Annotated in this window: 95 protein-coding genes and 1 pseudogene (1 of these 96 running past the window's edge); 62 read left to right on the top strand and 34 right to left on the bottom strand. The window is 48.5% G+C overall.

Features of this window, described 5'->3' with window-relative positions; genetic code table 11:
• The 3 genes from ACO6UY_RS02625 to ACO6UY_RS02615 form a co-directional block, all read left to right on the top strand.
• Nucleotides 1–20, top strand: the final stretch of a protein-coding gene (locus ACO6UY_RS02625) for a hypothetical protein (RefSeq protein WP_422488974.1). Its footprint begins 205 nt before the window's first position; the window shows 20 of its 225 coding nt (coding positions 206–225); its start codon lies beyond the left edge, outside the window; it ends in the stop codon at nt 18–20.
• A 473-nt stretch (nt 21–493) separates the two neighbouring features.
• Nucleotides 494–1,411: a hypothetical protein gene (locus ACO6UY_RS02620; protein ID WP_422488972.1), complete on the top strand. Its 918-nt coding sequence runs from the start codon at nt 494–496 to the stop codon at nt 1,409–1,411.
• A gap of 652 nt (nt 1,412–2,063) precedes the next feature.
• Nucleotides 2,064–2,732: a hypothetical protein gene (locus ACO6UY_RS02615; RefSeq protein WP_422488970.1), complete on the top strand. Its 669-nt coding sequence runs from the start codon at nt 2,064–2,066 to the stop codon at nt 2,730–2,732.
• A gap of 309 nt (nt 2,733–3,041) precedes the next feature.
• On the opposite strand, the gene ACO6UY_RS02610 is transcribed toward ACO6UY_RS02615, so the two are convergent.
• The 8 genes from ACO6UY_RS02610 to ACO6UY_RS02575 form a co-directional block, all read right to left on the bottom strand.
• Nucleotides 3,042–4,508 (bottom strand): WD40 repeat domain-containing protein, encoded by a 1,467-nt coding sequence (locus tag ACO6UY_RS02610; protein ID WP_422488969.1) that lies wholly within the window; start codon nt 4,506–4,508, stop codon nt 3,042–3,044.
• A gap of 239 nt (nt 4,509–4,747) precedes the next feature.
• The gene (locus ACO6UY_RS02605) at nt 4,748–6,343 is read right to left on the bottom strand and encodes a WD40 repeat domain-containing protein (protein WP_422488967.1); all 1,596 of its coding nucleotides are present in this window, start codon (nt 6,341–6,343) and stop codon (nt 4,748–4,750) included.
• 240 nt (nt 6,344–6,583) lie between these two features.
• On the bottom strand, nt 6,584–6,829 hold the full coding sequence (locus ACO6UY_RS02600; protein WP_422461065.1) for a WD40 repeat domain-containing protein: 246 nt from the start codon (nt 6,827–6,829) through the stop codon (nt 6,584–6,586).
• A 134-nt stretch (nt 6,830–6,963) separates the two neighbouring features.
• Nucleotides 6,964–9,312, bottom strand: coding sequence for a hypothetical protein (locus ACO6UY_RS02595; protein WP_422488965.1), 2,349 nt, complete (start codon nt 9,310–9,312; stop codon nt 6,964–6,966).
• Nucleotides 9,313–9,742: 430 nt separating this feature from the next.
• Nucleotides 9,743–10,774, bottom strand: a complete 1,032-nt coding sequence (locus ACO6UY_RS02590) for a hypothetical protein (protein ID WP_422488964.1) — start codon at nt 10,772–10,774, stop codon at nt 9,743–9,745.
• 19 nt (nt 10,775–10,793) lie between these two features.
• Nucleotides 10,794–12,746: an F-box protein gene (locus ACO6UY_RS02585; RefSeq protein ID WP_422488962.1), complete on the bottom strand. Its 1,953-nt coding sequence runs from the start codon at nt 12,744–12,746 to the stop codon at nt 10,794–10,796.
• 430 nt (nt 12,747–13,176) lie between these two features.
• Entirely contained in the window at nt 13,177–13,299 is a 123-nt protein-coding gene (locus ACO6UY_RS02580; protein WP_422488961.1) for a hypothetical protein, read from the bottom strand.
• A 123-nt stretch (nt 13,300–13,422) separates the two neighbouring features.
• A complete protein-coding gene (locus tag ACO6UY_RS02575) occupies nt 13,423–14,610 on the bottom strand; it encodes an ankyrin repeat and protein kinase domain-containing protein (RefSeq protein WP_422488959.1) in 1,188 nt (395 codons plus the stop codon).
• A 385-nt stretch (nt 14,611–14,995) separates the two neighbouring features.
• Here ACO6UY_RS02575 and ACO6UY_RS02570 point away from each other — a divergent pair, with 385 nt between their 5' ends.
• Nucleotides 14,996–15,232 (top strand): hypothetical protein, encoded by a 237-nt coding sequence (locus ACO6UY_RS02570; protein WP_422488958.1) that lies wholly within the window; start codon nt 14,996–14,998, stop codon nt 15,230–15,232.
• Between the two features lie 435 nt (nt 15,233–15,667).
• Entirely contained in the window at nt 15,668–17,653 is a 1,986-nt protein-coding gene (locus ACO6UY_RS02565; protein WP_422488956.1) for a hypothetical protein, read from the top strand.
• A 257-nt stretch (nt 17,654–17,910) separates the two neighbouring features.
• Here the strand turns inward: ACO6UY_RS02565 and ACO6UY_RS02560 are convergent, their stop codons facing one another.
• From ACO6UY_RS02560 to ACO6UY_RS02550, 3 genes are all read right to left on the bottom strand, one after another.
• The gene (locus ACO6UY_RS02560; protein ID WP_422488954.1) at nt 17,911–18,993 is read right to left on the bottom strand and encodes a class II aldolase/adducin family protein; all 1,083 of its coding nucleotides are present in this window, start codon (nt 18,991–18,993) and stop codon (nt 17,911–17,913) included.
• Nucleotides 18,994–19,011: 18 nt separating this feature from the next.
• Nucleotides 19,012–20,214: an amino acid permease gene (locus tag ACO6UY_RS02555; protein WP_422488953.1), complete on the bottom strand. Its 1,203-nt coding sequence runs from the start codon at nt 20,212–20,214 to the stop codon at nt 19,012–19,014.
• Between the two features lie 337 nt (nt 20,215–20,551).
• Entirely contained in the window at nt 20,552–21,160 is a 609-nt protein-coding gene (locus ACO6UY_RS02550; RefSeq protein ID WP_422488951.1) for a hypothetical protein, read from the bottom strand.
• Between the two features lie 308 nt (nt 21,161–21,468).
• Here ACO6UY_RS02550 and ACO6UY_RS02545 point away from each other — a divergent pair, with 308 nt between their 5' ends.
• From ACO6UY_RS02545 to ACO6UY_RS02530, 4 genes and pseudogenes are all read left to right on the top strand, one after another.
• Entirely contained in the window at nt 21,469–22,338 is an 870-nt protein-coding gene (locus ACO6UY_RS02545) for a hypothetical protein (RefSeq protein ID WP_422488950.1), read from the top strand.
• On the top strand, nt 22,322–22,465 hold the full coding sequence (locus tag ACO6UY_RS02540; RefSeq protein WP_422446386.1) for a hypothetical protein: 144 nt from the start codon (nt 22,322–22,324) through the stop codon (nt 22,463–22,465). The genes ACO6UY_RS02545 and ACO6UY_RS02540 overlap by 17 nt, the downstream gene beginning before the upstream one ends.
• Nucleotides 22,466–22,543: 78 nt before the next feature.
• Entirely contained in the window at nt 22,544–23,524 is a 981-nt protein-coding gene (locus ACO6UY_RS02535) for a transposase (RefSeq protein WP_422488948.1), read from the top strand.
• Nucleotides 23,525–23,939: 415 nt separating this feature from the next.
• Nucleotides 23,940–24,137, top strand: a pseudogene (locus ACO6UY_RS02530) (chorismate synthase); the annotation flags it as partial.
• 69 nt (nt 24,138–24,206) lie between these two features.
• Here the strand turns inward: ACO6UY_RS02530 and ACO6UY_RS02525 are convergent.
• Nucleotides 24,207–25,916, bottom strand: coding sequence for a choice-of-anchor I family protein (locus ACO6UY_RS02525; protein WP_422446382.1), 1,710 nt, complete (start codon nt 25,914–25,916; stop codon nt 24,207–24,209).
• A gap of 373 nt (nt 25,917–26,289) precedes the next feature.
• Between ACO6UY_RS02525 and ACO6UY_RS02520 the strand changes: the two genes are divergently transcribed.
• Nucleotides 26,290–26,892 (top strand): hypothetical protein, encoded by a 603-nt coding sequence (locus ACO6UY_RS02520; RefSeq protein WP_422443857.1) that lies wholly within the window; start codon nt 26,290–26,292, stop codon nt 26,890–26,892.
• A 154-nt stretch (nt 26,893–27,046) separates the two neighbouring features.
• Here ACO6UY_RS02520 and ACO6UY_RS02515 read toward each other — a convergent pair whose 3' ends face one another.
• From ACO6UY_RS02515 to ACO6UY_RS02495, 5 genes are all read right to left on the bottom strand, one after another.
• Complete coding sequence (locus ACO6UY_RS02515) at nt 27,047–27,271, bottom strand: hypothetical protein (protein ID WP_422461077.1); 225 nt, start codon at nt 27,269–27,271, stop codon at nt 27,047–27,049.
• Between the two features lie 260 nt (nt 27,272–27,531).
• Nucleotides 27,532–28,695: a DUF3322 domain-containing protein gene (locus tag ACO6UY_RS02510; RefSeq protein WP_422446378.1), complete on the bottom strand. Its 1,164-nt coding sequence runs from the start codon at nt 28,693–28,695 to the stop codon at nt 27,532–27,534.
• Entirely contained in the window at nt 28,696–32,115 is a 3,420-nt protein-coding gene (locus tag ACO6UY_RS02505) for an ATP-binding protein (RefSeq protein ID WP_422446376.1), read from the bottom strand. It abuts the gene before it with no gap.
• A complete protein-coding gene (locus ACO6UY_RS02500; RefSeq protein ID WP_101744996.1) occupies nt 32,096–32,713 on the bottom strand; it encodes a DUF4194 domain-containing protein in 618 nt (205 codons plus the stop codon). Before ACO6UY_RS02500 ends, ACO6UY_RS02505 begins: the two co-directional genes overlap by 20 nt.
• 36 nt (nt 32,714–32,749) lie before the next feature.
• On the bottom strand, nt 32,750–34,195 hold the full coding sequence (locus tag ACO6UY_RS02495) for a DUF3375 domain-containing protein (protein WP_422446374.1): 1,446 nt from the start codon (nt 34,193–34,195) through the stop codon (nt 32,750–32,752).
• A gap of 381 nt (nt 34,196–34,576) precedes the next feature.
• On the opposite strand from ACO6UY_RS02495, the gene ubiE reads away from it, so the two are divergent.
• The 12 genes from ubiE to ACO6UY_RS02435 all read left to right on the top strand — a co-directional run bounded on the left by ubiE (nt 34,577) and on the right by ACO6UY_RS02435 (nt 45,008).
• Complete coding sequence (ubiE, locus tag ACO6UY_RS02490) at nt 34,577–35,344, top strand: bifunctional demethylmenaquinone methyltransferase/2-methoxy-6-polyprenyl-1,4-benzoquinol methylase UbiE (RefSeq protein ID WP_422488946.1); 768 nt, start codon at nt 34,577–34,579, stop codon at nt 35,342–35,344.
• A complete protein-coding gene (locus tag ACO6UY_RS02485; protein WP_422446370.1) occupies nt 35,344–36,027 on the top strand; it encodes a ubiquinone biosynthesis accessory factor UbiJ in 684 nt (227 codons plus the stop codon). Before ubiE ends, ACO6UY_RS02485 begins: the two co-directional genes overlap by 1 nt.
• Before the next feature lie 9 nt (nt 36,028–36,036).
• Nucleotides 36,037–37,653, top strand: a complete 1,617-nt coding sequence (gene ubiB / locus ACO6UY_RS02480; RefSeq protein WP_422447897.1) for a ubiquinone biosynthesis regulatory protein kinase UbiB — start codon at nt 36,037–36,039, stop codon at nt 37,651–37,653.
• A gap of 593 nt (nt 37,654–38,246) precedes the next feature.
• Complete coding sequence (gene hisI / locus ACO6UY_RS02475) at nt 38,247–38,654, top strand: phosphoribosyl-AMP cyclohydrolase (RefSeq protein ID WP_101745002.1); 408 nt, start codon at nt 38,247–38,249, stop codon at nt 38,652–38,654.
• A 41-nt stretch (nt 38,655–38,695) separates the two neighbouring features.
• Nucleotides 38,696–39,022: a phosphoribosyl-ATP diphosphatase gene (locus ACO6UY_RS02470; RefSeq protein WP_269673252.1), complete on the top strand. Its 327-nt coding sequence runs from the start codon at nt 38,696–38,698 to the stop codon at nt 39,020–39,022.
• Between the two features lie 352 nt (nt 39,023–39,374).
• Nucleotides 39,375–39,641, top strand: a complete 267-nt coding sequence (gene tatA / locus ACO6UY_RS02465) for a twin-arginine translocase TatA/TatE family subunit (protein WP_422446364.1) — start codon at nt 39,375–39,377, stop codon at nt 39,639–39,641.
• Between the two features lie 131 nt (nt 39,642–39,772).
• The gene (gene tatB, locus ACO6UY_RS02460) at nt 39,773–40,192 is read left to right on the top strand and encodes a Sec-independent protein translocase protein TatB (RefSeq protein WP_422461082.1); all 420 of its coding nucleotides are present in this window, start codon (nt 39,773–39,775) and stop codon (nt 40,190–40,192) included.
• Nucleotides 40,193–40,522: 330 nt separating this feature from the next.
• The gene (gene tatC, locus ACO6UY_RS02455; protein WP_163369373.1) at nt 40,523–41,302 is read left to right on the top strand and encodes a twin-arginine translocase subunit TatC; all 780 of its coding nucleotides are present in this window, start codon (nt 40,523–40,525) and stop codon (nt 41,300–41,302) included.
• A 145-nt stretch (nt 41,303–41,447) separates the two neighbouring features.
• Nucleotides 41,448–42,758: an ankyrin repeat domain-containing protein gene (locus ACO6UY_RS02450; protein WP_422488945.1), complete on the top strand. Its 1,311-nt coding sequence runs from the start codon at nt 41,448–41,450 to the stop codon at nt 42,756–42,758.
• 265 nt (nt 42,759–43,023) lie between these two features.
• Nucleotides 43,024–43,317, top strand: a complete 294-nt coding sequence (locus ACO6UY_RS02445) for a hypothetical protein (protein WP_422488943.1) — start codon at nt 43,024–43,026, stop codon at nt 43,315–43,317.
• Nucleotides 43,318–43,399: 82 nt separating this feature from the next.
• Nucleotides 43,400–44,110: a 16S rRNA (uracil(1498)-N(3))-methyltransferase gene (locus ACO6UY_RS02440; protein WP_422488942.1), complete on the top strand. Its 711-nt coding sequence runs from the start codon at nt 43,400–43,402 to the stop codon at nt 44,108–44,110.
• Nucleotides 44,111–44,330: 220 nt separating this feature from the next.
• Complete coding sequence (locus ACO6UY_RS02435; protein ID WP_163369377.1) at nt 44,331–45,008, top strand: DUF2059 domain-containing protein; 678 nt, start codon at nt 44,331–44,333, stop codon at nt 45,006–45,008.
• Nucleotides 45,009–45,217: 209 nt separating this feature from the next.
• Here ACO6UY_RS02435 and ACO6UY_RS02430 read toward each other — a convergent pair whose 3' ends face one another.
• Entirely contained in the window at nt 45,218–47,515 is a 2,298-nt protein-coding gene (locus tag ACO6UY_RS02430) for a primosomal protein N' (protein ID WP_422446353.1), read from the bottom strand.
• Nucleotides 47,516–47,634: 119 nt separating this feature from the next.
• Nucleotides 47,635–49,044, bottom strand: coding sequence for an ankyrin repeat domain-containing protein (locus ACO6UY_RS02425; RefSeq protein ID WP_422446351.1), 1,410 nt, complete (start codon nt 49,042–49,044; stop codon nt 47,635–47,637).
• A gap of 443 nt (nt 49,045–49,487) precedes the next feature.
• On the opposite strand from ACO6UY_RS02425, the gene rpmE reads away from it, so the two are divergent.
• Nucleotides 49,488–49,703 (top strand): 50S ribosomal protein L31, encoded by a 216-nt coding sequence (gene rpmE, locus ACO6UY_RS02420; protein WP_101745013.1) that lies wholly within the window; start codon nt 49,488–49,490, stop codon nt 49,701–49,703.
• Nucleotides 49,704–49,864: 161 nt separating this feature from the next.
• Nucleotides 49,865–51,121, top strand: a complete 1,257-nt coding sequence (locus tag ACO6UY_RS02415) for a malic enzyme-like NAD(P)-binding protein (protein ID WP_422446349.1) — start codon at nt 49,865–49,867, stop codon at nt 51,119–51,121.
• A 6-nt stretch (nt 51,122–51,127) separates the two neighbouring features.
• Here the strand turns inward: ACO6UY_RS02415 and ACO6UY_RS02410 are convergent, their stop codons facing one another.
• Nucleotides 51,128–53,599: a penicillin-binding protein 1A gene (locus ACO6UY_RS02410; RefSeq protein ID WP_422488940.1), complete on the bottom strand. Its 2,472-nt coding sequence runs from the start codon at nt 53,597–53,599 to the stop codon at nt 51,128–51,130.
• Between the two features lie 299 nt (nt 53,600–53,898).
• On the opposite strand from ACO6UY_RS02410, the gene ACO6UY_RS02405 reads away from it, so the two are divergent.
• From ACO6UY_RS02405 to hemE, 10 genes are all read left to right on the top strand, one after another.
• The gene (locus tag ACO6UY_RS02405; RefSeq protein ID WP_422461092.1) at nt 53,899–54,963 is read left to right on the top strand and encodes a pilus assembly protein PilM; all 1,065 of its coding nucleotides are present in this window, start codon (nt 53,899–53,901) and stop codon (nt 54,961–54,963) included.
• Entirely contained in the window at nt 54,963–55,526 is a 564-nt protein-coding gene (locus tag ACO6UY_RS02400) for a PilN domain-containing protein (protein ID WP_422461094.1), read from the top strand. The genes ACO6UY_RS02405 and ACO6UY_RS02400 overlap by 1 nt, the downstream gene beginning before the upstream one ends.
• Nucleotides 55,523–56,134 (top strand): type 4a pilus biogenesis protein PilO, encoded by a 612-nt coding sequence (locus tag ACO6UY_RS02395; protein ID WP_422446341.1) that lies wholly within the window; start codon nt 55,523–55,525, stop codon nt 56,132–56,134. The genes ACO6UY_RS02400 and ACO6UY_RS02395 overlap by 4 nt, the downstream gene beginning before the upstream one ends.
• Nucleotides 56,131–56,664, top strand: coding sequence for a pilus assembly protein PilP (locus ACO6UY_RS02390; protein ID WP_422446339.1), 534 nt, complete (start codon nt 56,131–56,133; stop codon nt 56,662–56,664). The genes ACO6UY_RS02395 and ACO6UY_RS02390 overlap by 4 nt, the downstream gene beginning before the upstream one ends.
• Nucleotides 56,665–56,918: 254 nt before the next feature.
• Nucleotides 56,919–58,961: a type IV pilus secretin PilQ gene (locus ACO6UY_RS02385; RefSeq protein ID WP_422446337.1), complete on the top strand. Its 2,043-nt coding sequence runs from the start codon at nt 56,919–56,921 to the stop codon at nt 58,959–58,961.
• A gap of 126 nt (nt 58,962–59,087) precedes the next feature.
• Nucleotides 59,088–59,609, top strand: coding sequence for a shikimate kinase AroK (aroK, locus tag ACO6UY_RS02380; RefSeq protein WP_101745020.1), 522 nt, complete (start codon nt 59,088–59,090; stop codon nt 59,607–59,609).
• A gap of 14 nt (nt 59,610–59,623) precedes the next feature.
• Nucleotides 59,624–60,703 carry a 3-dehydroquinate synthase gene (aroB, locus tag ACO6UY_RS02375; protein WP_422446335.1) on the top strand — a complete coding sequence of 360 codons (1,080 nt, stop codon included), beginning with the start codon at nt 59,624–59,626 and terminating at the stop codon, nt 60,701–60,703.
• A 511-nt stretch (nt 60,704–61,214) separates the two neighbouring features.
• The gene (gene gltB / locus ACO6UY_RS02370) at nt 61,215–65,672 is read left to right on the top strand and encodes a glutamate synthase large subunit (protein ID WP_422461104.1); all 4,458 of its coding nucleotides are present in this window, start codon (nt 61,215–61,217) and stop codon (nt 65,670–65,672) included.
• A gap of 69 nt (nt 65,673–65,741) precedes the next feature.
• Complete coding sequence (locus ACO6UY_RS02365; RefSeq protein ID WP_422461106.1) at nt 65,742–67,202, top strand: FAD-dependent oxidoreductase; 1,461 nt, start codon at nt 65,742–65,744, stop codon at nt 67,200–67,202.
• Between the two features lie 114 nt (nt 67,203–67,316).
• The gene (gene hemE / locus ACO6UY_RS02360; RefSeq protein ID WP_422446329.1) at nt 67,317–68,387 is read left to right on the top strand and encodes a uroporphyrinogen decarboxylase; all 1,071 of its coding nucleotides are present in this window, start codon (nt 67,317–67,319) and stop codon (nt 68,385–68,387) included.
• Here hemE and ACO6UY_RS02355 read toward each other — a convergent pair.
• From ACO6UY_RS02355 to ACO6UY_RS02330, 6 genes are all read right to left on the bottom strand, one after another.
• The gene (locus ACO6UY_RS02355; protein ID WP_422446327.1) at nt 68,372–70,735 is read right to left on the bottom strand and encodes a hybrid sensor histidine kinase/response regulator; all 2,364 of its coding nucleotides are present in this window, start codon (nt 70,733–70,735) and stop codon (nt 68,372–68,374) included. The two genes, hemE and ACO6UY_RS02355, sit on opposite strands and share 16 nt — an antisense overlap.
• A 250-nt stretch (nt 70,736–70,985) precedes the next feature.
• The gene (gene purD, locus ACO6UY_RS02350) at nt 70,986–72,266 is read right to left on the bottom strand and encodes a phosphoribosylamine--glycine ligase (RefSeq protein ID WP_422446325.1); all 1,281 of its coding nucleotides are present in this window, start codon (nt 72,264–72,266) and stop codon (nt 70,986–70,988) included.
• An 84-nt stretch (nt 72,267–72,350) separates the two neighbouring features.
• Nucleotides 72,351–73,934, bottom strand: a complete 1,584-nt coding sequence (gene purH, locus ACO6UY_RS02345) for a bifunctional phosphoribosylaminoimidazolecarboxamide formyltransferase/IMP cyclohydrolase (protein WP_422446322.1) — start codon at nt 73,932–73,934, stop codon at nt 72,351–72,353.
• A gap of 164 nt (nt 73,935–74,098) precedes the next feature.
• Nucleotides 74,099–74,413, bottom strand: a complete 315-nt coding sequence (gene fis, locus ACO6UY_RS02340; protein ID WP_209199972.1) for a DNA-binding transcriptional regulator Fis — start codon at nt 74,411–74,413, stop codon at nt 74,099–74,101.
• Entirely contained in the window at nt 74,410–75,438 is a 1,029-nt protein-coding gene (gene dusB / locus ACO6UY_RS02335; RefSeq protein WP_422489011.1) for a tRNA dihydrouridine synthase DusB, read from the bottom strand. Before dusB ends, fis begins: the two co-directional genes overlap by 4 nt.
• A 614-nt stretch (nt 75,439–76,052) precedes the next feature.
• Nucleotides 76,053–76,574 (bottom strand): hypothetical protein, encoded by a 522-nt coding sequence (locus ACO6UY_RS02330; RefSeq protein WP_422488939.1) that lies wholly within the window; start codon nt 76,572–76,574, stop codon nt 76,053–76,055.
• Nucleotides 76,575–77,014: 440 nt separating this feature from the next.
• Between ACO6UY_RS02330 and ACO6UY_RS02325 the strand changes: the two genes are divergently transcribed.
• From ACO6UY_RS02325 to ACO6UY_RS02230, 20 genes are all read left to right on the top strand, one after another.
• A complete protein-coding gene (locus ACO6UY_RS02325; RefSeq protein WP_422488937.1) occupies nt 77,015–78,232 on the top strand; it encodes a hypothetical protein in 1,218 nt (405 codons plus the stop codon).
• A gap of 83 nt (nt 78,233–78,315) precedes the next feature.
• Nucleotides 78,316–78,882, top strand: coding sequence for a polysaccharide biosynthesis/export family protein (locus ACO6UY_RS02320; RefSeq protein ID WP_422447893.1), 567 nt, complete (start codon nt 78,316–78,318; stop codon nt 78,880–78,882).
• Between the two features lie 65 nt (nt 78,883–78,947).
• Nucleotides 78,948–81,134 (top strand): GumC family protein, encoded by a 2,187-nt coding sequence (locus ACO6UY_RS02315; RefSeq protein ID WP_422488936.1) that lies wholly within the window; start codon nt 78,948–78,950, stop codon nt 81,132–81,134.
• Between the two features lie 397 nt (nt 81,135–81,531).
• On the top strand, nt 81,532–81,669 hold the full coding sequence (locus ACO6UY_RS02310) for a hypothetical protein (RefSeq protein ID WP_422446314.1): 138 nt from the start codon (nt 81,532–81,534) through the stop codon (nt 81,667–81,669).
• 135 nt (nt 81,670–81,804) lie between these two features.
• Nucleotides 81,805–82,029, top strand: coding sequence for an AbrB/MazE/SpoVT family DNA-binding domain-containing protein (locus tag ACO6UY_RS02305; RefSeq protein WP_422446312.1), 225 nt, complete (start codon nt 81,805–81,807; stop codon nt 82,027–82,029).
• Nucleotides 82,026–82,439: a type II toxin-antitoxin system VapC family toxin gene (locus tag ACO6UY_RS02300; RefSeq protein ID WP_422488935.1), complete on the top strand. Its 414-nt coding sequence runs from the start codon at nt 82,026–82,028 to the stop codon at nt 82,437–82,439. The genes ACO6UY_RS02305 and ACO6UY_RS02300 overlap by 4 nt, the downstream gene beginning before the upstream one ends.
• Nucleotides 82,440–82,673: 234 nt before the next feature.
• Entirely contained in the window at nt 82,674–83,684 is a 1,011-nt protein-coding gene (locus ACO6UY_RS02295) for an acyltransferase family protein (protein WP_422488934.1), read from the top strand.
• Nucleotides 83,685–83,744: 60 nt separating this feature from the next.
• Nucleotides 83,745–85,073, top strand: coding sequence for a lipopolysaccharide biosynthesis protein (locus tag ACO6UY_RS02290; protein WP_422488932.1), 1,329 nt, complete (start codon nt 83,745–83,747; stop codon nt 85,071–85,073).
• 288 nt (nt 85,074–85,361) lie between these two features.
• Nucleotides 85,362–86,684 carry a hypothetical protein gene (locus ACO6UY_RS02285; protein ID WP_422488930.1) on the top strand — a complete coding sequence of 441 codons (1,323 nt, stop codon included), beginning with the start codon at nt 85,362–85,364 and terminating at the stop codon, nt 86,682–86,684.
• A gap of 370 nt (nt 86,685–87,054) precedes the next feature.
• On the top strand, nt 87,055–87,852 hold the full coding sequence (locus ACO6UY_RS02280) for a glycosyltransferase (RefSeq protein ID WP_422461122.1): 798 nt from the start codon (nt 87,055–87,057) through the stop codon (nt 87,850–87,852).
• 214 nt (nt 87,853–88,066) lie between these two features.
• Complete coding sequence (locus tag ACO6UY_RS02275) at nt 88,067–88,864, top strand: WecB/TagA/CpsF family glycosyltransferase (protein ID WP_422488929.1); 798 nt, start codon at nt 88,067–88,069, stop codon at nt 88,862–88,864.
• Nucleotides 88,861–89,643 carry a WecB/TagA/CpsF family glycosyltransferase gene (locus ACO6UY_RS02270; RefSeq protein ID WP_422488927.1) on the top strand — a complete coding sequence of 261 codons (783 nt, stop codon included), beginning with the start codon at nt 88,861–88,863 and terminating at the stop codon, nt 89,641–89,643. Before ACO6UY_RS02275 ends, ACO6UY_RS02270 begins: the two co-directional genes overlap by 4 nt.
• 192 nt (nt 89,644–89,835) lie before the next feature.
• Nucleotides 89,836–90,957 carry a GDP-mannose 4,6-dehydratase gene (gene gmd, locus ACO6UY_RS02265; protein ID WP_422488926.1) on the top strand — a complete coding sequence of 374 codons (1,122 nt, stop codon included), beginning with the start codon at nt 89,836–89,838 and terminating at the stop codon, nt 90,955–90,957.
• A gap of 144 nt (nt 90,958–91,101) precedes the next feature.
• Nucleotides 91,102–92,064, top strand: coding sequence for a GDP-L-fucose synthase (fcl, locus tag ACO6UY_RS02260; RefSeq protein ID WP_422461130.1), 963 nt, complete (start codon nt 91,102–91,104; stop codon nt 92,062–92,064).
• A gap of 73 nt (nt 92,065–92,137) precedes the next feature.
• Nucleotides 92,138–92,593 (top strand): GDP-mannose mannosyl hydrolase, encoded by a 456-nt coding sequence (locus ACO6UY_RS02255; protein WP_422488924.1) that lies wholly within the window; start codon nt 92,138–92,140, stop codon nt 92,591–92,593.
• 128 nt (nt 92,594–92,721) lie between these two features.
• Nucleotides 92,722–94,209 carry a mannose-1-phosphate guanylyltransferase/mannose-6-phosphate isomerase gene (locus ACO6UY_RS02250; protein WP_422461134.1) on the top strand — a complete coding sequence of 496 codons (1,488 nt, stop codon included), beginning with the start codon at nt 92,722–92,724 and terminating at the stop codon, nt 94,207–94,209.
• A 363-nt stretch (nt 94,210–94,572) separates the two neighbouring features.
• On the top strand, nt 94,573–95,955 hold the full coding sequence (locus ACO6UY_RS02245; RefSeq protein WP_422446280.1) for a phosphomannomutase CpsG: 1,383 nt from the start codon (nt 94,573–94,575) through the stop codon (nt 95,953–95,955).
• Nucleotides 95,956–96,123: 168 nt separating this feature from the next.
• Nucleotides 96,124–96,486 carry a hypothetical protein gene (locus ACO6UY_RS02240; protein WP_422446278.1) on the top strand — a complete coding sequence of 121 codons (363 nt, stop codon included), beginning with the start codon at nt 96,124–96,126 and terminating at the stop codon, nt 96,484–96,486.
• 158 nt (nt 96,487–96,644) lie between these two features.
• Nucleotides 96,645–98,015 carry an undecaprenyl-phosphate glucose phosphotransferase gene (locus ACO6UY_RS02235; RefSeq protein ID WP_422467748.1) on the top strand — a complete coding sequence of 457 codons (1,371 nt, stop codon included), beginning with the start codon at nt 96,645–96,647 and terminating at the stop codon, nt 98,013–98,015.
• A gap of 301 nt (nt 98,016–98,316) precedes the next feature.
• The gene (locus ACO6UY_RS02230; protein ID WP_422488922.1) at nt 98,317–99,741 is read left to right on the top strand and encodes an O-antigen ligase family protein; all 1,425 of its coding nucleotides are present in this window, start codon (nt 98,317–98,319) and stop codon (nt 99,739–99,741) included.
• Here the strand turns inward: ACO6UY_RS02230 and ACO6UY_RS02225 are convergent.
• Entirely contained in the window at nt 99,725–100,270 is a 546-nt protein-coding gene (locus tag ACO6UY_RS02225) for a RimK/LysX family protein (RefSeq protein ID WP_422488920.1), read from the bottom strand. The genes ACO6UY_RS02230 and ACO6UY_RS02225 overlap by 17 nt on opposite strands.
• Before the next feature lie 202 nt (nt 100,271–100,472).
• Between ACO6UY_RS02225 and ACO6UY_RS02220 the strand changes: the two genes are divergently transcribed.
• The 3 genes from ACO6UY_RS02220 to ACO6UY_RS02210 are packed head-to-tail and all read left to right on the top strand — an operon-like array spanning nt 100,473 to nt 102,122.
• Nucleotides 100,473–100,733, top strand: coding sequence for a hypothetical protein (locus ACO6UY_RS02220; protein WP_422460854.1), 261 nt, complete (start codon nt 100,473–100,475; stop codon nt 100,731–100,733).
• A gap of 40 nt (nt 100,734–100,773) precedes the next feature.
• Nucleotides 100,774–101,508, top strand: coding sequence for a tyrosine-protein phosphatase (locus ACO6UY_RS02215; protein ID WP_422460856.1), 735 nt, complete (start codon nt 100,774–100,776; stop codon nt 101,506–101,508).
• Nucleotides 101,505–102,122, top strand: coding sequence for a hypothetical protein (locus tag ACO6UY_RS02210; protein ID WP_422460858.1), 618 nt, complete (start codon nt 101,505–101,507; stop codon nt 102,120–102,122). Before ACO6UY_RS02215 ends, ACO6UY_RS02210 begins: the two co-directional genes overlap by 4 nt.
• Before the next feature lie 183 nt (nt 102,123–102,305).
• Here ACO6UY_RS02210 and ACO6UY_RS02205 read toward each other — a convergent pair whose 3' ends face one another.
• From ACO6UY_RS02205 to ppa, 7 genes are all read right to left on the bottom strand, one after another.
• Nucleotides 102,306–103,265 carry a DUF3426 domain-containing protein gene (locus tag ACO6UY_RS02205; protein WP_422460860.1) on the bottom strand — a complete coding sequence of 320 codons (960 nt, stop codon included), beginning with the start codon at nt 103,263–103,265 and terminating at the stop codon, nt 102,306–102,308.
• 152 nt (nt 103,266–103,417) lie between these two features.
• Entirely contained in the window at nt 103,418–104,305 is an 888-nt protein-coding gene (gene prmA, locus ACO6UY_RS02200) for a 50S ribosomal protein L11 methyltransferase (RefSeq protein WP_422460862.1), read from the bottom strand.
• A 188-nt stretch (nt 104,306–104,493) separates the two neighbouring features.
• Entirely contained in the window at nt 104,494–105,834 is a 1,341-nt protein-coding gene (gene accC / locus ACO6UY_RS02195; protein ID WP_422460864.1) for an acetyl-CoA carboxylase biotin carboxylase subunit, read from the bottom strand.
• A 21-nt stretch (nt 105,835–105,855) separates the two neighbouring features.
• Nucleotides 105,856–106,320: an acetyl-CoA carboxylase biotin carboxyl carrier protein gene (accB, locus tag ACO6UY_RS02190; RefSeq protein ID WP_422446258.1), complete on the bottom strand. Its 465-nt coding sequence runs from the start codon at nt 106,318–106,320 to the stop codon at nt 105,856–105,858.
• A gap of 220 nt (nt 106,321–106,540) precedes the next feature.
• Nucleotides 106,541–106,993, bottom strand: a complete 453-nt coding sequence (gene aroQ, locus ACO6UY_RS02185) for a type II 3-dehydroquinate dehydratase (RefSeq protein WP_422446256.1) — start codon at nt 106,991–106,993, stop codon at nt 106,541–106,543.
• A 227-nt stretch (nt 106,994–107,220) separates the two neighbouring features.
• Nucleotides 107,221–109,059, bottom strand: a complete 1,839-nt coding sequence (gene dsbD / locus ACO6UY_RS02180) for a protein-disulfide reductase DsbD (RefSeq protein WP_422446254.1) — start codon at nt 109,057–109,059, stop codon at nt 107,221–107,223.
• 141 nt (nt 109,060–109,200) lie between these two features.
• Nucleotides 109,201–109,728 carry an inorganic diphosphatase gene (ppa, locus tag ACO6UY_RS02175; protein ID WP_101745973.1) on the bottom strand — a complete coding sequence of 176 codons (528 nt, stop codon included), beginning with the start codon at nt 109,726–109,728 and terminating at the stop codon, nt 109,201–109,203.
• Between the two features lie 241 nt (nt 109,729–109,969).
• Between ppa and ACO6UY_RS02170 the strand changes: the two genes are divergently transcribed.
• The 5 genes from ACO6UY_RS02170 to sctE form a co-directional block, all read left to right on the top strand.
• Nucleotides 109,970–110,383, top strand: a complete 414-nt coding sequence (locus tag ACO6UY_RS02170; protein ID WP_422460866.1) for a CBS domain-containing protein — start codon at nt 109,970–109,972, stop codon at nt 110,381–110,383.
• A 192-nt stretch (nt 110,384–110,575) separates the two neighbouring features.
• The gene (locus tag ACO6UY_RS02165; protein ID WP_422488918.1) at nt 110,576–112,519 is read left to right on the top strand and encodes a hypothetical protein; all 1,944 of its coding nucleotides are present in this window, start codon (nt 110,576–110,578) and stop codon (nt 112,517–112,519) included.
• Between the two features lie 192 nt (nt 112,520–112,711).
• Nucleotides 112,712–113,554, top strand: coding sequence for a hypothetical protein (locus ACO6UY_RS02160; protein ID WP_422446248.1), 843 nt, complete (start codon nt 112,712–112,714; stop codon nt 113,552–113,554).
• An 18-nt stretch (nt 113,555–113,572) separates the two neighbouring features.
• Nucleotides 113,573–114,046, top strand: a complete 474-nt coding sequence (locus tag ACO6UY_RS02155; protein WP_422446246.1) for a SycD/LcrH family type III secretion system chaperone — start codon at nt 113,573–113,575, stop codon at nt 114,044–114,046.
• A gap of 16 nt (nt 114,047–114,062) precedes the next feature.
• Nucleotides 114,063–115,343, top strand: a 1,281-nt coding sequence (gene sctE, locus ACO6UY_RS02150) for a type III secretion system translocon subunit SctE (protein ID WP_422488917.1), incomplete at its 3' end; no start/stop codon positions are given.

The raw sequence follows: 115,343 nt of genomic DNA, 5'->3' as shown, positions 1-115,343 counted from the left end.
GACACTTATCCTATGGTTAGAATCAAACCAAAACTCAAAGAGAAACCAGTAGGAAACAGGAGGCAAGGGTAACCAGCACTGAACGGGAATGACCTGTGGGGCTTTCCTGGTCAGGATCGGATAATAAAAAATTGTTTTTCACGGCAAAGAAGCAAAACCTTGTAGCTTTTACGATAGAAAACTATCGCATCAGACCAAAAGTTACAAAAATAAAATCGTACGCACCCCATATTACCGGAACAGCGATCTCCATAAGGATCGCTATAAGGTGTCTCTGCTTGGGGGGATAATCAAATCAAGATTCAAGACTCGCCCCCGGTTTCTTTCTTTCCGGTTTCTTGCCCCCGGTTTTTTGTTTGAACTTTTCTTCCTGATTTAGTGTCAATATAAATATGATTAATCTTTGATGATTTAAACATCCAGTTATTCTGTTAACGTAATTGAATTAACAACAATATTTTTAGAATAACGATTAATTTTTAGGATAGTTGTAATGGATTTCAATGATATCAACCTCCGCCCTGATTCTGCTAATTTTTTCAGCACAGGTCCTCAAAATACTGCAAGCGGGCAAGCCAATTTTGGCCCCTTTAGCGTAGGTATATCCCCCGATCGGGCTCCCATTCATTTGTCTCAAGCAGCTGGTGCGACAACTGATTCTACTAAGGAGTATTACGCCCTTATAACTGAAAACATTGGTGCTATTTCATCTGATGAGGACTTCAGCCGCCTGAGGGTAGCCCATGAATCGCCTGCAAACACTGGTAAAGTTTTTGAACAAAACGGAAAAAAACCTGTTGAGTTTATTGAAGAAATGGCCAACTTAATGTTAGAGAAAGATAGATTTAAGCCTGAAGAATTATCGCAAATAAAAGAAGAAGATGGACTGCCATGTTTATTGACACCCTATGAGGTAAAAGACGAGAACGGGCAAAGTTACATTCAATTCATCCATTCAAATGATTTTGAGGTTAAGGGCATCCTGGATCCACAAACTTGGAAGGACCATACACTGAAGCCAGACATTGAGCCAAAAGTAAAAACAGTCTACTCATTTATGGAGGGGGAACAGGACAGTGTAGATATATACATTGGATTTGGAATCCTGGAAAGTGGGCATCCATTTATGTTCGAAGACTATTGGAATTCCAGTAGTCAGAGTTTTGCATCCGATCCAGCATGTATTACTATTGCACCTGACTGGAATATCCTGATTGATAATTTAGATGATAAATATCTGAAAAAATTTCTGGATAATATGAATAAATGCAATTCTAAATTGCTCAACGATTGGCTAAAAATCACCGCATCATGCAGCCTTAATGATGTACGTTATAAATTGAAAGTTGTTTTAAGTCCTGTCTTATTGAATAAGTTCTGTCAGCAGGTGATCGATAGGATCAATAATTGAGCCACCTGCTCAAAACGGGCTGTTGCGTGCAATATTGATTAGACCAGGTATTAATTGGGGTTGCCGGGCCATATCCAACAGCGTAACAATCCTGCCCCTGGACGTCAGTTTTCCAGACAAAAATACTGAGATTTTCAGATGCTTTTTTGGTCGAAAACTCACTAACACTGGAGTAAGTATACATAACAAAAATTTCAGGGAACCGAAGTGGGCAGAATATTGTACGTAGGATCTGCCGTTAAAAATGAACTTGCTCTGGTCTTACTGGTCAAATTTGTACGAAAGTATTCAAAAAATAACTAACCCTATTGGAAATTACTGTATGACACCATCTACCTCCGTCCAGCTGAGCTGGCTTGAAAACATTCAATACAATTACCAAACCGAAGGATTGCTGAGCGCCCTGTCCGCTGTTTTCTGTTTCTCTGGCCATTCCAGGACCATCTCAGTCGTCGAGGCCGAGAATTACATCAACGCCTTTCCTGAATCCGGGCTAACACAAGTTCTGAACAGAAAAATTGCCAGCAGGAAGGTGACTCATAGTCCTGCCGGTGACTTGCATGCTCAGACTACAACGCCACGGCCTGACCCAAAGGACACTCAGACACCCGTAGCTCAGGAAGCAGGCCGGTCAAACTCACGGTCGGAGCCTTTGGTCAACACAGGCCAGCTATCAGAACAACAAAGGCTGGCAGAACAACAAAGGCTGGGGCAATTGCAGGAGAACATGAAAGAACTTGCGAAATTGGCAACAAAATATGTCGATATCGTCCGTGAGGTAAGTGATATCCCAAGGTCTAGTGTTTTTATAGGCCCGGAACTATCGGCTATTGAGAACGGCAAGAAAACCCTCTCTGCAAAACACATCATCAGCGATCTGAGAACCTGGAGTGAGGAATTGAAATTTGGATTTGACAGCGCTATGGACTCATCACAACCGATTACTGATGAATCAGCCGCACAGGCCCTGAAGCAATTCAGATCCAGATTCGACAAACTGGAACGCATACTGGAACGCATACTGGAACGCAAACAGGATGCAGGGTATATTCTGAGATCTACCCTTCATGGCGCTGCCGGGCTGCTGCCTGACATCAGATCAAATATCACTGCTTATCAAGTCCCGGCATGTATTTCATATGCTGAGAATATAGTCATTACTTCGGCCGAAAAATTACAAAAGATAATAAACGATGGCCACGAAGTTCTCGACAATGTACTTTCCGTGACACAATTTAATAAAGATTATCAGGAATTAAAACAGCAACTGGATTCACGGATACAGAATATTCTTGATATGCAAGGCACTAAACACAGCTAGGAGGCTGACCGAGAATAGCGCCCGTCTAGGCGACCCCGTAGCGAGGATAGCAGAAAATTGAGGATAAAAAGTCGGAATTTTTAGTGAATAGTGGTTCTATTGGCTAAAAATTTCCGACTTTTTAGACCAATTTGCTGCCACCGCAGTAAAGCAGTCTATTCTCGGTCAGCCTCCTGGATATTTCAAATAAACAATGTCAGGTCTTGAATCTTGAATTTGCTCAAATACAAAGGCCTGACCCTGGCTTTTCGTTTTTCTTGACTTTATTCAGGAATCAAGACCTGACCGTCGCTTCTTCGCATTTTTACCTTATTCAGTGATCTTTCTTCTTTTCAGCGGGGGAGTACCAGAAGCCTGTCGTCCATCAGTCGCTGTCGTGACTGAGCTCGCCCCGCCCGTGTGCCTATTGCTCGTCATCACCTTTGGCTTCTTGCGCAGTGGTTTGCTCAGATTCAACACCTTTACGGTCTTGTCAGCAGAGCAGGAAGCCAGCCGCTCATCGGGCAATGCCGTGACCGACCTCACCCACCTGGCATGCACCTTCAGTGTCGCCACGCATTGCTGCCCGTCGGGTTTGCCCAGATCCCACACACTTATGGTTCCGTCAGTAGAGCAGGAGGCCAGCCGGCCATCGGGCAATACTGTGACTGACGGCAGCAAATCGCTACTATCTCTCAGCGTCATTACGCATTGCTGCCCGTCGGGCTTGCTCAGATCCCACACCTTAATGGTCTCGTCATGTGAGCAGGAAACCAGCTGCCCATCGGGCAATGCCGTGACAGAACTCACCCAGTTGCTATGCTCATTCAGCGTCGCCACGCATTGCTGCCCGTCGGGCTTGCCCAGATCCCAGACCTTTATGGTCTGATCATCAGAGCAGGAAGCCAGTCGGCCATTGGGCAATACCGTGACCGATCTCACCCAGCCGGAATGCCCATTCAGCGTCGCCACACATTTCTGCCCGTCGGGCTTGCCAAGATCCCACACCTTTACGGTCCCGTCATTAGAGCCGGAAGCCAGCCGCCCATCGGGCAATGCCGTGACTGAGTTCACCCACGCAGAATGCCCATTCAGCGTCGCCACGCATTCCTGCCCCTTGGGCCTGCTCAGATCCCACACCTTTACGGTCCGGTCACAAGAGCAGGAAGCCAGTTGGCCGTCGGGCAATGCCGTGACTGAGTTTACGTAATCGGTATGCTCATTCAGTGTCGCCACGCACCACTGCCTGTTGGGCTTGCTCAGATCCCATACCTTGATGGTCCCGTCATCAGCGCAGGAAGCCAGCTGTCCATCAGCCAATACGGTGACTGCGTTCACCGTTTTGGTATGCCCCTTCAGCGTCGCCACGCAGGTCTTCAGGGTATTGCTTTCAGAAATCAGGTAGTTATTGCTGACGTGTCGATGGTAAGCCAGCCGTAATAGAGGGTCATCAATGTGATTGTCCGGAACCGCAGGTATATCCCTGTTGCCAATTGTTTTTCTGTACGCTGCTGAAGCAGGGCCATAATATTGGACAGACAGTTTTTTCAATTTTTCTTTGGTGTTGAACAGGGTAAGCAAGCGGCTGCTTGTTGAAGCCAGACGGTGAAATTCGAGGAACGTCAGGCTTTCAGCAATTTGAGTCAGCATTTCATCGGGTAATGCCAGTAAAGGCGACACCTGTTCAAGAGGAACCACCGAACCACTCTCTGCGGTTTTTTCTCCTGGCGGGTTACCAGATGGATTGGTATCCCGGGAGTGATGAGTGGAAGCATTATTAACGGCATTCGTGCCCATGCCGCCTTTGACCGGTGAATAGCGCTAAAGTTCTTGCCCGACAATGCAATAAATCTGACGTTAATCGATGGCTGCACATTGGCAAGCACCGGCGCGCCGACCCGCCCATTACATCGAATCATTGATGGGAGGCGTCTGTTTTTCCAGACCCGGCCGTAAACAGCTAACCATATGAAATTATATATTTCTGACTTCTTGTGCTGGAAATTTTCAGAATCGATACCATTGGTTTTTTTACCTTATCCAGTGATTTTTCTTCTCTTCAGAGGGGGAGAACCAGAAGCCTGCCGTCTATTGGTCGTTGTCGTGACTGAGTTCACCCCGTCCGTGCGCCTATTCCTCATCAGCACCCTTCGCTTCTTGCGCAGTGGTTTGCTCAGATCCAACACCTGGACGGTCTTGTCGTCAGAGCAGGAAGCCAGCCGCCCATCGGGCAACACCGTGACTGATGACACTCTCCCGGCATGCACCTTCAGCGTCGCCACACATTGCTCTCCGTCGGGCTTGCTCGGATCCCAAACGTTTACGAACCCCTTATTAGCGCAGGAAACCAGCCGCCCATCTGGCAATACCGTGACTGAGAGCTGCCAACCGGTATTCCCTCTGAGCGTCAATACGCATTGCTGTCCGTCGGGCTTGCTCGGATCCCACACCTTTATGGTCCCGGCAGCAGAGGAGGAAGCCAGCCGCCCATCGGGCAATACCGTGAATCTCACACAGTTGGCATGCACATTCAGTGTCGCCACGCATTGCTGCCCGTCGGGCTTGCTCACATCCCACACCTTTATGGTCTGGTCATCAGAGCAGGAAGCCAGTTGGCCATTGGGCAATACCTTGACCGATTTCACACAGCCGGTATGCCCATTCAGCGTTGCCACGCATTCCTGCCCCTTGGGCTTGCTCAGATCCCATACCTTTATGCTCTGGTCAACAGAGCAGGAAGCCAGCCGCCCGTCGGGTAATACCACGACAGAAATCACGTAGTGAGTATGCTCATTCAGCGTCGCCACGCATTCCTGCCCCTTGGGCTTGCTCAGATCCCACACCTTTATGGTCTTGTCTTCAGAGCAGGAAACCAGCCGCCCGTCGGGCAATACCATGACTGAGATCACCCCGCTGGTATGCCCTCTCAGCGTCGCCACGCATTCCTTCCCCTTGGGCCTGCTCAGATCCCACACCTTTACGGTCCGGTCAGAAGAACAGGAAGCCAGCCGACCATCGGGCAATACCGTGAGAGCATTCACAAAGGTCTTATGCTCTTTTAGCGTCACCACGCATTCCTGCCCCTTGGGCCTGCTCAGATCCCACACCTTTATGTTCCCGTCATTAGAGCAGGAAGCCAGTCGCCCGCCGGGCAATGCCGTGACTGAGACCACCCCGTGGGTATGCCCCCTCAAGGTCGCCACGCAGGTTTTCAGGGAATTGCTTTGTGCAATCAGGTAGTTATTGCTGACATATCGAAGGTAAGCCAGCCGTAATAGAGGGTCCTCAATGTCATGGTCAGGAACCGCAGGTATATCCCTGTTTTCAATTGTTTTTCTGTATGCGTCAGAAGCAGTGCCGTAATATTGAGCGGACAGTTTTTTCAATTTTTCTTCGGTATTGAACAGGGTTAGCAAGCGGCTGCTTGTTGAAGCCAGGCGGTGAAATTCGACGAACGTCAGGCTGTCAGCAATTTGAGTCAGCATTTCATCGGGTAATGCCAGTAAAGGCGACACTTGTTTAAGAGGAACCACCGAAACCCCCTCTGTGTTTTTTTCTCCCGGCGGATTACCAGACGGAGTTGTATCCCGGGAGGGATGAGTGGAAGCATTATCAACGGCATTTATAGGCATGCCGCCTTTGACCGGTGAACAGCGCTAAAGTTCCTGCCCGACAATGCAATAAATCTGACGTTAATTGATGGCTGCACATTGGCAAGCACCAACGCGGTAATCCGTCCATTACACCGAATCATTGATGGGAGGCGTCTGTTTTTCCAGACCCGGCCGTAAACAGCTAACCATATGAAATTATATATTTCTGACTCCTTGTGCTGGAAATTTTCAGAATCGATACCATTGGTATTTTTTACCTTATTCAGTGGTTTTTCTTCTCTTCAGAGGAGGAGAACCAGAAGCCTGTCGTCCATCGGTCGCTGTCGTGACTGAGTTCGCCCCGCCCGTGTGTCTATTGTTCGTCATCACCTTTGGCTCTTTGCGCAGTGGTTTGCTCAGATCCAACACCTTTACGGTCGTGTCTTCAGAGCACGAAGCCAGCCGCCCATCGGGCAATGTCGCGACTGAGCTCACCCAGCCGGTATGCCCATTCAGCGTCACCACGCAGGTTTCGAGGGCATTGCTTTTTGAAATCAGGTTGTTATTCTCGGAATTGATCTGAGCAAAAAGAGTTTCCAGTTACATGGAGTGGATGCCAAAGCAGCAATCGACCGGTGGTGTGCCCACATTGCTGGGAATCAGGAAATACTTAAACTTAACTGAGATCTTGCCTTCAATGGCAGATGAGAATAAAAAAAATCTCTATCGCGTAACCAACCACACCGTTCATATTCCTTAATCACCTTATCCGGGGTGACCGGTTGGCCATTCAACGCCAAACCCCTCTGGTAACATTCGGCTTTGAAGTGTGCCAATTCCCGTGTTGCCTCGGTGGCCTGATAATCCTTAACCACTGCATCCGGTGTGACCAGCTGACCATTTAACGGCAAGTCCCTCAGGCAACATTGCGTTTTGAAACGGGCAATCCCCAGTTTACCATCCGGACTGTCCGGGAAATCCTTGACCAGCTCATCCGGTGTGACCGACTGGTCATTTAATGGCAGGTTCCCCAGGTAACATGCTGCTTTAAAGTACGATAATTCAAGTTTCGCTTTGAGTGCGTGATAATCCTTTATCACCGTATTCGGCGAGATCAGCTGGCCATTCAATGGCAGGCCCCTGAGGCTGCATTCCGCTTTTAAACACGATATTCCCAGTTTGCCTTCCGGACTATCCGGGAAATCCTTGACCACCTCATCTGGTGTGACTGGTTGTCCATTCAATGCCAGGCCCCTCAGGCAGCACTCCTGTTTGAAGCGTGCCAGTGCCAGTGTTGCCCTGGTGACCTGATAATCTTTAACCACCTCATCCGGTGTGACCGGCTGGCCATTCAATGCCAGGCCCTTCAGGCAACAGTCCGCTTTGAAACGCGCCAGCTCGAGAGTTGCATTGGCGGCCTGAAAATCCTTGACCACCTCACCGGGTGTAAGCTGCTGGCCATTCAACGGCATACCCCTCAGGCAGCATTCCGCTTTGAAGCGCGCCAGCTCGAGAGTGGCATTGGCGGTCTGATAACTCTTAACCACCTCACCGGGTGTGAGTGGCCGGCCATTTAACGGGAGGCCCCTCAGGCAGCATTCCTGTTTGAAGCGTGCCAGCTCCAGCGTTGCATTGGCGGCCTGAAAATCCTTAACCACGTCGTCCGCTGTGAGCTGCTGACCATTCACCGACAGGCCCCTCAGGCAACATTCCGCTTTGAAGCGTGCCAGCTCCAGTGTTGCTTTGGCGGCCCGATAATCCTTAACCACCTGATCGGGTATGACCTGCTGGCCGTTCAACGCCAAGCCCTTCAGGCAACATTCCTGTTTGAAGCGCGCTATCCCCAGTCTGCCTTCCGGACTATCCGGGAAATTATTAACCACTGCATCCGCTGTTATCTGTTGGCCATCCACAAAAAGCCCCCTCAGGTAACATTCCTGTTTGAAGCGCGCTATCCCAAGCTGGCCTTCCGGGCTATCCGGGAAATCCTCAATCACCGCATCTGGTGTGACCGGCTGGCCATTCAACGGCAGGCTCCTCAGGCAGCATTCCGCTTTGAATCGTGCCAGCTCCAGTGTTGCTTTGGTGGCCTGATAACCCTTGACTACTGCATCTGGTGTGACTGGCTGGCCATTCAACGGCAGACTCCTCAGACAACAATGTTCCTTAAATCGCGCCAACTCCAGTGTTGCTTTGGCTGCCAGGTAATCCTTAACCACGGAATCCGGCGAGACCTGCTGGCCATTCAACGAGAGGCCTCTCAGGCAACATTCCGCTTTGAAGCGTGCCAGCTCCAGCGTTGCTCTGGCGGCCTGATAATCCTCCACCACGGAATCCGGTGAGACCTGCTGGCCATTCAATAACAGGCCTCTAAGGCAACATTCCGCTTTGAAGCGCGCCAGCCCCAGTGTTGCCCTGACGGCCTGAAAACCCTCAACTACGGAATCCGGTGAGACTTGCTGGCCATGCAACCAAAGACTTCTCAGGCAACACTCCGCCTGGAAGCGTGCCATCCCCAGTCTGCCTTCCGGACTATCCGGGAAATCCCCAAGCACCTCATCCGGTGTGACTGCCTTGCCATTCAACGACAGGTGTCTCAGGCAACACTCTTCCTTGAAACGGGCTAACTCCAGTGTGGCTGTGGCTGCCTGATAACCTTCAATCGCTTCATCCGATGTGACCCGCTGGCCATTCAACAGCAGGTTCCTCAGGCAACATTCCGCTTTGAAACGTGCTATTGCCAATGTCTGCTTATTGTTTCGATTTGGCTTCCGGTTGAATTCCTGAATGACCTGATCCGGGGTGATTTTTCTTTTATTGTCATGCAGAATGTTCTGTAAGCAAAGTTTTTGCAGGAAGAAGCCAGCTCTCAGAGATGTCCTGTCATTTCTATAGGCCCTGAGCACGACACCTGAGGTGATTTGACGTCCGTGTAATGGTTTACTTTTCCAAAAGGCATCTTCAATACATTGGCCATCATCCGGGGTACTGGCTCTTCTTCTGTGCAATTGATGATTTGATATTCTTTTACCGATAAATGTACTTCTGGACCGGCCAGTAAATCTGCCTGGGCTGGCTTGTTGGCCAGCCCGGTAGGCAGGCTTTGGATGGGGGGGATTTGATGCTGTCGCTTGCAAAATAAACCCCAGGACGGTAAATGCCAATGTTTGACCTCAATATGATTATCAGGTTCCATTCTCAAGGTAGACATTGAGCGCCTGCTCCCGGCTTCGGGAAGTTAAAATGGTGCCACGAAGGGTACAAATGTTCATGACGATGGTTTGTCACCCTCTGTCATGAAAGCTTTAGCCACAGAATCACGGAGACGCAGAGGAAAAGCGTTTTTCTGTTCTCCGTGTCTCTGTGCCTCCGTGGCAATTTTCTTTCACGGCAAAGCTCGATCGGAATAGGCCACAATGGGCAAGGTGGGTGGGCCACTTATATTTGTGCATTGTATACCTCTAAAAGCAGCTGATATTCTGGTCTTATGTTTAAGTATCTTCTTGAAACTGCGAACATTCTGAAGTAGGGGTGATCATCTGAATTACTTAAAGCTGAAAACAATGTGGGTAAAATTTTCTGGTTAAAAACAGCTTTAGAGCAAGGTTTATTTTTTCTTGTTTTTATTGCTTTATAAAATGGTTGTTCAGTTTTTTTTAATTCTTCTCCCAATCTTTTTATTTTATCCTTCTTCTTAGTAAAAAATGGTGAAGATTCGTTGTCCCGGGAAAACAGATTTAAATCATTGGCATGTTGATAATTTTTTTTGTTTGCGATTATTGTTGAAGGATCGCCAGTGAGCCATTGATCAAGACTGAATGCACCTACCATCGATTGTAAGATTTCGAAAAGGTTACTTTTTCTGAGAATAACGAAATCATGGGAATATACTTTAACATTAGGAAGTAAATAATAAATCTTATGTATAAAAATATAATTATGTTCTGGGTCACTATTGATGTACGTCTTATATATCTGCTGATCATAAGGGAAAAAAATATAAGGTCTCGAGTACTTTTCTTTAGAGAAGTTTTTTTCAAGAACTGATACCGTCGTGTGGCATGCATCCTCATTGTTTAGTTCATTAATACTCAATTCTAATGCAGATGAAAATGAGTCACTTGCTTTTATGAGAGGTTTTTCGGGCAAGTATTCTTTATCTATATCCTGTTTTTCAGAAGCAACGTTGGATAACAATCTACTATCTACCTTAATCTCATTATGAAGTGAAACACATCTTGCAAATGCGCAGGAAGTTTCCTCTAAGGTTTTCTTAATATGTTGTGATTCTTCCACGATTGTAGTTGATTTTGCTTTATCTGCTACCGGGGGAAAATTGAGCGATGAAGGTTTACTCTTTTTCAAGACTGTGACCTCTCTACCCATGAGGACGCCAGTTGGTGTCTCTGGTAGAGATTGATCAGTCATATAGATGTTCTCTTCTGAATAAGATGAGTCTGCATTGCTCATACCACGCAGACCAGTGCCTTTAATCCTGCTTGTCAGCATCTCTTGTTTCCCAGATTTGTAGAGTGATATTGGTAATGTCACCATCCGTATGACGGCTCAGGACCATCACTTCATGCTCTGATAGTGGATTGAAGTAGGCTTTCAGGATATCGTCTTGCCTGATAATCCCCTTGAGCGGCCAGTCCTTTTGCTGACTGCGCCCCAGGATGCCTACCATTGTAAGGTTGCTAGTCAGCACATGCAGGCCAGACAGACTGAAGCAGGGTTTAGCGGTTGGGTTGCAGTCCCTGTTGATGGCTTGTATTGACCATTCGCCTGCCTGATTCTTCCCCCAGATATAGATCGTACCGGTTTTACAACTGACCAGTAAGTGGCTGTCAGACGGACTGAACTGCGCCTTATCTAAACGAGATTCATGTTTGAGCACTATTACTGAGTCATGCATCGCTGTTGATGGGGCATCCGGGTGCGGCAAGAGAGGAGGATTCAGCCACCAGTCCGACAATTTTTCCGGTCTGGGCCATAGCTGCAAATTAGGGCCACAGGGGTATTTCTTGAACAAGTATTTACCGGTAGAGCTGAATTCAAGCAGTTTGAAGTCCGGGGAAATAATCGTCTCTTGCCATTCCCCCGAGGGTTCCGGGCTGAAAATAGAGACCCTTCCAGTTTTGGGTAAAGTACTGTAGTAACCGACCAGAAGCTGATCCGCCACTGGGCTGAATCTGGAATAATCCATATACTCTATGCAAGTACAGGATGTTTCTAATATTATCTGCGCTGACCAGGCTCCACGATCATTCAGAGATAATATGGTTAATTCATACAAACCTTTCGGTAACAGATGCTGCTCCGATGGACTGAACAGGATTTCAACAATGCTTACTCCAGGGCAGAAGCCGCACACCTCCATTTCCTGCCACTGGTTATTTCCTTCCATGCGCCAGATTCTCAGAGGGTTGGACCTGCTGTAGGTCGCCATATAGTTCCCTGAAGGGCTGAATTGGACGACCTGATCGGACAGCATTATTTCTTCGCCAACCTCTTCCCAACAGCGGTGCGCCGGGTGCAAGGTATTAATGTAGCCCGCACTGCTGCAGGTTAACAGGCGATTTGTGCAAGCACTGAAATTTGCCGCGGTAATCACCCGACTGCCGCGGTTATCGGACCAATTCAGGGGCTGTTGTGCCCATTGCCCCCGGTCATCCTTGGCCAGAATTCGAGCGTCATTAAAACAACGACCATAAAACAACAGATGACGACTGGACGGGCTGAAGCGAACAGGATCAGGATCGTCAGAATCTTGTTGCACTGCTTCAGACGTGGTGAGAGTGACTTTAAATCGCGGAACCATACGATAAGCCGGGCATGGTTCCATCTTCCCCAGGGTGGTAAGGCACAGTAATGCCGACATCTGAGGCAGGTTGTTTATTACCCTGTCCCTGAACCATATCCTCCTGGCGTTCAGCGGTGCTGAATGATCAAATGGATGAAAGGGCAGGGATTTTTTCTGCCACCGGGCCGTTGGCTGGTACTGTTCCCGAAAGCTCAGGGGAAGTCGGGCAAAATAAGACAGTTCCTGAATGTATTTGTATTCTATGACCACATCCCGAAATGCCAGACAGGTTGCATTGACATGCCGAATATCATCGAATTCCAGGTAGTCAAAAATCATGACTAAAAGTTCAGGAGGAAGTTTGGTAATCGTTCTTTGCCACAACGGTTGTGTTTGCGGGCAGACCTCCGGGCATGCGACAGTGGGTGGGGATTTGGAGCGTATGGTTTTAGCAGGCGGATTTACAGGGCAATCCGGCACCTTGGAAAGGCCGGCAGCGGTTGCATAGAGAGGGTTGCTCACTGGCTTGTACCATTCCTGTCTTGGCCAGTGATTACCGGCATGATCATTAGTTTCATGTCTTAATGGACAGGCCAAAGGCCGGGAAGTTTCCGGGCAGCTTCCAATAGGCACTATCATAAAGAGTGAGTTTGATCATCAGGTTGTGAATGTTTTCAAAATACGTGTTGTCTGCAATTCGGGGTGCCAGCATCTCTTATTTCCCAAATTTGTAGCGTGATATTGGTAATGTCGCCATTCTTGGTACGGCTCAGGACCACCACTTCATGCTCTGATAGTGGATTGAAGAAAAGCAGGGGGCCGGTCTTACATTGTGCAAATGTCTTTTCTTATTAGTATAAGCAACAGCTGTCACTCATAATTAAAGACCTAATGGAATGGTCCGCCCCGCTCCCAAAACGGCTTCAAATGAGCCAAGATAGAATGAGTTTTACGGAACATCATTCAGAATAAGAAACGGAGCGAACCATGGGCAAGCGTAACAAATCAGGAACTAATAAAAAGGTCAGGTAGCTTTTTTCGGAATTGATCTGAGTAAAAGAGTTTCCAGTTACATGGTGTTGATGCCAAAGGTCATGTGGCTCTCAAAAAGAAACTTAACCGCAAGGAACTCTTGCCCTTTATGGCTAACCTGCCTCTCACTGGAACGGTGTCGTATTCCAGTAAGCATCATACCGGTGTTTGGCCGTTACCCTATACCAGGCCGGGCGAAATTTGTTGCTATGGGGCATTCCGTGGAGCGCAAACTCTGAAAAGACAGTCAGTATGAGACTTTCACCCAATCATGTTTAGATCTTTACTGCGTTAATTCATCACCTCTCTTTGCATCATGCATTAATAATGTTTCAATAATGCTATCACACCCTTTAATATAAGCAGTATCCAGTGGAGTTTGGCTATCTTTATTAGGTTCGCTGACATCTGCCCCATACTTTACAAGTAATTTAACCATTGGTAGATCTCCATCAAAAACGGCCCTCCATATTGGTGTTGAATGATAAATACCCGATTTTGAGTTAACCTCAGCACCGCAATCTATCAGATACTCTGCGATATCAATATTTCCTCGGAACACAGCTTCCATCAAGGGAGTTTTGTCATGTTGAGATGATCGTAAAGTATTTAACAACTCAGTGGTGACACAACTTTTCAAAGCATCCAGATTTCCTTCCTTTATAGAATCAAATATGGGGTGACGGCTCTCAATAGTTCTTAGCTCATAGTCTGTTCCATATTTCCCACTAATACATGCAAGGGCTAATCTATAGTCATGAAAAAAAGACTGATGTTCAGTAAGAGGAATATAAGCTGCTTCCATAATACTAAAAAAGCTTCTAGCCATTAATTCAATATCACCATCAGTCAATTTATCCTCATCAAGGCAAATTTTGGAATGCTCAAAGTCAATAAATACGATTGACCTTTCTTGTGGGTTGAATAAAACATTATGAATATGGAGATCCAGATCAATGCAAGTATTGTATGTGTTATGAAAATCCCTCAATGACATAGCCGCATCTATCGCAACATATTCATCAAGTGCCTGCCTTTCAACATCACTCAAGCTTGCAAGAGACTTATAGGGAGGTGGGAAATACTCAATCGCAATCGCCCTCTGTAAATCAAGGCTGTCTTTTTTCTGCTCTGAATGTAGATCTTTATCCCCCTCTATAAAATCAAGAATCACATCGCTATCCTCAGACTCTCCAACCATTCTTACGTAGCATTCACCGTAGAATTTCGGGATGTAAGTCGGCCACTCTATTTGCTTCTCTAAACAAACACTCTGAATGTGCCGATAAATTAACAATTCTTTTTGGTAGCTATTAAGAGTCATATTGTCCGGTTTTATGATAAGTCGAACCATTGATTCATTCTCACAAACTCTGATATATCGACTTTTAAAGCCAGTGCTGATCAATTCAACAGTTTTAAAAACACTTTGGGTAGTTTTACATTTATTAAAGTCATTAATTGGAATCATATTCATTGCTCAATCTTAAAAAATAAAACATATGGAATATAATTAAAAAACACATGCATATGCAAAATCACTAACCGAGTAGCAAGTTGTTATAACATACGCGATGTTCGACTTTTTAACTGGCCTGAAAAGGCATGACTGACTTTCTTTTCTGCTATTAGAATCAGTGGGTAACAAGAAGGGTGCTCTCTCGATTTGATAACTGACTCATTCGTCAATTAAACCTTGCATGACAATACGTTTGACCAAAGTTGTTCTCAGCGACATTTACTCTGGATCAGAGACCTTGTCAACAATAGAACTATGGACTGTAAATGCCGACGTTTGACCTTATCGGGATTATCAGGTTCCATTCAAGGCATGTCCGGGGGGAGATGATTCGATTTTGTCTGGGTTAGCTGCCGACTCTTCTTCTCCTTCATTTCCTTATACATCGATTATAAAGGACTTTTTAAATGCTTTTTTGTCGGCTTCCCATGCCTTGCCTTTTTCGGTTTGGTGGAATCTGGTTTCGATCTCCCTGAGTGTTGGGGAAATGCGCAAATCTTTTTTAAACTTAACGCGCACCTTTTCAAGCGTAACGTTTTCAGATTCACCAGAGACAGAAGGATCAGTTGCCTGAGGAAGTCGTAACTCTTTAGTAGTAGCTGGTGAATTGGATATTGAAAAATCATCGATTGAAAGGGGGGGAGATGGTGTCTTCTGGTTAGTTACTTCCTGCTTCAGGTAGTTTTCACGGGCTGAAGTGGGTATTTGTGCAAAATAGCCAGCAGTCGTGGCTGTAGACTCGAATCTTCAGTAGGTATGGAATTTTCTGAAAGAACCTGTTGGCAAGGTTGATTAGCGTAGAGTGCTGCTTTTGAGTCTGCAAGAACTCTGTCCATTTGAAAATTAACCTGTTGGTTTGTTGAATTGTGAAACTATAACTGACTAATCACTTTTTTCTGATAAAAGTTCCGCATTTCCCCAAATGTTTCAATAGCCAATCATTATCAATTGAACTTTTAGCCAACCAGGCAATCTAATAAGGAAAATTTGTATTTAGAGCTGATCGATTATGAATATTACCAAATCAAACCTTCAATTCATTCCCCAAAATCCATTGCTACCACAACCCGTTGGCAGCCAGGCAGTCAGGCGAATTGAGCGCAGTAACATAACGCACATGGATCTTGCTAAATTCCTGCAAAACAGGAAAGTAATGGAGGTCCAAGAGATCGCTAGAAAACTCTGCACGGCAGCGGATCCGGATCCTGGCTTCAAAATTAAAGCACTGAGAGAGCAGCTCAGGGTTTCAGGGTTTGCCAATATTGATAAGTCCAGTTGTCCTGGCGGCGAAAAGCGCCAGCTTATTACCGGGCTGCTCCAGCACCTCCAAAAGGAATTCCTGAATCTTGGGGAGGGCGTTGAAGGGCCTGAAGCGACAAAATTTTGTAAGCTTATCCGGGAACCTAACAGCTGCTTGAGCATGGGAATTGATTGCCTGATCGATGAAATCAATGTGCATAAGCGGGAGCAGGAAGCCGGTGAGCATGGTTTACCCGGCATGTCCGCTGGTCTTCCTTCAAGTGAGGGATTTCCTTCTGGTGATGGTGGTACCACCGGCCAGGCAATGAATCCTGATGTTTTTCAGCAGCTCCCCAGGGAACAACAAGCCCTTCATTATCCACCGGAAAATCCAGCCCCATCAGCGCCCCCTGCCTATGACGATGCGATGGCGGGGAGCCGGGCAAGTGAACTCCCTGAACAGCAGCGATGTAATAAAGGCCTTGATTTGTTTACCCGTCAGCTTGAGCATTACTCCCTGGACCCTTCCGGAACCGGGACTGCCATGAACAACATGGCTCAAATCCTGACGCGTATGAGTGGCCAGTGCACACAGCCGAAGACGACTACAGTGGCCAGTGGGGAGCGGTTAACTTCCCTCGCTGAGCAGGTCCGGATGACTTCAGTAAACGTATTTCGCAACGATTCCGTATCAACGGCCGATATTGGCGTGAGTGTTGTCGGTAACAATCAGGACATTCAGCCTGTTGTCAACGTTTCATGGCTAACGCTGGATAAATTTCCTGTTGAAGTTCAGGAACGTTTGCAGCTTGCGGGTATCGGGGATCATGGCAAAAAAGATGATACGAATATACCCATCGTTCAGGTGTATCTGTGCGCCAGTAGTGAAAAGGCACTGGAAGGTTCTGAATTCACTGTGGATCTGCACAGCACAATCAGAGCGAGGTATCTGTCGAAGTTCTCGCCCCGGGGCATGGATAAACTGATTCCCCTCAGTGTGGCGCTGCGTATGCCCAAAGGGCTGCATCAAGGTGCTGACTTTCATCATGTCGGCTTTGCCCTTCACGAGGTATCGCGGTTTGGAGGGGAACGGCCATCGTCTTCGAGAGCGCTTTTTTCCCATGGACAAGGGCGCAATGATTCAGAAAGGCACAACATTGGCATTCAACAAGTGGCACCCATACTGGAAGCCATGGGGGTTGACCGCAAAACGGCCATGTCCAGGGAGGCCGGACTGGCCATTCCCTTCGGATTTACCTTGTTGAAACAGTCAGAGGATGCTTTGGTGCGAGAAGCAAAGGTGTCAAAAAATATGTTGGGGTCCAGAGAAATGTTTGATTTCGGAAGCTTGTTTGGTGGGGCCAACTCTCGTGGAGGCACCTTTCGTGGAGGCACCTTTCGTGGCGGCAACTTCCGTGGAGGCGAATCAGCTGACGTGCCTGCCTACGACGAATTCGACTACCCTCCGGCAACTGGAAGAACCACCAGGGGGTTCTCCACGCAGACTGATGGAGTTGAGCCTGAGGCCAACGAACCGATTACCAGTGGTATTAATCCCCTGGCATGCACAACGGAAAGAGAATATACGTTTGTAAATGATGGGGCACCAACGGAAGCTTTTGCATGGGTTGGTGGCCTTATCTGGGTTCAGACCGTCACCAGTTTACCGGGCATCGAAACCAGCGAAGACCTGAAACAATGGGTAGTTAGGCAAAAAGTGGACCCATTAAATCCAGTGCTTCCGGGTATCTTGTAAAAATTATTCCGGGCCAGGTAGCCCCAAGGCGGTTACCGTTCTTTTTTTCGGTACCGCCGCAGTAGGGCAGCCTCTTACGGTAGACGTCAAGGGCATTAGCAGCGAAAAATCCACCGGCTTACTCTGCATCCATGCAGTCGCCTGTATGGAATGACAGCGGAGTAAAGTTACCGGTTTTCTGTGATGAATTCCTTAATATCTTCCTTGGGAAGAAACATTGCAACAGTCTCTTACTGGTTCATCGAGAATCAGTTGCACTAATGATATCGGTTTAACGGATTAACTGAAAATAGAATATTGTGTAAGCTGTTGTCTAATGTATCTATTTTTTTTCTGTTTTGTTTGTTCAGGGTAACAATTAACAGGTGAGATCTGAAAACTTCTTCCATCTCATGGGTGATTTTTAAATTGGTAGATACAAAGTAGATGTTATCCTGGTACACCACGACACTTGGTAGAAAATTATTATTATGGATTTTAAAATCCACAATCTCCTGAGCCGATAACTCGTTCAACTCCACCGGCAGAACCGCATTATACACATATTGATCAGGATAACAGGGAGTAAAGAAAAAGGCCTCTTTGTCATCACGGTATACCTGGTTGATGGTTTGGTCGTTGCAACAGTGAGCTATGCACTGAATGCCAGTTATTGCGCTATAGAGTTCAGCAATTTTTGTAGCATTTTTCATGTGGCTGTAATCAACTGCAAAGTATTTTTCAGCAATGGCCATCATGTTTTCAACAATGGCCATTAATCCTTCGACAGTATCATGACCAACCATAATGCCATGATTTTTCATAAAGTAGAGATGCGGCTTCTCTTTGCCTGTGAGGCTTTGCATGTACTGGGCGAAAAGAATGGACACTTCCAGCCCGGGGGCGGCATACCCGACAAAACCAGCATCCGGGTATAGGTTTGATATGATTTTTTTGGCATCACGGTTTATCAACAGGGCATTGATAAGGACAGGATGCAAATGCAGGGTATATTTAAAAGGGAGGAGGGCATGAAGAAAGACTTCGGCGGTGGGTTTTATATCCGGCAATTCATTAGCTTCCCTGACCGCTTGATTGGCTATTTTAACACTCTCTTTCAGGCTGTATTTTTTCAACAGGTCTTCGTTATCTAAAACGTCCAGTATTTTTTCACTGTCAACGGTTACATAACCATGATTCAATTCCGTTTCTGAAAGGACGCAACCCACTCCCTGAGAGACCAGCAGTTTGCCTTTATCCGCTTTAGCCCCGGCATTCCCCCCGCCAGCCTGAACAAGGTCGAAGCGGCCACCGGCGTACTTACAAATTTTTACCAGGTCTTTAATAACATTATTTTTCATATTCATATCCTTTTGAAATTATGCCTCATTGATGCTGTATAGCTCAGCGACTATCACCGCAATGGAAAAGAGAATAATTAAAGTGAAAGCTATTTTTCCGCCAGGTAACTGATAACTGCTTTTGATACCCTTGTTTCTTCCGGCCCAGGGCAGTACGGCCGGAATGATGCCAAAAACAACAGCAGAAAATATTGCGGCATAACCAAGTGCCGTTAAAAATACAGTATCCAGCAATATGACTATCAGAGCAGGTGGCGCAAAAGTCAGTAAAGTCAGGGTAAACTTGCCGGGTTTGATATTGTTGGCCTGCAAACCATCCGAAATAAGATCAAATGTTCCCAGGGATACACCAATTAATGATGTGGCAATGGCTAAAAAAAAGAATGCCTTGAATATCAATACAACATTGTTATTGTCTGTGAACTCTGCCATGGCCCGTAAAATGCCTGTTGATGGGTCACCAGAGTGCAGAATGCTTTCTATACCGTTGTCACCATTAACAGGTATTACCCCAATGACAATCGTTGCCCATAAAATGTACATGATCAGTGGTATAAGGCTACCAACCACACAGGCAATCTTTATTTTTCTCACGTCACTGTGTAGATAGCTTCGCAGGGTGGGCACTATGACCAGATAGCCAAAAGAGGCAAAAATAACCGGTAATGCTAAGAATGGTGGGTTGAATGTTGTTATTTTCAGCCTGTGAGCTTCCACATAGGGCGTGGAAATGAAGGCAAGAGAGATAAATATCAGCAAAATACCTATCACAAAAACGCGATTGATGTTTTCCGACATTCTTATGCCTGAATATATTAAGCCAGAGGCAATAGCCGTAATCACCACAACGGCCGTCGTCTTGTTGACGTCAAGAGGAAGAATATATGACAAGGAGTAGCCTGTTAACTCCCCCAGGCCAGACAAATAAGCAGCAAGAATGCAATATAGAAATAATAGGCAGCTTCCCCACCCTATGATCTCTCCGGGTCGCCCCAGAGTGACCGAGATCATCGTGATCAGGTTGGCACCCTCTTTGTGCTGGAGGTTAGCTTCCAGCATAGCGAGGGCGATGACCAGTGAAGCAAGCCAGACGGTGATAAACATAAAGAGGGTCGCTGCAAACCCGTAAGTGCCTGTGGTTACCGGCAGCGCGATCATCCCGGCTCCAACAGTGGTTCCCGTGACCAAAAAAATGCTGCCAATCAGGTTGTTTTTGTCCATGATTTTTCTTTTTCTCTTTTAGTGCATGACGGACTATATCGACCGTGGTGGGCACATTTGCATTATCAGATCATTGATCAATGTCATTAGCAGTGTGAGCGTTCATTCAGTGCGTCTTCAAAATCCTTCAATGGATTGCTATTCAAAAACAGGACAAACACTGAATGTTGAGGTGATGGTGTGCTTTAAGACTGCTTGCCCTCACTGGCGGGCAACCGGTGATGACTGGGTTACAGGCACTGCCTGAGTGCTTTGGTAGCGGCGGTTGCGGTGTTTTAACGAATCTCACGGAGAACCGGGGGCATAGATGACACAGGTTTTTTGCCCCCGGTTTTTGTTAGTCAATAACCTTGCCACGATTCAAGACCCCGGTAGTTTTCTCCATGATTTTACGCCCAAGGAGAATAGAAGGTCTGTATGGATGCAGTGCTGCTTTGATGCCTGAAGGGTTATAGTCAGTGCTGTCAGAATTGTCATCTAAGTGCACAACACCAATATTAGCTCCTCCTCCTCCTGCGAGGAATACCAGGATAGTTACCGCAACGATGGCAACACCGGCGAATATGGCTTCAGATCCACGTTTTGGCATTGTGTAGTAAGGACGGGAGAGATAGTTGAAGGTCTCTCGGCCAGCGGTGATGGTATATTCATGAAGGCTTTTATGTGGTTTTCCACTGGCAACATCTACAGCAATTTTGGCCATGCCAAAGACAGTGCCTCCGGCGCAAGCAAGCCCGGTAGCAGCCAGGGCGGTCACATAATAGGCAGCAAAAATACCGCCATTAAGCACCGTTGAGGCAAGTCGGGATGGTATAACAACAGCCTTGCCAGCAGCCCTGCCGACTTTTGACAATAAGGAACGCTTGCTGTTTTCCTCCATGGCCGGAGCAGGCAAGCTGGAAAAATCCTGCCAGGAAGCGCTTGAGGGCAGTATCGGATTGTTCATAATTCAACCTCCTTGTTGGTATATGAAAACGGATAACGGTTTTTGATGAGCTTTAGTTTATTAATATCTGTGGTTTGATTCACTGACATGGGTGTTAGGGGAGAAACAGTGTCTTGAATCTTGAATGTGTTCAAATGCAAAGGCCTGACCCTGGCTTTTCGTTTTCCTTGACTTTATTCAAGAATCAAGACCTGACCCTCGCTTCTGTTTTGGAACTTTCTTTTAATTTAAGACTCTGATGAATATGAATAACCTTTGAGGACTGACTTTCAACATGCTCAAGTACAATTAAAGATAGGAGAAAAACCATGGACCCATTATTTAAAACCTCATGCAATCAGGGGGGAAATTATTTTGCCCCCTATGCTGAAGCTTCAGAAATGGCTAAAGCGGAGCATAACACTGTCTTCGGAAGGGTCGTCAGTCCTGTCAGCGGTGAACCATCTGCAGTTAATCACGTAAATTTAGATTTCACAGCAGATTCCGCAACAGGGCAAAAAGAGATTGGGGTTTCTTCCAGAGCAGTTGCTTCCGATGAAGATACCAGTGATGCGGTTAACCGCAAACCAGGTCTAAATACCTTCGTAGGCAGAATCAATTACGCCTTCGAAGAACTGGATAAACAAAATTTCAGCAATGCGGAAAGGTTATTCCGGGGCGTCTACTTGGAAGAGGATCTGGACGAATTGGAATACCATAGGTCACTGGTAGGGCTTGCAAAGTCACTAGTAGAGCAAAACACCTACAAGAAACTGACGGAAGCCCAGCATCATCTGCAAGTTCTCAGGGGTTCTGAATGGTGCACTACATCCGGGGCTTCGATCATTCCTGACCTGGATATAACCCTGAGCCGATGCGAACAAGAACTTGGATTGCCCATTCAGGCTGAGGCTCGGCTCCTGACTCTGAGAAGAAAAAGCCTCCATGCCGATGAGAAGGCAATGTGTGAGCCTTCAGATAATTATCATGCTGATATTGCTATGGTTCGGCAATGGCAGCTTATGAAAAAACCTAAGCTTGCCTTAACACTGCTACAGAACATGAGAGCAGAGTCAACTTTAAGGCTGACAAAGGAACGTTGGCCGTCGAGCCCAGCATGTGCTGCAATAGAACTTCACGAATGCCTGAAAGAGGTAAATATGATGCTGGCGACACTGTCAGGTGACGGGCAAATCTGAACTGACTGAAGAGCAGCTGCTGAAGATGAGTGGCATGCTGCCCCCGGTGACAGTGCTGACAGACTGCGCCATCACGCTGTTACCGACGACTTGGGGTGAAATAAAAGACACCCAAAAATTTGATTAATCGGCCACACCGTCTGTTTTTCTTCTGGAACCTCTTAAGGGTATTAAGGAAATCTACCCAGTAACCAAAAAAAATGACATGACGACCGCCCGAAAAAACCTCATAGATCCAGCCAGTACGCCCTACTACCACTGTATGGCACGCTGCGTTCGCAGGGCCTTCCTATGCGGCAAAGATAATTTCTCAGGCAAAAACTATGAGCATCGCAGGCAATGGGTGGTTGATCGGTTGAAAGCACTTTCCGGTATTTTTGCCTTGGAAGTCTGTGCTTATGCGGTGATGTCGAATCATTATCATGTGGTGCTCCATATCAATAGTCAGCAAGCCAAAAAATGGGACACCAAAGCAGTCTTACAACGCTGGACGCAGCTTTTTTCAGGCCCGCACCTGGTTCAGCGTTTTCTTGTCGGCGATCAGCTGGGCAAAGCAGAGCTGCTGCGTGTCGAAGCATATGCCCAGAAGTACCGAGGTCGGTTAATGGATATCAGCTGGTTCATGCGCTGTCTCAACGAATATTTAGCCCGGCTGGCCAATAAAGAGGATGAGTGCAAAGGGCGCTTTTGGGAAGGTCGTTACAAAAGTCAGGCTTTGTTAGATGAGGCAGCATTGCTGACTTGCATGGCCTATGTCGACTTGAACCCCATCCGGGCAAAAATTGCCGCAACGCTGGAAACCTCAGAACATACTTCTATTAAAGAGCGCATTGAGTCATACGACAGCGCAAACGGAAAAAAACAAAAGACACACTTGAAACCGTTAAAAGCTCAGGGTCAAAACCCGGAACAGGCGATTCCATACCCACTCAGTAGCTACTTTGAACTGGTTGACTGGTCTGGCCGAATTGTCCGAAAAGGCAAACTTGGTCGTATAACTGACGATGTACCACCTATCCTGGAGCGCTTGGGTATTGACCCAAAAGAATGGCTGGAGACTATGCGCTGGCATAATCGTTTTCACCGCGCAGTCGGCAAGCTGGCCTCACTGAAGGCTTATGCAGAAAGCACCGGAAAATGCTGGGTTCATGGGATGTCTGTGAGCGGTGCTCTCTACCCTGCCTGATCAACGTATTTTCATTTACTTTAATGTGGCCAGAATCTTCTGAATGCTCTTTCTTATATTGTCTTGATAGTGTCTTCTATCTGGCTGTTGCTGAGTGCTTTTTATACGCTTCCTGTTTGGTATGAATGAGAAATTCTTCTTTTTATTCTTTGAATGAGACATTCTTACAATGATCAATACTATCCCACTTTCACCACCAAAATAACGTAATCATTTGATTTTGAACCATATATTCTATTCGAATATATGGTTGGCACGATATTTAATCGTTTAAAATCAAAATGTTACCAAGGGGTGGTGAAGGTCGGATACTATCATTTAAAAAATGAATAAATGATGTACTCTTCACTATTTAAAAAGTGGGTGTCCTTTTTATTCTTTTTATTGTCCTCTTTTTATTGTCCTCTTTTTATTGTCCTTTACCACCTCAGGAAAGTTGATTAATAGTCAGGGCAAGCCGGTGGAGGTCGTCACCAAGGGGTGCCATGATCCCTGCGTAGGTATTCGTGCAGTACCCATTGCTGAAGCGATGATGGCGATTACCCTGATGGATCATTTTCTGCGGCACCGGGCACAGAATGCCGATGTCGTTAGTCCGATACCGGTTGTTTAAAGCATAAAAAAGGCTTCCGGGTGGAAGCCTTTAAACGTTTAGCCTCCCGGGAGGCTGTACGAATAGTCGTTAAAAGATTTCATAGACAAGGGTTGATCCAGAAACCTCATGGCCAATGATCAGCAAAGGCTTGCCAGTGGGACTGTCCGCTTCTGCCACAAAGACCATACCCTCCGGTGAAAGGTCACCAGCCAGTTCAGGCTGCTCGGCCACATTCACGGAAAAGTCCCGGTTATGGATATAGCGGACATATTCAGGTGATTCCGGACTGGTGATGTCGTACATAAACAGGCCGCCGGTACGCTCAAGACCAACAAACGCATAGTGTCTTCCATTGATTTCACCAATGGCCAGGGCTTCAGGCTCCGGACCTTTGTCATCACTGCGGTTATCGCCTTTGGTTTCATCGTCATTGTTATTGAAGTCAGACTTCAGTATTTCTGCCGTGATGCGCTCGAAATCATCGCCAGAGTCAAACACCAGATTTCCGGATTCATCCCAGATGGCGAAGGAACGGGTACCGTAAGCATAAAGCTGTTCAAACTCACCATCGTTATCACTGTCTCCCAGAGTGTTGGTGATTTTCAGTTGAGCCATCCCGGCTGAATCTTTTGCTTTGTCGGCATTTGGGTGCTCATCAGCCACCTTCACCTTTTTCACACGGAACTCTTCAGTATAAGCAAGGCAGCCGTCGTCTTCATCAAACTTCAGGCCGCCGGAGTTCAGACAATCTGTTCTGGAAGGGCTGTCATACCAGTAATCACGGGCATCACCTTCGTTGGCAGAAACAACATAGGTTTTGCCATTGGCTTCATAAGAAGCGAGGGTGTCTGGCTGATACATACCGTATACACCCGCCCAGGTTTTCAGATTCACGCCACCATCCCTGTTACTGATATCGGCGGTGTATTTCCCAAAATCTTTGTAGCCCAGGGGGAAGATCTTAACGACTTCAGCTGCTTCAATATCAATGATTGCCTGAGCATTATTTTCCTGCAGGCTGACATAAGCCTTTTTAGAGTCATTGGATACGGTGATGAACTCAGGCTCAAGGTCTTGTGCAACGGTGGCATTTCGGCCAAATACCCGAACTTGCTCGCTTAACTCATTGTGCCTTGGACCGTATTTATTAAACTCAGTAAAGCCAACTTGTCTGACCTCGCCTACGGTACCGTTATCGTTGATCTGGATAATGCTGATGGAACCCTCAGGATCAATTTTGTAATCTTCAGAAGGCTCACCTTCATTGGCAACCAGCGCATATTTACCATTTGGGGTAAAGGTCACCATGTCTGGCAGTGCTGAAGTGTGGACATAATCCCGGTAGGTTGCATTACCTTGATCATCGATGTTGAACAGAATAACAACGCCGTTTTCCTGTTTGATGTCAGCTTCAACGGCAACAGCCAGCAGGCCATCATGTAATGACAGGCTGTTTGCAGCACCGAGTTCGATGTCTGGCAGATAGCTTTGAATATCAATGCTGCTTCGTTTGGTCAGGTTTGAATCGGTCAGTGGGTTAGCGAGAGCCTTGCTGGTTAATTGGCTGGCATCCAGAATATCAATCGTTTTTTCTCCGGCATTCACGACAAAAATCGACTGACTGGTTTTATGCCAGCTGACAATTTCTGCTGCACCTTCAAAGAAAGTGCCAGATGCATAGCGACCAACCGGTTGCATATCCGGGTGGGTTACGCTGGCAGATTGCATATCCAAAGTACAGCCTGAAATGATCAGAGCTGCCAGTAATGGAGCGGTTCTGCTGAAAGGGATTTTCATCGGCCTTGCCTGTCATGTCCTGTTTTAGTTGCTGAACAGTTATAACGGGAAATGATGAAAGAAATATGACAGCTAAATCATCACGGTGTACCGAGACAGAGAAACAATCAGAATAGGGCGGTTGATATAGGTCCGCATGATGCGTGCGGGGATCAGGTGCCGCCAATGGCCAGCAGAAACACAAAAGGGTCAACCAACACGTCAAAAAGGGAATTTAAGAATCATGAGGGTCAAAGTCTCATACTGAGCACAACTACAGACCCTGGAGCACAGGATTTACGTCCCGGAGCCAAAATACCCGAACAAGAAAGGCGACCAAACGCAGCTATGATTTTCATGTGACAAAAGAATCATCTGCGAGAGGCCGCCCTCCATGGAAGTATGTCACCCACTGACCATTCCCGCTAGTAATCACTGCCCTGCAATCGAGATGCTGCAACATCGGTTATCTCTTCTTCGCCAGTCATGCCATGAGCTCCACTGGGAGGATTACGAAAATGAACTGCATAACCTCATGGCTCTTGCAGAGCAGGAGATTCTCTCTGAAGACCTCCAAAAACTGGACGTCAATGAACCTTCTATTGAGGTCAAGGGCACCGTTTATCGCAGGGTGGCTCAAAATCATCAAACATACCAATCTGCTGCTGGCTCTGTCCGGGTAAAGCGAACCCTGTATCGATCCGGCTCAGGAAGCAAATGTATAGTCCCCCTGGAACTCCAGGCAGGGATTGTTGAAGGGTTCTGGTTACCCAGGGCGGCAAAGCAAGCGGCATGGATGGTGGCTCAGTTGCCACCAACCGAAGTGGCAAGCCTTCTTGAGTTGCTGGGAAATATGAAACCGTCGGCCAGTACTTTGGCTCGTCTTCCTGCAAAACTCAGTGAACGGTGGGAACAGTATCTTGAACCTTTTGAGTATATGTCTGGCAGACAACTTTCAGGTTCCAGCCAATGCTGCGACGGTAGCGGCCTCTCTTGATGGTGTAATGCTGCCTATGAAGGGCGGAAAGCGTCAGGAAAAACGGGACAAGGGAGCAGCTGAAGGCAAGCTTACCAGAGGCCCTGCGGGTTGTCAGGAAGCCAGTTGTGGGACGCTGTCGCTCTCTTCACTTTTTAAAAAGTGGGTGTCCTTTTTATTGCTTGTAGCTGACACCGTGACCCCGCCAGAGATTAGCAGCAGAGTGTCCTCCCATTAGGTGCAACTCGCGGGCAATTTTGAATGGATCCGTACAGTTGGTATCAATGTCACTGGAGAATTTGTCACCAATAATTTTGGATAACAGCAGCAGCTCATCTTCAGTTGCCTGATTGAGTACGTCGTAAAGATTTCGATCTTGTCGGGTGAATACTATGCTCATTTGCAAAACTCAAATTTCAAAGCTCAATGCTTCCGTACACTTGCCAGCTCTTAAGTACTGTACTGGTTGGGAATGAAATCTCGAATAATACCTGATAGATGTTATACGGAAAGAGAAGCTGGAGGTTATATATGGTCCGCCCCGCACAAGAGAAACCAGTGTTAAGAAACCATTAAGAAACCAGTGTTAGGTCTTGAAACTTGAATGTGTTCAAAAAGAAAGACCTCACCCTGGATTTTCGCTGCTAATGCTATCACAGGTCAAAGTGCATCCAACAGCCAGCCATAACCAACACGCTCCTGTTCCAGACGCAGGTTTTTTCCGAAGGTATTATCTTTCAGGGCCGCAAACACTGGCGATTCATCCGGGGTAAGCCCCGGCAGTTCACCAGTAAAACGCTTGCTGTCCATCTCCTCTGTACACAGTGCCAAATGCGTTTGCAGGGTGGCTTGGTCCATCAACAAGGAGCGGACTTGCGGAAAATGCTGGCGCAGGCGGGAGAGAATGGCAAAACCGTGGGTGTCAATATCCCCCCAATAGATAATCTCTTTTTCCTTCAGCCAGCCAATGGAAGACAGTGACTGAATACCATAGCCCAGCCCAAAGATGACAATGGCATCCGGTACTGGTGGAAAGGCAAGACCATTGACCTTGTTTTCTGTGATAAACACCTTGCCGGTTCCCGGATCTATAAATTGCGACACCGGAACCGTGATATCCGTCACCGGGCCGGGATGATCCAATAACCGGTATCGCACCAGCGGCTCATCAAACCGTAAACCAAAGCGGCGCTCAAAACCGTTTTCCGCGAGCCCGGCGATGGTCCCATCAAAATCCTCCGGTTCAAGGGCCAGGCTCAGCAACTCCGAGAGAATGCCCTTGTTATTTTCAATAAATTTGCTGTCAACACTTTGGATATCCAACTGGCGGATGTAACGCCCCGGTTTTGGATTCAGCTGAAAATATCGGCAGACCTTCAGCAACCGGGGCCAGCTATCAACCAGCTCCAGGGCTTTTAACGGTTTATCCAGCAGCCAGGGCATTAACTCTGGCAGCTGTCGTCTGGTTGTGCCCGCCAGTTCATCAAACTGGCGAAAGGCTTTGATCTTGCCGATAAAACCCAGCCAGTCTTCCCGGTGTTCAAACACAATGCGCTGGGGCAGGCGCTGGGTACCGAGCTGCTGATGGTTGATGCTGCGATAATCCAGCCGATAACCACTGCCTTTTACCGCCTTGCTATTGCTGTGTAACAGGGCTATCCAGTCCCGCACTTTGGCAAACTCCTGGCTGAGCACTTTGCCGGAAGGTTTGCGAAACGTAATTTCCAGCGGAAACAGGGATTCTCCCTGCAACACACTTCTCAAAAACGCCCCGGAACTCCAGGGGCGCAGGGATTTTTTTTGCAGTTCGGTGAGGGTAATCATTTAGCTAATGGCTTCTGCCCGGTTCTGGCTTATGGTTTCCTTAAGCAGACGCTCCTGCTCCTGCTGTTTCTCCTGTCGGTATTGTTCAATGGTCAGGTTCCGGAGCATAGAGTGGTTCCCGCCCTGGTTATGAACAAAGTGGACAGAGTTCACATAATCTTCAATCACATGAATCTTCTGCAGGGGGGTGACAATCAATAATTGCAGATTCAACCGGCGAAACAGCTCCAGCCCGTAGCGGGCGGACTCGTCAGAACCCCGGCCAAAGGCTTCGTCGATCATAACAAAGCGGAAAGAGCGGGAATGGTTTTCGCCCCACTCCAGACCCAGCTGGTAGGCCAGTGCTGCCGCCAGGATGGTGTAGGCCAGTTTCTCCTTTTGCCCTCCGGATTTGCCACCGGCATCGGAATAGAACTCTTTTTCCGAGTCATCTTCTCGATAGCGTTCCGAGGCATTGAACAGGAACCAGTTGCGCACATCGGTCACTTTGCGGGTCCAGCGTTTGTCCAGTTCGCTCTGGCCTTCCCGGCCATTAAATCGTTCGACAATGGTTTTCACCTGCAGGAACTTGTTTTCCGCATAGGCATCATCGCTGTTATCGGCGGTCAGTGTATCGCCGAGGCAGTTTCTCAGGTCGATTTTGAACTGGTTGATCTCCGGGTCCCGGTGATTGTCCGCCACCAGTCGTATATAGGTGCCGTCGCTGTAGTCAATAGCGGCCAGGGAGCGGTTAATGGTGGCGATTTTATCCCGAATGGTTTGTTGCTGATGATCCAGCCAGTTCTGGAACATGGCCATGTTGTGGATGGTGCCTTCATTAAGCATCTGTTTAAACCGTTGCTCATGGCGGGGCAGGTCTTCCCCTTGCAGGGTTTCCAGCATGGCGGTGAATTCCGCAACTGAGCCCATGGAGGCGTCCACTTCACGGGTTTCCTGGGGATAGGCGTTTTTATAGTCCGCCATCTGCCCGGTAATCCGGGCCGCCAGTTCCCGGGACTTTTTCTCCCGGCTATCCAGGCGATGCTGCAGCCAGCTGCGCATGGTGGATTGGGAGCTGTCGCAGTTTTCAATGGTGATCTTTTTGTCCCCCAGGGCTTCATGTTCCATTTCGGCAAGCGTGGGAAAGCATGACTCCCGGGCGGTTTCCGGAAGCTCTGAAAGCTGTTGTTCAGAAAACTTCAGCAGTTTGTGATCCTGTTTCAGCTTCTCTGCAGCGGTACCGGACTCCCTGGTCAGTTTACGCTCCTGTTCCTCTTTTTCACGAGTAGCTGCTTCACAACGTTCCAGGCGTTCGCGCAAGGTGCGAAGAATGTCGGAGCCTGTTTCAAGCTGCTGCTTTTCCTGTTCCAGGCTGTTGATTTGAATGGCCAGGGGCTGCCAGTTGATTTCGGCAAAATCCGCGTATTTCAGCAGCAGCTTCAGATCTAACTGCCGCTGGTTCAGCTGGTTGATCTGCTGGTTAAACCGCATCTCAGCGCTGGCGGATTTCTGAATGTCGGCTTCCAGCTGTTTACGGGTGGCTTCCAGGGTGAAGATTTTTTCCCGGTTGCTCCAGCCCAGGACAAAACGGGAACGGTCATCAATACGGTAACGGTCGTCTTTTTCATGGCGGCTGCCGCCACTTTTGATCTGTCCGGCGGTGGTGATGGCCCGAACCTCCCGGCGGAAGTCGGCCAGCTGATCGCAACAGATATAGTCAAAGCGCTGGGACAGTTCATGCTCAAGCCAGCTGTAAAACTGGCTGTCGGTCTTGATCGAGACCTTGCGGCACAAGGAGCGAGGGTCAAGGGTATCGGCCGTGGCGCGGGCGGGCTGGCGAACCCGGTAATAGACCAGACGTCCCTTGAGGTGGGTGCGATCCACATAGTCAGCAACGGACTGGTAGTGCTCATCGGGCACCAGCAGGCTCAGGGCAAAATTATGGAGTACTCGTTCAACCGCCCCTTCCCAGTGTTTGTCTTCTTCGCGAACCTGGAGCAGTTCACCGGCAAAGGGCAGGGTGGATTCCGGCAGGTTGAGGGATTCACTCAGGGCCTGACGGATGGCCAGGTTGCGGCTGGGGATATTGGACTGACGACTTTTCAGCGAGGCGATCTCTGCTTCCAGTTCATCGTGCTGACTGCGCAGTTTCTGGAACTCAACGCGGTGTTCCACTTGCTGGTTTTGCAGATCGGCCTGCTGTTTCTCCAGGGATTGCAGTCCGGTTTCCGCCTGCTGCCGGTTATGAAAAAAACCATCGTCGTCTGCAGGTTGGGAGAATTCCAGGATGTTGCACAGTGCCTGGTAATCATCACAGGCTTTGGCGATGCGGTTCCGTTCCCGTCCCAGTCGTTCCAGTTCTGTTTTTAGTTCGGAGAGGCGCTGGCCACCATTCTGGTCAATGGCCCGTTCCAGTTCACGGCTGGTGGTGCGCAGGTCATCAATGGACAGACGCAGCTCCTGCAGGCGGGATTCGAGTTTTTGCTGTTCCTGTTCCCGGCGTTGGATGCGCTCCGTCAGCAGCGTGATTTTTTTATCGGCAAAAAAACCGTACAGCGCTTCTCTGGACTGGCGCAGGGCCGCAATGCTTGACTCAATGCTTTCATACTGGTTGCAGTTGTCAATCATGGGGGCGAGGCGGTCAATTTGCTGGCGAGCTTTCAGTACCGCCTCGTGAGCCCGGTTAAGATTGTCAAACTGACGACTGAGTTCGTTGACTTTCTCTTCGGCATCAGTGCTTTCCAGCATGTGGCTGCGGACAAACTCGGTCAGGTTGCCCACGGATTTCATGGAGACGGTCTGGTAAAGCAGCTCCAAAGCCTGATCGTTGTCAATGCCCATCTGGCGACGGAACTCGGCCTGGTATTGGCTGAAACTGTCAAACAGCTTGATGTGCTCCTTTCGTTTCAACTTTTTTTTCAGGTCACCAATATCACTGCCAAAGCCGCTGAAGTGTTTGGCAATGGATAACGGTTTTCGTGCCACCAGATAGAAGCGCTCCGGCGTATTGCTGTTATCCCGGCTCCAGAATACCTGGGCCAGGGTGATGGTCTGGTCAAACCCTTCGTTGACAAAACGGGCCAGCAGGACGCTGTAGCTGTTATGGTCGCGCAGGGCCACCGCTTTGGCGCTGAGGGTGTCGTCATCCTTGGCGCTTTTGTAGTATCCGCGCACATAGGAGGTGAGGTTGCGCTCTTTGGTTTCCGCACCCGCCGCCTTGTTGTAGGTGATTTTCTGGCTGGGGACCAACAGGGTGGTGAGACCATCCACCAGGGTGGATTTACCGGAACCGATATCCCCGGTCAGCAGGCTGTTATCACCACCGGGGGTGGCGACCCAGATTTTTTTGTGAAAGGTTCCCCAGTTCAGCACTTCCAGGGCTGCCAGACGAAAGCCAGCCCGTTTTGTGCTGTCGGAAAAATCAAACGAGTGTGTCTGCATGGTCCCGGTATACCTTGAGTTTGTCGTTAAAATCCGCCAGCCAGTCGGCATCCACCAGTGCCTTGATGATGCGTCGTACTTCCCAGGCGGGGGGATTGCCGGACAGTTTTTTCAGGAAGCCAAATTCGGCCACTTTATTGATGTGGGTATCGATCTGGTCAAACAGTCGGGCTTCATTGGCCCGGTCCGGCAGGAACACCCGCATCATCTCAACGATCTGTTCACGGTTTAGGATCAGCCGGGCATCACCACCGCTGGCGTCCTGCTCCACCATTTTTTTGCGCAGCAGTACGCAGAGCAGGCTGACCGGAAAACTGAGGGGGCGACGGGCCACCAGTCGCGGCAGCTTTGTCTTGTCGTCGTCTGCTTCGGTGGTCTCTTCATCCAGTTGCCGGAGAAAAGCGTAGCCTTCGGCCTCGTCCAGGATCAGGTCCAGACCCATGACCCGGACATAGTCCAATACTGGCCCATGAAGTTCTTCAAGCTGCTGCCATACCGCTGGATTCTGGTCCCGGTAGACAACACCTTTCATCAGGTTGACCACAACGACACCCAGATTGGCGTTCCCCTGTGATGGGGCTGATTCATTCTTACTCATTTTGTTATGACGAAGTGATTAATAGGTAAAAAACCATTAACGGGTGAAAATCACCGAAGGCATCCACGCCGCTTTAGTATTCCCGGTATTGTCCAGCCACTGAACCGCTTGATTATGTTCAGCGTTGATTACCGCCCGATCCGATTCAGCCGCGATATGTAAGTAGGCGACCACTTCGCTTAATCCTTTTTTCACCGGGTAGAGTTCCAGCAGTTCTGCCAGGGTGATTTGTGACCGGGTTTGCAGGGCGAAGCGAATCTGGCTTTTCAGGGCCTGCTCATCCACATAGTGCTGATTATAGAGTGCGCTGGTGTCCACATCGCCCTGACCCTCTTCCGGCACTTCATCAATCACCGGGCGCAGGGCAGGGCGGAACAGCCCCCGACCCATGGGCAGCTCCACTTCCGGTTTTAATGGCGACAGTGTGGTGAACAGTTTATCCGGTGGCGGGTGCTGGCGAATGGTGATGGCGTTCTGCTCAATATCCCGGACAATCTCCATAATCCGGCGGTTTTCCAGCCAGGCCTGGTCATCCAGGTAGCGGCGTAACTGTTCCACTAACAGGGCGCAGGTGCTGTTCACTTTTTCCCCGGCTTCCAGCAGACGAAAACGAATGCCGTCCAGCAAAGGGTCTTTATCACTGTTGAGGCTATTGATTTCCGGCAGCCGGAGGACTTTTTGCAATGTCTCCTGCAATTCATCCTGGCTGACCGGGGACATCAGCCAGCTCCAGAATGCCTTGAAGCTGCGCCCCTGGTCCGATTCAGTAATGGCATCCTGCTCCGAGAAAATGGTGTCCAGCATCTGGCCCTTACCGCTGCTGCTGGTGGTGATCCGCTCTCTGACGCCCCGGTCCAGTGCCCGGAAGTTCTCTTCCACCTGACGGAAGTCAGACAACAGCTGCCGTGCGGTATCTTCTGCCTGCAGGAATTTTTCCTTGATACGGGTACCGTCGTGAGGGGTGACATGACCTTCACGAAGCTGGGCAATCTGTCGTTCAATGGCGGTCTTTTCCTGCTCTAATTGTTGAATGCGCAGGGTGGGGTCGGTTTCGGTCTCATCGGCAATTTCCCGCAGTAGCCGGAAAATGGTCAGTAGTCTGGACTCGGTGCCGACAAATTGTTTCTGTTCAAAACTGGCAATCCACTCAATCACTTTTTCGGTGGCGGGCGTCAGGTCAAACAGCGGTTCATCACCCATGCTGGCGGGTGGGTAATACTTTCTTAAATACCCGTGTTCACCGGCAGACCAGTTGTTGAGATAATCCCGCCCTTTTTTGGGGTACCGGTTCTCCCCGGTGGTTTCCCGTAGATGGTGCAGGTAATCGTCCAGCCTGGTGGCCAGCTCTTCTGCCCCCACCGAGCGTTGGTTGGTGGCAATAAAGGCGCGGTGCAGGAAGCTGATAATCAGCGGTGCGCTGTCTGCCTGCAACAGTCGCCAGGCCGGGTGGCTGCGCAGGCCGGAGATACGGTTGAAGTCCATGGGGCAGAATGAGTAATGACAGAGCCAATAATAAATAATGGCTGTGATGGTAGTTGATTACGGAAGCTTATTCCATGACTTCGCTCCTATTCTCTCCCGGTTAGAAATTCTACCTGAATAACTTCCTCTGTTTGCCACAGAGACACGGAGGCTCAGAGGAAAAGATTTTTCTTTTCTCCGCGCATCCGTCTCTCTGTGGCAAGGCTTTTCTTTGCTGGATAACATCGAAAATGTGGCAGTTATTTCAGGGCAGTTCCATAGAGAGCATTCGCCGTTTTTTCCGGTAATGGCGACGATACCTGTTCTCATGCTTACGCCATAAGTCATTTGCCTTTACAATAACCAGCCATAAGATTGATCGAACGAATGCCGGGAAGGATCATGACTGACAGTGGCAAGCAAAAGCATGATGGCACAACGCACTTTGGTTATCGTGATGTGCCAGAGAGTGATAAAGAAGGGCTGGTAGCGGGTGTCTTTCACTCGGTAGCCAGTAGCTATGATGTGATGAATGACCTGATGTCCATGGGCATTCACCGGCTCTGGAAGCGTTTTACCATTGAGCTTTCCGCCGCCAGGCCCGGTCATGTGGTGCTGGATATCGCCGGGGGGACTGGCGATCTGGCCAGGCAGTTTTCCCGTATCGTTGGAGAAACCGGGCGGGTTGTGCTGGCGGATATCAATGAATCCATGTTGCGCGTCGGTCGGGATCGACTGACTGATCAGGGTATTGTGGGCAATATGGAGTTTGTCCAGGCCAATGCGGAATGCCTGCCTTTCCCGGATAACACCTTTGACTGCATTACCATCTCTTTTGGTCTGCGTAATGTGACGGATAAGAATGCGGCACTTCGCTCTATGTGCCGGGTGTTAAAGCCGGGTGGGCGGTTGCTGGTTCTAGAGTTTTCCAAAACCAACCATCCATTGCTGACCAGGGCTTACGATGCTTATTCGTTCAGTTTGCTGCCAATGATGGGCAAGCTGGTGGCCGGGGACTCCGAAAGTTATCAGTACCTTGCGGAAAGTATTCGCATGCATCCGGATCAGGAGACGCTGGAAGGCATGATGAAACAGGCCGGGTTTGTCAATACGGCCTACCACAATATGACCGGCGGCATTGTGGCGCTGCATAAGGGAGTTAAGCCCTGATGGCCGACTCTGATAACAGCTCTTCTGACAGCTCTGTTGATAACATCGTCGTCAAGATGGGGTTGCTGGCCGCCCTCGAGCGTCAGGTCAATTCACTGTTGGCTCTGGATCCGGTCACCATAAAAAAACTGTCGCACTGGTTTGGTAAGGTGGTGGCTTTTCAGTGCACTTCGCCGCAGTGGTTATGTTATGTCCACTTTGAGCATGACCGTATTCGTCTTGCCAGTACTCTTGGTGAAGAGCGCGAATATGCGGTGGATGCCACCTTTACAGGTTCCAGCATTGCATTTGTCACACTGGCGACGCGCAGGAATCTGCCGTTTGCTGATGTTCCCGGGTTGAGTGTTTCTGGTGATAAGACACTGATTGCTGATTTGCAGCAGATTCACCAGCAGATGGAGTTGGACTGGGAAAGACCGCTTTGCCAGACCTTTGGCGACATCACCGGACATTTTATGGCCCGGGGGCTCCGCTTCGTCGGTGACCATGTTCACCGGGGGCAGCAGCTGGTTATGGACAACCTCGGGGAGTACCTTCAGGAAGAACTTCGCCTGATTCCGTCAAGGATTGAAGTGGAAAGCTTTGCGGAGGAAGTGGGGTGCCTGGCTGAGTCGATGGAGCGGCTGGAGGAGCAATGGCAAACCATACAACCTGCAAAAAATACATCTGATGCCAAATCATAAGTCGGGGGCCTGACGTTGATCCGTTTGTTGAAAATTGTGGCCGCTGTCGCCCGTAACCGGCTGGATAATCTGATTGATTCGGAGCGCTCACCGTTCTGGCTGCGCTGTCTGCTGATTCTGCTGCCCTGGCGCTATGTTATCCGCAATAATGCCCCCCGGGGTGAGCGTGTCCGGCTCTCTCTGGAGGCGCTTGGGCCTATCTTTATCAAGTTCGGGCAAATCCTCTCAACCCGGCGGGACCTGTTGCCGGATGATATCAGTGATGAGTTGTCCCGGCTTCAGGACGATGTTCCGCCGTTTCCCGCCGCCGAAGCGATTGGCATTATTGAGTCCAGCCTGGGCAGCGATGTTGATACCCTGTTTGCCCGTTTTGATCGTGAACCATTGGCTTCTGCCTCGGTGGCCCAGGTTCATACCGCTCAGCTGCATACCGGGGAAGAAGTGGTGGTCAAAGTGATTCGTCCGGGCATTGACCGGGTGATTCGTAAAGACATTGGCTTAATGTATCTGTTTGCCCGCGTGCTGATTGCTTTATCAAAAGACGCTCGTCGTTTGAGGCCGGTGGAAGTGGTGGCCGACTATGAACGTACTATTCTGGATGAGCTTGATCTGTTGCGGGAAGCGGCTAACGCTTCCCAGCTGCGACGTAACTTCCTGACCTCCCCCCTGTTGTTTGTGCCCCAGGTGTACTGGGATTATTGCCGCACAAAAGTGATGGTCGTTGAGCGGATTTACGGGGTGCCTGTTTCCGATATTGCCACGATGAAAGCACAGCATGTGGATATGAAAAAACTGGCAGAACGGGGGGTTGAAATATTCTTCACCCAGGTGTTTCGGGATCGCTTTTTCCATGCGGATATGCATCCGGGCAATATTTTTATTGATACCACCAATCCTGCCGAGCCCCGCTATATCGGGATCGACTGTGGCATTATCGGTACGCTTGAGCCGGAAGATCAGCACTATCTGGCCAGTAACCTGCTGGCTTTCTTTCGGCGGGACTACCGCAAGGTTGCCCAGTTGCATGTGGATTCCGGCTGGGTGCCCAGAGATACGCCGGTAGGAGAGCTTGAAGCGGCGATTCGTACCGTCTGTGAACCGATCTTTGAAAAGCCCCTTAAGGATATCTCCTTCGGCCAGCTGCTGGTCAGGCTCTTTCAGGTGGCCCGCCGCTTTAATATGCAGGTTCAACCGCAGCTGGTGCTGCTGGAAAAGACATTATTGAATGTCGAGGGATTGGGGCGGCAGTTATACCCGGATCTGGATCTCTGGGCCACGGCTCAGCCCTATCTGGAAAAGTGGATGAAAGGCCAGGTCAGCCCAACTGGTATTCTCTGCGATATTAAGGAGCAAAGTGCAGACTGGCTGCTAAGTGCTCCCGTGATGGCCCAGAGAGTGATGTCAACGGTGCGAACCCTGGTTGACCAGCAACAGGCGTTGCATCATCAGCAGGTGAGGGCGGAAAAACGCCAGCAAAAGCAGAGGCGTTTTGGTGTTCTGCTACTTCTGGCAGGCGGGGCGTTGATGGTGACTTCAGGTTCCCTTTTTGTGGAAAAAGAGCTGCTGGATCAGACAATGGTTGGATTACTGGCTGTGGCAATGGGTGGTTGGCTGGTTGTTCGCTAAGAAGGTTGCCAGCTTATACCGTTGCTATGACACCCCCCGGGTCAGGCACGAATCGGCCCATGAACTTTTTTTACTACCGGGGGTCAACATATTGGTATCCATCAGCTATCAGGAGTTGCCCCATGAATTCGGTTCCGGGTGGTTTTGTAAGCCGCGCCCAACCATCAGGCTACGGCGCTACTGAAGCGTCAGGTCCAGATGTGCCTGGACGTTTCTCGGGGCATGACGTTGTTGCTTCCCAGCCTTGTCACCTGTGTGCTGCGCCTCCGCCGTCCTACTCGGAAGCTATGAGGCAGACGCCACAAGCTTTTCCAGACCGTAATAAACCTGTTCCTGAACGTAATCGTAATAATGTGCTTTTGCTCAATAACGTCAGGATGCAGATGAGAGAAGATGCTTTCCAGGTAGAGCGGCGTGCTAACGATAAAGGGTGTTGTGAACAGCTATTTGGCAATGGTTGCTTAGGTGATCTTCTCCAAGCCTGTTGTGTTAGTGCCTGCATGCTAACGTTGTCGTGTCTCGGTGGGTAACAGGGATATGATATCTGATCAGCCGCGTAAGTATGTGAACAAATAAAATGATTGGATAGTGTTATGAAAACAACTCACTGGTTGGATGAGGTTCAGTGGAACGATGATGGCCTGGTGACAGCCATTGCCCAGGACCATAAAACCGCAGAGGTTTTGATGTTGGCCTGGATGAATCGGGAATCGCTGGAACTGACCCTGAAAGAACAGGTTGCCATTTACTGGTCTCGTTCACGGGGCAGGCTATGGCGCAAGGGCGAAAGCTCTGGCCATACGCAACGGCTGGTAGAGTGCCGCCTTGACTGTGATGGCGATGCGATCCTGCTGAAAGTGGAACAAACAGGTGGTATTGCCTGTCATACAGGACGTAAGTCTTGCTTTTATCGTCGCCTCAGTGATAACCATGGAGACGCATCGTGGGATACCGAAGAGCCGGTGTTACAGGATCCGGCAACGATTTATGGACATCAGTAAAGGCTGTATTCTTTGCTGTAAATCATCCCACAGGTTAAAACATGAGCGATATAATCAAAAAATTGACTGAAGTATTAAGCAACCGCAGGCAAGCTGATCCGGATTCCTCTTATGTTGCACAGCTTCATAGCAAGGGACTGGACCATATTCTGAAAAAAGTGGGGGAAGAGTCAGCAGAAGTGCTGATTGCCGCCAAGGCATCAGAATATGACCATAATCGGGAGGCGGTTATTTATGAAACGGCTGATCTCTGGTTCCATACTATGGTCATGCTGTCCCATCTTGGGCTTGAGCCTGCTGATGTGTTGAATGAGCTGGATCGTCGTTTCGGGCTTTCCGGTATAGAAGAGAAAGCATCCCGCGGGTAACTGTATTTCCCGACTTTTCCTGAACGTTTGTTGCAAAATAGCCACGCCCCTGGGAGCCTGACCGAGAATAGCGCCCGTCTAGGCGACCCCGTAGCGAGGATGGCAGAAAATTGAGGATAAAAATTCGGTTTTGTGAGGTGAATAGCGGGGCTATTTGCCGAACAAAAGCGAATTTTTAGACCAATTTGCTGCCACCGCACGACTGTATGGATGCAGGAGCTAGGGCAACGCAGGAGCAGTTGCCGCGTAGGGCAGTCTATTCTCGGACAGGCTCCTGGTGATGGAATGGGGTAATATGTCCTCTCTTTGTGTATTATTTGATCAGCTTTATGGAGAGCTGAAGGAGTAGAAAATGGGTTTTGGTGGCATCAGTATCTGGCAGTTGCTGATCATTCTGTTGATCGTAGTGATGCTTTTTGGTACGAAAAAGCTTCGTGGAATGGGCAGTGATCTGGGCAATGCAGTAAAAGGTTTTAAAAAAGCACTGGGCTCTGATGAAGAGTCGGAAGGTGAGAAAAATAATGAAAAAAACTCAGGGAAGCCTGAGCTGAAGGCTGGCTCTGTTGAGCAGCGTAATCTTGAGTCTGACCTGGAAAAGTCCAGGCATAAGCAGTCTTGACTGTATAAAAGGGCTTTCAGGCCGGTTTTGGCGGAAGCTGTTCTTTTGAGCCAGGTGTGATCCCCTCTTGCAGGGGAGCTACAGCTACGCTTTGGTAATTGAGTGGCGATCGAGAGGTGTGATAGTTCGCTGTGCTTGATATAGGTTTTACAGAGTTGTTATTGGTTGCCGTAATTGCCCTGGTGGTGCTGGGTCCGGAGCGCCTGCCTCAGGCCATCCGGACAACCGCTTACTGGGTGGGCAAAATTCGTCGCAGTTTTCAGTCCGTCAAAGAGGAGCTTGAGCGGGAGATTGATGCCGACGGAATCAAACAGCAATTGCACAATGAAGCTGTCATGAAAGAGTTGAATAAAACTCGCGAACAGTTTCAAAGTCAGATCAATGATCTGAAAAAGTCTGTGAGCATTGATCCTGCCGAAGACCAGACGTCTTCCGGTGTAAATGCCTCGTCCGGGGTTGACAGTGGCTCAGTGAGTGGAGATGGCAGTGTTAACCAACAGGCAGTGAATGACACCTCTGCTCGCCTGTCTCAGGAAAAGGGCAGTAACTGACACTCCCCGCCCTGGCGGGCGAGGGTTCTTGATCGCTCAAGAACGTTTCTGTTTCACGGTCCGTAGCTCAGGGAACAGGTGGGGCCGCCTAGGCTTGGTTATCGCATAAAAGTTCCACAGTGGGAGCTTTTACGATGACGAATCAACCCATGCTCCCCAAGTCTCACACGAACTCCGCAGACTTTACATCCCGTCTGCCCGACGGTAGGTCTACAAAAGACTGAATAAAGTTAGCAAGGAATGAACAAACACTCAAGCGGAGCGCTCTGCGCGCTCCTGTCTTATATCACCGCCCGATTGGGCGATGCTTTACGACGGGTTTGGTAAACTATGTCACAACAAACGTCGGATGATTCTCAACAGACATCAAAAGGTCAGGATAAAGAGCAGCCGCTCGTTCAGCACCTCCTTGAGTTGCGCGGGCGTATCCTGAAAAGCCTGGTTGCCGTGCTGGTGGTTTTTGCCGGGCTGTTTTATTTTGCCAACGATATTTACGTTTATATCTCGGAACCGCTCCGCGCCAGCCTGCCGGAAGGCAGTACCATGATTGCCACCGAGGTGGCCTCACCCTTTCTGGCACCCTTTAAGCTGACCATTGTGCTGTCGCTGTTTATTGCGATTCCATTTATTCTCCATCAGGCGTGGGGCTTTATTGCGCCTGGCCTGTATCGGCATGAAAAAGTCATCGCAATTCCTCTGCTGGTTGCCAGTATTGTGTTGTTTTACCTGGGCATTGCCTTTGCCTACTATGTGGTCTTCCCTTTGATTTTCTCGTTTTTCACCACGGTTGGCCCTGAGTCAGTCACCGTGATGACGGATATCAACAGTTATCTGGATTTTATCCTGAAGTTGTTCTTTGCCTTTGGTATCGCTTTTGAAATCCCTGTGGCGACGGTTCTGCTGGTGTGGTCGGGGGTGACTACGGTCGAAAGCCTCAAGGAAAAGCGCCCATACGTGGTGGTTGGCTGCTTTGTGATCGGTATGATCATGACGCCGCCTGATGTTATTTCACAGTCTCTGCTGGCCATTCCGATGTGGCTGTTGTTTGAGTGCGGAATTCTCTTTGCCCGGTTTGTGAAAAGCCGGAAACCGGATGAGGCAGAAACTTAGTACTCTTTCGCAACGCTTATTATCGTTGTAAGCATTGGTGTTCAATGCAGATATAGAAGTATTGAACCTTTTCTTGTTTTGTCGGTCAAATTCATCTTTAAGCAAAAAATTGAAAGATGATAGGTATATATACCTGGAGTGACAGATGAATCTTAATCCTCATCCTCATCGTTATAGAGAAGTTTGCAGAGCTATTGCTCCCGATTTGCAATCCATGACTTTCGGGTCAGAGCAAGGCTCGGACCCGAAAAATGGCAACGCAGAGAGTGTCAAGGTGTTAACTGGTGTTGAGCCAAAGATTAAACCGGAAACCATTGATCAAACCAGGAAGTTATGTGTCGGCCTGGAACAACACAAGGTGGTTAAGCTGGAGCAGATTCAGACTTATCTTACTGGAGGGGCTGATCTGAATACAGAGATTACCCTCGGCGACTTGAGAGGTTGTAACCCATTGCACTCTGCGGCCATATCAGGCAATGGAGAGGCGGTGGCAGCCATCATTGCCACGGGTAAGGTAAACAATATCAATGTTGTTAATGGACATGGTTTTACGCCACTGGCATTGCTTTGTGGGGCCAGGGCTGAGGACGCCAAATTCATTCGTCGTTTTGACAGTGTATCCGAAGAGCGCAATGGCAGGCGTGTGGGTCTTGAGGCCTTGCTTGGGGCAGGTGCCAATCAGCACATGATGGATAGCAACAGTTGGAAGCCTATTCACCATGCCGCCAGGCACAACTTCCCGGGATTGATCGAACTTCTGGTGGAACAGGACCGGTTCGCTGGTATTGCTGGCATTGCTGGTATTGAGAGCGCCGCACTTTCCACCGATATCATCAATTGCCAGGATCGACTGGGCAATACGCCATTGCACATCGCAGTCAGTAATAACCAACTGAGTGTGGTAGAGGCATTAATAAAGCTGGGAGCGAATGTCAACGCGCTCAACAAGGCTAACCAGACACCATTGCATCAGCTGTGTATGTTCCAAAATAACAATAATGCCTGCGGCGGCAAGATAGCCTGTTTGTTGCTGGAGCAAGACACAAATCATAACTGTAGAGACAAAAAAGGATTTAACTGGCTTGAGTACGCGTGCAGAAACGGCATGGTTAATCTTCTGGTGTATCTTACAAGCGCGGACAATTCGGTATTGCGCAACCAAGAGAGTAAAATGACCGTGGACTTAAATGGCAAATGCAATGTGAATACTGGCAGGAAATCAAGCATAACCCCGAGTCAGTTCGAGCGAGTTATCACGTTGCTCAAGCCACTGTCAGGTGTCGAGGTCTTTGCACCGGAACAATTCTGGGAAGAAGGTGTTCGAGATTCCCGGGTGCAGAATGAGAAAGATACTGATGACGGTCGCATGGATGTGGATGTCAGTGTGGATCAATCGCCATTTCTGCCCCCCTCAATGCAATCAGATTGGAAGGATGACAATAGTTCTTTTGAGTGAACGAAGTTGACCGTGAATGGTATGCCTTGTGTGGCAACTGCTCCTGCAGTTGCCTCTATCCATGCAGCCGCGCGTTGGTAGCAAATTGGTCTGAAAGTCCAATTTTGCTCGACAAATAGAACTACTTCCCCCCCTAATCTAACAAAACCGTATTTTCCACCAATTTTCTATCATCCTCGCTATGCTCTCTGCTCGCCCAGACGGGGTCGCCCAGAAGGTTCGGGTGCTATGCTATCCTATGACACGGTTGTTTCAGGGAGGAAGTATGCCATATCCCCACTTCTCAGGTGGTCAGGAAGCGTTTAATTCTGGCCGGATTTACCATCATTCACCATTTGACGTTCCCATTGAGGTGGTCCAGAACGGCCTGCTCTGGCTACTCTCTGATCCGGTTTTTCACCCACTTAAAGCATCGCTTTCGAGTAATTATTTGTCTGTGGATGAGTTAAGGGATGAGCTGGTATCTGGTAAGATCAAGCTACCGTCGGCAGCCATTGATCGGGTACTTGATGAGATTGACCGGCTTGTGGATGATTATCGGAAAGGCGTCGCTTTTTAAGCACTCTGATTTTCCTTTTATATGAATGTGTCAGTTTCAGTTCCCTGCTGATTAACTGGCTTATCAGCGTATGGCTGTTTAGATGAATCTTCTCCTCCTTGAGCAACAACACTTTATTGATGAATGGCATGCAGAGCTGGACCAGCGGCAGTTAAGACATGTGCTCAACGTTCATCAGGCCAGTGAAGGTGATGAGCTGCGTGTTGGCCTGGTGAATGGCAACATGGGCACGGGGAAAATTACTCATCTGTCTTCAGAAATAATGCGTCTTGAAGTGGAGCTGAATACGCCTCCCCCTCCGGCCTTGCCGTTGACGGTTCTGCTGGCTTTACCCCGGCCCAAAATGCTCAAACGTTCACTCCAGCATCTGACGGCGCTGGGTGTTAAAAAGATTATCCTGATGAACAGTTATCGGGTTGAAAAAAGTTTCTGGCAGTCCCCCTGGTTAAGCCCCGGGAAAGTGCGTGAGCAGCTGATACTGGGTCTTGAGCAGGCCCGGGATACGATCATGCCAGAAGTGGTTCTTGAAAAGCGTTTCAAACCTTTTGTGGAAGATCGTTTGCCGACCCTGGTGGCAGGAAAGCTGGGGCTGGTGGCTCATCCGGCAGGGGGTGAAAGCTGCCCGCATCAGATTTCCAGGCCTGCTGTGCTGGCTATTGGTCCGGAAGGGGGCTTTATTGACTATGAAGTGGATAAACTGGCACAGGCCGGGTTTCAAAGGATCCATCTTGGACCACGTATTTTACGGGTCGAGACGGCGGTAACGGCCATCGTCAGTAAACTTTACGACTGATACTCAACAGAGTATGGTAAAAGTGAGCGTTCTGGCGATAATCCAGTCACTGTCGCTCACTCCATACAGTGGGTTGATAGATATATTAACTGACTGTTTCACAATAAACGGTATCAACACGGCTCTGACTATGGACGGAAAGAGATTAGTAGTTGTAGGTTTGTTCGCTCCCCTGCTTTTTACTGCCAATGCATTGGCATCACCTGCAAAGCATCAGCTGTTGGATAAACTTTATGACCAGACAGGACTGGAACGTCAGCTTGACTGGATACACGACAGTATGACTCTTCAGCAGCAGAAATATCCGATTCCTGAGCCAGTTGTGGATACGGTCAATCAGGTGGTCAAAATTCGTTACAGTCCCGACTTTTTTCGGGCTTCCATGAAAGTAACCCTGGATGAAGCGTTGTCGGTGGGTGAATTGGACCGGTTGATTGACTGGTTCGGATCGCCCCTGGGTAAGAAAATTCTCCGCCTTGAGGCTGAAGCCAGTGATCCTGCCAATCAGGCAAAAATGGAGATGTATATCCGGGAAAAACTGTCGGCGGAGCTGCCCAGAAATAACCGGATAATTTTAATAGAAGAGTTGATGGAAGCACTTGATGCTGTTGAGCTGAGTACCGAGCTGGCTGCCAGTGCTTCAGTGGGAGCCCAGAGAATGCTTCGGGAGGTCATGCCCGCAGGTGCCGAGCAGCCAATGAGACCTGCCCAGGTGTTGAAAGCTCAGGAGAAGCCCTATATCCGGAAAGATATGCCGGAAAGAATGCGGGATATCTTTCTTTACACTTATAAATCTCTGCCGGACAGTGATATCCGGAGATATCTCGACTTTGCCCGTAAAAGTGCCATGCAGAACTTCCAGCGTGGACAAATTCAGGCAATATCGCGGATGCTATAGGAGGCTGACCGAGAATAGACTGCCCTCCTCGCTACGTGCGCTATTCTCGGTCAGCCTCAGTTTGACGGGTACAATCTCCGTTCACCCTGAGCGGAGTCGAAGGGTGCTTGGCATGATCTATCAGAGTCCGGAGTTTTCGCCCTTCGACAGGCTCAGGACGAACGGAGTCCGGAGGCACGACAACCCGTCAAATTCATTGAAACCATGTACTAGCTCATCTCCTGAGGGTCAATATCTACCGTCCACTTCAGTTGTCTGGGAAGCCGGTGGCTTTCCAGGTAGCTGACAACGCTACTCACCACCGCGTGTAAATGATTTCTGCTTTTTCCCTGGATAAGAAGGTGCCAGCGGTAGCGTCCCTGACGCTTTTCCATGGGGGCTGGAATCGGACCCAGTAACCGAACATTGCTGCCTTCGGCTGCCCGCTCAGCATAGTGTCTCAACGCTGAGAGTAGGGCTTCACTTTCCCCCTGGTTAACCGACTCTGATCGAACCAGGGTTAAATATCCCTGTGGGGGAAGATTCAGGCTTTTTCTTTCCATAAACAGACTGCTGGCAAAACGGCTGTAATCGTTCATGGACAGAAGCTGGAGCGCAGGGTGTTCCGGATTATAGGTTTGAATAATAACCTGTCCGGGCTTATTCCCCCGTCCTGCTCGCCCCGCCACCTGCATAATCAATTGGCCGGTTCTTTCCGGTCCTCTGAAGTCAGAGCTGAACAGCCCTGCATCGGCATTGACGATGGCAACCAGGGTCACATTCGGGAAGTGGTGACCTTTCGCCAGCATCTGTGTGCCCAGCAGTATGCAGGGTCTGCCGGACTGCACTTCCTCCAGCATATTGCTCAACGCTTGTTTTCTGCGCGTGGTGTCCCGGTCGATTCTCAGCACGGGATAACCGGAGAAGTGTTGGCTGAGGGTCTGCTCTGTCCGCTCCGTACCCTGGCCTACAGGTTGAAGCTTTCTGCTCCGGCACGATGGGCACTGCCATGGGATAGCCTGTTGCAGATCGCAATGATGGCAGTGCATATGGGGAGGGTAACGGTGAATGGTCATGTGCGCATCGCAGTGCGGGCAGTCGATAATGGTGCCGCAGTCCTGACAGATCATGGATGGCGCATAGCCACGACGGTTCAGGAAAACCATCACCTGATTGCCTCGTCCAAGATGAGCAGTCATTCTTTGCAGCAGTTCTGTGGATAAGCCGTCTTTCAGAACCTGGTGGCGCATATCCAGCAGCTCCATGGCGGGTGGACGCGCATTCCCTGCCCTCTGCTTCAGGTGAAGCTGAGTGTATTTTCCCTGATGCGCATTGTGTAGCGTTTCCAGGGAAGGGGTTGCCGATCCAAGGACGACCGGACAGTGGCACTGGCTGCCGCGGAATATGGCAAGATCCCTGGCGTTATATCGCAGGCTTTCCTGCTGCTTATAAGAGCCGTCATGCTCCTCATCAACAATAATAAGCCCAAGGTGTGGCATTGGGGTGAAAATGCCTGAACGGGTGGCAATCAATATGCCAGCCGTGCCCCTGGCCGCTTCGAGCCAGCCTTGTAATCGTTCACCATCGCTGAGCCCCGAATGCAGGCAGGCAACCGGTACCTTGAAACGATCACGAAAGCGCCTGACCGTCTGAGGCGTGAGGCCGATTTCCGGAATCAGCACTAATGTCTGCTTACCGTTGGCCAATGCTGCTGAAATAGCCTGCAGGTACACTTCGGTTTTGCCGCTGCCGGTGATGCCTTCCAGAAGATAAGTGCGATAGGATCCCAGGCAATCGGTAATGGCTTCACAGGCAAACGCCTGTTCTTCGTTCAGCTGAAGGTGAGCAGACTTCAGTGGGTTGGTGGTTTCGGTAAACAGGCGTGGGGAAGGCTCAACATCCCGGGAATGGATCAATCCTTTTTTGGCCAGCTCTTTTAGAGTGCTCTTGCTGAAACCGTATTCATGGAGCTCCGTGGCGCTGATGCCGGCAGGATTTTCACCAATCAGCGTCAGGGCGGCCAGCTGCTTTTTTGATCGCTTCAGCTGGTTTCGTAACTCACTGTCCGGTTCAACCAGGGGGTACCAGAAAGGAATGCTGCCGGTGGATGCCGGTTTTCCCAGGCGCAGGTTTTTCGGCAGAGCCTGGTGCAGGGTTTCTCCGATGCTGTGATGGTAATAACGGGCTGCCCACTGGCATAGCTGGATAATATCCTCTGGTACAAGAGCCCCTTGATCCAGGACAGAAATGACTTGTTTCAGCTTATTGGCAGGAATGTCAGTGCCGGATTCGATGGAGAGCACAATCCCCACCATTTGCCGTGGGCCAAAAGGCACGATAACTCTGCTGCCAGGGTGAATGGCCGTGGCAGAATGCGTGTCTGGTGGTAAGTAGTCGAACAATTGCCTCAGAGGAGAAGGGATGGCGACTCTGATAAATTTTTCTGCAATAAGCCTGGCGGAGACGGATTGTTCGGTGGTTGCTTGATCATTTGCTGCGTCAGAAGTGTCCGCCGGTTTGCTGCTCATTCAGGTTCCATCGTGGTATTTCTATGGGGGAGATGATACAGGAACTGAAAGCTGGCATGAACAGAAACCGGGTCGGGTGGTTTGAGGTTATCCACTTTGATCTCTTCTGCCTCAGTGTTTCAGGAAGGTGTTGGAAGCAGTGGGTTGTAGATAAACTTCTTCAATTGATCGGGCAGTGGCAGTGCTTCAATTGCTGGCCGTACCGGTTGCCCGCTGATATTCAGATTTTCGATCAATCGGTTACGGATGCACGTTCGTGCGCACAGTTGCAGAAGTGTTGGTTGTTGGCATTGTAACTCGGGTATGTGGTTTTTCAGAAGGTAAGTGATTTCGGTTTGTCCTTTCCTGAATGCCCAGGCCAGGGCTGCTGGTGACTGGTGGAGGTTGGCTCCGTGTGTCAGTAAAGTTTTAACGATACTGACATGGCCATTCGAGGAGGCTTGCACCAGGGCTTCAGGAGACTGATGGGGAGTCCCACCGTTGGCCAACAGCATGCTGACAACCTGAATGTGACCCTCACGGGCGGCAATCACGAGGGCATCTGGAGAGTGGTGTGGGATGGCACCATAGGCCAGCAAAGTGTGGACGACCCCTGCATGTCCTCTTGTAGCGGCACAGACCAGGGCCTTGGATAACTGTTGAGGTGTGGCTCCGGTGGTCAGCAATGCGCTGGTGATCTCGACATACCCATTAGTTACGGCATGATCCAGGGCCGCTGGCGACCGATGGAGATTGGCACCTTTGGCTAACAGAGCGTTAACGATCTCAAGCTGTCCCTTTCTTGAGGCATGCACCAGTGCTTCTTGACAATACTCCGGGGGAACTCCTTTGTTCAGCAATGTCTTGACCGTCTCAACGTGACCATTCTCAGCGGCCCACACTAAGGCCTTCGGGCACTGGTTAAGGTCGGCTCCATGGCTCAGCAGGGCGTTGACAATCGTGCTGTGACCCTTTTGGATAGCCCACATCAGGGCTTCTGGTGACTGTTGGGGGGTGGCTCCGTGGGCCAGCAGAGTTTCGACGATCCCGGCATGCCCATTCCGGGCCGCCAGCGACAGGGCAAATGGAGCGAGGCTGGGTGTGGCTCCGTGGGCCAGCAGGATGTCAACGATGTTGGTGTGCCCATTTTTGGCGGCCTTTACCAGGGCGTCTGGCGACTGGTGCACAGTGGCCCCGTGGGTCAGCAGGGTGTTGAAAATCACAAAATGACCATTCTGGGCGGCCCACACCAATGCATCCGGTGACTGATATGGAGTGGCACCGTGGGCCAGCAGAATATCGACGATGTCGGCATACCCCTGGCCGGCTGCCAACGATAAGGCATAGGTAGACAGACTGGGAACAGCTCCATTGGCCAGCAGTTCGTTGACGGTCTCTGTTTGCCCATTCACGGCCGCCCATGCCAGATCATATGGAGGAGGTGAATCGGTTTCGTTGGCTTGCAGCACATTGTGTATTCCGATATAGCCCTGCCTGCTGGCGGCCCACACCAGGTCAATATCATAAAAATACAAGCATTCTATGTTCATGGTATTCACCGGACACAGTTGGGCACTGTTATTTGTGGTTTCATTAATATTGACGATGGATATCCAGTCTACTGCCTCAAGGGCTCTGTCGCCGGTTTTCGTCAGACTTTTTCTGGATGTCCGTTTTTATCCAATAGTTTCTCTTCTGAAACAGAGTGGAAGGTAAAAGAATTGAAACGGTAATTTGTTAATTTTTGTGTACTGTTTTTTTTGTCATTGCAGGTTGTGCTGATGATCGGATAATGGCTTGAAAACTACGTATATGGGACGAACATAAGACTGTTTCCCTCCGCCATAATCTCTGGTAGTATCCACCGCTCTTTACCCTCTCAGCTCATTATGCTGGGGTGGGTTCCGTTTGCGGTGCCTGTCTCCCGAGCCTGATAACACCAGGGCTCTATTGAGAGTCAGGTGGCGGCATACACCAGTTCGAGGAAGCTCAAATGAAGCAGGATATCCATCCTAACTACGAAGAAATCGAAGTTACCTGCAGCTGCGGTAACAAAATCAAAACTCGCTCTACGCTGTGCAAGCCACTGAGCATCGAAGTTTGCTCCAAGTGCCACCCATTCTACACCGGCACTCAGAAGGTGATGGATACCGGCGGCCGTATCGAGCGCTTCAACAAGCGTTTTGGCAAGCTGGGCGCTCGCAAGTAATCGAGCTGACAGCTTACCGACCGAAAGGTTTAAAAAGGCGACTGTTTTGCAGTCGCCTTTTTTGTATGGCCTGATATTTTACCAATTGACCTTGTTCCCCCCATTTCCATCATATATTCTGGGCCTTCATATAACCTCCTCCCCATATCAGTAAAAAACTCATGGAAAAGAAGCAAGCTGCACTTGATTATCACGCTCTTCCAAAACCTGGAAAAATTTCGATTGAAATTACCAAGCCGGCAGAGACCGCGCTGGATCTTTCACTGGCCTATAGCCCGGGTGTCGCGGAGCCGGTGCGGGCGGTTGCCGAAAATCCAGAGGATGTCTACCGTTATACCGGCAAAGGTAATCTGGTTGCGGTAATCAGTAATGGTTCAGCGATTCTTGGTCTGGGTAATCTGGGCGCACTGGCCAGTAAGCCGGTTATGGAAGGCAAGGCTCTGCTGTTTAAACGTTTTGCCGGTGTTAATTCGATCGATATTGAAGTGGAATCTGAGAGTCCGCAGGCGTTTATTGATACGGTGAAGCGAATTGCCTGTACCTTTGGCGGTATTAATCTGGAAGATATCAAAGCACCTGAGTGTTTTGAAATTGAACGTCGTCTGATTGAAGATTGTGATATTCCGGTTTTCCATGATGATCAGCACGGTACCGCGATTGTAACGGCAGCGGCCATGCTTAATGCCCTTGAGATTGCCGGAAAGGATATTGAAGAGGCAAAACTGGTCTGCCTGGGGGCCGGTTCGGCGGCCATTGCCTGTGTGAAACTGCTGATCAGCTGCGGCTTCAAGCCAGAAAATATTCTCATGCTGGACAGCAAGGGCGTCATTCATTCAGAACGGAATGATCTGAACCAGTATAAGGCGATGTTTGCTGTAGAAACACCCTGCCGCACACTGGATGACGCCATTGATGGGGCGGATGCATTCCTTGGCGTTTCCGGTGCCAACCTGTTGTCTCCGGAACAGCTGGCGAAAATGGCTGAAAACCCGATTGTTTTTGCCTGTGCCAATCCTGACCCGGAGATTCGTCCTGAGCTGGCTAAGGCGGTTCGTCCTGATGTCATTATGGCTACCGGGCGCTCAGATTATCCGAATCAGGTCAATAATGTCCTTGGCTTTCCGTTTATCTTCCGGGGGGCGTTGGATGTCCGCGCTTCACGCATTAACGAAGCGATGAAAATTGCGGCCGTGAATGCCATCCGGGAGCTGGCAAAAGAGCCTGTCCCGGAAGTGGTAATGAAGGCGTACGATGGCGTCAGGCTGAGTTTTGGGCCGGACTATATCATTCCCAAACCTATGGATTCCCGACTGCTTGGCAGGGTTTCTGCCGCTGTGGCTCAGGCCGCAGTTGACTCTGGCGTTGCCAGGGCGGAATACCCTGGCCATTACCCTCTGAACTCTGTTGCGGATATTTGATCAATATCAAAAAAGATCTTCCGGTGAAAACTCATGGTCCATCTCACCAAGAGATGGCAGCCCTTCATCACTGTATTGTTGCGGAGCGTTTTCCTGGAGGAAAATTTCAAAAATAGCGTTGGGATCTCCGGGCAGTGCAAGCTGTCCGGTTTCTGGTGAAATTTTCAGGGTGATCATGCCCTCCGGTTGTGCCGGTTTATGTTCCGGTTTGCCTTCCAGGGCGGTGTGCATATAGTCAATCCAGATGGGCAGAGCTGCATTGGCTCCGTATTCCCAGCGCCCGAGGGTTGAAAAGTCGTCCATACCCACCCATACGGCCGTCAGGACATCCGGGTTAAAGCCAACAAACCAGGCATCTTTACTGTCATTGGTGGTTCCGGTCTTACCGGCGATATCCTGCCGTTTTAATTCCCGGGCGCGTCTGCCGGTGCCTTTCCAGATGACATCATTCAGGATGTCGTTCATGATGTAGTTCACCCGGGGTGACATAACGGATTGGGCGATTACCGGCTGATCGTCGGGTTTAGTGAGCAAAGTGTCTTCCTGAATCAGCATTTCCTCAAGTTCTGGATCGCTGAGAAGAGGGTTCTCTTCTTCACCCTCCATGGTGTCTTGATTCAGGCTGGCGATACAGCTTTCATTGCAGGCTATTGCTGCGTTGGCGGCAAAAATAAGTTCGTCATTGGTCTCAATTCGCTGGATAAACCAGGGCTCAATGCGGAAACCGCCATTGGCCAGAACTGCATAGCCAGAAGCCAGTTCCAGCGGTGTCATGGAAACATTGCCCAGGGAAAGTGACAGATCACGGCTTAAAGACTCTTCCTTGAAACCCAGCTGCTTAAGATAGTTAACGGTTTTGCTGATACCCATCTGACGCAGAACACGGATAGAGACCAGGTTTCTGGAGCGATAGAGACCTTCACGCAGACGCATGGGACCATTGAACTTCATATTGTCATTATTGGGCCGCCAGCTATCTTCAAGGTTGGCATCATCAAAGACAATCGGTGCATCATTGACGATGGTTGCCGCAGTCATGCCGTTAGCAATGGCCGCTGCATAAACAAAGGGTTTGAATGATGACCCAGCCTGACGAATGGCCTGCGTGGCGCGGTTATACATGCTGTCATAGAAGTTGTACCCTCCCACCAAAGCCAGAATTGCACCATTTTCCGGGTGCATGGAAATCAGGGCTGCCTGTGCCTGTGGTTCCTGGGCCAGACGATAACTGCCATCTTCTGTAAGCCTGACCCAGATCTGGTCTCCGATTCTCACAACATCCGCAGGTGTTTCAGGTGTACGACCAACGCTGTTTACGGTCAGAAAAGGCTTTGCCCAGCTCAGATTTTCCCAACTGATTTTACCGCTGTTGCCGTCTTTCAGACCAATTTCAACGTTTTCCTCGCCAACCCGGGTGACCATGGCGGGTAACAGAATACCGGGCGATGGAGTTTTATTGATGCGCTGCTGCCAGCCTTCTTCCGGAATATTATCAAACAGGTTGGTGACCGGGCCCTGGTAACCATGGCGTTCGTTGTAGGCCATTAACCCCTGGGCTACCGAAAGGTTGGCCGCATTTTGCAGCTCGCTGCTGGTGGTGGTGTAGACTTTAAAACCTTCGGTGTAGGCATCCAGACCGTATTGCTCAACCATTTGCTGTCGAACCATCTCGGCGATATAAGGCGCTTCAAGTTCGATTTTTGCGCCATGATAGCGGGCAGTAACCGGCTGGCTGACGGCGTTGCTATATTCTTCATGGGTGACGTAGCCAAGATCTTTCATTCTTCCCAGGATCCAGTCCCGTCGGATCAGGGCCCGTTTGGGGTCATTGATCGGGTTATAGCGGGAAGGTGCTTTTGGTAAACCGGCAATCATGGCAATCTGGGCCAGATTCAACTCATCGATGGCTTTGCCATAGTAAACCTGTGCGGCGGCCTCGACACCATAAGAGCGGTTTCCCAGGTAAATTTTATTGAGATAGAGTTCAAAGATTTCATCCTTGGACAGTTGCTGTTCTATTTGCAAAGCGAGTAGGATTTCATTGAATTTTCGCGAAAATACCCGCTCGTGGCTCAGGAAGAAGTTCTTGGCCACCTGCATTGTTATGGTACTGCCACCGGACTGAATGCTGCCGGTGCTGACCAGTTGCACAGCGGCCCTCATCAGGCCCATGATGTCAACGCCGGGATGGTAATAAAAACGGTCGTCTTCGGCAGCCATAAAGGCTTTGATCAGGTGTATGGGGGCGTCTTCAAACTGAATGGGGGACCGGCGTTTTTCGCCGAACTCGGCAATGAGAAGATTATCTTGAGAGTAAACTCGCAGAGGTGTCTGTAATTTGGCGTCTCGCAAGGACTCCACAGAAGGTAGCGAAGGACTGAGGTATAAATAGGCACTGGCACTGACAAGCAGAATTCCACTGGCTACTGTTACTAGTGACCAGAGCAGGAATTTAAGAAGTTTAACCGACCGTTTCATGCTGTTAGGGCATCCTGATTAAGCGAAGGCCACCGGCTGAAGTTGTGACATCTTTGAACTGTCTTGTCATAACAAGAGTCGTCCTGACAGCCGTTCGTGACTGAGTATTATATGGTGAAATGGCCATCAGCTGAAAATGTGGTTTTCCTGTACGCGACACCGTCTTGGGTTGCCGAAGGATCTTCCTTAAAAATCCAGTGTTTAGAGTTGGCTGAATGGCGACTGTAATTGCGAAAGTATACAGACTGTTATTAAATTAAGGCCGTTGATCTTATAACTAATAATCAAGGATTGCACCAGTGTTTGGGCTGCTGAAGAAAAAATCAAATGCCGTGTTAGGGGTGGATATAAGCTCGACATCTGTCAAAGTCATTGAGTTAGGGCTGAAAGGCAGTGTTTACCGAGTGGAAGCTTTCTGTGTTGAGCCCCTTCCGCCAGGAGCCGTGGTTGAAAATAATATTCATGAAGTTGATGTCATTGGTGAAGCCGTTGCAAGAGCTCTCTCCCAATCCAGAACTGGCCTGAAAAACGCCGCCGTTGCGGTGTCAGGCGCTGCCGTTATCACCAAAACCATCGATATGGATGCTTCCCTCAGTGAAGATGAGATGGAAACCCAGATTTCTGTTGAGGCTGACCAGTATATTCCTTACGCCATGGATGAAGTGGCCATCGACTTTGAAGTTCAGGGTCTGAACGAAAAAAATCCCGAGCGGGTTGAAGTTTTGCTGGCAGCCTGCCGTCGTGACAATGTTGAAATGCGCGAAGAGGCACTTCGACTTGGTGGATTAACGGCCAGGGTTGTTGATGTCGAAGCCTTTGCCATGGAGCGGGCGTGCGAATTGATTGATGGCCAGCTTGACCTGCCAGATCAGGATCCGGTGCTGGCTATCGTCGATATTGGCGCCACGAAAACCACACTGAATGTGATCAGCCGTGGTAAAACCGTATACACCCGTGAGCAGTTATTCGGTGGACGGCAGTTGACTGATGAGGTTCAGCGCCGTTACGGGCTCACCCCTGAAGAAGCAGAGAAAGCCAAGTGTAAAGGGGGACTGCCTGATGATTATGAACCTGAAGTTCTGGAGCCCTTTCGTGAAACGGTGGTTCAGCAGGTATCACGTTCATTGCAATTCTTTTATTCATCCAGCCAGTTCAATGATGTGGATGCAATTGCCCTGGTAGGAGGATCCGCATCAATCCCGGGTATGGCGGAAATGATTCAGGACAAACTGGGGGTCCCGACCAGGCTGGCAAATCCTTTTGCCGGAATGTCCATGGCTGGGAAAGTGGATAAGGACCAACTGGCCACTGAGGCCCCGGCGCTGATGATCGCCTGTGGCCTTGCCATGAGGAGTTTCGACTGATGGCAAGAATTAACCTTTTACCCTGGCGTGAAGAACTCAGGAAAGAGCGCAAACAGCGTTTCATTGCCCTCTGGGCGATAACGGTGCTGGTTGGTATTGGCCTGGTCTTTGTCGGTGATCTTTATATCAGCAATAACATCAGTCAGCAGCAGAGCCGTAACCAGTATCTGCAGAATGAAATTACGCAGCTTAATCAGCGGATCAGTGAAATCAAGGACCTGAGAACCAAGAAAGAACAACTGCTGGAGAGGATGCAGGTCATTCAAAACCTGCAGGGCAACCGCCCTGTGATTGTTCGCATATTTGACCAGGTCGCACATGTGGTTCCTGAGGGGGTTTATTTCAAGCAGATAACCCTGGAGGGAGATCGTCTGTCGCTGGTCGGGGTTGCCGAGTCCAATAATCGTATCTCTGCCTTGATGAGAAACTTCGATAACTCTGAATGGTTTGCTGAGCCAAATCTGACAGCGGTCAGGAAAGTAGCGGCTAACAGCCAGCGCTGGAATGAGTTTGATCTAACGGTTAAGCAGATCAACCCCACTCAGGCCAAGGGGGGACTATGAACCTTACAGATTCAATACAAAAGCTGAATGAGCTTGATCTGAATGACATTGATTTCGATAACATCGGTTCATGGCCTCTGGGAGCCAGGGTCTTTGTCTGTATTCTGACTCTGGCGTTAGTGCTGGGGCTTGGTTATCAGTTTCACCTGACCGGTTTGCAGAAGCGGTATGATGCTGCTGCCAGTAAAGAGCAGGATTTACGGGAGCAGTATCGAATCAGGGCGTTCCAGTCGGCCAACCTGCAGGCCTACCGCGAACAGATGACGGAAATGGAAAACTCGTTTGGTGCACTGGTGAAACAGCTGCCCAGTGATACAGAGGTGCCCGGGCTGCTTGAAGACATTACCTTTACCGGGCGTGGAGCAGGTCTTCAGATCGAAGAAATAAAACTTCAGGATGAAAATGTCAGCCACTTTTATATAGAGCTGCCAATCAGTATTGGCGTGACCGGCACATACCATGATCTGGGTAACTTCGTCAGTGGTGTCGCCAGTCTTTCGCGAATAGTTACCCTGCATGATTTTGAGATTCGCCCGGGCAAGAATGGTCAGTTAACCATGAACATCCTTGCAAAAACTTACCGCTACAATGATCAGGGGGGGCTATGATGAAGCTGCTTCAACTTGTCTTTGTTGCCGGTGCTGCGCTGATTCTTTCCGGATGTCTGGATGGTGGCCGTGGGTATCAGGATATTGATGACTATATGGCTGAGATGAGGGCCCGTCCTACGGGTAATATTGAGCCATTGCCCAAGTTCAGGCCTTATGAGGCGTTTACTTATCAGGCATCTGCCTTGCGCAGTCCTTTTAAGCAGCCGGTGAAAATTGAACTGACTAAGGAACAGCTCAATAGCAACATCAAGCCAGACCCACACCGTGTTAAGCAGTACCTGGAACAGTTTGAACTGGACTCGTTTCGTTTGGTAGGCTCTATCAGTAACGACGAAGGATTCTGGGGGCTGGTGCGTGGCTCTGACGGTGTTCATCGGGTTCGTGTGGGTGATTTCATGGGGCGTAACCATGGTCGTATCACTTACCTCGATGACCAGGAGTTGCGTGTGACCGAGATAGTTCCTGCTGGTCCAGGTTACTGGATTGAGCGACCAAGAGTTCTCCGCGTTAATTTTAATAATCAGTGATTTTATTTCCTTTATTGTGAATTAATCATCATATTTCCAGCAAGGATGCTGCTGTCACACCCTGAGCGGTTGACAGTGCGCGGCTGGCTGTGTTGAGTTAGTCAACTGTATTCAGGGATGGACGGCTTTTTTTATCTGGGGGATGCTTCAGCATGAGCGGGTATGGTTTTGGGCCATAGTGGCGGAATGGGCTGGATTATTTAACAGTGATGCCGATGAAAAAAACAATTCTAATTCTGAAATAGGTAAGTTAGATGAATATTAGTCCCCTGTTGCAGGCCAGGGCTGTCCGAGGGCTTCTGTATACGTTGCTGGCCATGTTGCCTATTTCCGCGTGGGGTGTCACCCTGAAAAATATGGATTCAGCGGCATTGCCGGGTGAGATGGTTGAGATACGTTTGAGCTTTGATGGCGCGGCACCGGTGGCTCATGGCTACAGCATTGAGAAGCCTCCCCGGATTTCCATAGACCTGCCTTTTACCCGCAGTGAACTCCCCAAGTACAATGAGATTGGTTTTAATAATGCCAAGAGTGTGACTGTGCTTGAGGCCGGAGACAGAACCCGCCTGGTTATTAATCTTCAGCAGCCTACCCGCTTCAGCACCCAGACTGATGGCAGGACGCTCAGCATTTACCTTGGCGAGAATAACAGCACCACGGCGGTGCAAAGGGAGTTACCTCAGCGGAGCCAGTCATCCTATCAAGTCCCGGAAATGCGAAGAGGTATTACCGATATTGATTTCCAGCGAGGTGATGATGGTGAGGGCGAGGTTATCATCGCCCTGTCCGACGCCAGGATTCCGATGGATATGAATGAGCAGGGGGGGCGTATCCGTCTGGAGTTTCAGGGCAATGTATTGCCACAGAACCTGAGAAATCGCCTGGATGTTATCGACTTTGCTACACCGATCAAGTTTATTGATGCCGCTGTTGAGGATGGTAACAGCATTATTACCATAGAGCCCAAGGGAGAGTTTGAGTATCTGGCCTATCAGACAGACAATCTGCTGACTGTCAGTGTCAAGGCTCCAGACCCTAAAGATCGTAGTAGACGAAAAGCAGGGCTCTCCTATAAAGGTGACAAACTGTCGTTAAACTTTCAGGATATTGAAGTCCGGGCGGTGCTTCAGTTGATCGCTGATTTTACCGATCTGAATCTGGTGGCATCGGATACGGTTGGGGGTAATGTAACCCTGCGACTGCAAAATGTTCCCTGGGATCAGGCGCTTGATATTGTGCTTAAGGCTAAAGGGCTCGACAAGCGTTTGGAAGGCAATGTTCTTACCGTGGCGCCGGCAGCGGAAATTGCTGCACGTGAACGTGAGCAGCTGGAGAACGAAAAGCAGATTCGTGAGTTAGCCCCGGTATATACTGATCTGGTTCAGATTAATTACGCCGACGCTGAAGAAATTGCCACGGTACTGAAAGGCGCAGAAGGTGCCAGCCTGCTGACAGAGAGGGGTTCGGTTCAGGTGGTGGCAAGAACCAATAGTCTGTTGATCAAGGATACGCAGGCCAAGCTGGATGAATTAAGAGCTTTGATCGATCAGCTGGATATTCCGATTCGGCAGGTGATGATTGAGGCTCGTATCGTGACACTCAGCTCCAACTTCCAGGAAGAACTGGGTGTTAAGTGGAGTGGGTCAAAAAATGATGCGATCAAGGGCGATAACAGGGATCTCTCGATTGGTGGTGGGCAGGATGATGATGTCTTTACTGACCTGAGTGTAACGGGAGGGGCTTCAAGTGCTATTGCTATCGGCTTCTCCACCAATGGTGGCACGATTTTGAACCTTGAGCTGTCTGCGCTGTTGAGTGATGGTGGCGGTGAAGTCATTTCACAGCCAAAAGTCATTACCGCCGATAAGAAAACGGCGATAATCAAATCAGGTAAAGAAATTCCGTACGAAGAGAAAACCTCCAGTGGGGCCACTTCCGTTGCGTTCAAGGATGCAGTGCTGGGGCTGGAAGTGACACCTCAGATTACCCCGGATGGTCGAGTTATTATGGATATCAAGATCAATAATGACGATACCACTGATCAGGCATCCAATAACGTTCCAATTATTTCCACCAATGAGATTACTACCCAGGTTCTGGTTGAAGATGGTGAAACAGTCGTTCTTGGTGGTGTCTTTAAGCAGAGTAAGAAACAAGGTGTTATCAAAGTACCAGTCCTGGGCGATATTCCCCTGGTTGGTGGTTTGTTCCGCAATAAAACAGAGAGTGATGATAAAGAAGAACTTCTGGTCTTTATAACGCCCAGAATTATTACTGAAGGTGTTTCATTGCGTTAAACTGCTGGCATATAGTCGGCTTTAAAATCTCTGACGGGAGCCTTGGCTCCCGTTTTTTGTTGTCATCACTGCTTACGATGCGCTACGCTCGCTGCACACAGGCAGGAAGTCAGGCTGGCAAAGAGCATGCCATTAACAAATATCTATCTTATTGGTCCCATGGGGGCAGGCAAAAGTACCATTGGCAGGATGCTGGCAAAAGAGCTGGCTCGACCCTTTCTTGACTCGGATCATGTGATTGAAGAACGCAGTGGCGCGGATATTCCCTGGATTTTCGATGTTGAAGGCGAGCTGGGGTTTCGGGACAGGGAAACCCAGGTCATCGAAGATATTTGCACTCAGAAAGGCGTCGTCATGGCAACCGGTGGGGGGGCTGTTGGCCGATTGGAAAACAGACGGCAGTTGAGCACCAATGGGTTTGTGGTTTATTTGAGTACCCCGGTAGCAATTCAATTGCAGAGAACGGAAAAAGACAAACGACGGCCATTGTTGCAACGGGCAGACCGTGCAGAGGTTCTGACCAGGTTGCTTGAAGAGCGTGACCCACTGTATCGGTCGATCGCAGACCTTGTTCTGGACACGGCCACCATGTCACCCCGGCAAGTTATAAAAAAAATCATTCAAACGGTTGGTTTGGGAAAACAGTGAGGGAGTCATCTACCATGCTGGAACTTAAAGTCGATCTGGGAGATAGAAGCTATCCCATTTTTATCGGCTCCGATCTTTTGTCAGACGCTGAGCATTTCCAGTCTTACATTAAAGGTCGGCGTGTTGCCATTGTCACCAACGAGACGATCGCCCCATTCTACCTGGATCTCATTAAGCGCACCCTGGCAAATTATGATTTGACGGTCATCACTTTGCCGGATGGTGAGCAGTATAAAAACCTCGAAACACTCAACCTTATTTTCGATCAGCTGTTGCAGGAACGGCATACCCGCAAAACAACGTTGCTGGCGTTGGGTGGCGGTGTTATTGGGGATATGACCGGTTTTGCTGCGGCCTGCTATCAGCGGGGGGTGGATTTTATTCAGGTACCAACGACACTGCTCTCCCAGGTTGATTCCTCAGTAGGAGGAAAGACCGGGGTCAACCATGCCCTGGGTAAAAACATGATCGGTGCCTTCTATCAGCCCAATGCCGTCATTATCGATACGCTGACACTGAACACATTACCTGACCGGGAGCTATCAGCAGGACTGGCAGAAGTAATCAAATATGGTTTGATTTGCGATCAACCGTTTTATCAGTGGTTGCAGGAAAACATTGGGCGTTTGCTGGATCGTGATCCGGAGGCGCTTTCCTACGCAATCCATCAATCCTGTCAGGACAAGGCCAGAGTGGTCGAGGCGGATGAGACTGAGTCCGGTATTCGTGCCATTCTCAATCTTGGGCACACCTTTGGTCACGCAATAGAAACTCATACCGGTTATGGCTCCTGGCTGCACGGTGAAGCGGTGGCTGCTGGTATGGTGATGGCGGCTGATCTTTCCTGCCGGGAAGGCCATATATCCAGAGAAGACGTCGATGGGCTTATATATTTGCTTGAGCGTGCCATCCTGCCGGTGATGCCTCCTTCTGGTATCAACCCGGATCGCTTTCTTGAGCTAATGGCAGTGGATAAAAAAGTGCTGGATGGCCAGTTGCGGCTGGTGCTTCTGGACTCTGTTGGTCATGCTGTGGTGACGGATGGTTTTAGCCATCAACATTTAATGGACTGCCTTGAGCAGTTCTGTTCCTGAATACTTTCTCAATGGCTGGAGCGTACTCTCCAGCTCTCACTCCATTAGTCATAACTATTCCTGATTGTGTGAATTTGCTGTAAAAAGCTTCGATATATCAATCTATTATTACGGTTTCTACTTGCATTGATGCGGGTCATTTGTGATTGCAGTGACAGCCGTGTAAAATGGCGAGCCGTTTTGCCTGCCAAGTGGCCATAAGCCAGATTTGGTTTTATGCACCTAAGCTGCATAATTATGGCGGGAAGTCCTGTTACCAGAGGCAGAAAGCACACGGGTTACAAAACCGGTTACAAAATAGTTATGGCTCTACAGGGTAGTGTGCCGGTGGTACGCCAAAGATGTTTAAACGATGTGTATTCGCCTGATTCAGAAAGTGGAACATGAAGCCTTCCGGATAGGAGTCAACTTCAAGGTGGAAGCGGGCTCCGGGAAAGTCGGGATGACTTTTGGTTAAGGCGAGGCGAGCCAGAAAAATAATGGGTTGATGAGGTTGGTAGAGAAAGTGCCTATGAAAGCAGGTCTGTATAATCCCGGGGAGTTTCGGGATAACTGTGGTTTCGGGCTGATTGCCCAGATGGAAGGTAAGAAAAGTCACCACCTTCTGAAAACGGCGATTGAAGCACTGACCTGTATGACTCACCGTGGCGGTATTGCTGCCGACGGTAAAACAGGCGACGGTTGTGGTTTGTTGATTCAAACACCGGATACTTTTTTCCGAACGGTTGCGAAAGAAAAGTTTGGCTGCGAGCTGCCCGGCCAATATGCCGTAGGGATGGTCTTTCTCAACACGGACAAGGCCCGGGCGAAAAAAGGCAAAAAAACGCTTGAGAAAGAGTTACAGAAGCAGCGCCTCAACGTGGTAGGCTGGCGCCAGGTTCCTGTTAATGTTGACTGCCTGGGCCCCATCGCCAAAGATCTGTTACCAGGCATTGAACAGATTTTTGTTACCCCCGAAGGTGAGCTTGACGAGAAAGAGTTTAATGCCAGGCTCTACATGGCCCGCCGTTACACCAATATGGCGATGGTGGAAGACCAGGATTACTATATCTGCTCACTGTCGCCCAGGGTCATTACTTATAAAGGTTTGATGATGCCGGTGGACCTGCCGACATTTTATCCGGACCTTGGTGATACCCGCTTTGAAACCGCCATCTGTGTATTCCATCAGCGGTTTTCTACCAATACCATGCCGCGCTGGCAGCTGGCCCAGCCATTCCGCATGCTGGCTCACAACGGTGAAATCAATACCATCACCGGTAACCGTAACTGGGCAGAGGCCCGTCGTCAGAAGTTCCAGTCACCGTTGCTGCCAACGCTTGATGATATTTCTCCTCTGGTGAATCGCACCGGCTCTGACTCATCCAGCCTGGATAATATGATGGAGGTGCTGGTCGCGGGTGGTGTGGATCTCTACCGTGCCATTCGCATGCTGGTTCCGCCCGCATGGCAAAATGTCGACACCATGGATCCGGACCTCAGGGCATTCTATGAATACAGTTCCATGCATATGGAGCCCTGGGATGGCCCTGCCGGCCTGGTTATTACCGATGGCCGCAACGCCGTCTGTGCCCTGGACCGAAATGGCCTGCGCCCGTCACGCTGGGTTATTACCAGAAACGGTTATTTGACCGTGGCTTCAGAAGTTGGCGTCCATGGCTATAAGCCTGAAGATGTGGTTGCCAAAGGCCGGGTTGGGCCGGGAGAAGTTCTGGCGATTGATACCGAAACAGGCGAACTGCACCAGGCCCATGATATCGATGACAAACTGAAAGTCCGCCAGCCCTATAAAAAGTGGCTGAAGCAGAACGCCTATCGTATCCGTTCCCACTTCAGTGAAGATGATTACAAGGTTGACCACCTGTCTCCTGAGCAGCTAAACGTCTATCAGAAGATGTTTATGGTCACCTTTGAGGAACGTGATCAGGTGATCCGTCCACTGGTGGAGTCTGGCCAGGAAGCGGTGGGTTCTATGGGCGACGATACACCAATGGCCGTGCTCTCTGGCAGAACTCGAACGGTTTATGACTACTTCCGCCAGCAGTTTGCCCAGGTAACCAACCCGCCCATTGATCCACTGCGTGAAGCGATTGTCATGTCGCTGGAAACCTGCCTGGGTCGTGAGCTGAACCTGTTTGAAGAAACACCGGAACACGCTGCCCGGGTCATTCTCAAGTCACCCGTACTGTCCACTGCGAAATTCCTGGACCTGATGAGTGTTCGTCATCAGCATAAGTCCTTTGAGACAGCCACCATCAACCTGACTTACGACCCGTCTATTGGTCTTGAGCAGGCGGTGTTGAATATCTGTGACCAGGCGGAACAAGCGGTGCAATCCGGCAAGGTATTAATCTGCCTTTCTGACCGCCATATCGATCAGGGACTGCTGCCAGTGCCAGCGGCCATGGCGACGGGTGCCGTGCATCACCGGTTGATTGGCAAAGGCCTGCGTTCTGAGTCGAATATTATTGTTGAAACCGCGTCTGCCCGTGATTCCCACCAGTTTGCAGTACTGATCGGGTTTGGTGCCACCGCCGTATACCCTTATCTGGCCTATGAAATCATCAATGACCAGATTCGCTCCGGTGAGGTAATGACCGATCCCCGGGAAGCGTACAAGGCTTACCGTAAAGGCATCGGCAAAGGGCTGATGAAAATCCTTTCCAAAATGGGAATCTCGACCATTGCCTCCTATCGGGGAGCGCAGCTGTTTGAAGCCGTGGGTCTTGCCAGAGAGATTGTCGATCTGTGCTTCTGCGGTGTTCAAAGCCGTATTCAGGGAGCCCGTTTCGAAGACTTCCATTATGAACTGGGTCTGCTGGCTGAAACGGCCTGGAAAGCCCGTAAGCCGATTCAGCAGGGCGGCCTGTTGAAGTATGTACACGACAGTGAGTACCACGCTTTCAACCCGGATGTGGTGCAACAGTTACAGGTTGCCGTTAAAACCGGCGACTATCAGGAGTACCGGAAGTACGCCGAACTGGTCAACCAGCGTCCAGTGGCTACTTTGCGTGACCTGCTGGGTCTCAAGCGCAATGATCAGGCACTGGCGGTGGATGAGGTTGAATCTGTTGGCGATATCGTGCGCCGGTTTGACTCTGCGGCCATGAGTCTTGGTGCTTTGTCCCCGGAAGCTCATGAAGCTCTGGCGGAAGCGATGAACCGTCTTGGTGGTCGCTCCAACTCCGGTGAAGGTGGTGAAGATGAAGCCCGCTTCGGCACCAATCGTATGTCCAAAATCAAACAGATTGCCTCGGGTCGTTTTGGCGTAACCCCTCACTACCTGGTGAATGCCGAAGTCCTGCAGATCAAGGTTGCCCAGGGGGCCAAGCCCGGCGAAGGTGGTCAGTTGCCCGGTGGCAAGGTAAATGAGCTGATTGCCCGTCTGCGCTACTCTGTGCCGGGTGTTACCCTTATTTCACCGCCACCGCACCATGATATCTATTCCATCGAGGATCTGGCTCAGCTGATTTATGACCTTAAACAGGTGAATCCCGAGGCGCTGGTTTCCGTCAAGCTGGTATCTGAACCTGGCGTCGGTACTATTGCAGCAGGCGTTGCCAAGGCGTATGCGGATCTGATCACCATCTCCGGTTATGATGGCGGTACTGCTGCAAGTCCTCTGACGTCTATCCGTTATGCCGGTTCACCGTGGGAGCTGGGCCTGAGTGAAGCCCATCAAACGCTGCGTGGCAATGATCTGCGTGGTAAGGTTCGCCTGCAGACGGATGGTGGTCTCAAGACCGGTCTTGATGTGGTCAAGGCGGCCATTCTCGGTGCGGAAAGTTTTGGTTTTGGTACTACACCGATGATTGCCATGGGTTGTAAATACCTGCGTATCTGTCATCTGAATAACTGCGCTACCGGTGTGGCGACTCAGGATAAGTCACTCCGGGAAGAGCACTTCAAGGGTGATGTTGAAATGGTTATGAACTTCTTCACCTTTGTTGCTGAAGAAGTGCGTGAGTGGCTGGCCTTGCTGGGTGCCAGAACCCTTGAAGAGGTGGTCGGCCGCACTGAGTTGCTGGAGATTTTGCCGGGCCTGACGGAAAAGCAGCAGAACCTGGACCTGTCCCCGATTCTCGGCAGTGCCGATGTGCCTGCGGATAAGCCCATGACCTGTCAGGTAGATCGTAACCCACCCTACGACAAAGGTGAGTTGGCGGAAGAGATGGTCCGCCAGACGATGGATATCATCGAAAACGGAGAAGGTGGTGAGTTCAGTTTTACGGTTGGCAACTGTGATCGCTCCATCGGTGCCCGTCTATCCGGTGAGATTGCCAAACGTTACGGTAACCAGGGCATGGCGGATAACCCCCTGAAGCTGAATCTGACCGGTTCCGCAGGGCAGAGCTTTGGTGTCTGGAACGCGGGTGGTCTGGAGATGCGCCTGGAAGGGGATGCCAACGACTATGTGGGTAAGGGCATGACCGGCGGTAAGCTGGTGATCTACCCGCCGGTTGGCAGCAGTTTTGTCACCCATGAAACCTCTATCATTGGTAACACCTGTCTCTATGGTGCCACCGGTGGAACATTGTACGCAGCGGGTCGTGCAGGTGAACGTCTTGGTGTTCGTAACTCTGGTGCCAATGTTGTGGTGGAAGGCGCAGGCGACCACTGTTGTGAATACATGACCGGTGGTCTGGTGACTGTACTGGGCCGGGCGGGTCATAACTTCGGTGCGGGCATGACCGGTGGTTTTGCCTACGTGCTGGATCTGGAAAGAAGTTTTGTTGATCGTTATAACCATGAATTAGTGGATATACATCGCATTGATAATGAAGCCATGGAGCCTTATCAATCACACCTGCTGAGTGTCCTGGAAGACTATGTTGCCGAGACCGGCAGTACCTGGGGGCAGGAGCTGATTGAAGACTTTTATGACTACAGTGGTCGTTTCTGGCTGGTGAAGCCAAAAGCTGCCAGTCTCGATACCTTGCTGGCCAGTACCCACGGTAGCCCTGAGTAATCAGGGTGTCCGCAGGGGGGGCAAACGAACAGGTATTGAATCTACGAACAGCTTTGTGAGGTCAGCGAAATGTCACAGATACCATTAAAAAATGGCAGCAGCCTGAGCCAGAAAGAAAGAAGGCTGAATAACAACTTTCAGTTTGTTGATGTCGGTCGTCATGACCCGGATAAGAAAAGCCTGCGTCAGCGCAAAACAGAATTTGTGGAAATCTACCAACCGTTTGATGAGCGGCAGGTAAAAAATCAGGCGCATCGTTGCCTTTCCTGTGGTAACCCATACTGTGAATGGAAGTGTCCGGTACACAACTACATTCCGGATTGGTTGAAACTGGTCTCTGAAGGTCGTCTTTTTGAAGCGGCAGACCTGTCACACCAGACCAATACACTGCCAGAAGTGTGCGGCCGGGTTTGTCCACAGGATCGCCTCTGTGAAGGTGCCTGTACACTGAATGACGGCTTTGGTGCGGTAACCATCGGGTCTACCGAGAAATACATTACCGACACGGCGCTGGCGCTCGGCTGGCGTCCGGATATGTCCAAGGTGTCCTGGACCGATAAAAAAGTGGCCATCATCGGTGCCGGACCGGCAGGTCTGGGCTGTGCCGATGTACTGGTACGCAATGGTGTGACGCCGGTGGTGTTTGATAAAAACCCGGAAATCGGTGGCTTGTTGACCTTCGGTATTCCAGAGTTCAAGCTGGAAAAGCACGTTATGAGCCGTCGTCGTGAAGTGTTTACTGAAATGGGGATTGAGTTTCAGCTGAACACGGAAATCGGTAAAGACATCACCATGGAGAAGCTGCTTGAGGAGTATGATGCGGTATTCATGGGCATGGGAACTTACACCTATATGAAAGGCGGCTTCCCGGGTGAAGATCTTGAAGGTGTCCATGATGCGCTGCCTTACCTGATCTCCAATGTGAACCGTAACCTCGGCTTTGAACAGGATCCGGCAGACTTTATTGATATGAAGGGCAAGCGGGTGGTGGTACTGGGTGGTGGTGATACCGCCATGGACTGTAACCGCACGGCGATTCGGCAGGGAGCCAGGTCGGTTACCTGTGCCTATCGTCGTGATGAAGAGAATATGCCGGGCTCCCGCCGGGAAGTGGCCAATGCCAGACAGGAAGGTGTGAACTTCCTGTTTAACCGCCAGCCGGTAGAAATTGTTGGTGATGGCAAGGTAGAGGGCATCCGTCTGGTAACCACTGAACTTGGCGAACCGGATGACAATGGTCGTCGCCGTCCACAGGTAGTAGAAGGCAGTGACCAGATACTGGAAGCGGATGTGGTTCTGGTGGCCTTTGGTTTTCGCCCGAGCCCGGCTGACTGGTTTGAACAGCACGATATTCAGATTGATGAAGGTGGCCGGGTGGTGGCCCCGGAAAAAGCCAGGTACAAATTCCAGACCAGTAACCCGCAGGTGTTTGCTGGTGGTGATATGGTTCGTGGGTCAGATTTGGTGGTCACCGCCATCTGGGAAGGTCGTCAGGCAGCAGATGGTATTCTTGATTACCTGGATGTCTGATTAATCACTCTTTTTTACGATAATGTAGGGGCGTTTTTCCAATCCGGAAGCGCCCCTGTTTTTTCTACAGCCTGGAATACTGATGGTTCAGGCAACGCTGGTATCGGGACTTTTATGACTCCATTGAAAAATGACCGCTTTCTTCGAGCTTTGCTCAGGGAGCCAGTTGATGTAACTCCCGTCTGGATGATGCGCCAGGCCGGCCGTTATTTACCGGAATACCGGGAAACCAGGGCCCGTGCCGGTGACTTTATGGCCCTGTGCAAGAACGCAGAGCTTGCCTGTGAAGTAACTTTGCAGCCATTGGAACGATTCCCGCTGGATGCGGCGATTCTCTTTTCCGATATTCTCACGATTCCCGATGCCATGGGTCTTGGGCTTTATTTTTCAGCCGGTGAAGGGCCGAAGCTCAAAAAGCCGGTTCGTAATGCCGCTGATGTTGCAGCGCTGACCGTGCCAGACCCGGAAAAAGACCTGGGTTATGTGATGGATGCGGTGAGAACCATTCGGCGTGAACTCAATGGTCGGGTGCCGCTGATTGGTTTTTCCGGCAGCCCCTGGACACTGGCAACCTATATGATTGAAGGTGGCAGTAGCAAAGACTTTCGTCGTATAAAAGCGATGATGTTTGATCAGCCAGAACTGCTGAAGCAAGTGTTGAGCGTGCTTGCCGAGTCAGTGACCAGCTACCTGAATGCCCAGATAGAAGCGGGTGCCCAGGCGGTGCAGATTTTTGATACCTGGGGTGGGGTGCTCAGTTCACAGAACTATCGTGACTTCTCACTGCACTATATGGACAGGATTGTGAAAGGCCTGAAGCGGGAAAATGAAGGCAGAAAAGTGCCGGTTATTCTCTTTACCAAAAATGGTGGGCAGTGGCTTGAAGCGATGGCCGATACCGGTGCCGATGCCCTGGGGTTGGACTGGACAACCGATATGGGTGAAGCACGACAGAGGGTAGGTAACCGGGTGGCGTTACAGGGCAATATGGACCCATCAGCGCTTTATGCATCACCGGAACGTATTCGCCGGGAAGTGGCAACCGTTCTGGAAAAATTTGGCACAGGCAATGGCCATGTGTTCAATCTGGGGCATGGCATTCACCAATATGTTGAGCCGGAAAAGGCGGGTGCCTTTGTGAATGCCGTACATGAACTGTCTGCCCAATATCATGCTTCCGTATAACGCTGTTGCCTGCTGTTAAGGGCCTTTATCAGGGCGCTTTGTACGGTAAACCGGGTAACCGGCTTGGTGAGAATTGAGCTGATACCCAGTTTGCTGGACTGGTGCTTACTGGGAGGGTTACTGACCCCGGTCAGCATAATAATGGCTGGCAATGGGTCAATACCCGGGTCGTCATTGATTCGTTCTGCGACCTGTAAACCTTTCAGCCCGGGCATCTGGTGGTCAAGAATAATGATATCAAATGCCCGGTTCAGGTAAGCTTCGTTACGAATCATGGCAAGGGCTTCCGGGCCATCTTCTGCTTCGATCACCGAAATACCCAATAGATGACATTGCTGGCGGAGCACTTTACGACAGGTTGCACTGTCATCAGCAATCAGTACCCGCATATTTTCATACTGGTTTTGCTGAGGTATTTCATCTTGTCTGGGTTGCTTATTCTCTTCTCCACAGGAGCAGGGCAAAGTAAATGAGAGGATATTGGCCCGTTTACTGACCTTTCCTCCAAGCTGTCGTATAAGACGAGTTGCAAGGTATAGATTCAGCCTCATGACTGTCTCTGCTTTTATCTCGGATAAAGAGTGCTCACCGGATAAATGTTTTTCTGCAATGCTGCTACCGGCAGGGTTTTTGAAACTGAACTCAAACAGCAGTTTACCGGCAGCATCTCTCTGAATAGAAAGTGCAACCTCTCCCGTTTCAGCCTGGCTCAGCCCATAGAACAGAAATGCTTCCAGAATCAATGAGACCCGATAGCCTTCGATATGACATTCGGCGGACATGCTTTCATCAACGAAGCAGATAATTTCAATATTCTGCTGTTCCGCACGATACTGGAAATGATGAATCAGCTCATCCACTGTGTTGTGTATATCAACCAGTCGTGTGTCCGACGTTATTTCCTGGTTTTGAGCCTTAATGCTGGAGGCCAGTAGATTGACCAGGTTGCCCAGTTCATAACCCGCGTAGCGAAGTGTTTGCACGTAGTCTTCCTGCTTCGGGGTCAATGGTGTACTCAGTAACAGCTCTGACATGCCCATCACACCATTCAGTGGCGTTCGCATTTCATGGCCCAGCGATTTCATGGTCTCTTCGTCCAGCTCATCCCGTTGTCGGACGCTATCCGAAAATTTTTCCCTGTTGATCACTTTTCTGTTGACTCTCCCTGACAGCGACAGGAAGCCGAGTGTTAAAGCCAATGTTTGAATCAGTAGCCAGGTCGTGTTTCTGGAAGATATCCCCAATGCACCGGTTTGGTTCAGGGCGAAAATACATTGACTGATGACGAGGGGGACCAGCAACCAGGGTGATATATAGAGGCGATGGGGTTTTACCAGCCAAAAAGACAGGCAGAAGCAGGCATTACCGATCAGCGTCAGTACCAGCAGATGAGTATTTAACATACTACTGTCGCTTAGTGGCAACCAGAGGGCTGATACCAGGTAAATAAACGAGAAAATATTAAAGAAACGGATAAGCAGTGGCCTATGATAGCCAAAGAGGTTTATGGCCAGCTGACAGAAGGTCAGGCTGATTAACAGCAGTGATAATTTGTAGAGCCAGGCTTCTGCGGTGATGGGTATGTAAAACCAGGTGCTCAGATAGCCCTGCCAGGAAGCCATAAAAATGAGTGCAAAGATAGCACCTGAAGCCAGCAGTAGATGAAAAATACGACGGTGATTAGAAGGTGAGAGGCTGTTTGAAGTTTTTGATGGCTGTTTTATCGACAGGAAAAGCCAGGCATTGGCAAGAATCATTGATATCAACAGACCGCTGATTAATCCGGTTTGCCAGTGTTTATACCACTGCTGTTTGATCAACTGATCAAAGCTACCCAGTTTCAGACTATTGCTCAGTTCAGGATGAAACGGTGCTTTAAGGTATATCATTGCGGACTGAGCTGGCAGCAGCGTAAAGCTCGTGGTGTTGACCTGATCCAGTGGCAGTGGTTTAACGACAGTCTTGCCAGTGGCAGCGCTGACGTATGTGAGATAAAGGGTCGGCAGTTCCTGCTGCTGATAATCCACAGACAGGATGGGATGCACTACTTCTGACGTATGGTTGGTAACAGGAAAGCGTAACCAGAGGTTTTGTTGCTGTTCTTCGGTGCGGAGTAAGTTAGGCTGCCATGGGGCAAAGCGGTATTTGAACGCTCCCTCAACCAGCGCATTGATGGATAGTTGTCTAGTGTCGTCAATATAGAACTCTGTACTCGCTCCAGGCTGGAGTAAGTAGGATGATTGATTAATGTCGACATTCGCAGATGCATTCAGGGCGGAGAAAGTAAACGATAAAATAAATAGCAGTGCGAATGTCCATTTTTGCCGTGTAAAGGCTTGATAAAACACTGTTGAAAATTCCGTTTTTCGTATTTATTGCAGAATTATACTGAAAACTGACTGGTTGGACAGTGAATCAGTCGACGGTTTACGCAAGAACAGGAAATTCAGGGGATTTTCCTGAAGTATGACAAAGTGAAAGGCTTTTTTTAAACTGCAGAGAACACAAAGCTCACGAAGAAAAAAGATAAGAAGTTTTATCTTTCTTTGTGGGCTTTGTGTTCTCTGTGGTTAAAAGTCTTTTGCCTGACCTCTGTAACTATGCCTCTTCCCGGACGATGGCTCTATGGCCGATGTCTGTACGATAGTAGACGTCTTTCCAGTCAATGGTTGTGACCGCGTTATAGGCCTGCTGTTGAGCTTCCTTCACGGTCTCGCCCAGGGCGGTCACACAGAGTACCCGGCCGCCATTGGTCAGGGTTTTGCCCTCTTCAACACGGGTTCCGGCCTGGAAGACTTTGGCATTGATGATATTATCGATGCCCGTGATTTCATCACCCTTGCGGTAGGCTTCCGGGTAACCACCGGCTGCCATGACCACGCCAAGGGCAGTGCGGCTGTCCCACTCAATCTCAACCTGATCCAGCTCACCACGGGTACCGGCCAGGCACAGTTCTACCAGGCTGGACTTCAGGCGCATCAGGATGGGTTGGGTTTCCGGGTCACCAAAACGACAGTTGTATTCCAGTACTTTGGGGGTGCCATCAGCATCAATCATTAATCCGGCGTAGAGGAAGCCCCGGTATGGCATGCCTTCGCTGGCCATGCCCTGTACCGTTGGGATGATGACTTCCTTCATGGCTCGGTCATGAATTGTCGGCGTCACCACAGGCGCAGGAGAATATGCACCCATACCGCCGGTATTCGGGCCTTTATCGTCATTGTCACGGGCTTTGTGATCCTGGCTGGTGGCCATGGGGAGAATGTTTTTGCCGTCCACCATGACGATAAAACTGGCTTCTTCGCCGGTAAGAAACTCTTCAATCACCACACGGTGACCGGCTTCACCAAAAGCATTGCCAGCCAGCATGTCGTCAATAGCAGCAAAAGCTTCCTGCTCCGTCTGGGCGAGAATCACGCCTTTACCGGCAGCAAGTCCATCAGCTTTCACCACAATAGGTGTACCCTGTTGTTTGACGTAGGCTTTAGCGGGTTCAATCTCTGTGAAGTTCTGGTAGGCGGCGGTGGGGATATTATGGCGGGCAAGAAAATCTTTGGTGAATGCCTTGGAGCCTTCCAGCTGGGCCGCTGCCTGTGACGGACCAAATATCGCCAGACCTGCTTGTTCAAACTGGTCAACAACGCCCGCCACCAATGGTGCTTCCGGGCCGACAATGGTCAGGTCAATGTTTTCTGACTGGGCAAATTCAACCAGTCTGGTGATATCCAGCACATCGATAGCAACGTTGGATACTTTGTTTTCAGAGGCGGTGCCAGCATTACCGGGAGCGACAAACACTTGTGTAACATTGTCGTCTTGAGCCGCTTTCCATGCCAGGGCATGCTCCCGCCCGCCATTTCCGATGATCAGTACTTTCATAAAGGATGTCCTTTTTTTGAACCACAGAGACCACGGAGTGCACAAAGGTTTTCTTTTTGTGATTTCTGCTGGGGAAAATTTTTCTCAATGGCGGAAATGCCGAACGCCGGTAAATACCATGGCTATGCCTGCCTGGTTGGCGGCGTCAATCACTTCCTGGTCTCGCATGGAGCCACCGGGCTGGATGACCGCAGTAATACCTGCACTGGCTGCGGCGTCAATACCGTCCCGGAATGGGAAGAAGGCATCGGATGCCATCACGGAACCACGAACTTCCAGCCCTTCATCCGCTGCCTTGATGCCGGCAATGCGGGCACTGTAAACACGGCTCATCTGGCCTGCGCCGATACCGATTGTCTGTGAGTGCCTGGCATAGACAATGGCATTGGACTTCACAAATTTCGCGACCTTCCAGGCGAACTGAAGGTCGGCCATTTCCTGCTCGGTCGGGGCGCGATCCGTCACCACTTTCAGATCAGAAGGATCAATAATACGGATATCGGAATCCTGAACCAGCAGGCCGCCATTGACACGCTTGAAATCCGGCAAAGGAGTTGGCTCAGCTGCCAGTTGGCCAGCGGTTAATACCCGAATGTTCTGCTTATTCTGAAGAGTGGCGGCCGCTTCAGCGTCCATTTCGGGAGCGATAATGACTTCCACAAACTGGCGCTCAATAATAGTACGGGCTGTGGTCATATCCAGCTTGCGGTTAAAGGCGATAATGCCGCCGAAGGCAGAGGTTGGATCGGTTTCGTAAGCGCGGTTGTAGGCTTCAAGAATATCTGTGCCGGTTGCCACACCGCAGGGGTTGGCGTGTTTGACGATAACACAGGCTGGCAGATCAAACGCTTTAACGCATTCCAGGGCTGCATCGGTATCGGCAATATTGTTGTAGGAAAGCGCTTTGCCTTGCAGTTGTCTGGCGCTGGAAACCGTGCCTTCAGGCGGGTTCTTTTCTGTGTAGAAGGCGGCTTTCTGGTGCGGGTTTTCACCGTAGCGCAGATCTTCTACTTTAATAAACTGGCTGTTGAAAGTGCGTGGGAAAGCTTCCGGCTCATCGTCATCGCTGTTAATGGCGGTGCCCATGTAGTTGGCAATGGCACCATCGTAGCCGGCTGTATGCTCAAATGCCTTCACGGCCAGATCAAAGCGGGTGGTCAGATCAATCAAGCCATTATTGTCAGCCAGGCTGTCCAGTACGCACTGGTAATCACTGGCGTTCACCACAATGGTGGTATCGCGGTAGTTCTTGGCGGCGGCCCGAACCATGGTCGGGCCGCCAATATCGATGTTCTCAATGGCGGTGGCCAGATCGCAGTCAGGGCGGGCAATGGTTTGCTCGAAGGGGTAGAGGTTGACCACAACCAGGTCGATAGGCTGGATGCCATACTGGTCCATGACGGATTCATCCTGGCCGCTGCGGCCCAGAATGCCACCATGAACCTTGGGGTGGAGGGTTTTCACCCTGCCGTCCATCATTTCCGGGAAGCCGGTATAGTCAGAAATCTCAATGGCAGGAATATCGTTCTCAACCAGCAGTGCATAAGTTCCGCCTGTGGACAGAATTTCAACCGAATGCTGTTGCAGTGTCCGGGCGAACTCAACAATTCCTGTTTTGTCGGAAACGCTAATCAGAGCCCGGCGAATCGGGCGTGTCGTGACTGCCATCGTTTCTCACTCACCGTTTGTTGGAATAGATAGTTGGAATAAAAATTCTGGCAGATTTTAGCTGGAAATGGTGGCTATTGGCAGGGGGAGAGGGAATAAAGGGGAAATCAGTAGTGTCCTTGGTCCAGAAACTACTGATTAGATTGAAAAGAGTAATGAACCAATTAAAGCAGGCCGTACTGCTTCAGCTTCTTGCGCAGGGTACCCCGGTTCAGGCCCAGTAATGTGGCCGCGCGGGTCTGGTTGCCCTTGACGTAAGCCATGACCGTTTCCAGCAGAGGTGCTTCTACTTCAGACAGCACCATTTGATAGACATCGGTGACGTCCTGCCCGTCCAGGTGGGCAAAGTAGTTATTCATGGATTTTTCCACACTGTCGCGCAGAGTCTGGGACTCCGGTATTCTCGACGCTGTGGCAAGGCTTCCCCCATGGCCATTTACTGGACGACCTTCTTCTACGATTACTTGTGTTGCCGTCATGCCGCTATGTCCTCTCCGTTACCTTCTGACTTCTTCGCAAAAGTCGACTCTGAAAAACGCTGAAAATACTCCTGAATGCAGGTGCGCTGTTCTTCCGAAGATTCCAGCTTATTAAAATGCCGACGAAACTCCAGGCCGGATGGCTGGTCCTGCATGTACCAGCCCACATGTTTTCTGGCAATCCGCACAGCCTGGAGCTCCTGGTAAAAAAGGCCGTAGAACTGATGGAGGGCTTCCAGGTGCCTCAAAAGGATTGCCTGAACCTCATTCTGATCCGGGGCTGCCAACCGTTCCCCGTGTTGCAGGTAGTGATTGATCTCCCGGAATATCCAGGGACGGCCCTGGGCGGCACGGCCAATCATTAATGCGTTGGCACCGGTAACGTCCAGCACATGCCGTGCTTTCTCCGGTGAGGTGATGTCGCCATTGGCAATCACCGGGATAGTCACCGCCTCAACAATACGGGCGATGGTTTCGTATTCCGCCTCACCGTTATACATGCAGGCCCGGGTGCGGCCATGAACCGCCAGGGCGGCAATGCCACACTGTTCGGCCAGTTTGGCGACCGCAACACCGTTGCGGTTGTCCGGGTCCCAGCCGGTACGAATCTTCAGGGTTACTGGAATATCCACCGCAGCCGTTACCGCTTTCAGGATGGACTCCACCAGATCAATGTCCCGCAGCAGGGCAGAACCGGCCGCCTTATTGCACACCTTCTTGGCAGGGCAACCCATATTGATGTCTATGATCTGTGCTCCAAACTCCTGGTTCAGCCTGGCCGCCTCGGCCATCTGCTCCGGATCGCCTCCGGCAATTTGCACGGAGCGCGGTTCGGACTCACAGCTGTGATCCATACGCAGTCTGGACTTACGGGTATTCCAGAGCTTCGGATTGCTGGTTACCATCTCCGACACCGCCATGCCTGCACCCATTTTCAGGCAGAGTTTGCGAAACGGACTGTCGGTAACGCCCGCCATGGGTGCCAGTACCACCGGGTTAACGATGGCGTAAGGACCAATCTTCAACGGTGCTGGCGCTGTGTGTTCTGGTTGACCTGACAAAAAAGAAAGCCTCGATCTGATGGGTGATGATGAAACCAGCGGGTCATCATACTCTCTACATATTTCACGATAAAGTGAAATTGATCAATATTTGTTCAGCTAAAAGTGGTGGATTTGCTAATGCAAAAACCATTATCCACTTCACCTCAGACCTTCTGGCGCAGATCAATGATAGAGCCAATGGGTGGTGCATTTTTTGATATAGGTCAGCAAGAAACCGGTTCAATGCAGGGATAAGCACTGAATTTGTTCAATTTGTTGATAGGTCGCATTAAAAGTGGGCATTTTTTGAGCCGTGGAAGGACTGTTTTTAACCACAAATGCCCATGGCGCGTGAAAATATTATGCGCCACCCTCAGGGATGAAAAATGGTTAAGCAAAATATTTTTCACGGCAAAAGCTACATTTTAGAATGGGAATTACACTCCTGGAGTGAGGCGGCTTTTGGTTGGCGGGAAATCTGTTGAGGTTATAAATCTTCTTCCCCAAATAACAGACCTATAAAACAACAAGGTGAAAACCTTTGGATTCTTTGTGGTTAACACATAAAAAACCCGATCGAATCGGGTGCATTTAAATCAGTTATCGCTGATGGAGGACTCTCTGTCATTGGAGCCAGAATTAGCAGGAGGCGGTGGTGGTGGAAGTAGTGGGGCGATTTCTTGTTGTTCCGCTTCGATTTCTTCAGTTGTTTCAACATCATCGAGTGCTGTCACCAGTTGCTCAAACTGTCCGGCGGCCTGGTCGACCATGCTCATCAGCTCAGCATTATTGCCAGCTCCTGCCTTGGCTGCATTGACGATGGTTTCTTTTTGGTCAGGTGCCTGACTGATGGCGGCAGAAACAATTTGACCAGTCTGTAGAGGATAAACTTTAACTGCGGCTTCAATCAAAGCAGAAAGGAGTTCTGGCTGATTATTCAGTTGTTGAGCAGCACTGCTGATAACTGATTCAATAGAGGAATTTTCAGCCTGCATTGCTATGGTTAGTGCTTGGTCGGCTGGCATGGTGGCCAGGTCCTGTACCAGATCTGCCTGGGCCATACCAACAATAGCGATCAGCGACAATGCACTTGAGGCAAGTAAGTGTTTTGGTTTCATCCGGGTTCCTGTATGGCAAAGCGCCCTGATGGGCGTGAACGTTTAGGAATTACCATGGGAAGCGATGATCCATTGAAAATAAACAGCAATTTCCTGATCAGCGAGATCCAATGAAGTTAGATATCCATTTTTCAGGGATTGGCTTTCGTTTAATAGAAAGAGCCGGTTTTTAAATATATATTAATATATTGCTAGAAATTATATTTAAACTGATTTTATAATACAAACTGATTTTTAGGTCTATTAGTACAACTGCTTATTTTTAGAGGTGATCTCCGGTTAGTAAATAAATAGGAAAGCAGGCTGGCATCAATTTTGCTGTGTGATTACAGGTCTTACTTCCCAAGGTATGGCGGGATCATTGATGACAAGAGCTTTTCAGGCTCGACATGTCTGGACTGACAAGTGCCTTTAGAAGATGCATTAGGGATGAGTAGGAAATGAAGGGAATAAGTAAGCTCGCTATTGGTATCGCCCTGACCAGTTATGGTTTGAGGGCAGTTGCTGCGGTAGAAGAGCCTGCACATATAGACTGGGGTGTCGTTGAAGTAACTCCTCTGGCTGTTCTGAATATTGGCTATGATGACAATATCTTTCAAAATAGTGTGACCGATGGCCTGAAAAACAAAAGCTCTACGGTTTATGACTTGGAAGCATCTGTTGAATTTAAGGCGCAGCAGGGTTTGAATACCTACGTGGTAAGAGCAGCAGCAAAAAACAAACATTTTACCAGTGAGCAGGATGCTGACTTTACCAATATTGGCCTTGATGCCAACCTTTATCACGAGCTGAATAGTCGTAACCGGATAGATTTGACGCTGGGTATTGGCAATTACCATGATGAAGGTTCAACAGTAAATGGTGTTGTTGATCTAAGTGCCCCTGAATACATCCGCACCACTGGTCGTCTCCTCTACGGTCTGGGTGGCCAGGAAGCCATCCTTCGTGCTGACCTATTTGGTGGCTACAACATGCAGGACTACAAAACCAGTAATGGCCTTGCACAAGGTAATGACCGCAAAACAACGGAATTGGGTGGTACCGCATTTTACCGTTTTATGCCCGTAACTGATGCACTGGTAGAAATCAAGCAGCGCAAGCTGGATTACACCGGTGTAAACAGTGCCGGTTATGACATTACCAGTTATCTGGTGGGTCTGAGTTGGGAAGCTACAGTGAAAACCACCGGTTACGCCAAGCTGGGTCGTCGCTACCGTAGCAGTCAGGTCAGTGGGGTAGGCTCAGAAGGCTATACCGGTTGGGAGGTGGGTGCCAGTTACCTGCCCCTGGAGCACTCCCTGATTCAGTTCAGTACTGCTCGTGACTACGGTCTTGAGTCTGGTAATCCACAGGATGTGACTTTTACTCAGGGTACCAGCACTGAGGTAAGCTGGAAACACGGCTGGACATCTCGTATCTCAACCCGTGTTACTTACCGATACACCAATGAAGAGTTGCAAAGAGCGAGTGGTGAAGCTCTGAAGCACCTTACGTTAAATGATTTTGGTGTAGGAGTTGAATGGCAACTGCGTCGTTATGCGACACTGGGTTTTTCTTGGAATACCATCGACCGGAATGAAAAGGCTCTGGCTGTGGGCCAGACTCCGGATGGATTTAGCCGTAATGTATACATGCTGACGGCTGAAGTGTCTCTTTAATCTTGTTTAAATGTTAATGGTTATAAAATAAGTCGACGACTAAAGTCGTCAGTTTCCTGTTTTTTGCAGAAATGGTAGTGAATATGGAAGGACCCTGTTTGCTGGCTAGAAGGGTAAAACCGCTTCTGGCAATTATCTTCCCCACCCTGACGCTGATGGCAAATATCACGAATGCAGAGCTGGTGAGTTACTCTACCTACGGCCTGAGTTCTGGTGACCAGATAAGTATCACCGTCTTTGGTGAAGAGGATATGGAGGTGGAAACCAGGCTGACCGATGCGGGCACCATCACCTACCCATTTCTGGGTGAGATTCGGGTGAAGGGAAAGACGGTCGGTGAGTTGCAGTCGTTTCTGACCAGTGAGCTTAAGGGGGATTACTTTATTGACCCGAAAGTGACCGTCAGAATTACCGAATACCGCAAGTTCTTTGTCAGTGGTGAAGTTAAATCACCTGGTGGTTTCAGTTTTGAACCGGGGTTAACTCTTGAAAAGGCGGTGGCCCTTGCTGGTGGTTTTACCCAGCGTGCGGCACGTAAGGAGGTGGTGGTTACCCGTGAAGAAAATGGTCATTTGCAGGAACGTACCATGGCACTGAATAACTCGGTGCTTCCTGGTGATATTGTCAATGTTAAAGAGAGCTTTTTCTAAGTAATAAATTCCTGATTCAGGCAGTAAACGGGAGTTTGTTGCCTCATCTGTTAGAAGTCATAGTTATGAGTAATTCACAACCCACTCGACTGCCGGGTATTGCAGAGCAAGATGAAGACATTATCGACCTGCGCCAGATTGTTCAGGTAGTGGTCAATTACCGCTGGCCAATTATTGGCTTTACCCTGGCGGTCACTCTAATTGTCATTCTGGTGGTGTTTTCTATTACACCGGTCTATCAGGCGACCACGGTTCTGCAAATAGAACAGGAGCAGGCCAAGGTGCTTTCCATTGAGGAGGTCTATGGCATTGAAGGCAGCGACAGTTACCTGAATACCCAATTTGAAGTGCTGAAATCCCGGGGGGTTCTGGAAAAGGTAGTGGATAAACTCGGACTGATGAATAACCCGGAGTTTAATGATCGTTTGAACAATGCTCCCTGGTATGTCGGGCTGCTGGACTGGAAAGTATGGTTAGGCCTTCAGGAGCCCGGGGGAGAAGTTGATGAGTCTTCGGTGCGCAGGGATGTGATCAATGCCCTGAATAAAAAAGTCAGCATTGAGCCTGTACGCAAAACTCAGGTGGTGAAAATACACGCCCAGTCCGAAAACCCGAAACTGGCAGCTGCCATTGGCAATGCGGTGGCCGGTGCCTATATCGAAGCTTATATGGAAGCAAAACTATCCCTGACGCTCAGTGCTACTGACTGGATGCAGGGACGGATGAATGAGCTTTCTGAGAAGTTACGTATTGCTGAGCAGAGTCTTCAGAATTACCGGGACAGTGAAGACCTGGTGGACCTGGAAGGGGTATTAACCATTTCCAGTGATGAGTTAAAAGCCCTGACGAAGTCACTGGTGGCATTGCGTCGGAAACTGGCGGTGTCTGAAGGTATTTATCAGCAGATTCAAAATGGTGGTATAAAAAATAGTCATGATTCACTAAAGGCGGTGTTAAACCATCCACTGATAAAAGACTTAAAAACTGAAGAAGCAAAAAGTCAGCGATTGGTTCAGGAGCTTTCCCGTCGCTATGGGCCAAAGCACCCGAAAATGATTGCAGCACGCAGTGACCTGGAAAGCCTTGAGAATAATATTGACAGCCAGATTGGTAATATTGTTGAAGGGGTAGAGCGGGACTATGAGCTGGATAAAGCCAACGAACGCAGCCTTGAGGACGCGGTTGCGGAGGCAAAGGTCAATGTGCAGGCAATCAACCGCAAACAGTTCCGCTTAAGGGCGTTGGAACGTGAAGTACAGACTAATAAAGATCTTTACGACGCATTCTTTAAACGTATTCAGGAAACTTCGGCCACCAGCGATTTACAGACCGCTAATGCTCGTATTGTGGATCAGGCCTATGCGCCTCAGCACCCAATAAAACCAAAGAAAAAACTGATTGTTGTTGTGGCTGGCTTGATGGGGCTGTTGTTTTCCTGTGGTGTTGCTTTCCTGCTGGAGATGCTGAACAACACTATCCGTACAACAAGCGACGTTGAAGAAAAGCTGAATCTGCCAGTGCTGGGAGTGCTGCCAAAGATGACCGATAAAAAACTGGATGGTCAGATTCACAGCCTGTTCACCAATAAAGACCAGCATGGATTTGGAGAGGCGATTCGGACTATTCGGACCGGCATCAACCTGAGCGCAATGGATCAGGAGCATAAACTCTTTGCTATTACCTCTACTGCGCCCGGTGAGGGTAAGTCATCCATTGCTTCCAATATGGCGCTGGCGCTGGGGCAGCTGGGTAAAACCTTGTTGATTGACTGCGACCTGCGTCGTCCGGTTTTAGGTAAGAACTTCGCTATTAAAGGTGGTTCTGCTGGCCTGGCAAACCTGCTGTTGGGTTCGGCTTCAGTTGATGAAGCGGTGCATACGGTGGATGGCATTGATGTAATCCCCTGTGGCCTGATACCACCAAACCCCCAGGAGCTCCTGGCTTCTGAGCGTTACGGCATGCTGCTGAAACAGCTGAAAGAGCACTACGACTATGTGCTGCTGGACTGTCCACCGGTGCAGAACGTCAGTGATGTGCTGATGATCTCCCGCCATTGCGATGGCTTGATCTATGTGGTTGAAGCTGGCCGCATGCAGGTGAATGCAATACAGGTGGCGGTTGGTCGTCTGTTACAGGCCCGAACGCCAGTGACAGGAGCAGTGTTGAATAAGATCAATCCGTTGCAAAAAGATGCTTATGGCTATACCCAGGGCTATTACGACCATAACGGCTATAACTCTGGCATTGTTTAATTGGCTTTTTTGTTAACTGGGGAGGAGGACACAAAAACAGAAAAAAGAAAAGTTTTTTAATCGTATCCTTTGTGATCAATGTAATTAAAAAAAATTATAAGGAAAATGATAATTAGTAATTCTGTTATTACTTTGTCATTTATTATGTCTACATTAGCTATACATCGATTTTCAAATACCAGATAAATGCCCTCATTGCAGGGGGTGAAAGTTAAAGAGTAGCAATATGCCTGCGGCATGATTTTTACAAACAGACGTTTCGCTGTTCCAACATAGAGCGCAAAAGATGGTGAGCGGTAGCGTGCTTGCGACCAGAGAATCGGGGTAAGGTTTATATCCGGGATTTATTTGGGGTGGATTCTTAAAGCTTCTGATCAACTTCCTGAAAATTACTGAGATGAAAATACAGGACCTGGAGCAGGAAATCGAGAAAACACCTGGCGAGCTACTTCTTGCGCTGCTGACCATTGTTCACAGCTTCGGCAAAATGTTGCCTTGGACAGAGCAGAAGAATCTTTTGCACAAGGGTAAATAGAGGCCGCCAACGGTAATTACCGGCCACTGGCTGGCCCCGGCTTTTCGGGTTTCTGGGCTGATTCCATTGGCTTTTCTGGTACACACTCTCAAGTAATACTATATTAGTATTACTTTAAGCCAGAGATAGAAAATCATGAGAGTTACTATAAAAGGCCAGGTCACTATCCCCAGGGAAGTGAGGGAGGCACTCGGAGTTGTGCCGGGAAGTGAAATAGATTTTATTGAGGAGAACGGCAGATTCTATCTGGCAAAAAGAGACCAACTAAAAACGAAGAAAAAATTTGCCCGGTTCAGAGGAATCGCTTCTGCCCAAATGAGCACAGATGAAATTATGGGGTATACGAGGGGAAAACCGTGAACGGCATTCTCATCGACTCTTCTGTTCTTCTGGACTTATTGACCAATGACAAAAACTGGGCTGATTGGTCAGAAAATATTCTGGAACAGTACAGCCAGAGCAATAGCCTATTCATCAACTCAATGGTATACACAGAAATATCGATTGGTTTCAAAACAATAGAAGCAGTCGATGAAACATTAACTGAAATGGGCATTAAAGTTTTGGAAATGCCACGTGAAGCGCTATTTCTGGCAGGAAAAGTTTTCCTTCAATATAGAAAAAACAAAGGCAATAAAACATTACCATTGCCTGATTTCTTTATTGGAGCCCATGCTTTGACTTCAAATTTCCAACTGATAACACGGGATAATGGAAAATTCACAAGCTATTTTCCCACCCTGAGATTGATAACTCCTGGCACTAATTAATTAGTGAAGCAGAATTATTTCAGTTCATAGCAAATGGCTGACTGGCTTGTAAAGATGGGCATTACGACAGTAGTCGTTATTCACATAGTGAGTGCTTTTACCACAGCAAATCAGCATGTTTTGGCCAGGTTAAAGTGTTACAAAGGCTTTCAATACAAACGATAGTACCCTTCAAACTCTAAACTCAATTTTTAAATACCTATTGCAAGATAATATTAAAGGATTAATGGTGTTATGAGTGATAGAAGCTTATGGGTGGACTACTCAAAAGCCATCGGTATAGTGCTGGTAGTCTATGGTCATGTTGCAAGAGGTGTTTATAATGCTTCGATTCCATTGAATGTTGGTGTTTACACATTAGTCGACAGTCTAGTGTATACATTTCATATGCCACTATTTTTCTTTTTATCCGGTTTGTTTTTTATGAATTCTCTAGGAAGAAGAGGGAGGTTGAAATTAATATCCAGTAAAATTGATACTATTGTATATCCTTATTTATTATGGTCTTTAATCCAGGGGGGAGTCATAGTTGTTTTGTCATCCTTCACCAATAATAAGGTTGAGGCCAGCACATTATTAACAATTCTATGGCAACCACAATGGCAGTTCTGGTTCTTGTATGCACTATTTATGATTTTTGTGTTGTCGTCCATTTTGTTCAATTCCAGTGAAAATAGACTGATATTATTAGCTTTTGCTGTGTCTATCTTACTATACATCTTCCAGAAGCAGCTACCCAGTGCTTATAACTTGGGATTTATCACAAATAATCTTGTTTTTTTTATTGCTGGCATTTTATATGACCGCTATAAAAAGCTATTTCCAGGCTCTGGGAACCTAAATTTTACACTTTTTGCATTTATAATTTTTGCTGTTTCCCAATACATCTTTCATTTACAACTGGATATGAATTATGAAGACAAAGGTGTGTTAAGCCTTCTACTTGCTATGATATCTATTGTGTTTATTGTGTTGTTATCTCAAAGTTTGGTTCGTAAACCTATTCATTGGTTTTTAATTGTTGGTTCTGCATCAATGAGTATTTATTTGTTGCATATACTAGCGGGAAGTGGTGTGAGGATTATTCTGGTTAACCTGTTCTATATCTACGACCCTGCTATACACTTGGTAATTGGAACACTGGCAGGTGTTATTTTTCCTGTTGTAGTTTTCTATTTTGCAAAGCATTATGTCTGGCTTAACTATCTATTTTCTGCTCCCTTAAGCCGTTTAATAAAAAAATAAACTGGATATGCAATATTGTTTTATCAAATCCACAGCAAACATTTTCTATTTTAAGTATTTATGATTTTTAATAAAATTAAATCTCAAAGAGATAAAGGTATATTTAAAGGGATTGTAACGGGTATTTTAGCAAAATCGATAACTATTGTCTCTGGACTAGTAACGATTCCTTTTACATTGGAATATTTGGGGGTTGAACGTTTTGGTGTTTGGATGACTATTACAGGGCTTGTAAGTTTTTTAACCCTAAGTGACTTTGGGTTAGGTATTGGTCTGCAAAATGCACTTACAAGGTGTTATGGTAATGATGATAAAGTCAACCCAAAGATTTATATTTCGACAAGTTATTTTCTGGTTTCAGTTTTGATAGTTTTTATCTTATTTTGCTTTCTTGTTTCTCACTCATATGTTCCGTTTGATCGTCTGTTTAAGTTTAATGTTAATAGTCAGGATCTTTATAGTGAATCAATAATGGCAGTAAAATTAAGTTGCATTGCATTTATAGCTTGTATTCCTATAAACCTAATTGAAAGAGTTCTTGTTGGTTATCAAAAAAACTATTTGGCAAACCTACTGCTCTGCTTAGGAAGAGTATTGGGGTTGTTCTTTATTTTTATAAGTATATACTTTGATCTCGGTCTCTATCTTTTGTCTGTTTTGTTCATAGTGTCGCCAAGTATTGTTTATTTTGTTTATACGATATTTTATTTTTCTAAAGTGGAAAATAGAGAGATGTGTCCCTCTATCTACTTTATTAGAACACAACACTTTAAGGATGTAATTAGTACAGGGGGGTGGAATTTTCTTGCGCAGTTTTCTTTTGCTCTAAAAGAAAATATGCCGATACTGATTATATCATCCTTGGTGGGTGTAGCGCAGGTTTCAACCTTTGCTGTAACTCAGCGAATCATAGGTGCTGTTTTGATGTTTATTAATGTTTCTTTACAATCTTTGTGGCCTGCCTATGGAGAAGCATTTTATAAAAGAGATAAGGCATGGATAACTACAACATTAAAAAGATCCATTGTTTCAGTACTTATTATATCTCTTTCTTCTTCTATTATTTTTGTTCTATTTGGGAAGTTGATAATTGATATATGGGCAGGTAGTGAAGTGGTTCCAAGTTTTACACTTTTAATGTTGTGTGCATTTTGGATGGTTTTATCAAGCATAAATATTGCACTCACGATGCTGCTCAATGGCACAAATAATTTTAAAAGCCAAGCTACTTATGGAGTTGTCTTGGTTATTTTGGGTTCATTTTTCTCTTATAGATTCGGAATTGATGTTGGAATGATCGGAGTTGTTTTGTCATTTATATTGATCTCTGAATTATCTCGTACGATTGTATTTAGCATTGATATCAGAAGATTGCTAAGGAATATATGAGTAAATTTATTAATGAAGACTATTTTTTTATGGGTGTTTTATCATCGCTTAAACTTCTTAATAATATCAATGAATTTAATGTGAGCATGCTGACATATGCATCTCCAAACTGTATATTTAGTGAGTACACAAACTTACTAAAAGGTGAAGTAGTCAATTATTCTAAAATTGTCAGATTTACCCAAGTTAATGGTACTTCAGTTCATTAGGCTCCCAGGTTAAAACCACCGGCTTTAGAGGGTGGTTGTTGAGTTGCTTCCCGTTTCTTAGTTGTATAACTTTCAATAAATGGTTAATTTACTTTCTGTCAAACGAAAACACCCCTATTTTATATTGATCCTTTTTAATATGGGTTTTTTGTTTTTAAGTGATTCTAAAACTTCTGGTATCCCTTTTTTTCGGGAGCTGTTTGTTTTCATATTGCTCTCTATTTGTGCCTGGCAGATTATCATCAAACGCCGCTGGCAGGGCACTTTTTATGAGTATTGGGTTCTGTTATTGGTAGGGAGTACTATACTACTTTCCCCTTTGCTGGCATGGCTGAGCTTTGGTCAACCTATAAGTTATGGCATGCTGGAAGAACGACGAATTTTGCATTATCTGATTTTTTTCCCACTATTTTATGGTCTTTTAAAAAAACACATTACGGTGAAAACAATAGAGAAGTACATTATCTTTGCCTTTTTGGCGTGTGTGGCATTAGGTTCGCTCTATGCACTGCAAATTCTGCAAGTCCGCGCTGGTGTTTCTTTCCAGGTGGAGGGTGCGATTGAAGATTTAGAAGATCTTTACACTGGGTTTCGTGCAGGGCGTTTTACCTTTGGCAGCTCGTTTCTTGGATTGGTGTATCTGCTTGCGATATTAAACTTGCGTCGTCTGCCTTATCTGTTTTCAAAGGCTGCTATTAAATGGATGTTACTGGCATTGGTGTGTGTCGCTTATCTGTGGTTTGTTGTTCAAACCAGAAGCATGATGGCAATGCTTTTGCTGATGACTCTGGTCGCTTTTCGTCAGCAGCTTTTCCGTGTCGTGCAGTTGGGATATGTTACCCTTTTTACTTTGGTACTGGTTATTGCGCTATTCCCGGATTGGGCCGGGCAGCAGGTCGAAACCTTCGAAAAGCTCTATGAGGAAGCCACCCATGATCATGGCCCCAGGGTCAGGGATGTGACCATACAGGTTATTGTGGATGAAATTTTCAACAATAATCTGGTAGGTATGGGGGCACTTTCCTTGCAATGGCAAGGTGGTTTTCATCAAGTTTATAATCGCCATTTTTACCTATCAGATGTGGGACTTTATGGCATCTGGTACCGGTTTGGCTTGTTAGCAATTCCACTAATATTTTTCTATTTCCGTAACAATCTGGTTTGGGCATTTGGTCGGCCTGATGATAAAAGACCGTTGGTGGTTGCCATCCGTTACTCTATCGTCTTTGCACTATTGAACCCTGTTTACTCTAATATCATGACGTTTGGTGGGCAAACTTATGGATTGTTTTTTGCTGTATTGGCTTACTTGAATTTAGTCGAATACCCCCGTTTGGGAAAACTATCCAGAGAGTCACGATTTTTTAACATTAGATGGTTATCAGGTAAAAACTCATCATGAAAGTGATATTTTTTGTGCTATTGATCAAACCAGTTATAAAAGTTGGTTAAGAATTTCGTGGATTTTATCCCTTGTCTTTGAATTACACTATGGCCCCGCTGTAGAAAAAATAAAGTGGTTGAGTAGTTGACAATAGTCCCTTACCCATCAAAATGGGCCTGCCGACAGGCAATTGATGGTTGTGTTGTAGAGGTTGAAAGTGTAAAGCTTATTAGTTTTGTGTATAACGGCTGTCAGAATCAGATTGTCTGATTCTGCCAACACAGCAAGCGTGTTACGGCATGGTTTTTGTAAAGCCAGTTCATTTCCAAAAAATGCTAACTTCTTTTAAGTGAATCAGTTAAAGCTCTCTTCTTGTGAACGGATTTTTATGCAACAAAATATTGATATTATTACTGTCACCTTTAATAACCTGAAAGAACTCCAGCGAACTTATCAGTCCCTGTTAAGTCAGTCAGATCAACAATTCTGCTGGATTGTTATTGATGGTAATTCAAAAGATGGTACCAAACAGTGGCTCGAAGCAATAAGGCCACCTTTTGCCTGGCGCTGGCTTAGCGAACCGGATACGGGTATTTACAACGCCATGAACAAAGGGCGTAACTACATCGAACACCGTGGTTATAGTCTTTATATGAACAGTGGTGATGAGCTTTATGGGCCTGATGTTATCCATAAGCTTCGTGAGTCACTTTATTTTGCAAACATAACCGAGAAGCCTATGCCTTTGTTGATTTATGGGGATGCAGTCAATATCAGTCAAAGCGGTACTGAGCACCTCAGCTGCTCCCGTTTACCTCAACATGCGTTGAAGGGTATGGTTACATCCCATCAAGCAATGCTTTTTAACAACCAATTATTGGCATTGGTGGGTTATGATGAGCGTTACCAACTCAGTGGCGATTATGATTTGATGTGTAAGTTCATTAAGGCCTGTGATTTCTTTAACCGGCCCCCATTGCGACTCCAAATTAAAATTTGCAAATTTTATCTTGATGGTATTTCTGTGGTACAAAGGCAAAAGGCTTTGAAGGAGGATTACCGTATCCGTCGGAAAGTTATGGAAGCTTCCCATATTATGGCAAGTGTACTTTTTGTAAGTCATCAGATACATTATTTACTCAAAAAAATATTACCGGAATTAATGTTTTCACTACGATCAAAATAAGGTTTTTTCGCATTTTAGCTTATCGTTTTCAGATATTAACGTCAGTAACTAGGGTAACTAATGCTTAACCTACATTCTGGCCCCACCTGTAAAAAGGTTAATCAGATGCAGTATTTTACTATTTAGAAGAATATATTGGTATCAACAGAATAATTCTCCAATTCACCATGATCATTTGATCAGCCAACATGCAAAAGAAGTTGAAAAATAAAAGATGAATAAAGTTATGTTTGGCATTAGATGCTATAAAAATATCACTCAGCTTTTGTGTCATAAGTTACACATTGTTTCAGAGAGTACTGATCACCAGATAATTATTCAGAAATGCTTGGATCAAGCATCACTTGAACCAACAATAATCTCGTTTTTAAATGCTCATGCCTTCAATTTGGCAGTAAATGATCAGTTATTTCTTGATAGTCTGAGTTCTTCAACCTGGTTATTCAGAGATGGTGTTGGCATTAGTCTGTTATGTCGAACTCTTGGAATTGCCCCAGGAAAGAACATGAATGGTACTGACTTTATTCCCCAGTTACTGGAGCGCGCTATTCAGCAGAAACGGGAAATTATTTTACTGGGTACGGAATCACCATGGCTAGAAAATGCCAAAAAAACACTGGAGTGTAAGGGGGGGAATGTCTGTTTTATCTTTGATGGCTTTCAGCCTAATGAGTTTTACATTAACAAGATTAATTGGAGGAAGTTTCAAAGGCCGATCGTTGTTTTAGCTATGGGTATGCCTAAACAAGAGAAAATAGCGAATGAGTTAGTTAAGCATCTACCCAATGGGCTAATTTTGAATGCTGGTGCCATTCTGGATTTTCTTGGAGGTAAAGTTTCTCGTGCACCGTTGATATTGAGAAAGCTAAGGTTGGAATGGTTGTATCGTTTTTTGCAGGAGCCTGTTCGACTTTTCGGTCGTTATATTATTGGTAATTTTGTTTTTCTGGCTCGAATTCCAAAACTTTTGATAGTTAAATCTTCTATGAAAGATGATATTCTCTCCCAATGACTAAATATTCATTTAATGTAAACGGTCATGAAACCCAGGGTTACTTATTGGGTATCCCATTATGCGATTATACCGCCCCACAAGTTGAGCAGTGGATTAAGGAGGGGCAAATTGAATCTTTCCAATATTGTGTCACGCCTAATGTGGATCACCTGGTGCGCTACGTGGATTCCAGAGACACTTTATTTGTTGGTGCTTATCGGGCAGCCGATATTGCAATTCTAGATAGCCGTGTATTGCAGCTTGTGTCCAGGTTTTTTCACGGTGCCAATATATCTTTCTTACCAGGTAGTGACCTGACAGAGTATCTATTTAACTCGGGTGTTCTTAGAAATCGGAAAGTTGCCATTATTGGGGGAGATCAGACTGCAATCACTTACATCAAAGAACGATATCATTTGCAAAAACTGTTTCACCATTATCCGCCTATGGGGTTTATTAACAGCCCGGATGCGGTGAAATATTGTATTGAATTTGTTACAAATCATCGGCCAGAAGTATTGTTTCTGGCAGTGGGTTCGCCACGGCAGGAGATTCTTGCGTATCGTTTGAAGCAGGTAGTCGATTTTCCCTGTAAAGCATTTTGTATTGGTGCTTCTATCGACTTTCTTATTGGCAAGGAGAAACGAGCCCCGCTATGGATGCAAAAACTGGCATTGGAATGGTTATATCGCTTTATAAAAGACCCTAAAGGTAAATTAAGACGATATTTTATAGATGGCCTTAAGATTCTGCCTTTGGTATTCCGTAAGGATTTTATCATTACCAGTAAAAGTTAAATGAATTTTTTGTTTTTTTCAGAACCATGGATTGGGCAGAAAGAACAGATCATTGTGAATTTCATTATCTTCATGTCACTTTCAACTATTCCCTGTAATCCCTACAACCCATGATAGCTCTCATAAAACCACTGAGTACCCTTAACTCATAAAAGCCATAACTACTCACTTTGAAAATACGGTGATACATAAATGTCAAAAAAAGTCGCACTTATAACTGGGGTAACTGGTCAGGATGGCTCCTATCTTGCCGAATTTCTGTTGAAAAAAGGCTATGTAGTACATGGCATTAAACGTCGAGCTTCACTGTTTAATACAGGTCGTGTGGACCATATCTATGAAGACCCACACACAGAAAATCAACACTTCAAGCTTCATTATGGTGACCTGAGTGACAGCTCAAACCTTACTCGAATTATTAGCGAAGTACAGCCGGATGAGGTTTATAACCTCGCAGCACAGTCTCATGTAGCGGTGTCCTTTGAATCACCGGAATACACTGCTGATGTTGATGCTCTTGGTACTCTACGCCTGCTGGAAGCAATCCGCTTTTTAGGGCTGGAGAAAAAGACTCGTTTTTATCAGGCTTCTACCTCCGAGCTATATGGCTTGGTACAGGAGATTCCCCAAAAGGAAACTACACCGTTTTATCCTCGCTCGCCCTATGCCGTGGCAAAAATGTACGCCTACTGGATAACTGTTAACTACCGGGAGTCCTATGGCATGTATGCCTGTAATGGCATTTTGTTTAACCATGAGTCACCCCGCCGTGGTGAAACCTTTGTTACCCGTAAAATTACCCGTGGCCTGTCTAATATTGCTCAGGGACTCGATCAGTGCCTCTATCTGGGAAATATGGATGCCCTGCGGGACTGGGGCCATGCTCGTGATTATGTAGAGATGCAGTGGCTGATGCTGCAACAAGAACACCCGGAAGATTTTGTCATCGCTACCGGTGTCCAGTATTCTGTACGACAGTTTGTAGATTTCACCGCCAAGGCCATTGGTATTCAGTTGCGCTGGGAAGGCTCCGGTGTGAATGAGTGTGCCTATGTGGAGAAGATTATCAGTGATAACGCTCCGGCCCTGACCCTTGGCCAGAAGGTGGTTGCGGTTGATCCCCGTTACTTCCGTCCAGCTGAGGTTGAAACCCTGCTGGGTGATCCATCCAATGCCAACGCCAGGCTAGGTTGGGAACCGGTGATCACACTGGAAGAAATGGTGGCAGAAATGGTGGAGTATGACCTGTCCAAGGCCAAGCAGCACGCTTTGCTGAAAGAGCATGGCTACGATGTGAAAGTGTCGCGGGAGTAGTAGTTATAAGTTTTGGGGTATGAACTGAGAGGGTGAGAACTTTCTCTATTCATAACCCATGACTAAAAACTCACAACCGAGGCTAACATGTTCAAGACATAATTGACCCCGGCCTGTGCCGGGGCGTTCAATCAAATAATTCCTATGAAAAGAGTTTTTGTTGCTGGCCACCAAGGCATGGTGGGATCGGCTATTATTCGTCAGCTGTCTGAACAAGCTGATATTGATTTAATTACCTGCAGTCGCAGTGAGCTGGATCTAACCAGCCAGAGTGCTGTAGCTGAGTTTTTCCACTCTGCACCGATTGATCAAGTGTATCTTGCTGCGGCAAAAGTGGGGGGTATTCATGCCAATAACACTTACCCGGCTGAGTTTATTTATGAAAACCTGATGATAGAGTGCAATATTATCCATCAGGCTTTTGCGGCAGGCGTTAAGAAACTGCTGTTTTTGGGGTCCAGTTGTATTTATCCGAAGTTAGCACAGCAGCCTATGGTGGAAACTGAGTTGCTTAATGGCCATCTGGAAGCCACCAACGAGCCTTATGCCATCGCTAAGATTGCTGGTATCAAGCTGTGTGAATCTTATAACCGGCAGTACGGCGTTGATTACCGCTCGGTAATGCCAACTAATCTTTATGGTGAAAACGATAACTTCCATCCCGAAAACAGCCATGTAATCCCGGCCATGATGCGCCGCTTTCATGAAGCAAAGCTGCGGGGAAGTAAAGAAGTCGTCGTATGGGGAACCGGTATGCCAATGCGAGAGTTTCTTCATGTGGATGATATGGCGGCAGCCTGCCTCCATGTGATGAACCTGGATAAGGCCATTTATTGCAAACATACCGAACCCATGATGTCCCATGTTAATGTGGGTACCGGGGTGGATTGCACCATTCGAGAACTGGCCGAGACCATGAAGCAGGTGGTGGGTTTTGAGGGTGACATTGTGTTTGATACCTCCAAGCCTGATGGTACACCCCGTAAGCTGATGGATGTTTCCCGTTTGCATCGGATGGGCTGGAAGTCTTCGGTCTCTTTGCAAGATGGGTTGGGTATGACTTACCGCTGGTTCCTTGAACATGCTGCTCAGTTGCGGTCGGTATGAGTTGAGAGTTAATAAGTAATTGCTGTTCACTTTTAACCATTAACTATTCCTACTTCATCATTAACACAACCCTATGCTTGGACTCGAAACTTTCAAAACAGTTGTCGCCTCTTCGCCCCTGGTCTCCATTGATTTGATTGTGCGTAATCGCCAGAAGCAAGTGCTGTTGGGACTACGGAGTAATAGCCCTGCCCAAGGGTTTTGGTTTGTACCAGGTGGGCGAATTCAGAAAGACGAACGGGTGGAAAACGCTTTTCGCCGTCTGGTTAAAGTGGAACTGGGATGTGATGCAAGTTTTGTTCAAGCCCGGTTTTTAGGACCTTATCAGCATTTCTACCCGGATAATTTTTTTGGTGATAACTTCAGTACTCATTATGTGGTGTTGGGTTATGAATTGGAGCTGGATATTAGTCTCAATGATCTTCCAGCTGATCAGCATCAGGATTATCGCTGGTTTACCGTTGATGAATTGCTGGCTTCTCAGCAGGTCCATCAACATACTAAGGATTATTTTAGTGATGGGTCGTGAATTATAAGTGATGAGTTCCCTCTCACACCCAAGAATCATTCTTTTCACAACCCACAACCCACAACCCACAACCCACAACCCACAACCCACTGTACAAAAACCATAACTCACAGCTCATAACAAAAACTATGAACCTAATACCCGTAATCATGTCCGGCGGCTCCGGCAGCCGCCTCTGGCCTCAGTCCCGTTCTTTATACCCAAAACAGTTTCTGCCCTTGGTCAACGAACAGACTATGTTGCAGAACACAGTATCCCGATTGGATGGGCTGGACTCTGTTGCCGCTCCATTGGTGATTGCCAATGAAGAGCACCGTTTCCTTGTGGCAGAACAGTTTCGCCAGATGAACCGCAAAGCCTCAGGGATTATTCTTGAACCTGCTGGCCGGAACACCGCCCCGGCAGTCGCTCTGGCATCTCTTAAGGCTCAAAACTTACAACCCACAACTGATAACGATCCAATCCTGCTGGTCCTGGCAGCGGATCATGTGATTAACGATGTTAAGGCTTTCCATCAGGCTGTTGAGGCGGCATTACCAGCGGCCCGCGATGGGAAACTGGTCACTTTCGGTATTGTGCCTGCCCATCCGGAAACAGGGTATGGTTATATTAAGGCGGGTGAACAGATAATAGGGAATCGGGTAGAGGTAATAGCGGGTAAAAACGTTGAATCCACAACCCATAATCCATCACTCACAACTATCTACTCAGTCGATCAGTTTGTAGAGAAGCCGGATCTGGAAACGGCTCAGGGTTATCTGGCCTCTGGGGACTATTACTGGAACTCTGGCATGTTCTTGTTCAAAGCCTCCCGCTATTTGGAAGAATTGAACCAGTTTCGTCCGGATATTCTTGAAGCCTGCCAAAAAGCGATGGAAGTACAAAGTGCCGACCTGGACTTTGTTCGTTTGGACGAGCATGCCTTTAAGGCCTGCCCGGATGAGTCCATTGATTACGCAGTGATGGAAAAAACCACCGATGCAGTGGTGGTACCTCTGGATGCCGGGTGGTCTGATGTCGGCTCCTGGTCTTCGCTGGCTGATATTTCTGAAAAGGATAATGCGGGTAACTCCACTCTGGGCGATGTATTGCTTCGCGATACACGCAACACCTATGTGCGCAGTGAGAAAAAATTGATTGCCACGGTGGGGGTTGATGACCTGGTGATCACCGAAAGTGATGACGCCATCCTTGTGGCCCATAAGGACCGCGTGCAGGATGTTAAAAAGATCGTTGATCGTTTGAAAACGGAAAACCGTTCCGAGGTCAAACTGCACCGCAAGGTTTATCGTCCATGGGGGGCTTACGACTCCATTGATACAGGTGACCGTTTCCAGGTCAAGCGCATTACCGTTAAGCCCGGTGCCCAGCTCTCTTTGCAGATGCACCATCATCGTGCCGAGCATTGGATTGTGGTTAAAGGCACTGCGCTGATAACTAATGGTGATCAGGAAATTCTACTGACTGAAAATCAGTCTACCTACATTCCTATTGGTGTTGTTCACCGGCTGAAAAACCCCGGCAAGTTCAACCTTGAGCTGATTGAGGTGCAGAGCGGTGGGTATCTGGGTGAGGATGATATTGTGCGGTTTGAGGATACCTATGGTAGGGCGTGATGAGTTACTGGTTGTCGCTGGCTGTCACCATTTTGGCGTCGTATATAGTGGCACAGGCGGCGCTCAGCCGTCGGCAGGGTCGTTATTTATGCTGCTGTCAAAGCTTACGGATAATTCGGCAATCTCCAGGGTTATTGGTAATACCAATTCCACCTTCTAAATATGAACTGCGCAGCCATTTTGAACAGCTGGATCTTCGTTGGAATTCCTCGCAATAGCCCTGCTATTACTCGTCATTCCGCCTTGCCCAGCTGTCCAAAATGACTTGCTCGATCTCATATTTAGAAGGCGGAATTGGTATAAATCCACAGGCCACCATAGATGTAGGCCGACATAGACTGTTTTTCACTCCAGGAGTCGAGAATGAGCACTCTTAACTGTTTTAAGGCCTACGATATCCGTGGCCGTATGCCTGATGAATTGAATGAAGATATTGCCTGGCGGATTGGCCGGGCAACAGCGGAATATCTCAAGCCCAAAACGATGGTTGTGGGTGGCGATATTCGCCTGTCTACCCCGGAGTTAAAAGTAGCCCTGAGCGACGGTTTACGGGCAGGCGGAGCCGAGGTGATTGATATCGGCTTGTGCGGTACTGAAGAGGTTTACTTTGCCACATCAAACTTGAAGGCTGATGGCGGCATTATGGTGACTGCAAGCCATAATCCGAAAGATTATAACGGCATGAAACTGGTGCGGGAAGAGAGTAAGCCGATTTCGGGGGATACCGGGTTGCGGGAGATTCAGCGGCTGGCTGAAGAAGCGTTTATGGAATCGAACAGACTCGGTTCCCCGGACATCCCATTTGCCTCTTATCGGAAGATCAGCAACCTTGTCCCTTATGTGAATCATATTCTGGGGTATATCAAACCTGGTGAATTAAAGCCACTGAAACTGGTGGTAAATGCCGGTAATGGGGCTGCCGGGCATGTGATTGATGCCATTGAGGAACGGTTTAAGGAAGCCGGTGTACTGGTGGAGTTTGTGAAGGTTCACCATGAACCGGATGGTAACTTTCCCCATGGAATTCCCAACCCACTATTACACGACTGTCGACAGTCAACGGTGGATGCGGTACTTGAGCATCATGCAGATATGGGCATTGCCTGGGATGGTGATTTTGACCGCTGCTTCCTGTTTGATGAGAAAGGTCAGTTCATTGAGGGTTATTATATTGTTGGGCTCTTGGGCGAGGCGTTCCTGGCGCACTATCCTGGTGCGAAAGTTATCCATGACCCTCGATTGACCTGGAATACTATTGACCAGGTTTCGACTGCCGGTGGTGTGCCGGTGCTCTGTAAAACCGGCCATGCTTTTATCAAGGAGCGCATGCGTAAAGAGGATGCGGTGTATGGTGGTGAGATGAGTGCCCATCACTATTTCCGTGACTTTGCCTATTGCGATTCAGGGATGATTCCGTGGCTACTGGTGGCGGAGTTAATGTCCCATAAGGGCAAGAAGCTTTCTGAGTTGGTGGCCGAACGGCTTGCCCTGTTTCCATCCTCTGGAGAGATCAACAGCAAATTGGCTAACCCACAGGTGGCTATTGATAGGATTCTTTCGATTTATCAACAGGATGCGTTAGCTGTGGATCATACCGATGGTATCTCACTGGATATGGGGCAATGGCGTTTTAACCTGCGACTTTCCAATACCGAGCCGGTGATTCGGTTGAATGTGGAAAGCCGGGGGGATGTGGCGTTGATGAAAGATAAAACGGCTGAGTTGTTGAGTTTGATTCGGCAATGATTTGGAACCACAAATGCCCATGGCACGTGAAAATATTTTGCGCCATCCTCAGGTATGAAAAATCGTTAAGCAGAATATTTTTTACGGCAAAGGACAAGAGCACTGAGGAAAAGGTGTTTCTTTCTCTGTGTTCTTTGTGCCCTCTGTGGTTCAAAAAGGACTCAAGATTTGGTACGGATTTTAGCGATTGGCTGGCTGGTCTTTCTGGTGATGCTTTCGGTCAGTAAAAGCCTCGGCTATGGCCACTGGGCCTGGGGCAGTATTGAGCATTTTCTGGGTGGCAATCTGCAAATGCATTTTGTCATGGCCTTTATTCTTTCTGTACTGGCTCATTTGGCTTGCCCAAGGTCCTGGCACTGGGGCAGGTTGTTATTGCTGTTGATTATTGGCTGCGCTCTTGATGAAAGTTTGCAGGTGGTGTTTCCACTTCGGAATTATAACCCGCTGGATTTTCTCGTAACCTGTACCGGTTTGTTGCTGGCTGCTTTGCCGTTTATGGTTTCTCACTGGCGGATGATTAAAAGTTCTTGAACCACACAGCTCCACAGGGGCGATGATTGCTCCTGAAGAATCGACACTCCCTCTCCTCCATACATGGCAGTCGTAAAAGGAAGGGAAAGAGAAAAAACTTAGCTTTGCCTTTGTTCTTCTTGTTTTTGTGTCTCCAAAACAAAATGGATTTTATGTAGATGCCTACCTCATTGTTGTCGGGCCGATCACGGCTGCCTCTTATTGTTCTGGTTTTTATCGATGTAACCATCGCCTTTGCCTGTGCTGAGCTGTCGGAATGGGTGCGGTTTGGGGATCACGCCACTCATTATCACAATGTGATGTATATGCAGGCATTGCTGGTGGTAGTGCTCTCGTTCCTGTGCGAAGTGTATGCACCCTGGCGGGGTCGCCGAATCAGTGAGCGACTGACCAAGGTGTTTATTGCCTGGTCTCTGTCGTTTATGGTGATGATTGTCTTTATGGTGATGACTAAAACTACTGAGAAATACTCCCGCCTCTGGCTCGGAACCTGGATTGGCATGGCGATCCCCATGGCACTGGGTATCCGGTATGGCCTTTACCAGCTGTTAAGGTCCTTCCGCAGCCATGGACGCAATACCCGCCATGTACTGGTGATTGGTGATGGCCGTAATTTTGAGGCCATGCGGGCATACTTCTCCCAGGACAATGCCTATGGTTACCGCCTGCAGCATGTGATTGAGCACCATAACAATGAGCAGGCGCTGGCAGAACTGGAACAGTTCCTTGCCAGCAATCAGGCCTTTGATGAATGTTGGCTCTGCATTCCTTTTACCAAGAGCCCTATTCTTCAGCCCGTGATGTTTACCCTGCGCCATAGTACCACCAATATCCGCTATATGCCGGGGCTGCAGGATCTGCCACTCATGAACCACAATATTACCAAAATCGGGGATTTTCTTGTCCTGGATATCAGCTGTTCACCTATGGATAGCATTAACACTATTACTAAGCGAGTGTTTGATATTGTGATTGGCAGCCTGATTCTGCTGTTGATTTCGCCGGTGATGATTGCTGTTGCCATTGCCGTGAAACTCTCGTCTCCGGGGCCGGTGTTTTTTAAGCAATACCGCCACGGCACCTCAGGCAAGCAGGTGAAGGTGTATAAGTTCCGGAGTATGAAGGTGCATCAGGAAGGTGAAGGTAAGGTGACCCAGGCCACTAAAGGTGACCAGCGGGTGACAAAGGTGGGTGCTTTTATTCGCCGTACCAGTCTGGATGAGCTACCCCAGTTTATTAATGTACTGCAGGGACGGATGTCCATTGTTGGCCCAAGGCCCCACGCGTTGGCTCATAACGAGTATTACAAGGATCTGGTAGAGTCTTATATGAAGCGCCATAAGGTAAAGCCGGGGATTACCGGGCTGGCTCAGGTACGGGGCTTTCGTGGTGAGACCGATACGCTGGATAAGATGCAGCGCCGGGTGGAGTGTGACCTGGAATACATCAATAACTGGTCTCTGTGGCTGGATATCAGGATCGTTATCAGTACGGTTTTTAAAGGTTTTATGAACCCTAATGCTTATTAAAAGATTTTTTTGAACCCCAAGAACATGCCTCTTGCTGGATACAAAGTTGTGGTCTGAAATAGCTGATCTGTCTGTTAAGCGAACCACAGCGTTTGTGGAGGCGTTGCCTGAAATAGAATCTGCGCTCCATTGGTTAACTACTTAGTTGATGGTTAGGAAGTTTAGTAGTGGTTGGCAAGGTGTGAGGTTTGAGAGAAGAGTTAACAGTAAGTAGGGCGAAAAAGCCAATAATACAAGAGTATTTATCATGGCTATTACTTAGTGGTTCAACGCTTTTTCATGGTTTAAGCATAAAATAACAATGACGTATAGGCAGTGTTTGTTCTGGCCTTTGCTGGCCATCGTTTTCTGGTTGCCCCTGCCGATGGGCAGTAATCCACCATGGGCGCGGGCGATTCTGATATTGCTGATTGCTGTACTCAGTCTATTCTGGGTATTGGGCTATGCCCTTAACCGGCTGGAAACCACAGCGTCTTTCCGTCAGGTAAAATGGTTGCATGCCGGTTTTACTGGCGTTATTGGCTGGTTGTTTGTCCAACAGTTGCCCATGTCGGCTGCGTGGGTCCAGCTGCTTTCTCCTTTCTCATGGAACCTTCATTCCTCTGCTGCAGAGACGCTGGGGCTGGTAACACCCCAGTGGATGACGCTGTCGATTTCTCCTCACGATACGATGGTCAGTGCTCTGTTGACCATGGCCTACTACCTGTTTTTTTGTCTCTGTCTGCTGCTGGTGGACCGGCCTGATAAATTACGCTGGTTTGCCTGGGCCTTTGTGGTCTCCGGAATTTTTCAGGCTGTGTTTGGTTCGCTGAGTACGCTGTCAGGGGCAGAAGTGCTGCTGTTCGGTGAGAAGCCATCTTACTTTGGTGTTGCTACCGGCACTTATGTTAACAGGAACAGTTTTGCCGGGTGTATGGAGATGACGCTGGCCTTTGGTATGGGATTACTGATTGCCCAGTTGAACGATAGAAAAGCGGGCAGCTGGCAGGAGTGGCTTCGCGAGACTCTGCACATGCTGATGAGTAACAAGGTCATACTACGTACCGGGTTGGCCATTATGGTGATTGGCCTGGTGCTTTCCCGTTCCCGCATGGGAAATACTGCTTTTTTTTCCAGTTTGCTGGTGACCGGACTTCTGTTCGTTATCTGTCGTAAACAGCTCAGCCGTGGGATGATCGTTCTTTTTGTCAGCCTGCTGTTGATTGATACGGCTATTCTCAGCCAGTGGTTTGGCCTTGAAAAGGTGATGGAGCGTATTGAGCAAACCTCTCTGGAGCGGGAGACCCGTCCCAATGTGTCTGAGGTTACTTTGGGAGCAATCAGTGATTATTCACTGACAGGCTCTGGTGCAGGTAGCTTTTATACAGCACTGCCTGCTTATCACGATGGTAGCTGGAAAGGCTTTTATGATCTCGCCCATAATGATTTTCTACAGTTTCCCCTGGAGTTTGGCGTTCCAGTATTTCTGATATTAGCGTTGATGGTGGTCTGGTCATCCTGGCAGGCGGTTCAGGCGATGAAGCTGCGTCGCAGCCGACTGATGATTGGTATGGGGTTCTCGTCGTTTATGGGGATGTTGGCGATTGTAATCCATTCATCCGTGGACTTTAATCTCCAGATTCCGGCCAATGCGGCATATTTTGTGGCCCTGATGGCGCTGGCTGTTCTTGCCAGAAACCTGCCCTCCGGCATTCGCAGGTCGGCTGGCATCAAGGGTAACGGCTGACCTGCTGGCAGTTGTTTTTCAGAAGAAATTCCCTCGATGTATCGATGATTGCCAGGTTCTTCAGGGTGTTGGTACCGAGCAGAATCTGATTTTTAAACCGTGAACGGGAGGTCAGGCTAAAGTCGGTTCGGGTGTCGACCGGGCCAAGACGTATGTTTGCTTCAATTACCGGACGTTTTTGTGGGGTGCCATGATGGGTCTGCACTCGGGCGAAACGCTTAAGTGGCTTGGCCATTTTTATCAGTTTACGTTTGTCCCTGGTGATAGGGACTTTAAAGTGAACCCAGAGGGAGCCGTTTGTGTGCCTCCTGATTTTGATGTCTCTGGCATCCATGGAAGAGAGGGTTGAGCCGGAGTCAATCAATGCATTGATCTGAGTGGGAAATTCATCGATCTGATCAACCCTTTCCTGCAGACCAAAGAGGTAACGGTCACCGGTTTGACACTCATGTTGATTTTTTGGGGGGGCAGCGGTTACCGGTGGTGTATCGGGTATGATTACAATTGCCAGAATTGTAAAAAAGGCCAAGCCTGAAAATCGGGCGGAAAACAACATTACTTCCTCCATGAAGGTACTGCACAACTGAATCCTTCTCTTTATATTTGTAGCTGTTGACGATAGATTGAGCCTTTTTAATGAGCACGGTTGACGGTTTAACGACAGGTTATCTTCTGGCCTCGGGGAGGCTCCTGTGGATTGCCAATATTCTGTTATTTGAGGATGTAGACTCTTGAAAAAGTGGGTGCCAGGGTGGGAAATTCCCCTGATTATGGTGATTCTGGCCGCTGAAGTTCTGCTGATTAATACCCTTTCCGGGCCAGATAATGTGCCATTGAGCCTGAGTATTGTGGATGCTGTGAGCAGTATTGCCTTTGTGTTTACCTATTTTCATGCTCCTGTGCCTGTTGCGTTGTTTCTGACCGGAGCTATGTTGCTTGTTCCAGCGTACTTGCTGACCTTGCTGATTCGTCGATTGATGTTTCGGCGCTGACTATTCGGTCTGCCTGTTACTTAATGATTGATCTAATTAAATGATTGATATCCATAACCATATAATTCCCGGTATTGATGATGGGGCTGAAAGTCTGGAGCAGGCACTGGCCATGCTGGCACTGGCCCAGGCGGATGGCATCCGGAAGCTGGTGTGCACACCCCATATGCACCCTGGCCGGTTTGATAATGATTTGGGTTCCATTGGTCCGATATTCGAAGGCCTTAAAAAGCACGCCAGGGCAGCGGGGTTTTCGATTCAGCTGGCGATGGCAGCAGAGGTGCGTTTCAGCGATGAAATGATGTTTCAGTTACGCAGGAATGAAATCCCGATGATTGGTCAATGGGATGGTTTCCAGTGTCTGTTACTGGAAATGCCCCATCAACGAATTCCCGTGGGGATGGAGCAGATGCTGGACTGGCTTTATAAAAGGGAGATAAGGGCAGTGATTGCCCACCCTGAGCGAAATAAAGAACTGATGTCGTACCCTGAGCGTGTATTGCCGTTTGTCGAGCGTGGAGCATTGTTGCAGTTGACAGCGGGTTCGGTCGCCTCTCTGTTTGGTGAGAGGGCAGAAGCTACTGCCCGCTGGTTTGTGGATCGTGGGCTGGTGCAGTTTGTGGCTTCGGATGCTCATCACCCGGTTCGGCGACCACCAGCCATGGCGCTTGCGGCTGAGACATTAAATCATTGGGTTGGCAGTGATCAGTGTTCATTGCTGACAATGGGTAATCCCAAGAAGTTAACGCATTGTCTTTTTGGTGGAGCCTCATGAAAAGTTCGTTATCCCGGCCTCGTGGTGTATTGATGCTGCCGATTGCACTGGGATTGTGTCTGGTGATTTATCAGGCCTTGACCTTGTTGCGCTCCGAGGTCGGGCGTTACCAGACGGAACTCTTTCTGGATCATTGGCAGCAGGAGACCGAAGCCAGTAACAGTTTTGTGGTGGAAGCTTCTGAATTGGACATTGCGATCAATGGTGTGGAAAGCGCCATACGGCAAATGCCGGATAATCCGGCACTGTATGTTTTGAAGGCACGAGTGCTTGAACGGGGCAGGCTTTCCGGTATCGATATAGAGAATAATTCGGAGCTGGAAATCTGGCAGAAAGCCATTGCTTTAAGACCTGCATGGCCATACAGCTGGAGTGACTATGCCCATGCCCGCTCACAATATTCACTGATTGATTCTGAATTTGAAGCGGCATTACTTCGAGCCAGCCAGCTTGGCCCATGGGAGTCACGTGTTCTGGAAAACGGCGCGTTATTCAGTTTTCACTACCGGGGCTGGTTGAGTGATCAGCTGCAGGCAGAGCTGGATAACAGTTATCAGAAACTGGTAAAAATTTATCCACACACTGCCCAGCGTATAGTCAGGCAATATCAATAAAACCTTTTTCAATACAAAGGCACAGAGACACAAAGTGATTAGAAGTTTTCTTTGTGTCTCTGTGCCTTTGTTGTTTTAACAGTTTCACGGAAACTTCGGACTCTGATAGATCGTGCCAGGCACCCTTCGACTCCGCTCAGGGTGAGCGGAGATTGTACACGTCAAACTCATTGAAACCATGTACTAATTCAACCGTACCGTTTTGTTTTCACTGAAGGTCAGCTGATAGCTCACTGCCTGTTCACCCGGGTCGACAATTTCCAGTCCCAAGCGGATAGGTTGTGCTTTAGGCATTTCGTCTGAGCCGGCCAGCTCGCCACCGAGGTATTCCGATGGGGTAAAGGTGCGGTTAGCCACCAGTCGGCCGTTGATATCGGTAAAGGTCAGCTTTAAGTCTGGAAACGGTTGTGGGTGCCTGGCTTCATTAATGATGACAGCATCTACCTGCAGGGCGTTGTCTTGATCAGGATGGCTGCGTACCACAAGATCAACGCTTTTAATGGCATTGAGGTTGACCATAGGGGGAAGTGTGCAGGAAAGCAGATTGCAGGTCATGGCATAAGCCGGTCGCAGGGCAGGGTTCAGTGACAGTGTACTGCGGTTGAACCAGGCAAATTGCAGTGTCAGCAACACCAGCAGGCTGCAGGCCGCAACACCCCAGTAGGTTCTTTTCCTGCGGAGCTGTTGTTCGTTAATGGTTTCTTCGGTTTCTCGCTGGTCCAGTTCGTGAATCAGGGTTTCGATGCTTTGCTGGTGGTAGCCATCATATTGGATGGGCGCAGTGGCAACCTTTGCCTTTATGGAAGGGTCAAGGTCTTTGCTTCTGGACGTTTCCGGTTGTGTTGAATCCGGTTTTTTAACCGGTTTTTGCTGTTGGACGACCAGTGTTTCCCGCAGCTTTTTTCTGGTTTGAGTGGGTGTCTGGGGTTCTTCCCGGTGGACAGAGGGGGATATTTCAACGTTTTCAGTGGGGGTGTTGAATGCCGCCTTTTCTTGTTCTTTCAGGCGCGGTAGCTGGTCTATGGCATTAAAAACCTGAAGGCATGAACCGCAACGCACCGAACCCCAGGCAGCCTTAAGCTGGGCATGGGTAATGCGGAATATGGTCTGGCAGTGGGGGCAAGTGACACTTGACGGCGTCATGTTGACTGTTTACCTGATCTTGAAGCAGCATTTTTTATTAGACCAGAGCCCCCGTACTGAATCCAGTCTAATTGATAATGCAGGTACTTTTGTTTCTATTGAAACCCGGGGAGTAACAAGTTCTGTCATACCTGCATCACATCAATGCCAGCTTATGAACGTCGCTTACCAGAAAGCATGGCCCAGCCATCAAAGGTGACTGCTGTATCCATGGCAAACCACTGTTCATAGGTTTGAATTATTTCATCCGCCTGCTCAGCCAGAATACCGGACAGAGCAATGGAACCGCCTTCCCTGGTCAGACTGGCCAGTTTGGGAGCCAGTTGAGTCAAAGGGCCAGCAAGAATGTTGGCCAGTACTATATCAGCCTGATCCGCTGGTTCATCATCGGGCAGAAAAACTTCCAGTTTATCCACCGGAATGTTATTCCGTTTAGCATTCTCGATAGTGGCTTCCAGTGCCTGCGGATCCAGGTCAACACCGACTGCGGATTGTGCACCCAGAAGGAGTGCTGCAATAGCAAGGATGCCAGAACCACAACCATAGTCGATAACTGTTTTGCCAGTCAGGTTATTCTGCTGATCCAGCCAACGCAGGCAGAGTGCTGTGGTGGGGTGCGTCCCGGTGCCGAAGGCCAGGCCCGGGTCCAGCATCAGGTTAACAGCCTCAGGATCGGGAACGTCTTTCCAGCTGGGGCAAACCCACAGGCGGTCACCAAACTGCATGGGGTGGAAGTGGGTCATCCACTCCCGTTCCCAGTCTTTATCTTCCACCAGTTCGACCTTGTGATCAGGGAAAGGGTTCAGTCCGGCATGTTCTTTGAGAAAGGGTATGACATCATCGGTGCGGGTCTGGGCATCAAACAAGCCAACAACAACGGTGTTATTCCACAGCGGTGTGGTACCCAGCTCTGGTTCATAGACCGGTTGATCTTTTGCATCCTGCAGGGTGACCGCACAGGCACCGGCTTCCAGAAGCAGGTCTTCCAGAATTTCAGCATGGTCAGAAGTTGTGTCCAGTCTGACTTGAATCCAAGACATTGTGTTACCCAGAATGAAAAGCAATAAGAATTCCCACCTGTTCTTCAGGAAAGAAATTCATGGAACATAGGCGACTTATTGTAGCTGAGCACTGGTATTTCATAAACATTTGCTGGCTGATCGCCCAATAAAAAGAAAGGCCATCTCCTTTGGGAGACGGCCTTGCCAAAGAGTAAAAAAACGGGAAATCACTCAGCCAGTTTCTTTTCCAGATAGTGAATACTGACACCACCTTCCTTGAAGTGAGTATCAGTCACCAACGCCTGATGAAGAGGAATATTGGTTTTAATCCCTTCAATAACGGTTTCATCGAGTGCGTTCTTCATCCGGATAAGGGCCGTTTCACGATCCGGACCATAACTGATGATCTTGGCGATCAGGGAATCATAGTAAGGAGGAACGCTGTAACCGTTGTACAGATGGCTGTCCACGCGAACACCATTGCCGCCCGGTGCATGGAACTGCAAAACCTTGCCTGGTGATGGCATAAAGGTTTTTGGGTCTTCGGCGTTGATTCGACATTCGAAGGCGTGGCCTTTGAGTTCGATATCGTCCTGACCAACGCTCAGAGGCAGGCCGCTGGCAATTCTCAGCTGCTCTTTGACAATATCAATGCCGCTGATTAGTTCGGTCACCGGGTGCTCAACCTGAACCCGGGTGTTCATTTCGATGAAATAGAACTCACCGTTTTCATACAGGAATTCAAAGGTTCCAGCACCTTTGTAGCCCAGCTCAATACAGGCACGGGTACAGGCGCTGGCCACTTCCTGGCGCTTCTCTTCCGGAATGCCGGGCGCAGGCGCTTCTTCAATAACCTTCTGATGACGACGTTGCAAAGAGCAGTCGCGGTCACCCAGATGGATGGCGTTACCCTGGCCATCGGCCAGCACCTGGAACTCCACATGACGTGGGTTTTGCAGGAATTTCTCCAGGTAAACCGTATCATTGTTGAATGCCGCACCGGCTTCTGATTTGGTCAGGGCGACGGAGCTGATCAGGTCTTCTTCGTTGTAGACCACGCGCATGCCGCGGCCACCGCCACCGCCGGCAGCCTTGATGATCACCGGATAACCAATATCCCGGGCAATAGCCATGGTGCGGCTGTGATCGTCAGTGAGAGAGCCATTAGAGCCAGGAACCGTGGGAACACCGGCTTTCTGCATGGCTTCGATTGCTGAGACTTTGTCCCCCATCAGGCGGATAACGTCGGCGGAAGGCCCGATAAAGGTAAAGCCACTGCGTTCTACCTGTTCAGCAAAATCTGCATTTTCGGACAGGAAGCCGTAACCCGGGTGAATTGCGGTGGCGTGAGTCACCTCGGCGGCACTGATGATGGCAGGAATATTGAGATAGCTGTCTGCCGGGTTGTTTGGACCGATACAGACGGACTCATCCGCCAGGTGCAGATGCATAAGGTCAGCATCGGCCTTGGAGTGAACCGCAACGGTCTTGATGCCCAGCTCTTTGCAGGCCCTTAATATTCTGAGAGCAATTTCGCCCCGGTTGGCTATTACGACTTTATCGAGCATAACGCGATTCTCAGGCGATTATCAGACAATAGTGAACAGGGGCTGGTCGAACTCAACAGGCTGACCATTCTCGACCAGAACGGCATCAATAGTGCCGGATTTGTCCGCCTTGATCTGGTTCATCATCTTCATGGCTTCAACAATGCAGAGTACATCACCTTCCTTAACCTGCTGGCCGACTTTGGCGAAGTCAGGCGCATCCGGTGACGGAGCACCGTAGAAAGTACCAACCATGGGAGACTTGACCTGATGGCCCGAAACGACAGGCTCAGCAATAACAGGTGCAGCTGCTTCAGTGGCAGCGGGGGCAGCAGCAGGAGCCGTGGCTGTTGCAGCAGCCGGGTAGGCAATGGGGGCGGCGGCTACAGGTGCATTTTTCGAGTAACGGCTGATACGAACGGACTCTTCACCCTCATGGATTTCGAGCTCATCAATACCTGATTCTTCCAGCAGCTCAATGAGCTTTTTTACTTTTCTGATATCCATTGTCAGTCTCAAATGCTTGTACTGGCAGCACTGGCTGGCCAGTCTGGTTGATTTTGCGAAAAATCGAACACTCTACTTGGCGAGTGCAGGATCCCCGGTGGTCAGTTTTTGCCTGACAGTGCCACTGTTTAAAAGGGGGTAAGGCAGTTGCACTGTGATTAACGTAAATCAGAACGTTGTCCTGTGTTGGTGCCGCGTTCTGAAAAAATGGTTCGCGTTCTTATGGCTCCGGCTGTCTGGCAAGTCTGTCAACTGCGGCAGACAGTGCCATTTCGTAGCCTTTAGGTCCCAGTCCGGCAATAACCCCTTCAGCAACGTCACTGAAATAGGAGTGATGACGGAACGGCTCCCTGCAATGAATGTTCGAAAGGTGTACTTCAATAAATGGAATAGCAACCCCAAGCAGTGCGTCCCGCAGTGCCACACTGGTGTGAGTGAAAGCGGCCGGGTTGATGATGATAAAGCGTACGCCATCCTTGCCTGACTGATGAATACGATCTATCAGTAGATGTTCCGCATTGCTTTGAAAGCTTTCCAGCTTGAGGCCTGCATCAGTAGCCAGCTGGACAAGGTTCTGGCAGATCTGTTCAAGCGTGGTTGCACCGTAAACACCGGGCTCTCGAGTGCCAAGCAGATTCAGGTTTGGACCATTGAGCACAAGAATGTCGGCCATGTTTATCCTCTTAAGACCCCAATGGTCACCGTTGCGACCCTGACCAATGAGAAAGCTTCAGTAGTCAGCCTACTTTGGTTAACCTGGCTACGCAGTTGACCTTTGAAATACATCGCAATCGTTATTGATCTGGCATTTTGCCCCATTGTCAAGAGTGCGTCCAGTTTGTGCGTGTTACAGGAGGTTAACGACAGTTACGAAGCATTTCATGCCCGTTTCAGACAAGTTCAGACATCTGTAGTTGTTCCGGAGGCTATCAGCAGTTTTGTCAGCTTTTGATGCAGCTGCAAGGCGGTGATTTCACCCTGGGATTTTAGTGCAGGCAACTCACTCCCACTGGCATCAAAAAACAGCATGGCGGGAGGTCCGAACAGTTGATGCTGGTTGAGGAACTGCTGGTGTTCCAGCGTATTATCGGTGATATCCAGCTTGATCAGGGCTATTCTGGCCAACTGATCAGTGACCAGCGGGTCTGGGAACACGGTCCGCTCAATGATTTTGCAGGATATGCACCAGTCAGCATAGAAATCCACCAGGGCTGGCTGGTTGTTCAGGGCTGCGTCTGCCAGCAGGTTATTCAGTTCATTCACTGTTGTTACGGTCTTGAAGCGGGAACTCTCTGTCTGTTCAGTGGTGCTTTCTATTGCAGTGCTGCTTTTACCCAATAACGGATTCAATGGGTCACTATTGCCCATGGCGGCACCAATAATCAGGCAGGTTCCATAGATCAGACAGAGTATGCCGACGGTCTGTCGGAACATCTGGTGCGCTTCTTTCAGATTGGTGTGAAGAGCGCCCAGGAATACGGCGCTGCCAATTAGCAAAGCACCCCACAGGAAGAGCGTGACTGATGGAGCGATAACCCGTCCCAGCATCCAGATGGCGACGCCCAGAAGTAATACGCCAAAGAATGAGCGAACACCGTTCATCCAGGCCCCGGACCTTGGCAGCAAGTGCCTTCCGCCTAACGCCAGGACAAATAAGGGAATGCCCATGCCCAGACCCAGGGCAAACAGTGTCAGCCCACCAAACAGGGCATCACCGGTTGAGCTGATATAGATCAGTGCACCGGCCAGGGGTGCCGAGACACACGGGGAAACCACCAGCGCAGACAATAACCCCATCACGGCAGCCCCCGACAAGCTGCCTGAATTTTGCTGGCTGCCACTGAGTTTGTCCCGAACCCGGGCGGGCAGCTGTAACTCGTAAAGGCCAAACATACTCAGGGCCAGCAGCGCAAAGAGTATTGCCACAGGGATCAGCAGCCATGGGGATTGGAGTTTTGCCTGAAGGTTCAGACTGGCACCAAACAGCCCCATTAATGTACCGGCAATGGCAAAGATGGCTGACATGGTGAGTATATAGGTCATCGTCAGGGCAATGGTCCGGGTTTTGGTCTGTGCCCTGGTTCCCAGTATCAGGCTGGACAGTATCGGGAACATGGGCAGGACACAGGGCGTAAGGCTAAGGCCAATACCCGCGAGGACAAAAAGGAGTAGCGCAATCGGCAGACTGTTCTGTTCCAGCTGCTGCTGGAAGGCGTTCCCGGAGTCTGATACCGCCATAAGGGTAACACTGGCTGAAACGGGCGAATCATTGACTTGGGTAATCACCAATGGAATAACAACTTTATGGGGTGGATAACACAGTCCAGCCCTGGCACAGCCCTGGAAGCCGATTTCCAGTTCCGGCAGGTTGCCTGAATGGTTGGCAGGAACTTTGATAACCAGGTTTTCACTGAATACTTCCAGTTCTTTGTTGTAATAAGGGTCAAAAATCGCTTCACCGGCAGGATAGTCAGCTGCACCCAGTGTTGAGATATCGGTTACCGGCGTAAAGGTGAAACGGTGCTTATAAAGGTAGTGCTCTGGTTTTACAGCAACATTAATGATCGCCGAACCCTGCTCAATTTGCCCGGTGAATTGAAAGGCTTCTTCGACTGGAAGAAAACCCTGGTTTTTTCTGGGTTCTGCCCCGAATAACTGGCTCAGATTGGCCTGAGCAGATATTGAGATTACCAGACTCAGGAAAAGGGGCCAGAGCAGGCGGAGTTGGCATTTTGGCATATAAGCAGCTGTTTATAATGGTGAATACTATGTATTGTGCAGTGATATATCAGAGATGCAAGTAGAGAGGGGCTTACAGAGAAAAGAAAACAGCAGAAATGAGTGGAAAAGCTCAGGTCGAAACCTGAGCCATAAGGAAAGTCAGCCTTTATAGTTGGCGGCAGACTTTTTGATGACTTCCAGGGCCGCTTCGGAACCTTCCCAGCCATCAATCTTGACCCACTTGCCAGGCTCAAGATCTTTATAGTTTTCAAAGAAGTGTTCAATCTGCTGGAGCAGCAGGGCTGGCAGATCTGTGTATTCTTTTACGTCTTTGTAGAGCGTGGAGAGTTTGTCGTGAGGAACGGCAATCAGCTTCTCGTCACGGCCACTTTCGTCAGACATGTTCAGCATGCCGACAGGACGGCAGCGAATAACTGAGCCCGGGATAACCGGGTAGGGTGTCACCACCAGAACGTCCAGAGGGTCGCCATCGTCAGCCAGGGTCTGGTTGATGTAACCGTAGTTGGCTGGGTAGAACATTGGGGTTGCCATAAAGCGGTCAACCAGAATGGCATCCATATCCTTGTCAACTTCGTACTTAATTGGCGAAGCATTGGCAGGGATTTCGATAATGACGTAGATGTCTTCTGGCAGACTTTTGCCAGCAGGAACAGATGAATAGCTCATTGACAGTCAATCTCTGTGTGAGGTCAGTTTGAAATTGCCGCGTATTATATAGAGTTTGTTACGCTCTTTTCCACTTGTAAGGGGTATCCCGCCCGGGAACCCGGGAGTGCATCTGGGCCTGGCTTGCTGGCATTGCATATTTCCGGCTGCTTATGCTCAGCTATCTGCTTGATTGAGAGCTAAAATTAATTCATTGTCAGTCGCTGGCGTGAGCTGGATTCATAAGCCAAAGGAGGTGATTGTGAGATCGATCACTGTTGAAGATTGCATGACCCCCAAAGTTGTTACCGTTTCTCCGGATATTCAAGTTGCTGAAGCCATCCGTATTCTGCTGCAACACAATATTACGGCAGCACCGGTAGTCGACAATGAAGGTACGCTTATCGGGATTCTTTCAGAATCAGACTGCCTCGAAGGGACATTGAATGGCAGCTATTTTTCCCAGGATGCGGGATTGGTGCGTGATTATATGACCATTCAAGTGGTCACCGCTGCCCCACAAGAAGATATTATCACTGTGTATCAGCGATTTATGACCGATAAGGCTTACCGTGTTCCAGTTGTTGAAGATGGAAACCTGGTGGGCATACTCAGTCCCAAAGATTTGATGTCTGCAGTTCTCGAATTTTATGAACGCCCGGTCGATTCTGCATAATTGACTTGCCAACCCGGACGATTCATTGATTATCTTGATTCATTCCATGAAATACCTGCTTTCAGGGTTATTACTTTAATTTATATTTTTAATTAATAAATTTTTTTAATTCCCTTTGTTTATTAATTTTGCTTTTCATTCATCAGCTAGACTTTTTCTTTATAGATTGGATATTTTTGAAAAGGAATTTGCATGGGCAGCACAATTTCTCCTCCTACGGGCCGTCATCCGTCATCACCAATTGATGGTTCGTCCTCAGAGTCTGAGTCAGGAAAAGAGGGGACTATGGTTACTCCTTATGGCTCTCGTAAAGTGACGGCCTCCAAAGTGGGCAAAGGAGATCCTTCTGTTCGAGGTGAAAAAGCGCATGATTCTGTAGTTCACCCTCCGGGGGAGAGAACGGTTAAACCTCAACAGGACTCATTGCCATCTTTAAATCCAGTTCCTGATGATGCTGAAGATGGTCCGGGGCCAAACCTTGATTCTACTGAAGCGAGATTATCGGCACCTGATTTGCCTGAAAGAGCATCTGCTGATAATACACTGCCCAATAATGAAGGGTCACGTTCATTTCCATCGACTCATGATTCCCGTGTTGAAAAGGGTTTGTATTGTGATCCATTAGAACCTGAACACCATGAAACAATCTTATCACCGGTTGACGAAGATGAAATTATGTCGGTAACCACTGAGCTTGCAGAAGAGCCTCGTAATGTCAGGACACATGAAATGTTGCCCAGGCATGATTCCAGCAGGTTGTTTGGGCCTGAATTTGGCACAGCAGTGGGACAGATTGTCAGAGAAAACAGAAATCCTGAGCATTCTGAAAGTAAGCTTCCGGCTCGTATTAAACCGCTTGCGGCTCATAGTAAAACGTCATCGATGGATGATGAATCGGACGTTGCCAGCGTTTCGATCGAAGGCGGTGGTCTTGATGATGATCCAACCGTTAGGAGTGGTGGTTCAGTCACTATTGAAGGAGGGGGGGATAAAACCAGCAAAAAGCTATTTCAGCGAGTATTGGGTGCAATTAACAAATTGTTGAATGTGGTCAAAAATAACCCGCTATGGGCTGGATTTGTGATTTGCAGCGCCATTTTTCTTATCACTCTCATGGTAGGACAACCTTATGCAGCGATGTTTTTTGCAATTTGTGCCCTGGCTTTTCTGGGCGTGGCTTTGGGGGTAACAGCGTATAATCTTAGTAAACCGCAGAATCCATCACAGAGTAATAGTGGTCAGAACCAGAATCCACAAAATCCACAGAGTCCACAAAATCCACAGAATTCACAGAGTCAACAGAGTTCACAGAATTCTCCGGAAGACAGAACACAGACTGACCCAGAGACATCAACCACCAGAACTGAATCTGGCTCAAGCCCACACCCAGGTCCCGGTGGCAGGGATGACAGGCAGACGATAACAGAATCACGGCGACCCCCTGTCAGTAATGGCAGAAGTGAGCCACCTGTCACAGGAGGCAGGGCCTCCAATGCGGCAACGCAAACGGTGGAGGGAGAAAATACCAACGATCTTGCAACAAATCTTGAAAAATTCACACAATTGATCAACGAAAACTTCAGTCCATTCTCAAGTAAGGTTCATGCTCCAGAACAATGGAAGAAGAACTCTCAGGAACCGGACAGAAAAGTTGATAGAGAAACCTTAGAAAAGGTATCGACTGCTGCAGTAGGCCTTATCGACCAGTTTCGCCATATTAAGGACCATAGAGACAGCAAAGGTTCTGATATTTTTCAATATGCCAGGCTGTCTGAGGTTGAAAAGCAAACGAATCAGCTGATGGATTTAATAGAGCCTACAGATGCGTTTATTGAACAATTGACGAATACAGTTTATATGCAATTCGCTGACCCAAAGCTTTCCCCTGATCCAAATGCTTCACCACTGAGCATTGGTGATACGCGCAGACGACTGGAAAATTTTGCTAATAAAGATATGAAGGGAGTTGAGTTTTTTGATCTGTTGGTTGAGTTTGTCCGGGCGGCAAAAGCTTATAGAAAAGGTAGAATGATGTTTGGAGATAAAGCCGGTCCTGATGCTGAATCAGTCCCTTTATCTGTAAAAACTCCGATGTCCGCTCCAAAAGATGATTTGGATGATGAGTTACCAGAATAAGCGGATAAACGGCATTATTAAGTAGTAAAAAACCGAGCTAAAAGTCATTGTCGTAATTTTATATATAAATGATTTTCTGAATTTCTTTTTATAAAAAGAAATCGACCAATGTGTAATTGGCAAGAACGTTGTTTCATAACCTAAAGTTAAAGAAGCGACTTAACGGATATTCAAAATGACAGGGAGTCACTCATGAGTACCTCCATTGGCGGTGTGGATTCTTCCAGTAGCGAATCTGGAGAAAACCCCAAAACCGTTACCTTGAATGATGGCAGGATTAATTCACTCCGGGCTGCCGGCTATACCGATGCCCAGATTGAAGCCTTGTTATCAATGGCTGACCCGGATGATCAGGGTAACTCGCTAACCCCCACCCACTTCTACTCGGTTAATAAGCAGACACTGAACTCGCTTAGATATACGGGACAGCTTGATGAAGCGTCACAGAAGCTGGTTTATTTACAGGCACCTGTCGCCATGGTTCAGGAGGTCAGTAATCCGGCGAACTGGAATGGTGATAATTATATAGGTCCCGGAGCGTCACAAATCAATGCATATCTGATGGGCGAACCAGTGGATTTCACCAAGCCCAGCCTGGACGCATTGATTATGGGCGTGCTGACGGCCCGGGCAGATATTCTCCAGACACAACTGGAAGACCAGATAGAGTCCATCAATCAGAAAAATGATTTGCTGGAAGAGGCCAATATGTATTTGGCCAAAGCCAAGGAGAAAAAGGCAGCGGCTGGCACGTCAGGCTCTTCCATGATGTCAAAGGATATGATTGATTTCTGGAAACAAATGGGCGCTCAGACTGACCGAAGCGGTAATGACGATAGTCATAATGCTGCTGAGTGGGATGCCAATATTGAGCATTTGAAATCAAAAATTGAGTCGCTGACCAGTCAATCACAATTGCAAACCACCAAGCTTCAACAGACTATCAATAAATACAACCAGACGTTTGAAATGCTTTCTAATTTTATCAACAAGTACTTTCAGTCCATAAGTACTATTATTCAAAATATGCGTTAACTCATGGAGGAGTCACACGTGAATAGTGAAGATCTGAATTATGAAGGTGCAGAACTTGAAGACAAGCTCATGAATTTCTTCGGTGAGGGGGGAACCTTCAAAGATTTGAAAAACTTGAGTGATGATGCCATGGAAGCAATATACTCAGTTGCCTACAATCTTTATCAGGGTGGAAAGTACGAAGAAGCAACGAAAGTTTTTCAATTCTTGTGTTTTTACGACCATTTCAATCGTAAATACTTTCTTGGATTAGGTGCCTGTCAACAAATGCAGAAACAATACGACAGCGCCATCGAGATCTTCTCATTTGCTACTCTTCTGGATTCTGATGATCCCCGACCAATGATGTATATCGGCGATTGTCATTTAGCGAAAGGCGACAGGGAAAAGGCTCAGATTTCTTATGAGACTTCCATTGATTGGGCCGGTGATAGCCCGGAATATGCCAAGGATCTGGAACGTGCCAAAAATATGCTGGAAAATCTAAAATAGCCAGGGAGTAAGCAGAATGGATGGTATCCAACAGGGGTATTCGGCGGGGCAGATACCACAACAGGCGGGTATAGACCCATCACTCCGGCAACAACAGACCGATCAGGTTGCGCAAAAAGAAACAGTCAGTCGTGGTTATTCGGAGCAAAACACGGTATCGACGAATCAGGTTCAGGAGAATATTTCTCCTCCCCTTAAGCCGCCGCACAGTCTGGATGTTCCAGCGAAAGGCTCAGATACTCCTTCTGGAAAAGTCCTCAAGGAGATCTCTGTTTTTTCCGAAATCCAGAAGCTGAGTAAAACGAACCCTGAAGCGGTAAAGCTTGGTCTGGCTTCTGAGGCAGTGATCGAACAAGGTGGTCAGGATTATTTGGCTCTGGTCACTGGTGATCTGAAAGCCTTCGCCGAGGGGCCTGGCGGGCGGCCGAATCCACTGGCGGGTCATATCAGTTCTATGCAGAGCAACAAGGACCACCTGTTGTCCATGGGTTACAGTAATGAGCTGGTTGATGGAATGTTGAAATTGGCTGACCCGAAAGATCCGGATAACTCCCTGAGGACCATGCATTCATTCTCTGCCCAGGTGGGTGGCAAACTTGCCGGTGATGACTCGCTTGGACAGCTGGGTGATCTTTTTGCCGATACTTTCAACAAAGTTGCCAACCTGAAAGGGGGACCCACAGACCTTCAAAAAGAATTGCAAGCTGAACTGAAGGCCTTTACTTCAACATTCCTGGATTCAAATAAAACGCTGGATGTGGATACTGCAACTCAAATGCTGATGCAAATTCAGACCAAGTTGCAGGACAGTCGTCTGGTATTCAACCAGGAAAATATCAAAATTAATGAGCAACAGCGACAGCAGGTTTCGGAAAAACGGTTGGCAAAGATTGCCGAATCGATTGAAAAAGCGGAAGAAGCCAAAGAATCAGGAAAGATCGCTAAAATATTCGGTTATATAGCCGTCGCTCTCATGGCTGTTGTTATGGTTGTTATGTTTGCTACGGGTGTTGGTTCGCCATTAGCCATGGGGCTCATGGCCGCATGTCTGGCTCTGACCGTGATGATGACTGTTTCTTCCGAGACCGGCGACTGGATGAACAAGGGAGTTGCCTCGATCTTCGAGGCATTTGGTGCGAATGAAGACCAGGCCATGATTGGCGCGATGGTGTTCTGGTCGTCCTTGATTCTGGTAATGAGTCTTGGTGGTGCGTTTGCCGGTGGGGGGGCCAGTGCTGCGGCTACAGCGGCGAACGCAACTTCTCAGGGTACTGCTGCGGCGGCGGGTGGTGCATCC

Origin of the sequence: Endozoicomonas sp. ALE010 (assembly GCF_049310165.1) — a bacterium.
Lineage (GTDB): Bacteria > Pseudomonadota > Gammaproteobacteria > Pseudomonadales > Endozoicomonadaceae > Endozoicomonas.
Note: the sequence above shows the minus strand (reverse complement) of the source record. Positions and strands in the feature narration are given on the sequence as shown.

Bases quoted from the DNA above. Each gene is read 5' to 3' on its own strand.
- ACO6UY_RS02305 (WP_422446312.1), top strand. From the start codon at position 81,805: ATGAGAGTTACTATAAAAGGCCAGGTCACTATCCCCAGGGAAGTGAGG.
- prmA (WP_422460862.1), bottom strand. From the start codon at position 104,305: ATGTCTTGGATTCAAGTCAGACTGGACACAACTTCTGACCATGCTGAA.
- ACO6UY_RS02385 (WP_422446337.1), top strand. From the start codon at position 56,919: ATGAATATTAGTCCCCTGTTGCAGGCCAGGGCTGTCCGAGGGCTTCTG.
- ACO6UY_RS02245 (WP_422446280.1), top strand. From the start codon at position 94,573: ATGAGCACTCTTAACTGTTTTAAGGCCTACGATATCCGTGGCCGTATG.
- rpmE (WP_101745013.1), top strand. From the start codon at position 49,488: ATGAAGCAGGATATCCATCCTAACTACGAAGAAATCGAAGTTACCTGC.
- hemE (WP_422446329.1), top strand. From the start codon at position 67,317: ATGACTCCATTGAAAAATGACCGCTTTCTTCGAGCTTTGCTCAGGGAG.
- ACO6UY_RS02545 (WP_422488950.1), top strand. From the start codon at position 21,469: ATGGACCCATTATTTAAAACCTCATGCAATCAGGGGGGAAATTATTTT.
- ACO6UY_RS02310 (WP_422446314.1), top strand. From the start codon at position 81,532: ATGAAAATACAGGACCTGGAGCAGGAAATCGAGAAAACACCTGGCGAG.
- fcl (WP_422461130.1), top strand. From the start codon at position 91,102: ATGAAAAGAGTTTTTGTTGCTGGCCACCAAGGCATGGTGGGATCGGCT.
- ACO6UY_RS02165 (WP_422488918.1), top strand. From the start codon at position 110,576: ATGGGCAGCACAATTTCTCCTCCTACGGGCCGTCATCCGTCATCACCA.
- ACO6UY_RS02250 (WP_422461134.1), top strand. From the start codon at position 92,722: ATGAACCTAATACCCGTAATCATGTCCGGCGGCTCCGGCAGCCGCCTC.
- ACO6UY_RS02550 (WP_422488951.1), bottom strand. From the start codon at position 21,160: ATGAACAATCCGATACTGCCCTCAAGCGCTTCCTGGCAGGATTTTTCC.
- ACO6UY_RS02495 (WP_422446374.1), bottom strand. From the start codon at position 34,195: ATGGACTTCAACCGTATCTCCGGCCTGCGCAGCCACCCGGCCTGGCGA.
- aroQ (WP_422446256.1), bottom strand. From the start codon at position 106,993: ATGGCCGACATTCTTGTGCTCAATGGTCCAAACCTGAATCTGCTTGGC.
- gltB (WP_422461104.1), top strand. From the start codon at position 61,215: ATGAAAGCAGGTCTGTATAATCCCGGGGAGTTTCGGGATAACTGTGGT.
- accC (WP_422460864.1), bottom strand. From the start codon at position 105,834: ATGCTCGATAAAGTCGTAATAGCCAACCGGGGCGAAATTGCTCTCAGA.
- ACO6UY_RS02450 (WP_422488945.1), top strand. From the start codon at position 41,448: ATGAATCTTAATCCTCATCCTCATCGTTATAGAGAAGTTTGCAGAGCT.
- ACO6UY_RS02610 (WP_422488969.1), bottom strand. From the start codon at position 4,508: ATGGGCACGAATGCCGTTAATAATGCTTCCACTCATCACTCCCGGGAT.
- ACO6UY_RS02585 (WP_422488962.1), bottom strand. From the start codon at position 12,746: ATGATAGTGCCTATTGGAAGCTGCCCGGAAACTTCCCGGCCTTTGGCC.
- ACO6UY_RS02295 (WP_422488934.1), top strand. From the start codon at position 82,674: ATGAGTGATAGAAGCTTATGGGTGGACTACTCAAAAGCCATCGGTATA.
- ACO6UY_RS02515 (WP_422461077.1), bottom strand. From the start codon at position 27,271: ATGAGCATAGTATTCACCCGACAAGATCGAAATCTTTACGACGTACTC.
- ACO6UY_RS02285 (WP_422488930.1), top strand. From the start codon at position 85,362: ATGGTTAATTTACTTTCTGTCAAACGAAAACACCCCTATTTTATATTG.
- ACO6UY_RS02390 (WP_422446339.1), top strand. From the start codon at position 56,131: ATGATGAAGCTGCTTCAACTTGTCTTTGTTGCCGGTGCTGCGCTGATT.
- ACO6UY_RS02580 (WP_422488961.1), bottom strand. From the start codon at position 13,299: ATGATGCTTACTGGAATACGACACCGTTCCAGTGAGAGGCAGGTTAGC.
- ACO6UY_RS02415 (WP_422446349.1), top strand. From the start codon at position 49,865: ATGGAAAAGAAGCAAGCTGCACTTGATTATCACGCTCTTCCAAAACCT.
- ACO6UY_RS02555 (WP_422488953.1), bottom strand. From the start codon at position 20,214: ATGGACAAAAACAACCTGATTGGCAGCATTTTTTTGGTCACGGGAACC.
- ACO6UY_RS02445 (WP_422488943.1), top strand. From the start codon at position 43,024: ATGCCATATCCCCACTTCTCAGGTGGTCAGGAAGCGTTTAATTCTGGC.
- ACO6UY_RS02410 (WP_422488940.1), bottom strand. From the start codon at position 53,599: ATGAAACGGTCGGTTAAACTTCTTAAATTCCTGCTCTGGTCACTAGTA.
- ACO6UY_RS02430 (WP_422446353.1), bottom strand. From the start codon at position 47,515: ATGAGCAGCAAACCGGCGGACACTTCTGACGCAGCAAATGATCAAGCA.
- ACO6UY_RS02425 (WP_422446351.1), bottom strand. From the start codon at position 49,044: ATGAACATAGAATGCTTGTATTTTTATGATATTGACCTGGTGTGGGCC.
- ACO6UY_RS02280 (WP_422461122.1), top strand. From the start codon at position 87,055: ATGCAACAAAATATTGATATTATTACTGTCACCTTTAATAACCTGAAA.
- gmd (WP_422488926.1), top strand. From the start codon at position 89,836: ATGTCAAAAAAAGTCGCACTTATAACTGGGGTAACTGGTCAGGATGGC.
- ACO6UY_RS02160 (WP_422446248.1), top strand. From the start codon at position 112,712: ATGAGTACCTCCATTGGCGGTGTGGATTCTTCCAGTAGCGAATCTGGA.
- ACO6UY_RS02440 (WP_422488942.1), top strand. From the start codon at position 43,400: ATGAATCTTCTCCTCCTTGAGCAACAACACTTTATTGATGAATGGCAT.
- ACO6UY_RS02590 (WP_422488964.1), bottom strand. From the start codon at position 10,774: ATGAGCAATGCAGACTCATCTTATTCAGAAGAGAACATCTATATGACT.
- ACO6UY_RS02485 (WP_422446370.1), top strand. From the start codon at position 35,344: ATGGCCGACTCTGATAACAGCTCTTCTGACAGCTCTGTTGATAACATC.
- accB (WP_422446258.1), bottom strand. From the start codon at position 106,320: ATGGATATCAGAAAAGTAAAAAAGCTCATTGAGCTGCTGGAAGAATCA.
- ubiE (WP_422488946.1), top strand. From the start codon at position 34,577: ATGACTGACAGTGGCAAGCAAAAGCATGATGGCACAACGCACTTTGGT.
- ACO6UY_RS02230 (WP_422488922.1), top strand. From the start codon at position 98,317: ATGACGTATAGGCAGTGTTTGTTCTGGCCTTTGCTGGCCATCGTTTTC.
- ppa (WP_101745973.1), bottom strand. From the start codon at position 109,728: ATGAGCTATTCATCTGTTCCTGCTGGCAAAAGTCTGCCAGAAGACATC.
- ACO6UY_RS02400 (WP_422461094.1), top strand. From the start codon at position 54,963: ATGGCAAGAATTAACCTTTTACCCTGGCGTGAAGAACTCAGGAAAGAG.
- ACO6UY_RS02205 (WP_422460860.1), bottom strand. From the start codon at position 103,265: ATGACGCCGTCAAGTGTCACTTGCCCCCACTGCCAGACCATATTCCGC.
- ACO6UY_RS02505 (WP_422446376.1), bottom strand. From the start codon at position 32,115: ATGCAGACACACTCGTTTGATTTTTCCGACAGCACAAAACGGGCTGGC.
- ACO6UY_RS02325 (WP_422488937.1), top strand. From the start codon at position 77,015: ATGAAGGGAATAAGTAAGCTCGCTATTGGTATCGCCCTGACCAGTTAT.
- dsbD (WP_422446254.1), bottom strand. From the start codon at position 109,059: ATGCCAAAATGCCAACTCCGCCTGCTCTGGCCCCTTTTCCTGAGTCTG.
- ACO6UY_RS02500 (WP_101744996.1), bottom strand. From the start codon at position 32,713: ATGAGTAAGAATGAATCAGCCCCATCACAGGGGAACGCCAATCTGGGT.
- ACO6UY_RS02215 (WP_422460856.1), top strand. From the start codon at position 100,774: ATGATTGATATCCATAACCATATAATTCCCGGTATTGATGATGGGGCT.
- ACO6UY_RS02320 (WP_422447893.1), top strand. From the start codon at position 78,316: ATGGAAGGACCCTGTTTGCTGGCTAGAAGGGTAAAACCGCTTCTGGCA.
- purH (WP_422446322.1), bottom strand. From the start codon at position 73,934: ATGGCAGTCACGACACGCCCGATTCGCCGGGCTCTGATTAGCGTTTCC.
- ACO6UY_RS02510 (WP_422446378.1), bottom strand. From the start codon at position 28,695: ATGATTACCCTCACCGAACTGCAAAAAAAATCCCTGCGCCCCTGGAGT.
- ACO6UY_RS02620 (WP_422488972.1), top strand. From the start codon at position 494: ATGGATTTCAATGATATCAACCTCCGCCCTGATTCTGCTAATTTTTTC.
- ACO6UY_RS02365 (WP_422461106.1), top strand. From the start codon at position 65,742: ATGTCACAGATACCATTAAAAAATGGCAGCAGCCTGAGCCAGAAAGAA.
- ACO6UY_RS02560 (WP_422488954.1), bottom strand. From the start codon at position 18,993: ATGAAAAATAATGTTATTAAAGACCTGGTAAAAATTTGTAAGTACGCC.
- ACO6UY_RS02290 (WP_422488932.1), top strand. From the start codon at position 83,745: ATGATTTTTAATAAAATTAAATCTCAAAGAGATAAAGGTATATTTAAA.
- ACO6UY_RS02330 (WP_422488939.1), bottom strand. From the start codon at position 76,574: ATGAAACCAAAACACTTACTTGCCTCAAGTGCATTGTCGCTGATCGCT.
- hisI (WP_101745002.1), top strand. From the start codon at position 38,247: ATGAAAACAACTCACTGGTTGGATGAGGTTCAGTGGAACGATGATGGC.
- ACO6UY_RS02395 (WP_422446341.1), top strand. From the start codon at position 55,523: ATGAACCTTACAGATTCAATACAAAAGCTGAATGAGCTTGATCTGAAT.
- tatA (WP_422446364.1), top strand. From the start codon at position 39,375: ATGGGTTTTGGTGGCATCAGTATCTGGCAGTTGCTGATCATTCTGTTG.
- ACO6UY_RS02575 (WP_422488959.1), bottom strand. From the start codon at position 14,610: ATGATTCCAATTAATGACTTTAATAAATGTAAAACTACCCAAAGTGTT.
- aroB (WP_422446335.1), top strand. From the start codon at position 59,624: ATGCTGGAACTTAAAGTCGATCTGGGAGATAGAAGCTATCCCATTTTT.
- purD (WP_422446325.1), bottom strand. From the start codon at position 72,266: ATGAAAGTACTGATCATCGGAAATGGCGGGCGGGAGCATGCCCTGGCA.
- ACO6UY_RS02210 (WP_422460858.1), top strand. From the start codon at position 101,505: ATGAAAAGTTCGTTATCCCGGCCTCGTGGTGTATTGATGCTGCCGATT.
- ACO6UY_RS02275 (WP_422488929.1), top strand. From the start codon at position 88,067: ATGAATAAAGTTATGTTTGGCATTAGATGCTATAAAAATATCACTCAG.
- ACO6UY_RS02520 (WP_422443857.1), top strand. From the start codon at position 26,290: ATGGAAGTATGTCACCCACTGACCATTCCCGCTAGTAATCACTGCCCT.
- ACO6UY_RS02565 (WP_422488956.1), top strand. From the start codon at position 15,668: ATGAATATTACCAAATCAAACCTTCAATTCATTCCCCAAAATCCATTG.
- ACO6UY_RS02255 (WP_422488924.1), top strand. From the start codon at position 92,138: ATGCTTGGACTCGAAACTTTCAAAACAGTTGTCGCCTCTTCGCCCCTG.
- tatC (WP_163369373.1), top strand. From the start codon at position 40,523: ATGTCACAACAAACGTCGGATGATTCTCAACAGACATCAAAAGGTCAG.
- ACO6UY_RS02270 (WP_422488927.1), top strand. From the start codon at position 88,861: ATGACTAAATATTCATTTAATGTAAACGGTCATGAAACCCAGGGTTAC.
- ACO6UY_RS02235 (WP_422467748.1), top strand. From the start codon at position 96,645: ATGCCTACCTCATTGTTGTCGGGCCGATCACGGCTGCCTCTTATTGTT.
- ACO6UY_RS02525 (WP_422446382.1), bottom strand. From the start codon at position 25,916: ATGAAAATCCCTTTCAGCAGAACCGCTCCATTACTGGCAGCTCTGATC.
- ACO6UY_RS02470 (WP_269673252.1), top strand. From the start codon at position 38,696: ATGAGCGATATAATCAAAAAATTGACTGAAGTATTAAGCAACCGCAGG.
- fis (WP_209199972.1), bottom strand. From the start codon at position 74,413: ATGACGGCAACACAAGTAATCGTAGAAGAAGGTCGTCCAGTAAATGGC.
- ACO6UY_RS02605 (WP_422488967.1), bottom strand. From the start codon at position 6,343: ATGCCTATAAATGCCGTTGATAATGCTTCCACTCATCCCTCCCGGGAT.
- aroK (WP_101745020.1), top strand. From the start codon at position 59,088: ATGCCATTAACAAATATCTATCTTATTGGTCCCATGGGGGCAGGCAAA.
- ACO6UY_RS02315 (WP_422488936.1), top strand. From the start codon at position 78,948: ATGAGTAATTCACAACCCACTCGACTGCCGGGTATTGCAGAGCAAGAT.
- ACO6UY_RS02535 (WP_422488948.1), top strand. From the start codon at position 22,544: ATGACGACCGCCCGAAAAAACCTCATAGATCCAGCCAGTACGCCCTAC.